This is a genomic window from Accumulibacter sp. (assembly GCF_036625275.1).
Lineage (GTDB): Bacteria > Pseudomonadota > Gammaproteobacteria > Burkholderiales > Rhodocyclaceae > Accumulibacter.
On sequence record NZ_JAZKUD010000002.1, the window covers coordinates 1 to 115343 of the forward strand.

Annotated in this window: 97 protein-coding genes, 4 pseudogenes and 1 riboswitch; of the genes and pseudogenes, 49 read left to right on the forward strand and 52 right to left on the reverse strand. The window is 61.6% G+C overall.

All coding sequences use genetic code 11. The features are described from left to right. The 18 genes and pseudogenes from V5B39_RS01300 to V5B39_RS01385 form a co-directional block, all read left to right on the forward strand. A pseudogene (locus tag V5B39_RS01300) lies at nt 1-320 on the forward strand (hypothetical protein); the annotation flags it as partial. Beyond that, nucleotides 317-1192, forward strand: coding sequence for a hypothetical protein (locus V5B39_RS01305; RefSeq protein ID WP_332340824.1), 876 nt, complete (start codon nt 317-319; stop codon nt 1190-1192). The pseudogene V5B39_RS01300 and the gene V5B39_RS01305, both read left to right, overlap by 4 nt. Before the next feature lie 3 nt (nt 1193-1195). Next, nucleotides 1196-2356, forward strand: coding sequence for a Pvc16 family protein (locus tag V5B39_RS01310; protein WP_332340826.1), 1161 nt, complete (start codon nt 1196-1198; stop codon nt 2354-2356). Beyond that, nucleotides 2353-4488 carry an ATP-binding protein gene (locus V5B39_RS01315; RefSeq protein ID WP_332340828.1) on the forward strand — a complete coding sequence of 712 codons (2136 nt, stop codon included), beginning with the start codon at nt 2353-2355 and terminating at the stop codon, nt 4486-4488. Before V5B39_RS01310 ends, V5B39_RS01315 begins: the two co-directional genes overlap by 4 nt. After that, a complete protein-coding gene (locus V5B39_RS01320) occupies nt 4485-4772 on the forward strand; it encodes a hypothetical protein (protein ID WP_332340830.1) in 288 nt (95 codons plus the stop codon). The genes V5B39_RS01315 and V5B39_RS01320 overlap by 4 nt, the downstream gene beginning before the upstream one ends. Then, on the forward strand, nt 4773-5462 hold the full coding sequence (locus V5B39_RS01325) for a hypothetical protein (protein ID WP_332340831.1): 690 nt from the start codon (nt 4773-4775) through the stop codon (nt 5460-5462). Between the two features lie 9 nt (nt 5463-5471). Further along, on the forward strand, nt 5472-5744 hold the full coding sequence (locus V5B39_RS01330; protein WP_332340832.1) for a LysM domain-containing protein: 273 nt from the start codon (nt 5472-5474) through the stop codon (nt 5742-5744). Nucleotides 5745-5749: 5 nt separating this feature from the next. Continuing rightward, nucleotides 5750-6862, forward strand: coding sequence for a hypothetical protein (locus V5B39_RS01335; RefSeq protein ID WP_332340833.1), 1113 nt, complete (start codon nt 5750-5752; stop codon nt 6860-6862). Further along, entirely contained in the window at nt 6862-7581 is a 720-nt protein-coding gene (locus tag V5B39_RS01340; protein ID WP_332340834.1) for a phage baseplate assembly protein V, read from the forward strand. The genes V5B39_RS01335 and V5B39_RS01340 overlap by 1 nt, the downstream gene beginning before the upstream one ends. 9 nt (nt 7582-7590) lie before the next feature. Then, the gene (locus tag V5B39_RS01345; RefSeq protein ID WP_332340835.1) at nt 7591-7890 is read left to right on the forward strand and encodes a hypothetical protein; all 300 of its coding nucleotides are present in this window, start codon (nt 7591-7593) and stop codon (nt 7888-7890) included. Then, nucleotides 7887-8261 (forward strand): GPW/gp25 family protein, encoded by a 375-nt coding sequence (locus V5B39_RS01350; RefSeq protein ID WP_332340836.1) that lies wholly within the window; start codon nt 7887-7889, stop codon nt 8259-8261. The genes V5B39_RS01345 and V5B39_RS01350 overlap by 4 nt, the downstream gene beginning before the upstream one ends. Beyond that, a complete protein-coding gene (locus V5B39_RS01355) occupies nt 8258-10834 on the forward strand; it encodes a putative baseplate assembly protein (protein ID WP_332340837.1) in 2577 nt (858 codons plus the stop codon). Before V5B39_RS01350 ends, V5B39_RS01355 begins: the two co-directional genes overlap by 4 nt. Beyond that, the gene (locus tag V5B39_RS01360; protein WP_332340838.1) at nt 10831-13668 is read left to right on the forward strand and encodes a hypothetical protein; all 2838 of its coding nucleotides are present in this window, start codon (nt 10831-10833) and stop codon (nt 13666-13668) included. The genes V5B39_RS01355 and V5B39_RS01360 overlap by 4 nt, the downstream gene beginning before the upstream one ends. After that, nucleotides 13665-16025, forward strand: coding sequence for a hypothetical protein (locus tag V5B39_RS01365; protein ID WP_332340840.1), 2361 nt, complete (start codon nt 13665-13667; stop codon nt 16023-16025). The genes V5B39_RS01360 and V5B39_RS01365 overlap by 4 nt, the downstream gene beginning before the upstream one ends. Nucleotides 16026-16037: 12 nt before the next feature. Then, entirely contained in the window at nt 16038-19802 is a 3765-nt protein-coding gene (locus V5B39_RS01370) for a DUF6519 domain-containing protein (protein WP_332340842.1), read from the forward strand. 4 nt (nt 19803-19806) lie between these two features. After that, nucleotides 19807-20517, forward strand: coding sequence for a carboxypeptidase-like regulatory domain-containing protein (locus V5B39_RS01375; RefSeq protein WP_332340844.1), 711 nt, complete (start codon nt 19807-19809; stop codon nt 20515-20517). A 13-nt stretch (nt 20518-20530) separates the two neighbouring features. Beyond that, on the forward strand, nt 20531-21604 hold the full coding sequence (locus tag V5B39_RS01380) for an eCIS core domain-containing protein (RefSeq protein ID WP_332340846.1): 1074 nt from the start codon (nt 20531-20533) through the stop codon (nt 21602-21604). Further along, entirely contained in the window at nt 21601-23514 is a 1914-nt protein-coding gene (locus V5B39_RS01385) for an eCIS core domain-containing protein (protein ID WP_332340848.1), read from the forward strand. Before V5B39_RS01380 ends, V5B39_RS01385 begins: the two co-directional genes overlap by 4 nt. Before the next feature lie 103 nt (nt 23515-23617). Here V5B39_RS01385 and V5B39_RS01390 read toward each other — a convergent pair whose 3' ends face one another. Both V5B39_RS01390 and V5B39_RS01395 read right to left on the reverse strand, forming a co-directional pair. After that, nucleotides 23618-24520 (reverse strand): DUF4399 domain-containing protein, encoded by a 903-nt coding sequence (locus V5B39_RS01390; RefSeq protein WP_332340849.1) that lies wholly within the window; start codon nt 24518-24520, stop codon nt 23618-23620. A gap of 10 nt (nt 24521-24530) precedes the next feature. Then, nucleotides 24531-24695, reverse strand: coding sequence for a hypothetical protein (locus tag V5B39_RS01395; RefSeq protein WP_332340850.1), 165 nt, complete (start codon nt 24693-24695; stop codon nt 24531-24533). Nucleotides 24696-24733: 38 nt separating this feature from the next. Here V5B39_RS01395 and V5B39_RS01400 point away from each other — a divergent pair, with 38 nt between their 5' ends. Continuing rightward, entirely contained in the window at nt 24734-25297 is a 564-nt protein-coding gene (locus tag V5B39_RS01400; protein ID WP_332340851.1) for a plasmid pRiA4b ORF-3 family protein, read from the forward strand. A gap of 44 nt (nt 25298-25341) precedes the next feature. Here V5B39_RS01400 and V5B39_RS01405 read toward each other — a convergent pair. Beyond that, nucleotides 25342-26056, reverse strand: a pseudogene (locus tag V5B39_RS01405) (IS3 family transposase); the annotation flags it as partial. 254 nt (nt 26057-26310) lie between these two features. Between V5B39_RS01405 and V5B39_RS01410 the strand changes: the two are divergent. The 3 genes from V5B39_RS01410 to V5B39_RS01420 are packed head-to-tail and all read left to right on the forward strand — an operon-like array spanning nt 26311 to nt 32165. Then, nucleotides 26311-27612, forward strand: coding sequence for a patatin-like phospholipase family protein (locus V5B39_RS01410; RefSeq protein ID WP_332340852.1), 1302 nt, complete (start codon nt 26311-26313; stop codon nt 27610-27612). Between the two features lie 21 nt (nt 27613-27633). Further along, nucleotides 27634-29196 (forward strand): B12-binding domain-containing radical SAM protein, encoded by a 1563-nt coding sequence (locus tag V5B39_RS01415; protein ID WP_332340854.1) that lies wholly within the window; start codon nt 27634-27636, stop codon nt 29194-29196. A 41-nt stretch (nt 29197-29237) separates the two neighbouring features. Next, nucleotides 29238-32165 (forward strand): putative bifunctional diguanylate cyclase/phosphodiesterase, encoded by a 2928-nt coding sequence (locus tag V5B39_RS01420; RefSeq protein WP_332340856.1) that lies wholly within the window; start codon nt 29238-29240, stop codon nt 32163-32165. A 96-nt stretch (nt 32166-32261) separates the two neighbouring features. Here V5B39_RS01420 and V5B39_RS01425 read toward each other — a convergent pair whose 3' ends face one another. The 9 genes from V5B39_RS01425 to V5B39_RS01465 form a co-directional block, all read right to left on the reverse strand. Then, complete coding sequence (locus V5B39_RS01425; protein WP_332340857.1) at nt 32262-33338, reverse strand: lipocalin-like domain-containing protein; 1077 nt, start codon at nt 33336-33338, stop codon at nt 32262-32264. A 9-nt stretch (nt 33339-33347) separates the two neighbouring features. Continuing rightward, complete coding sequence (locus V5B39_RS01430; RefSeq protein ID WP_332340858.1) at nt 33348-35858, reverse strand: FtsX-like permease family protein; 2511 nt, start codon at nt 35856-35858, stop codon at nt 33348-33350. Then, entirely contained in the window at nt 35855-36517 is a 663-nt protein-coding gene (locus tag V5B39_RS01435; RefSeq protein WP_332340859.1) for an ABC transporter ATP-binding protein, read from the reverse strand. The genes V5B39_RS01430 and V5B39_RS01435 overlap by 4 nt, the downstream gene beginning before the upstream one ends. A gap of 96 nt (nt 36518-36613) precedes the next feature. Next, on the reverse strand, nt 36614-37408 hold the full coding sequence (locus tag V5B39_RS01440) for an HTH domain-containing protein (RefSeq protein ID WP_332340860.1): 795 nt from the start codon (nt 37406-37408) through the stop codon (nt 36614-36616). 22 nt (nt 37409-37430) lie between these two features. Beyond that, nucleotides 37431-38729 carry an HD-GYP domain-containing protein gene (locus tag V5B39_RS01445; RefSeq protein ID WP_332340861.1) on the reverse strand — a complete coding sequence of 433 codons (1299 nt, stop codon included), beginning with the start codon at nt 38727-38729 and terminating at the stop codon, nt 37431-37433. A 155-nt stretch (nt 38730-38884) separates the two neighbouring features. After that, nucleotides 38885-40189, reverse strand: coding sequence for an HD-GYP domain-containing protein (locus tag V5B39_RS01450; protein ID WP_332340863.1), 1305 nt, complete (start codon nt 40187-40189; stop codon nt 38885-38887). A gap of 4 nt (nt 40190-40193) precedes the next feature. Beyond that, complete coding sequence (locus V5B39_RS01455; RefSeq protein WP_332340865.1) at nt 40194-41396, reverse strand: lytic murein transglycosylase; 1203 nt, start codon at nt 41394-41396, stop codon at nt 40194-40196. 8 nt (nt 41397-41404) lie between these two features. Further along, nucleotides 41405-41797, reverse strand: coding sequence for a hypothetical protein (locus V5B39_RS01460; protein WP_332340866.1), 393 nt, complete (start codon nt 41795-41797; stop codon nt 41405-41407). 403 nt (nt 41798-42200) lie between these two features. Continuing rightward, nucleotides 42201-42938 carry an FFLEELY motif protein gene (locus V5B39_RS01465; protein ID WP_332340867.1) on the reverse strand — a complete coding sequence of 246 codons (738 nt, stop codon included), beginning with the start codon at nt 42936-42938 and terminating at the stop codon, nt 42201-42203. Nucleotides 42939-43050: 112 nt separating this feature from the next. Here V5B39_RS01465 and V5B39_RS01470 point away from each other — a divergent pair, with 112 nt between their 5' ends. The 5 genes from V5B39_RS01470 to V5B39_RS01490 are packed head-to-tail and all read left to right on the forward strand — an operon-like array spanning nt 43051 to nt 48239. Continuing rightward, nucleotides 43051-44466, forward strand: a complete 1416-nt coding sequence (locus tag V5B39_RS01470) for a coniferyl aldehyde dehydrogenase (RefSeq protein ID WP_332340868.1) — start codon at nt 43051-43053, stop codon at nt 44464-44466. Further along, nucleotides 44463-44966, forward strand: coding sequence for a hypothetical protein (locus V5B39_RS01475; RefSeq protein ID WP_332340870.1), 504 nt, complete (start codon nt 44463-44465; stop codon nt 44964-44966). The genes V5B39_RS01470 and V5B39_RS01475 overlap by 4 nt, the downstream gene beginning before the upstream one ends. Continuing rightward, the gene (locus tag V5B39_RS01480) at nt 44966-46573 is read left to right on the forward strand and encodes a GMC family oxidoreductase (protein ID WP_332340872.1); all 1608 of its coding nucleotides are present in this window, start codon (nt 44966-44968) and stop codon (nt 46571-46573) included. The genes V5B39_RS01475 and V5B39_RS01480 overlap by 1 nt, the downstream gene beginning before the upstream one ends. A gap of 15 nt (nt 46574-46588) precedes the next feature. Continuing rightward, complete coding sequence (locus V5B39_RS01485; protein ID WP_332340874.1) at nt 46589-47527, forward strand: esterase/lipase family protein; 939 nt, start codon at nt 46589-46591, stop codon at nt 47525-47527. A gap of 7 nt (nt 47528-47534) precedes the next feature. After that, complete coding sequence (locus tag V5B39_RS01490; RefSeq protein WP_332340876.1) at nt 47535-48239, forward strand: hypothetical protein; 705 nt, start codon at nt 47535-47537, stop codon at nt 48237-48239. Between the two features lie 92 nt (nt 48240-48331). Here V5B39_RS01490 and V5B39_RS01495 read toward each other — a convergent pair whose 3' ends face one another. Further along, nucleotides 48332-49279 carry an adenylate/guanylate cyclase domain-containing protein gene (locus tag V5B39_RS01495; RefSeq protein WP_332340878.1) on the reverse strand — a complete coding sequence of 316 codons (948 nt, stop codon included), beginning with the start codon at nt 49277-49279 and terminating at the stop codon, nt 48332-48334. 655 nt (nt 49280-49934) lie between these two features. Here V5B39_RS01495 and V5B39_RS01500 point away from each other — a divergent pair. The 7 genes from V5B39_RS01500 to V5B39_RS01530 all read left to right on the forward strand — a co-directional run bounded on the left by V5B39_RS01500 (nt 49935) and on the right by V5B39_RS01530 (nt 58852). Next, the gene (locus V5B39_RS01500) at nt 49935-53810 is read left to right on the forward strand and encodes a DUF3683 domain-containing protein (RefSeq protein WP_332340879.1); all 3876 of its coding nucleotides are present in this window, start codon (nt 49935-49937) and stop codon (nt 53808-53810) included. A gap of 199 nt (nt 53811-54009) precedes the next feature. After that, entirely contained in the window at nt 54010-54444 is a 435-nt protein-coding gene (locus tag V5B39_RS01505; protein ID WP_332340880.1) for an HIT family protein, read from the forward strand. Between the two features lie 25 nt (nt 54445-54469). After that, nucleotides 54470-56080, forward strand: a complete 1611-nt coding sequence (locus V5B39_RS01510; protein ID WP_332340882.1) for a hypothetical protein — start codon at nt 54470-54472, stop codon at nt 56078-56080. A gap of 99 nt (nt 56081-56179) precedes the next feature. Then, nucleotides 56180-56605 carry a DUF971 domain-containing protein gene (locus tag V5B39_RS01515; RefSeq protein WP_332340884.1) on the forward strand — a complete coding sequence of 142 codons (426 nt, stop codon included), beginning with the start codon at nt 56180-56182 and terminating at the stop codon, nt 56603-56605. A 34-nt stretch (nt 56606-56639) separates the two neighbouring features. Then, complete coding sequence (ubiE, locus tag V5B39_RS01520) at nt 56640-57383, forward strand: bifunctional demethylmenaquinone methyltransferase/2-methoxy-6-polyprenyl-1,4-benzoquinol methylase UbiE (protein WP_332340886.1); 744 nt, start codon at nt 56640-56642, stop codon at nt 57381-57383. A 118-nt stretch (nt 57384-57501) separates the two neighbouring features. Continuing rightward, nucleotides 57502-58272 (forward strand): Tim44 domain-containing protein, encoded by a 771-nt coding sequence (locus V5B39_RS01525; RefSeq protein ID WP_434735638.1) that lies wholly within the window; start codon nt 57502-57504, stop codon nt 58270-58272. Nucleotides 58273-58399: 127 nt separating this feature from the next. Then, a complete protein-coding gene (locus tag V5B39_RS01530; protein ID WP_332340890.1) occupies nt 58400-58852 on the forward strand; it encodes a ubiquinone biosynthesis accessory factor UbiJ in 453 nt (150 codons plus the stop codon). A 104-nt stretch (nt 58853-58956) separates the two neighbouring features. On the opposite strand, the gene V5B39_RS01535 is transcribed toward V5B39_RS01530, so the two are convergent. The 13 genes from V5B39_RS01535 to mnmG form a co-directional block, all read right to left on the reverse strand. Then, a complete protein-coding gene (locus V5B39_RS01535; protein ID WP_332340892.1) occupies nt 58957-59379 on the reverse strand; it encodes a F0F1 ATP synthase subunit epsilon in 423 nt (140 codons plus the stop codon). Nucleotides 59380-59446: 67 nt separating this feature from the next. Then, nucleotides 59447-60847, reverse strand: a complete 1401-nt coding sequence (gene atpD, locus V5B39_RS01540; RefSeq protein ID WP_034921236.1) for a F0F1 ATP synthase subunit beta — start codon at nt 60845-60847, stop codon at nt 59447-59449. Nucleotides 60848-60884: 37 nt separating this feature from the next. After that, a complete protein-coding gene (atpG, locus tag V5B39_RS01545; protein WP_332340896.1) occupies nt 60885-61748 on the reverse strand; it encodes a F0F1 ATP synthase subunit gamma in 864 nt (287 codons plus the stop codon). 18 nt (nt 61749-61766) lie between these two features. Continuing rightward, a complete protein-coding gene (atpA, locus tag V5B39_RS01550; RefSeq protein ID WP_332340898.1) occupies nt 61767-63305 on the reverse strand; it encodes a F0F1 ATP synthase subunit alpha in 1539 nt (512 codons plus the stop codon). Nucleotides 63306-63315: 10 nt separating this feature from the next. Continuing rightward, nucleotides 63316-63852: a F0F1 ATP synthase subunit delta gene (locus tag V5B39_RS01555; protein ID WP_332340900.1), complete on the reverse strand. Its 537-nt coding sequence runs from the start codon at nt 63850-63852 to the stop codon at nt 63316-63318. A 4-nt stretch (nt 63853-63856) separates the two neighbouring features. Further along, the gene (locus tag V5B39_RS01560; protein ID WP_332340902.1) at nt 63857-64327 is read right to left on the reverse strand and encodes a F0F1 ATP synthase subunit B; all 471 of its coding nucleotides are present in this window, start codon (nt 64325-64327) and stop codon (nt 63857-63859) included. Between the two features lie 35 nt (nt 64328-64362). Continuing rightward, nucleotides 64363-64614 (reverse strand): F0F1 ATP synthase subunit C, encoded by a 252-nt coding sequence (gene atpE, locus V5B39_RS01565; protein ID WP_034921580.1) that lies wholly within the window; start codon nt 64612-64614, stop codon nt 64363-64365. Nucleotides 64615-64711: 97 nt separating this feature from the next. Next, nucleotides 64712-65482, reverse strand: coding sequence for a F0F1 ATP synthase subunit A (atpB, locus tag V5B39_RS01570; protein ID WP_332340903.1), 771 nt, complete (start codon nt 65480-65482; stop codon nt 64712-64714). A 17-nt stretch (nt 65483-65499) separates the two neighbouring features. Continuing rightward, the gene (locus tag V5B39_RS01575) at nt 65500-65856 is read right to left on the reverse strand and encodes an ATP synthase subunit I (protein ID WP_171047297.1); all 357 of its coding nucleotides are present in this window, start codon (nt 65854-65856) and stop codon (nt 65500-65502) included. Nucleotides 65857-66001: 145 nt separating this feature from the next. Then, nucleotides 66002-66844: a ParB/RepB/Spo0J family partition protein gene (locus V5B39_RS01580; protein ID WP_332340907.1), complete on the reverse strand. Its 843-nt coding sequence runs from the start codon at nt 66842-66844 to the stop codon at nt 66002-66004. Further along, complete coding sequence (locus V5B39_RS01585) at nt 66841-67653, reverse strand: ParA family protein (protein WP_332340908.1); 813 nt, start codon at nt 67651-67653, stop codon at nt 66841-66843. Before V5B39_RS01585 ends, V5B39_RS01580 begins: the two co-directional genes overlap by 4 nt. Nucleotides 67654-67666: 13 nt before the next feature. Further along, entirely contained in the window at nt 67667-68302 is a 636-nt protein-coding gene (rsmG, locus tag V5B39_RS01590) for a 16S rRNA (guanine(527)-N(7))-methyltransferase RsmG (protein ID WP_332340909.1), read from the reverse strand. Beyond that, a complete protein-coding gene (gene mnmG, locus V5B39_RS01595) occupies nt 68299-70221 on the reverse strand; it encodes a tRNA uridine-5-carboxymethylaminomethyl(34) synthesis enzyme MnmG (protein WP_332340911.1) in 1923 nt (640 codons plus the stop codon). Before mnmG ends, rsmG begins: the two co-directional genes overlap by 4 nt. Nucleotides 70222-70414: 193 nt before the next feature. Here mnmG and ahpC point away from each other — a divergent pair, with 193 nt between their 5' ends. From ahpC to V5B39_RS01610, 3 genes are all read left to right on the forward strand, one after another. Then, nucleotides 70415-70978 (forward strand): alkyl hydroperoxide reductase subunit C, encoded by a 564-nt coding sequence (gene ahpC / locus V5B39_RS01600; RefSeq protein ID WP_332340913.1) that lies wholly within the window; start codon nt 70415-70417, stop codon nt 70976-70978. Nucleotides 70979-71092: 114 nt separating this feature from the next. Next, complete coding sequence (ahpF, locus tag V5B39_RS01605) at nt 71093-72652, forward strand: alkyl hydroperoxide reductase subunit F (protein ID WP_332340915.1); 1560 nt, start codon at nt 71093-71095, stop codon at nt 72650-72652. Between the two features lie 97 nt (nt 72653-72749). Further along, complete coding sequence (locus V5B39_RS01610; RefSeq protein ID WP_332340916.1) at nt 72750-74477, forward strand: response regulator; 1728 nt, start codon at nt 72750-72752, stop codon at nt 74475-74477. On the opposite strand, the gene V5B39_RS01615 is transcribed toward V5B39_RS01610, so the two are convergent. From V5B39_RS01615 to rpmH, 7 genes are all read right to left on the reverse strand, one after another. Continuing rightward, nucleotides 74472-75269: a sulfite exporter TauE/SafE family protein gene (locus V5B39_RS01615; RefSeq protein ID WP_332340917.1), complete on the reverse strand. Its 798-nt coding sequence runs from the start codon at nt 75267-75269 to the stop codon at nt 74472-74474. The two genes, V5B39_RS01610 and V5B39_RS01615, sit on opposite strands and share 6 nt — an antisense overlap. 6 nt (nt 75270-75275) lie before the next feature. After that, nucleotides 75276-76037, reverse strand: coding sequence for a methyltransferase domain-containing protein (locus tag V5B39_RS01620; RefSeq protein WP_332340919.1), 762 nt, complete (start codon nt 76035-76037; stop codon nt 75276-75278). Between the two features lie 237 nt (nt 76038-76274). Continuing rightward, a complete protein-coding gene (gene mnmE, locus V5B39_RS01625) occupies nt 76275-77645 on the reverse strand; it encodes a tRNA uridine-5-carboxymethylaminomethyl(34) synthesis GTPase MnmE (RefSeq protein ID WP_332340921.1) in 1371 nt (456 codons plus the stop codon). Continuing rightward, complete coding sequence (gene yidC, locus V5B39_RS01630) at nt 77611-79293, reverse strand: membrane protein insertase YidC (RefSeq protein ID WP_332340922.1); 1683 nt, start codon at nt 79291-79293, stop codon at nt 77611-77613. The genes mnmE and yidC overlap by 35 nt, the downstream gene beginning before the upstream one ends. A gap of 26 nt (nt 79294-79319) precedes the next feature. Beyond that, a complete protein-coding gene (gene yidD, locus V5B39_RS01635; protein WP_332340924.1) occupies nt 79320-79529 on the reverse strand; it encodes a membrane protein insertion efficiency factor YidD in 210 nt (69 codons plus the stop codon). A 4-nt stretch (nt 79530-79533) separates the two neighbouring features. Further along, a complete protein-coding gene (gene rnpA / locus V5B39_RS01640; RefSeq protein WP_332340926.1) occupies nt 79534-79932 on the reverse strand; it encodes a ribonuclease P protein component in 399 nt (132 codons plus the stop codon). Beyond that, entirely contained in the window at nt 79929-80063 is a 135-nt protein-coding gene (gene rpmH / locus V5B39_RS01645) for a 50S ribosomal protein L34 (RefSeq protein ID WP_081444259.1), read from the reverse strand. The genes rnpA and rpmH overlap by 4 nt, the downstream gene beginning before the upstream one ends. Nucleotides 80064-80372: 309 nt before the next feature. Between rpmH and dnaA the strand changes: the two genes are divergently transcribed. The 3 genes from dnaA (at nt 80373) to gyrB (ending at nt 85633) form a co-directional block, all read left to right on the forward strand. After that, nucleotides 80373-81761 carry a chromosomal replication initiator protein DnaA gene (gene dnaA / locus V5B39_RS01650; RefSeq protein ID WP_332340928.1) on the forward strand — a complete coding sequence of 463 codons (1389 nt, stop codon included), beginning with the start codon at nt 80373-80375 and terminating at the stop codon, nt 81759-81761. Between the two features lie 211 nt (nt 81762-81972). Beyond that, on the forward strand, nt 81973-83103 hold the full coding sequence (gene dnaN / locus V5B39_RS01655) for a DNA polymerase III subunit beta (protein ID WP_332340930.1): 1131 nt from the start codon (nt 81973-81975) through the stop codon (nt 83101-83103). Between the two features lie 61 nt (nt 83104-83164). Then, complete coding sequence (gene gyrB, locus V5B39_RS01660; RefSeq protein WP_332340931.1) at nt 83165-85633, forward strand: DNA topoisomerase (ATP-hydrolyzing) subunit B; 2469 nt, start codon at nt 83165-83167, stop codon at nt 85631-85633. Nucleotides 85634-85682: 49 nt separating this feature from the next. Here gyrB and pyrF read toward each other — a convergent pair whose 3' ends face one another. Beyond that, a complete protein-coding gene (pyrF, locus tag V5B39_RS01665) occupies nt 85683-86495 on the reverse strand; it encodes an orotidine-5'-phosphate decarboxylase (protein ID WP_332340933.1) in 813 nt (270 codons plus the stop codon). A 273-nt stretch (nt 86496-86768) separates the two neighbouring features. On the opposite strand from pyrF, the gene V5B39_RS01670 reads away from it, so the two are divergent. Beyond that, nucleotides 86769-87323 (forward strand): toluene tolerance protein, encoded by a 555-nt coding sequence (locus tag V5B39_RS01670; protein ID WP_434735642.1) that lies wholly within the window; start codon nt 86769-86771, stop codon nt 87321-87323. A 99-nt stretch (nt 87324-87422) separates the two neighbouring features. Here the strand turns inward: V5B39_RS01670 and aroE are convergent, their stop codons facing one another. The 3 genes and pseudogenes from aroE to V5B39_RS01685 all read right to left on the reverse strand — a co-directional run. After that, nucleotides 87423-88247 carry a shikimate dehydrogenase gene (aroE, locus tag V5B39_RS01675; RefSeq protein WP_332340937.1) on the reverse strand — a complete coding sequence of 275 codons (825 nt, stop codon included), beginning with the start codon at nt 88245-88247 and terminating at the stop codon, nt 87423-87425. Nucleotides 88248-88739: 492 nt separating this feature from the next. Beyond that, nucleotides 88740-89916, reverse strand: a pseudogene (locus V5B39_RS01680) (IS256 family transposase); the annotation flags it as partial. A gap of 104 nt (nt 89917-90020) precedes the next feature. Beyond that, nucleotides 90021-90134: pseudogene (locus V5B39_RS01685) on the reverse strand (IS110 family transposase); the annotation flags it as partial. A gap of 164 nt (nt 90135-90298) precedes the next feature. Between V5B39_RS01685 and V5B39_RS01690 the strand changes: the two are divergent. From V5B39_RS01690 to V5B39_RS01700, 3 genes are all read left to right on the forward strand, one after another. Then, complete coding sequence (locus tag V5B39_RS01690; RefSeq protein WP_332340939.1) at nt 90299-90979, forward strand: hypothetical protein; 681 nt, start codon at nt 90299-90301, stop codon at nt 90977-90979. 102 nt (nt 90980-91081) lie between these two features. Beyond that, the gene (locus V5B39_RS01695; RefSeq protein ID WP_332340941.1) at nt 91082-91876 is read left to right on the forward strand and encodes a hypothetical protein; all 795 of its coding nucleotides are present in this window, start codon (nt 91082-91084) and stop codon (nt 91874-91876) included. Continuing rightward, the gene (locus V5B39_RS01700; protein WP_332340943.1) at nt 91858-92475 is read left to right on the forward strand and encodes a hypothetical protein; all 618 of its coding nucleotides are present in this window, start codon (nt 91858-91860) and stop codon (nt 92473-92475) included. Before V5B39_RS01695 ends, V5B39_RS01700 begins: the two co-directional genes overlap by 19 nt. Before the next feature lie 1096 nt (nt 92476-93571). On the opposite strand, the gene V5B39_RS01705 is transcribed toward V5B39_RS01700, so the two are convergent. From V5B39_RS01705 to V5B39_RS01720, 4 genes are all read right to left on the reverse strand, one after another. Further along, nucleotides 93572-93847, reverse strand: coding sequence for an IS110 family transposase (locus tag V5B39_RS01705; protein ID WP_332340946.1), 276 nt, complete (start codon nt 93845-93847; stop codon nt 93572-93574). Nucleotides 93848-94239: 392 nt separating this feature from the next. Further along, complete coding sequence (locus V5B39_RS01710; protein WP_434735643.1) at nt 94240-95265, reverse strand: CapA family protein; 1026 nt, start codon at nt 95263-95265, stop codon at nt 94240-94242. Then, on the reverse strand, nt 95262-95672 hold the full coding sequence (locus tag V5B39_RS01715; RefSeq protein ID WP_332340949.1) for a hypothetical protein: 411 nt from the start codon (nt 95670-95672) through the stop codon (nt 95262-95264). Before V5B39_RS01715 ends, V5B39_RS01710 begins: the two co-directional genes overlap by 4 nt. An 11-nt stretch (nt 95673-95683) precedes the next feature. After that, nucleotides 95684-96481, reverse strand: coding sequence for an alpha/beta hydrolase (locus V5B39_RS01720; RefSeq protein WP_332340951.1), 798 nt, complete (start codon nt 96479-96481; stop codon nt 95684-95686). Nucleotides 96482-96795: 314 nt separating this feature from the next. Here V5B39_RS01720 and V5B39_RS01725 point away from each other — a divergent pair, with 314 nt between their 5' ends. Further along, on the forward strand, nt 96796-98001 hold the full coding sequence (locus V5B39_RS01725) for a Card1-like endonuclease domain-containing protein (RefSeq protein ID WP_434735639.1): 1206 nt from the start codon (nt 96796-96798) through the stop codon (nt 97999-98001). Between the two features lie 48 nt (nt 98002-98049). On the opposite strand, the gene V5B39_RS01730 is transcribed toward V5B39_RS01725, so the two are convergent. The 3 genes from V5B39_RS01730 to ppk2 all read right to left on the reverse strand — a co-directional run bounded on the left by V5B39_RS01730 (nt 98050) and on the right by ppk2 (nt 100803). Next, entirely contained in the window at nt 98050-98853 is an 804-nt protein-coding gene (locus tag V5B39_RS01730; protein ID WP_332340955.1) for an ABC transporter permease, read from the reverse strand. Continuing rightward, nucleotides 98850-99455 carry an ABC transporter ATP-binding protein gene (locus tag V5B39_RS01735; protein ID WP_332340957.1) on the reverse strand — a complete coding sequence of 202 codons (606 nt, stop codon included), beginning with the start codon at nt 99453-99455 and terminating at the stop codon, nt 98850-98852. The genes V5B39_RS01730 and V5B39_RS01735 overlap by 4 nt, the downstream gene beginning before the upstream one ends. An 88-nt stretch (nt 99456-99543) precedes the next feature. Then, a complete protein-coding gene (gene ppk2 / locus V5B39_RS01740) occupies nt 99544-100803 on the reverse strand; it encodes a polyphosphate kinase 2 (protein ID WP_332340958.1) in 1260 nt (419 codons plus the stop codon). A gap of 397 nt (nt 100804-101200) precedes the next feature. On the opposite strand from ppk2, the gene V5B39_RS01745 reads away from it, so the two are divergent. The 3 genes from V5B39_RS01745 to V5B39_RS01755 all read left to right on the forward strand — a co-directional run bounded on the left by V5B39_RS01745 (nt 101201) and on the right by V5B39_RS01755 (nt 106645). After that, on the forward strand, nt 101201-103972 hold the full coding sequence (locus tag V5B39_RS01745; protein WP_332340959.1) for an FAD-binding and (Fe-S)-binding domain-containing protein: 2772 nt from the start codon (nt 101201-101203) through the stop codon (nt 103970-103972). A 597-nt stretch (nt 103973-104569) separates the two neighbouring features. Further along, the gene (locus V5B39_RS01750) at nt 104570-104815 is read left to right on the forward strand and encodes a hypothetical protein (RefSeq protein ID WP_332340960.1); all 246 of its coding nucleotides are present in this window, start codon (nt 104570-104572) and stop codon (nt 104813-104815) included. A gap of 33 nt (nt 104816-104848) precedes the next feature. Next, entirely contained in the window at nt 104849-106645 is a 1797-nt protein-coding gene (locus V5B39_RS01755) for a gamma-glutamyltransferase family protein (protein WP_332340962.1), read from the forward strand. A 117-nt stretch (nt 106646-106762) separates the two neighbouring features. Here the strand turns inward: V5B39_RS01755 and V5B39_RS01760 are convergent, their stop codons facing one another. The 8 genes from V5B39_RS01760 to rapZ all read right to left on the reverse strand — a co-directional run bounded on the left by V5B39_RS01760 (nt 106763) and on the right by rapZ (nt 113494). Beyond that, nucleotides 106763-107647 carry a hypothetical protein gene (locus V5B39_RS01760; protein WP_332340964.1) on the reverse strand — a complete coding sequence of 295 codons (885 nt, stop codon included), beginning with the start codon at nt 107645-107647 and terminating at the stop codon, nt 106763-106765. A gap of 364 nt (nt 107648-108011) precedes the next feature. Further along, nucleotides 108012-108734: a hypothetical protein gene (locus V5B39_RS01765; RefSeq protein WP_332340966.1), complete on the reverse strand. Its 723-nt coding sequence runs from the start codon at nt 108732-108734 to the stop codon at nt 108012-108014. Further along, nucleotides 108734-109285: a hypothetical protein gene (locus V5B39_RS01770; RefSeq protein ID WP_332340967.1), complete on the reverse strand. Its 552-nt coding sequence runs from the start codon at nt 109283-109285 to the stop codon at nt 108734-108736. The genes V5B39_RS01765 and V5B39_RS01770 overlap by 1 nt, the downstream gene beginning before the upstream one ends. After that, nucleotides 109282-109560 carry a DnaJ domain-containing protein gene (locus V5B39_RS01775; RefSeq protein ID WP_332340969.1) on the reverse strand — a complete coding sequence of 93 codons (279 nt, stop codon included), beginning with the start codon at nt 109558-109560 and terminating at the stop codon, nt 109282-109284. The genes V5B39_RS01770 and V5B39_RS01775 overlap by 4 nt, the downstream gene beginning before the upstream one ends. Nucleotides 109561-109747: 187 nt before the next feature. Next, a complete protein-coding gene (gene metF, locus V5B39_RS01780) occupies nt 109748-110602 on the reverse strand; it encodes a methylenetetrahydrofolate reductase [NAD(P)H] (RefSeq protein ID WP_332340970.1) in 855 nt (284 codons plus the stop codon). 13 nt (nt 110603-110615) lie between these two features. Next, the gene (ahcY, locus tag V5B39_RS01785; RefSeq protein ID WP_332340972.1) at nt 110616-112022 is read right to left on the reverse strand and encodes an adenosylhomocysteinase; all 1407 of its coding nucleotides are present in this window, start codon (nt 112020-112022) and stop codon (nt 110616-110618) included. A 106-nt stretch (nt 112023-112128) separates the two neighbouring features. Next, nucleotides 112129-112201, reverse strand: a riboswitch (S-adenosyl-L-homocysteine riboswitch). Nucleotides 112202-112241: 40 nt separating this feature from the next. Next, nucleotides 112242-112616, reverse strand: coding sequence for a NusG domain II-containing protein (locus V5B39_RS01790; protein WP_332340974.1), 375 nt, complete (start codon nt 112614-112616; stop codon nt 112242-112244). Then, entirely contained in the window at nt 112616-113494 is an 879-nt protein-coding gene (rapZ, locus tag V5B39_RS01795) for an RNase adapter RapZ (protein ID WP_332340976.1), read from the reverse strand. Before rapZ ends, V5B39_RS01790 begins: the two co-directional genes overlap by 1 nt. Nucleotides 113495-113970: 476 nt before the next feature. Here rapZ and V5B39_RS01800 point away from each other — a divergent pair, with 476 nt between their 5' ends. After that, nucleotides 113971-115146 (forward strand): M20 aminoacylase family protein, encoded by a 1176-nt coding sequence (locus V5B39_RS01800; protein WP_332340978.1) that lies wholly within the window; start codon nt 113971-113973, stop codon nt 115144-115146. Nucleotides 115147-115343: the final 197 nt, after the last annotated feature.

The following is a 115343-nucleotide window of genomic DNA, read 5'->3' on the forward strand; positions in this document are numbered from 1 at the left end:
TCGCCGGGCAAGCGGTGGGCGCGGATCATCACCTGTCGGCAAGGTGGCTCGCTGCACTCGACGAGGCCTTCGCCGCGCACGACCCGCTCACCGCCCTGCAATTACAGACCCGCTGCCCGGCCTGCGGCCACGACGAGCTGGTCGCCTGCGACCTCGAAGCACGGCTGCTCGATGGCTTCGCGGGTACGCAAGCGAAAATGCTCGAAGAGGTACTGCAACTGGCGTCGGTCTTCCACTGGAGTGAAGCGGAAATTCTCGCGCTGCCGCGCTGGCGTCGCACGCACTACCTGCAGCAAATCGCTGCCCGGGGTTGGGCATGAGCGGCTATTTCGCGAGACTTGCCGCACAGATCGATGCGCGTGCTGGAACCGCTTTGCAGGCGCAGGCGGTCGAACCGCTCGAACAGCAAGTCGAAGTGCCAGCGCCGAACACCGACACGACGGCAGTGCGCGCGGCAATGGCCCCGGCGTCAGCCGTACGCTTTCCATCGGTCGCGCAGGATGCTCGCGGCGTACCTGCTCCGCGCGTGCCGCCACCGGCAACCCTGCCAGCCCGGCAGCGCGCCGAGTCTGCACCGCTCGTGTCCGCACCGATGATGACCGGCACACCGTCTCCCGAGGCTGCGCACTGGCCGACCTCAAGCTTGCGGCACGATGCGCTGGCGGTCGCGCCGGCTAGCGAGACCTTGGCCAGGGAAATTGAGGCACGACTGTCGTCGCCCCCATCGCTCCTTGCCCGGCAGCGTGTCGCGCAGCACCCGTCGGATGGCGCAGCGAACCCGCACCCTCTCCAGGTCGACGCAGCGCCTCCCCTCGATCCCGGATCGATGCCGGCACAACTCGGCGTGCAACTGGCGCCGGGAACACCCTTCGCAGCGACGGAGCCGGCTCGTCGCGCGGCAATGACTCGCAACGAGCCGGCGACGCCGGTCATGCTGCCAAGCACGTCGGTTCAACCGGCGACGCCGGTGTCACGCGTCGATGTCACGCGCCCGGACCCGCGCGCCGCTGCACCGGCCACCATCGACCCCGCTCCCGCTGCGCGCAACGAAATTCGCATCGGCACCATTGCGCTCGAAGTACACCCCGTACGCACCCCTGAAGCGGCGCCTGCAGCGCTGCCGCAGCCGGTGTTCGCAGCCATTCCGGCGCCGCGTTTTTCGTTGCAGCGCCACTACCTGCGCTGGGCCTGAGCCGTGTCGCTCGCCGCCAGCAGCGAGGCCATCGGCGCTGTCAGCGAACTGCTGAAAGTGCAACTCGCTGCCAGGACCGGCATCAACGCGGTGGCCGTGGGCCGACCCGAGGATGCCAGCAAGGCGGCAGTGGTCGGCGGCGGTGGCAGCTTCAACCTCTTCCTCTACCGCATCAGCATCGACACCAACCTGCGCAACCGCCCGCTCGACGCCGGACAGGCGCCACCGGTATGGTTGGTGCTGCACTATCTGTTGACCGCCTTCGACGGTCCCGAAAGCGATTCGATCGTCGCACATCGGCTGCTCGGTCGCGGCCTGCTCGCCCTCAATGCGCTGAGCATCGTGCGGCCCGACGCGAGCAACAGCGCACTCGCCAGCAACCCCGATCCACTGCGCCTGACCTTCGACGAGGCCGATGTGGAACTGCTCTCGCGGATCATGCAGGGCAGTGAAGAGAAATACCGCGTCGCCGCCGCATTCCAGGTGCGCCCGGTGATGCTCGCGTCCACGGCAGAACCACCGGACTATGCGCTGCCGGTCAGGAGCATCGGCAAGCCATTGCCCTCCCCGCAACCGTACGAAGGCGCGAGCGTACTGCCGAGTCTGGGCGCGCGCGTCAGCGCGATCGAACCCGAGCGCTTCAGCGCCGATCAGTCGATCGTGTTGCGCGGCAGCGAACTCGCAGGCTACGACCAGATTCTGGTCGGCGCGTCGACCTATCCGGCGACGAGCACGCTCGATGGTGCGCTCACGACGACCATTCCGCTTGCCGACCCGATCAGCGCCGGCAGTTACCCGGTCTGCGTCGCACGCACCCTGCCCGATGGTCACCAGTTGAGCAGCAACGCGGTGGCCGGCCACCTGCTGCCGCGCGTCACCTCGGTCAACCTCGCCGGGCCGCTGACGCCGGTACTCGGCAAGCTTTCCGGCAGCTTCCTGGTGCACGGCAGCCAGCTCGGTGGCGCCACCGCTGCGAGCTATGCGGCCCTCTATCTGCAGGGCAAGGCGCAGTTGCTGCTCGAGCCGCAACCCGGTGGCACGGCGACGACGCTCACGTTCACGGTAACGGACGCGCAGGCGCTGGCTCCCGATCCGAACTACCGCGTCATCCTGCGCGTCAATGGCGAGCAAGCGCTCGACTCACCGCTGCTGAGCTGGACATGAACGCGCCGCTCGCCTCCGCACCGGTGTTGATGAACCCAGATGTTGCCGTTGCCGACCCGGCCTGTGCGCTGTGGCTGGCACAAGTGACGCTGCGGCTGCGGCGTGAAGTGGCATGGTGCTGGCATCAGCGCGGCGCAGAGGCTGAAGCCCTGCCGGGTGCGCTGCCGCCGGTCGGTGATGCGGTGCAGGACAGTCTCGACCTCGCGCGCTTTCGCGACGAGAAACGCGCATTTTTCGACCGCGACATCGCCGCGCGTTATCTGAGCGAGCGCATCGCCGCGCTTGAACGACCGCGCTTGCGCGCTAGCCGCCACGGTGACTGGACCTGGCTGGCCAGCGAATGCGCGCTGACCGCTGCCGCACAATTCGTGTTGGCCTGCGCGCTGGCCGGGCGTGCCGATGCCTCGATCGGTACCGTCTGCGCGGCGTGCCAGAACGATCTGTTGCGTCCCTGGCCGACGCTGGCGCTGGCGCAGCGGCTGTGGGACGATCCTCTGGCGATCGCTGCCTGCGCCGATGCAAGCCATGCCCTTTTCCGCCACGGCCTCGTGCAGTTGCCGGCCGGACGAGATTCGCTCGACTGGCAGCAGCCGCTGGAGATGCCGGCGCTGGTCGCGCAAGCCTTGCTCGATGGCCAGAGCCTGCCGTCGGGAATGCTTCGCCAAAGCGACATGGCGCCCAGCGAGTTGCCGCAGGAACTGCTGCCACTGCTAGCGCGTCTGCGCTCCGATGCCCCGACGGCGATGCAGATCCTGCCCCTGCAGGCACCACGTGGCACCGACTTTGCTGCCTGGGCGCGGGCGCTCGCGCAGGCGGTCGGGCGCAACCTGATGATCCTGACCGACGACATGACGCCGGATCGGCCGGGCCTTGGTGCGCTTGCCACCGCCTGCTGGATGCAGGGCGCCGACCTGTTGCTGCCCGAGCACTGGCAGGCCTGCTGTAGCGCCGGTGTTGCCGAGCACTGGTTCGCGCCGCTGGCCGCTTTGCCGCTGCGCTGGTATCTGCCGGTAGTCGACGGCGGCATGGCGGTGCGTGGCGTGCCAGCTTCGCTGCTGCTGCCGACCTGCCTGCTGCCACCGCTCGACACCACGGCGCGCGCGCAACGGCTGGCGCGGACGCTGGCCGACGCGCCAGCGGCGATCCGCGCCGCGCTCCCGGAAGCGGCACGGCGATTCCGTCTCGCCGAACGACCGTTGGCTCGGGCCGCGGCGGCGGCGGCGGCATTGGGTGCTGCGGCCGGCGCGCATGAACTGTTCGCCGTCTGCCGGGCCGAGGCACGGCTCGAACTCGACGGGCTCGCCAATCTGGTCAACCCGCGCTTCACCCTCGACGAACTGGTGTTGCCGCCGGCGCAGACCCAACAACTGCGCGAAATCGTTTCGGCGATGGCCGTGCTCGGTCGCGTGCATGACGAGTGGGGCACGGCGCGCGTCTGGAACGACGCCGGCCTGTCGGTGCTGTTCTCAGGACCGCCGGGAACGGGCAAGACGATGGCCGCCGAGGCGCTCGCCAACGCACTTGCGCTACCGATGTACCGGATCGACCTCTCGCAGGTGGTCAACAAGTACATCGGCGAGACCGAGAAGAACCTGCGGCGTATCTTCGACGCCGCCGAGACCAGCGATTGCCTGATGTTCTTCGACGAGGCCGATGCGTTGTTTGGCAAGCGCACCGAGGTCCGTGACGCGCACGACCGCTTCGCCAACATCGAGATCAGCTATCTGCTCGAACGCATGGAGCGCTTCAAGGGCCTGGCGGTGCTCGCCAGCAATCGCCGCAAGGACCTCGACGAAGCATTCACCCGCCGGTTGCGCTACATCGTCGAATTCCCGGTACCCGGCGTCGTCGAACGCGAGCGCTTGTGGCGGCAGGCTTTCCCAGCGCGCGTGGACATCGTCGACATCGATTGCCGTTGGCTCGCGCAGCAGTTCGAACTCGCCGGCGGCCATATCCGTTCAGCCGCCTTCAACGCCTGCCTGCTAGCCGCCGGTCAACGGCCCGAAGGGGCCGCGCAGGTGGGCATGCTGGAGGTGTTGACCGCCGTCAAACGCGAACTCGAAAAGATGAACCGCGTCGCCGGTCGCGAACAGTTCGGTCGCCATGCGGCCCTGCTCGGGAGTCTTGCATGAAGGTCGACATCGAACGCCTGGCAATCACGCTGCAGGGCTTCCCGGCGGGGATCGGCGAGCATTTGCCAGAGCAGCTCGACGGCGCCCTGCAGCGGCGACTGTCCGACCTGAAACCGGGCACGCTGGGCAGCGACATTGCCACGCTGGACCTGGGCGTCATCGATGCGCCGGCGCATGCCGACGCACAGACCCTCTGCGAACTGATCGCCGCCCGCCTGGGCGAGTGGGTGACGCACGCCCACGGTCCTGCCAGCGCGCCGGCAGAAGCCGGGGAGGGCCGCTGAATGGCGCTCTTTCCCTTGCGTGGCGTGCTCGTCGAATATGGCGCGAACATCCTCGGGCCGATTCCGAACATCGTGATTTTCCAGTTCAACCCGGAAAACATGACGCGCACGATCACCATCCCGCCGCCACCGGCAAGCGCATCGGCACGACCACGGGTCGAGACGCACGCCGCAGCGGCGCCGCCTTCGGAGCGCTTCGAGATCAGCGCGCATTTTTCGGCAGCCGACGACCTCGGTGCCGGCGGTGCGGTGTCGGCCATTCCGCGCCTGTTCGGCGTCGGTCCGCAGATCGCGGCGCTGGAGAAGATGGTCTACCCGCAGAGCACGCCCGGTGGTCTGATCGGCGCGGCGATCGACGCGATCGGCGCGGCACTCTCGGGTCCGGGCAGCACACCGCCGACGCAACCGGTGCCCCGTGTACCACTGCCGCGCATCCTGTTCATCTGGGGACCGTCACGGGTGCTGCCGGTGACCATCACCTCGATGTCCATCAGCGAACAGAAATACGACCGGTTGCTCAACCCGGTGCAGGCCGAAGTCAGGATCGGCATGCAGGTTTCCAGCCAGGCGCCGACCGATGATGCGGTCGGCGAGGGCGCCTACAAGTACACGCAAATGATCAAGGACACCCAGGCGACGCTGAATCTCGCCAAGGTGATCGAGTTTGCGGTCGATATCATTCCCTTCTGAGAGGCCGCCATGTTCCTCAAGAACTCGCGCTACCATGGTCTGCCGACAGTGACGGCGAAGGACCGCGCCGGTACCGAGGTCGCGGCCGTCAAGCTGCGGCGCTTGCCGATTCCTGCCGGCGACCCGGTGACGGTGCGCACGCACGACCAGCTCGACACCCTCAGCGAACAGCGCTACACCGACGCGACGCGCTACTGGCACATCGCCGACGCCAACAGCGAACTCGAAGCGGCGTCGCTGCTGCAGCCGACAGGCCGGCCGATCACGATTCCCCGGAGCTGACGACGATGGCCAGGGCCGAATACCGCGTCTACTTCGACAATGTTCCGGCGACCGTGGAGCAATTGGCGGGCATCAGCGAAATCCGCATCGACCAGGGCATCGGCATGGCCGCGGCGGCCGAGCTGGAGCTGCCGATCGCCACCAACGACGCCGGCCTGTGGTCCGGCGTCGAAGACGACTTCGCGCAGCCCTTTGTGCGCGTGCGTATCGAGGTCAAAGTGGCCAGTGACGATTTCGTGCCGCTGATCGACGGTCTGGTGGTCGGCAATCGCTACGAGCTGCAGGCTTCGCCCGACCAGAGCCGGATGACGCTGGTGGTGCACGACGACAGCGTCCAGCTCAACCGCGACGAGAAGGTCGCCCTCTTCGAGGACATGGCGCCGCAGGACATCGTCACCCGCCTGTTCGAGGAAGCCGGTCTGACGGCCGACGTGGACGCGCTGCCCACTGCCGGCGCAGCGCTGCAGCGCGTGGTCGTGCAGCGCGGCACCAGCATGCAGTTGCTGCGCGATCTCGCCAAGCGCTACGGCATGTTCGTCTATGTGCGGCCGGGCGTAGCACCGGGGGCGAGCGTCGGCGCTTTCAAGCGGCCACAGTTCGCGGCCACCGACCTGCCCGAAATCCTGCTGCTCGGCGACCAGCGCAACGTCGCGAGTTTCTCGGCCGAGTTTGACGCGCTGCGACCGCTGCGCGCGCGCGCCGGCAGTGTCGCCCTTGCCGACCGCAGCGTACTGGTCAGCAGTGCCGATGCCTCCGCCGGCACGCCGCTCGGCGACGCCCCGGCGCACGACCTGACGCAGCCGGCACTGACCCTGCTCACCGGCACGCGCGAGGAGCAGGGCGACCTCGACGCCGCTACCGCGGCCACCGTCGATCTCTCGTCGTGGGCCTACGCCGCCAACGGCGAAGTGGACATCGACGACTACGCGGGTGTGCTGCAGCCGTACCGACTGCTGCGCGTACGCGGTGTCGGTGGCTATCTGTCGGGGGACTACCTGATCGGCCAGGTCACGCATGTGCTCACCGACAGCAGCTACCGGCAGCGTTTCGCACTGCACCGTAATGCGCGCTCGGCCGGCAGCACGGGTGGCGGCGGACTCTTCGCGGGAGTGTTCTGATGGAAAACGGAACCCTCGAACGTCTGGTGGTGGAACTCGCAACGCAGTCGCGCACGCGCCACTTCGGCAAGTACCGTGGCCTGGTTGCCGACACCCAGGACCCGGCCGCGATCGGTCGCATCAAGGCGCAGGTTCCCGAGGTGTTCGGCGATTCCGTGCTCACCCCCTGGGCCACCCCCTGCGCACCCTACACCGGTGCCGGGGTCGGCTTGCACAGCATCCCGCCGATCGGCGCCGGCGTGTGGATCGAATTCGAAGCCGGTGACCCGTCGCGACCGATCTGGAGCGGCGGCTGGTGGGGAAGCAGCGACCTCCCGGCCGACCAGAACGGCGCGGCTGCCAAACCGCCGCTGAAAATCCTGCGCAGCGAACAGGGCTTGCTGGTCGCGCTCGACGACGACGCGAAGACACTGACGCTCTCCGACGGCAACGGTCGCAACTTGTTGACGATCCTCGTCAACGACGGGCAGATTCGCGTGCAGGCGACGAGCAAAGTGATCGTCGAAGCGCCGTTGATCGATCTCACCGAAGGCGCAGCACACCCGCTCGCCTTCGGTGATTCGCTGCTGCAGTACCTGAATCAGTTGGTCAGCATCTTCAATACGCATCTGCATGTCGGTGAAACGGTGATCGGCATCCCGGTGACCCCGATCGTTCCTGCCACCCCCTTTCCCCCGGCGACGCCGACGCTGTTGTCGACGCGCGTCACCACTGGCTGAGGAATCCCCATGGCCAACCCACTCAAGGCAGGCCGGATCGACGACTTCGCGTTCAGCCTCGCGGCCTACATCGACCAGGCGATGTACAACGAATGGCAGGCGGTGAAGGGTGAATCCCTGCCCGACAGCGATCAGGGCGCACAGGACCGCAGGATTCTCTTCGCGGCGATCGCCCAGGGTGTGCTGAAGTTTCTCGCCGATCACGGGAACGACCTGATCACCAGCGAAGAAAGCGGCGACGGCGGACTGACCCAGCACCGACACCGCATGGCCTTCACCGTCGACACTTTCCGGACGCCCTTGCCATGAACGGTCGTCATCTCGCTTTTCCCTTTCATGTCGGCACCGACGGGCGTACCGCGACGCCGGCCGGTCTGGCCGAGCATGTTCGCGGCGAGATCATGCAGTTGCTGCTGACCGCGCAGGGCGAACGCCCGTTCCTGCCGAGTTTCGGCGCCGGGCTGCGGCGGCTGGTGTTCCAGCAGAACGACGATGCGACGGCGGCGATCAGCAAGGCGCTGGTGAGCCGGAACCTCTCGCGCTGGCTCGGGCACCGCGTCACTGTCGAAGTGCTCGATGTCAGCGCCGACGACGCCACCCTCAACGTCGACCTGCGCTACCGCGTGCTCGCCAGCGGCGAAGTCCGCCACGTGCGTTTCCAGCGACAGGGGGCGACATGACCCGGCTAAGCAACGAGGAGCGGCTCCTGGACCGCGCGCGCGACCTCGACGGCAAGGGGCTGAATGCCTTCCGGCTTGCCTACGTCACCCTCGACGTAGCGCCAAAGCCGGCTTTCGCCTGGCTCGACGTCGAATTCTGGAATGCCAATGCGCTCGCGCCACTGCCGCCCAGAGAGGCTTTCACGATTCAGGGGGCGACTCGTCAGCGCTCCGGCAACCCGGTACGATCCGTCGCAGTGGTGCAGGTGCTGCCGGGCACCGGCAACACGCTGCGCCTGCAGATCGCTCCGGTCGGCGATTACTCGACTTACCTGTTGTCGACCACCCGCGTTGGTCTGGGCGCCCCGGACAATGCCCTGCCGCTGGCGATGGACCCCTTGCTCAACGCCTTGCCATTCAAGTTTCGCCCCGGCTGTTTCAACCTCAATTGCACACCGTTGGAAAAGGGCAGACCAGCGCCGACAGAGCCCGAAATCGACTACCTCGCGCGCGATTACGATTCCTTCCGGCATGTGCTGATCGCGGCGATGATGCGCCGCGTTCCCGGCTGGTTGCCGAGCAGCGAAGCCGACCTTGACCAGGTGCTGATCGACTTGATCGCCGCTGATGCCGACGAGCAGGCCGACTACCACGACCGCGTCATGAACGAGCGCGCGCTCGCGACGGCACGCAAGCGGGTGTCGCTGGCGCGGCATGCGCGACTCCTGGACTACCACATCCACCAGGGCAATCAGGCCAGCACCTGGCTGGCTCTCGAAGTGGCCGGCCAGGTCGACCTGCCGGCGACGAGCCAGGATGAGTTCGGCGTCTGGAGCGGCCGGGACTGGCAGGACGACGACGCGGTCATTTTCGCGATGGCGCGCGACGGCGGACCATGGCGCCGCCGCTGCTTCGCGCCGCTGAACCGCTTGCGGCTCTATACCTGGGGCAATACGGTGACGGCGCTCGCTGCCGGCAGCACCAACGCCGACCTGACCGCGGCGACATCGCTCACGCAGGCCGACGCCGAAGCGCTGCGCGACTTCTTCCTCGGCACGCATGCAAGCCAGGTGCCGGGTCCCGGCGCCGCCGACGTGAACACCGCGGTCGACCAGTTGTTGATCCAGGAGGCGCTGAACCCCGAGACCGGCACCGCCAACGGCAAACGCATCGCGCAGCGGCAGTTGCTGCAACTGTTGCCCCTGCATGGTCCGATCGCGCGCGCCGAGGCCCTGCAGGACCCGTTCACCGGCGAATGGCTGGTACGCGTGCGCTGGCGTGCCGAAGACGCGCTGCGGCAGAACTTCTGCTTCGTCTGCGACTGCGCGGGCCAGCCGGTCGAGGACGTCAGTCTGTTCCACGCCAACCTGCTGCGCGTGACGCAAGGGCGGCCACGCATCACCACCTTCCGCGCGCCGGGACAGCCGCTTGGTGGTGCCGACGAGCGAAGTTTCGTCGCCAGCGACGCGGTCAGTTACGAGATCGTGCTGCGCCAGGCCGGCAGCGCTTCGCCGCTGCGCGGTGTGCTCTGCCCGCTGCCGGCCTCGCCACTGGCCTATCGCGCCAGTATCCCCGGCGGCGAGACGCCGACGCGAACGACCGCGCAGGTCATGGTGCAGGGTTTTGCCGAGCCGTGGCAGGAACAATCGGACCTGATCGGAAGCCAGGGAGACGACCCGCACTTCATCGTCGAGACCGACGAACTCGGCGGCAGCTCGCTGCGTTTTGGCGATGGCCGCAACGGCGCAGCCCTGCCCATCGGCGCCTGGGTGCAGTGCCGTTATCGCGTCGGGCAAGGCAGTCAGGGCAATCTCGGCGCCGATAGCCTGGTCGGCTTCGTCGACGCCAGCGGCGCCGTGCTGCGCGTGTGGAACCCGTTCGACGTGACCGATGGTCGCGACCCGGAACCCGCCGCCGAGATCGTTCGCCGCGTGCCCGAGGCCTACCGCCAGCACCAGTTGCGTGCCGTCACTCTCGACGACTATGCCAGGCGAGCCGAAGAGCTGCCAGGAGTGGCACACGCCCGCGCCCGCTATGCCTGGACCGGCAGTTGGCGTTGCGTGCAGGTGGCCATCGACCCGGCAGGCAGCATCGTGCTGGCCGAGCCGCTGCGGCGCGCGCTCGCCGATCACCTCGACGCGGTTCGCCTGATCGGCGAGGATCTGGAGGTGCGCGCGGCACGCTACGTGCCCCTGGACATCCGGTTAAGCCTGTGTGCGCAGCCGGCCTACTGGCCCGAGGATCTGCGGGCGGTACTCGAAGAGGAGTTTTCCGATGGCTGGACGCGCGACGGTCGCCACGGCTTTTTCCACCCGGATCGGTGGACCTTCGGGCAGCCGCTGTACGCGAGCCAGTTGATCGGTCGTGCGCTTTCCGTCACCGGCGTCGGCCGCGTCCTGCGCGCCAGCATGCGGCGCTGGAACCCGGGCAGCGGTGGCGGCCTGACCGAGATCGACATCGACCCCTCGGCGCTGCCCGAATCGCGCCTGGAGACGGTTCCCGTCGGGCCGTTCGAGATCATCGTCGTCGCCAACGACCCCGATCACCTGGAAACCGGTCGCATCCGCTTCGAAATCACTGGAGGTCGCCGATGAGCTGTACCCACGATTGCCGCCAGCCGCCTGCTTTCCCGAAGACGATCGACAACCGGCCGGGCCTGAGCACGATCGACTACCGCATCGGCAGCTACGCCGACCTGCGCGAGCACATGCTGTCGCGGCTTGACGAGAGTACGGTGCTCGCCGCGTGGACGCACCGCCTGCCCGACGACCCCGGCATTGCGCTGATCGAGGCCGCCGCCGAGGTCGGCGACATTCTCAGTTTCTACCAGGATCTCTACGCCAACGAGGCCTATCTGCGCAGTGCCAAGTGGCGCGACAGCGTTGCCGAACTGGTGCGCCTGCTGGGCTATCGGCTCGCGCCAGAGATCGCGGGACGCGCGCGTTTTGCGTTCGCGGTGAAGGGTCCGCAGCCCGTGCTGCTGCCGGCTGGGCTGGGCATCCAGGCGCAGCTCGCCGGCGACGACCAGCCATCGGTCTTCGAGACCCGCGTCGAACTGCTCGCGCAGCCGGCGCTGTCGCAGTTCCATCTGTACCGGCCGCGCCAGGTACCCGACATTCGTTACGGCAGCGACACCTTCACGCTGTCGGTCGATGCTGGCGTCGCGGTGCCGCTCAAAGCCGGCGACCGCATCCTGGTTGGCGTCGCCCGTGCTGCTGGCGAGGCGTTCGATCATACGCAGGTGCTGGTCGTAGACAAGACCTGGGAAGCCTTCGGCAAAACCGTCGTACAGATGAAAGGGGGCATCACCAGCCTGAAAAAGCCGCCACGATTCAGATTGCTGACACCACCGCGCCTTGTTTCGGCCACCTTGCCGACTGCGACTTCGCTGTTTGTACCGTCGTTCACGCCAGCGCTGCAGCCGCTGTCGCTCAAGGTCGCGTCGCCATCATCCTTCCTGACGCCCGCTCTCGTTGCTCAGCCGCTGGCACAGTCGCTGCTTGCGGCCGGACTCGGCGTGCCCACCCTCGCGTCGACGCCGCACCTGCGGGCCTGGAAGCTTGCCGGAACACACCGCCACTTCGGGCACAACGCACCCGCCACGCAGGTCGACGTGGACGACCAGGGGCGCGCGACCATCCGCCAGGTGTCGTATGTACGCAAGCTCGCCGCCACCACCGCCGCACCGGCCGTGCCGTCGCTGCAATCGACGCAGATGCCGCTCGACGGCGAGGTCAGCAGCGTCGTTGCCGGCACGCGGCTGCTGATCGAGGCCAACCTCAGCGTCGGCAGCAACACGAGCAGTCGCCGCAAGCGTCTGCTCGAACGTCGCATCGCGCAGATCGATCGGCAGTCGCTGGCGTGGGGACCGCTGAACGGCGCCAGTACGGTGCTGACGCTGGACGAGGATCTGGCGATCAGCGAAAACGGTAGCACGCTCGGCTATGCCGACATCCGCGGCATCAGCTTTCACGAGGTCGTTGGCGAGCCTTTCGAGCTGCGCGCCGACTTCGTGCCAACGGCCGCCAACCGCGGGAAGGAACTGCATTTCTACGGCACGGCCGGCGAAGCCGTCGCATTAGCCAGGCGCAAGCTGCTGTTTTCCGGCCCAGGTCCGACGCTGGTCGCCGCCACCGCCCTCTCCGTCGCCAGCGACGATGGCGACGACGGAGAGCAGCCGGGCTGGCATCGTGTGCAGCTCGACCGCGAATTCGACTACGCGCAGTTCGACCACAGCGCACCGCAGGTGATGGTGTACGGCAACCTGGTCGAGGCGACACAGGGCAAGACCGAGGCGCAGATCACCCTGGGAGACGGCGATGCGCGCGCGGCTTTCCAGACCTTCGCGCTACCCAGGACGCCGCTGACCTATCTGCTCGATACGACGCAGGTGCCGCCACTGCTGCCGCAGTTGCAGGTGTGGGTCGATGGCGTCGCCTGGACGCGTGTAGACAGTTTTTTCGGGCGTACGCCCAGGGGGCACGTCTACGTCGTTCGCGAGGATGCCGACGGCAAGAGCTGGGTGCAGTTCGGTGACGGCAAGAGCGGTGCACGTTTGCGCTCCGGTCGTGGCAACGTGCGGGCGGTCTACCGCATCGGTGCGGGTGCGCACGGGTTGCTGCAGGCCGACGCGAAACCACAGGCCGACAGGAAGGTGGCCGGACTCGAAGCGGCTTTCCTGCTCGAAGCGGTGACCGGAGGTGCCGAACCCGAGGGTGCCGATGGCGCACGCCTGGCTGCACCGGGAACGATGCAGAGTCTGGGCCGTATCGTCAGTCTGGCCGATTACGAAGCCGAAGCGCTGGCCATTCCCGGCGTGCTGAAGGCGCGCGCCGCCTGGACCTCGGTCGACGGTGCTGCTCTGGTTCGCCTCACCCTCCTCACCGCGAGTACTGCGGCCGCCGATGCCACGGCCGCCAGCGACGCGCTGCGTGCGGCGGTGAGCGCACGCGGTGCCGGGCGCTGCCCGTTGCTGGTCGTAGCCGGTACGCGCACGCCGGTGTCGCTGCATCTGGTGGTGGGTTACGACCCGACCCGACGCCCCGAAGAGCTGCGCCTGGCGATCCTCGAAGCCCTGGGCGCAAGTGGCGAAGAGGGCAATGGCGTCGATTCGTCACGCGGTCTTTTCAGTTGGCAGCAGCGGCAATTCGGCGAAGGGGTGCACGGTTCGCAGGTCGTCGCCGCAGTGCAGCAGGTGAGCGGGGTGATCTGGGTTCGGCTCGCTGCGCTGGCCGTCGCCAAGCCACCGCTGGTGCAAGCAAAAGCGAGCCTGCAGTTGAGCGCAGCGCTGTTGCAGCCGCGACTGTCGATCGCCAACGTTCCGGCGACGCAGCGCTCGCTGGCCTGCGCCGGCGACCGGTTGCTGGCACTACAGGCGACGGCGCTGCAGTTGCAGCTGGCCGCCGACGAGCAGGGCGGGTTGCCATGAGCTCGCCACGCCGGCCGCTGTACGAGCGGCTTCCCGAGGTGTATCGCAGCCGCGACAGTGAGCAGACGCCGCCCGGACAACTCGCCGCCTTTCTCGGCGTCATCGAGGACGCCTTCGCAGCGCTGCATGCCCGTACCGACGCGCAGTATCACGATCTCTTCATCGAACACTGCGATGACTGGGTGGTGGCCTACCTCGCCGACCTGCTGGGCACTTCGCGCCTGGCCGGCGACCCCTGGACGCTGCGCACCGATGTCGCGCGCACGGTTTTCCACCGCCGCCGCAAGGGTACGCTCGGCGCCGTCGAGTCTCAGATCTTCGCGCTTTCGGGCTGGGCGGCGCATGCGGTCGAGATGCGCGAGCGCCTGGCGTGGAACCAGCACCTGAACCACCCGCGTCCCGACGCTGGCGGAATGCCGCTGCGGCGTCCCGCCAGCGAGCGCAGCACCGTCGTCCGCGGCGGCACCGCGACGCTGCGCGATCCGGCGCTGCTCTCGCTGACTGGCGGTGCTTTCGATGCGCACGCACGAGTGGTCGACGTCAAGCCGCCGACGCTGGGCCTGTCGGGCTGGAACCTGCCGAATCTGGCGGTGCTGTTATGGCGGCTCGCAGACTTTCAGGTGCCGCTGTCGCGGCCGCTGTTCCGACAGATCGCCGCCATCCCGCCGTCACCCGGCGCCGCTGCACTGGCCGTGCGCTTCGATGTACAGGCACAGGGCGAGCCCTGGCCGCTGTTCAACCGGCATCGCTTCCGTGCCGACGCAGAGCCACCGCGCCTCGGCGGCGAAGACGAAGTGCCGGACCGGATGCCGCCGGCACGGCTCAGCGACGGTACGCCGGCTGGCCGCTCGGCGAGCCATGTCCGCGTGCAGACCTACAGCGACCCGCGTGACACGCATCCCGGCTCCGACCCGGTCGGGCTGGTGCTGCACCTGCCCGCAACGCCCTTCCTCGGGCAGGCCTGGCGAATTCGCGGCGCCAACCTCTGTGCCTGGGAGACCGGCATCGCACCGCCGCTGCGCGACTGGGAAGTAGCGATCGACCCCGAACGTGGCCGGCTGGTGTTCGGCGTGCCGGATGCTGACCCGGCGACGCAGGCCGAGCCTCTGGCAGACGGCCTGCTGGTTTCGGCCAGCTATGCTCAGGCCGGTCCCAGCGGCGCGCACCCCGTGCAGCGTTCTCCCTTGCCGGCCACCTGGCCTGGCGAGCAGAGCTACGAAGTCAGGCGCATCAACTGGTTTGACGATGCCTTCGCGCTACAGCATGCGCTCGACGACCTGCCGAAGCGCTCGCAAGCGCTGCTCATCGAGATCACCGACAGCCAGACGCATGTCCTCGACCTCGGCGCGATCGCCGGCATCGGCAACGACGCCGGTGTTCTGTCGCTGCGCCTCGCGCAATCCCTGTGGATTCGCAGCGCACCCGGTGAACGCCCGGTGGTCCGCCTGCTGCAGCCGCTGCGGGCGCGACCGACGCAGATCGGCGGAGCCGGGGCCGTCAATGCCGAAGTCCTTGAACTGCTGCTCGAAGGCCTGTACCTGACGCGCGCCGCAGCGTTCCCGGCTGGCGATGCGCTGCTGATGCAGGCGGCCCTCGGCCAGTTGCGCATCCTCGGCTGTACACTCGATCCTGGCGGCGGACTGCTGCTCGACGGCAGTGCCAGCGGTACGCGCGCGCCGATACGCGAAACGCTGCGCCTCACTAACGATTATGGTCTCGCCCCTCCCGAAAGCGATGCCTTCGATCAGGTTCCGGCGTTGACCCTGGAACGCAGCATTGCCGGTCCGCTGGCGATCGACAGCGGCTACCTGCTGACGCTGGTCGACAGCATCGTCGATGCCGGCAGTGGCAGCACTGCGACGCTGCCGGCCCTGGCGCTCGGCGCCGCGACCGGCAACCCCGAGCTGGCATGGGGCCCGGACCTGGTAGTGCGCGGCCTCACCGCCTTCGGCCGCGTGCGCGTGCAGACCGCGCGCGGCGAAGGCGGCCTGTTCGTGCACCGCCTCGAGGTGCACGACAACCAGGACAGCCACACCGTCGATGTCAGCGTCGGCCAGCGTGGCAGTTGCCTGAAATTCTGCTGCTTCAGCGGCGACCATGACCGCTTGCCACAGCACTTCGGCTGCGTCTTTGCCAGCGAGGCACGGCTGCGCTTCAGTGCCGAGTTCTTTGGTCGCCCAGGCTATGCGCAGCTACGACTCGACTGCGACCGCCGCATCCGCGAAGACGGCCCGGCCAGCGATGAGATGGGCGCATTCGGGTATCTGCGGAACACGCACAAATGGAAAAACATCGGCATCCGGCTGCAGGAATTCATGCCGGTCGGGGTGCGACCGGTGCTCATTCCGATCACTTAGGGGATCACGATCATGAAGGGCGACTTCTCCTTCCTTGCATTCGATACGGCGCCTCATTACAGCGGCGTACTGCACCAGCAAGGCCGCGTGCTGCTGGACCGCGACTGGAACGAGGCGGCGGCGATCGCCAGCAGGTGGCGCACCATGGCTGCCCGCGATACCTTCGGCGACGGTCTGTTGGCGGTACCGGCGGCGAACCCGGCCGGTTTCAAACTGCAGGCCGCCAGTAGCGATGGCATGCTGGTCAAGGTCGAACTCGCTGCCGGCCGGGCGTGGGCCGATGGTCTTGCGCTGACGCTGGCCGCCCCATCGAGTTTCCTCGCCAGCTATTTCGCGCCGCCTTTCCAGACACCGCAAGCGGCGCCGTCCACGATCGCCGATGGCGTTCGCGACCTGGTCGTTCTCGACGTTTGGGAAGACTCGATCAGCGGTTTCCAGGACCCACTGAACCTGATCGAGCCGGCGCTGGGCGGGCCGGACACGACCGAGCGCACGCAGGCCTTCGTCAAGCTGCAGTTGCTGCGCCTCGGTCCCAACGATGACTGCAGCGCCGCCGCCGACCTTGCCGACGACTTCGCCGCCAAGGGCAAGCTGACGGTCTCGCCGGCGCCGCTGCTGACCATCACCGGCGACTGCCCGATCGCTGCCGGGGGTGGCTATAGCGGCCTCGAACACTCCCTCTACCGCATCGAGATCGCCGACCCGGATGCCCTGGGTCAGGCGCGCTTCAAGTGGTCGGAGTGGAATGGCGGTCTCGTCGGTCGTGGCCTCTACGCGACCGCTGCACCGGGTAGCGGCACGGTCACGATCACCGCCAACGACCAGATGATCAACCATTGCGGGGTCAGCGATTTTCATCTTGAAGCGCTCGTCTTCGACGCCGCCCTGGGCGCCTGGCAGGTCACACTGAGCGCCGACGCCACGCTGGCGCAGGATGGCGTGCTGTCCCTGACCCAGGTGCAGGGCGTCTGGCCGGCGGCAACCCCGGCGAGCGGCTTCTTCCGACTCTGGAACGGCATTGCCCGGATAGCCGATTTTCCGGTCGGCGGCGCCAACCCGGTTGAGTTGAAGGACGGTATTCGGGTCGAGTTCGAGGCGGCGACGGCGAACAACGCTAACTATCAACCCGGCGACTACTGGACCTTCCCGGTACGCGCGTCGGGAGTCGCTTTCGAGCCACCGCTGTGGCCGACCAAGGCGCCGCCGCAGGGCGTGCGGCATCGTCGCGTTGCGCTCGGCATCCTCAACTGGAACGGCCCGCCGCCGCTGAGCATCAGCCATACTGCCGGCGACATCGACGACTGCCGACGCATCTTTCGACCGCTGAGCAACCAGAAAATAGGCTGCACCTTGATCGTCGGTGACGGCCGTAACAGCCACGGCGACTTCGATTCGATCGAAGAAGCGCTGCAGCACCTGCCGGTGAACGGCGGCGAGATCTGCCTGCTACCCGGCCTGCACCAGACCAATGCGCTGATTGCCGGCCGGCGCAACGTCAGGATCAAGGGCTGCGACACCCAGACCAAGGTGATCCCGCGTGAACAGGGCGCAACGCTGCCGATGTTCACGATCCGCGATGCCGAGAATATCCGCCTCGAACACATGGACATGGTGACGCTCGGCGGCATCGCCATCGTCATCGAGGCGAGCCAGGCTGCGGGCAGCGTCGACATCGAGATCGCCCATAACCGCATTCTTGCCTGCAGCAACGCCATCCACGCGCGCCAGGCGAAAGGCGTCAACATCCACCACAACCGCATCCGCATGCTCGACAAGCGCGGCAGCGATGTGGCGATCCATCTCGCCGGCGACGACAGCCGGATCGAGCGCAACGACATCCGCCTGTTGCCGGCGCCGGACATGCCGCCGCTCGACGTGCCGACCGAAAACGATCCGGTCGACCCCACCGACCCCTGTGCCAGACTGGTGATCGTCTATTTCAATCCGCGGCTGTTCGTGCGCTACATTAACCGGGTGTGGGCGATCAAGCTGCCGTCGCTGGTCGTACTGAAGCAGCCGTATCGGGCGCTTGGCGGCATTCGACTCGGCGGCGCTTGCGAGCGTGTGCGCGTACTCGAGAACGTGATCGTCGGCGGCGCCGGCAACGGCGTGACGCTGGGTAGTTCACCGCCAGCATCGCCAGCGGAACCCGAGCACCTGTTCACGCTGCCGCAGGAAGCCGGGGTGACGGTACGCGTCCTCGGTCCCGATGGCAAGCCGCGCGCCGGCGTACAGATCACCTTGACCAACACGGCAACCAATCAGGCGCGCTCGTTCGTCACCGATGCCGACGGCAGCTTTGTTTTCGGCAGCAACCCGGCGATTTTCCGCGTCACCGAGGGCGAGCCCGGTTGGGTGATCGACAAGCTGGATCTGCAGCCGATCCAGAACAATCAGTCCTTCGTGCTGACGATCGTGCTGAAGGCCGACGAGGCGCCGATACCCGAGGACTCCGGTTTCCTCTACGACATCACCATCGAGCGCAACGAAATCGCGGCGATGGGCTTGTCGGGCATCGGTACCGGCGCCGCGTCGGTGCCGGCGGCAGCCTTGCGCGCCAATGCCCTCGCTGCTGCACGCCGGCAGCTCGGCACCCCGGTGGTCGGGCTCGCGATCCGCGCCAACCATATTCGTGGCTGCCTCCTCAATCCCTTCGACAACGCGCTGCGCCTCACCGCAGCGTCGCAGGGGCTGGGCGGCATCTCGCTCGGCCTGTGCGAAGCACTGGCCATCGTCGACAACGACATCGAGTGCAATGGCGTCAGCGGTGCACATCCCGTTTGCGGCATTTTCGTCGCCTACGGCGAGGACGTGGAGATTGCGCACAACCGTCTGGTCGATAATGGACCGCTGACTCCGGACGTGGGCAGCCAGGATCTGATCGCCGGCCGGCGCGGCGGCATCGTCTTGAATCTCGTGGCCAGCTTCAATCGGCTCGACGCACGCGCTCTTGCCCAAGGCGAGACTTTCAACGCACTGCCGGCAGCGCGCATCCACGAGAACCTGGTCGACCAGCCGGTCGGGCTGGCGCTCTACGCGATTGCTTTTGGTCCGCTGCAGTGCACCGACAACACTTTTTCCAGCGAGCTGTCGGGCCTTTCGGTACAGGAACGCCTGGCCGGCACGGTCTTCATCTACGACCTCGGCGGGGTCAACCAGGCGGCGGCAGGGATGCGCCTGCAGCGCGCCAGCACGCTGCAGATGGCCGAAGAAGCGAGGCCGCAGGTCGTTCCCGAAAAGGACGCGGCCGCTCCGGCCAGCGAGAGCGCCGCCATCGATGCACAGGCCGCGGCGCTGCGCGCGGCCGCATTGCACGCCGCCCCCGCGATGCTGCTGCCGCAACGTGCAGCGGCCGTGGAGCAGATCTTCCCGGCAGGCAAGCTGATGTTCAACGACAACCAGTCGCGTACCGGGCAGAGCAATACCAGCGCGAGCTGTCAGATGCTGGCAACGCTCGATGACCTCGCGTACCAGGACAACCAGTCGTTCAGTCTGCGCAGTGGCAATCTGGTCGCCAACGCCCTGCTCTACGGCAACACGCTGCGCGCCACCGGCAACCGCCTCGGCGAGCGCGGCGCCGAGACCCTGCTGTCGCTGCTGTCCCTGGGGGTCCGTCTCAACAATACCAGCTTCAACCAGGGCGATCACTGCATCGTCGCCAACGACATGAACCCGGCGATGGCCGAGGTCAAGGTCGGCAACCAGATCCTCAACCCCGGCAGTCTGTGCGCGAGCCGCAGCATCGTTGCCGCGATCCTCTTCAAACCACACGGGTGACGCCATGGCCCTGATATTGAATACCGGACAGAACAGTTACAAAAGCGACCTCGAAGGCCTCTTCGAGACGCTGCAGGAACAGCGCAGCGAACTGTTGAGTGGGGTCCGCGACGTGCAGCTCGCCGCCCGCCTGCTCGCCGTCGCCGAGGCGCGCCGCCTCAGCGAGGCGAGCGACGACGACCCGCGCGTGACGCGCTACCTGAACAGCAGCGACGCGATCCTGCGCCGTGCCGCTGCACTCGAGCTCGAGACCGAGATCGCCAACATCCGCGTGCCGCCGCTTACCAAGAGCGAGACCCTGCTGCAGGGCCGCATCACCGACGAGTCGGCAAGGGCGACCGCGCATGTGACGGTGACGCTGGTCGACGAGCAGGGCGTTCCGGTCGCGGGCGTATCGCCGGTGGAGACCGACGACTCCGGTTACTACGCATTCATCCTGCAGCCGGCGCAGGTCGATACCATCGGCGCCGGGCGCAGGCTGACCTTGCAGGTCGGCAGCGCCAGCGGCAAACTCGTACCGACCGCGGCGCAAGCGTTCACGCTGGCAAGCGGCGAGGTGAAGGTCAGTGAAACACGCCTGCAGCCGGGCGAACTGGAGAAGCTGCGGCTGCGGCCGCTGTTCAGGAATGAGGTGCACGCTGCCGCAGCGCTCAAAACCCTGGCGACAGCCAGCGCTCCGGCGAATGGCAGCACGGTATCGAAAGAAAAACCCTGAGAAGGTGCCGACCATGAAGAATGCCCAGCATGAAAAAATTGCCGCCAGAACGCCGACGGCGGTGTCGCGATCCCTCTTCAGACCGGCGCTCCGGGCTCCTGCGATTGCCGCTGCAGTGCCGAGGCGCAATGCCTCTGCCTGCACCTGCGGCGGAACCTGCCCGGCGTGTCAGTCCCGCAGCAAGGCATGGCCCATCAGCCAGCCAGGCGATGCCGGCGAGATCGAAGCCGAACGCGTCGCCGAGCGCGTCATCAGAGGGGATTCCGTGACCGCTGCGATCACGCCTGCAGCCGCGCAGACCGGGATTGCCCGGGACACGGCGCAAGCCGGCACAATGTACGCGGGCGGTGATGTGCAGCAGGCGATAGAGGCCAGTCGGAGGAAGGGGCAGAGGCTGGATTCGTCGATCCGGACAGCGATGGGCAGCCGCTTTGGAGAGGACTTCGATCCGGTGCGGGTGCACACGGACGCAACGGCGGCGAGCCTGAGCGAACGGCTGCATGCCAAAGCGTTTGCCATCGGCAATGACCTCTATTTCGGACGGGATCGCTTTCATCCCGAGGCGAAGGAGGGCCAACGCCTGTTGGCGCACGAGTTGGCACATGTGGTGCAGCAGCGCGGTGGCGGTGAATGGCTGCAGCGCGATAGCGAGGACGCGACAGACGACCAGGCCGTTACTGAAGACCTCGGCGAAGGCGAGGATGCCGAGCCGATGGAGGAGCAAGGTGGCGGTTGCCGTGCGGAGTCCAATAGAAGCCTGCTGATCCACAATTTCACCAACCTCGACTTCACCGTGCCGCGAGGCTGCCGTGCCACCGTCACGTTCACCGCGTTGTGGGTGCCGGTGGGTGAATCTGTCGATTGTTGCACCGGCGCGGATACCTACACCGTCACCCGCAATGGCGGTACTCCCCGCAGCCTGCCGGTCGGACCCAACATCTGTGGCGATGATTCCGACAGTCACCCGCCTGGGGTCGGCCGCATCACGACGCCATCAGGACGCCAGTTGTTACACATCCGGGTCGATCGCCACGGATGCGAAGGCATTTCGATGGACCTGAGGGTCAACATCAGGATCCACCGATGAGCGGCATGTTCTCGCGACATGCCGCCGCAGTGCCGCGGCGTGCGCCGGGCAAGTCGCCGGCAGGCGGACTCGACGCGCGCGCGCTGGCGCCGGCAAGCCCGGCGTACGGACAGTGCTCCTGCGATGGGGGCTGCCCGCGCTGTGCGCCTTGGGGGGACCTGACTTCCAACCTGCAGACACGTGGCGGCCGGCGACTGCAGGCCAGAGCGGTCGTCGGTGGGCAGGATTCGCCCAGCGAACATGCCGCCGACCAGGCTGCGGAGCAGGCCCTTGCGTCCGCGCACGCACGGCCCGGCATCCTCCCGGACAGCGGTGCCAGCAACAGCGATGCCGTGGACGTGCCCGACAGTGTCGAGCACGTCCTGGGTCAGAACGGTGAGGCGCTCGATGAGACTGTGCGCCAGGACATGCAGGGCCGGTTTGGGCATGACTTTTCGGCGGTGCGCATTCATCGCGGCGCAAAGTCCGAACGTTCGGCCAGAGACGTCGGGGCACGCGCCTATTCGGTAGGCAGCGACATCGTCTTTGCTGCCGGCGAATACTCACCGGCCAGTGGCGAGGGCCGCCGCCTGCTGGCGCATGAACTGGCGCATGTCGTCCAGCAGGCGAAAAGCGACGGCCTTGCCGGCATCAGGCCCACGCTGCGACGGACACCCGCGGCGCCACAAGCCGGCGGTGACGACGTTCCCTTCGATCGCAGCAAGGTCGACGTCAGCAAGATTCCCGACATCGATGCCTCTCCTCCGGATACCGGTGGTCCACCCGTGATCGCGCAGACCGTGACGGTCACTTTTGCCGATCCCGACATCGTCCGCCTGCAATGGGCGTTCTATGATCCATCCGATGCCGTGCTGCCCGGCGGCTTCGCGACCGCCGAGAAGGACGCCAACGCCACCACCGCACCCTTGCTCATCCAGAACAAGGCGCCGACCGCGTGGACCCCGACTGCGGGGCGCCACCTGGTGCGTTGCATCGGCTACAACAAGGCCGGCGACGCGGTCGCCTACGCGGACCGGACGTTCTACCTGTGGACCACCAAGCCCACCGGCACCCCCCCCGACATTGCCGCACTGAAGGCGGAGAAGACCAGGCTCGAAGCGATCGTCAAGACCGGTTCCGGCAAGTCGTTCGGTGAAGTTGGCGCTGCGACCACGCGGCTCAAGGACGTCACGCACGACCTGGCCATCCTCGAAACGGGTACCGGCACCTATGTGGGCAACCAGTGCCCGGTCGTTCCGGCGGGTGCGACGCCGACCGATTGCACCAACATCGTTCTCGAGGTTCTGTCGGCGACGTTCACGCAGCAAGGGCGCGCCGCCGACTGGGCCAAGGTCAAGAAAAAATACGCCGAGAACACCAAGGCCCGTGGCGGCACCGGGCTATCCGGGCTGGACGTGCAGGCGGCATTACAGTCCGAGGCGGGCTGGAAGGGGGTCTATTGGGCACCCGATCCGGCTTACCAGATTCCCAAAACCGAGCTTGACAAGGCCAACAGCGACGAGGCCAGCTACACCTCGGCGATCGCCAAGAAGAACCAGACCTACTACAAGGACTACGGCAAGGCAGGCTATCCGGGCGTCAGCGTCTCGCAGCGGGTGATCAATTATGCGCCGGAACAGCCGAAGGATCCGACGGCAAAGGCGAGCACCACGACCAAGGACACCACCCAGCTCGACAAGCTGAAGAAGGTTCCGTTCGGCGTGCTCGCCGCGCATGGCGGCGAGCACATGACCATCATCACCTATGGGAAAGTGATCGAGGTCCATTGGAGCAAGGCGGCAACGGACCCGAACCTGATCGAGCAGACCGATCTCGAGAACTGGGCGGTCGGTCCGAAAAGCGGTTATCACTACTATGCGAGCGGGGCCATTGTCGCACCGGCCGGGGATATCGCCGCAGCGTTCGCATGACTGCGATGCCGGGACGGGTTCGCAGAACCTCGTGATCCCGCGGGATCGATGCGTCGAACGACCCGCTCGGACTTGCTTCCGATGGCCGGCAGAACGGCCAGGGTCACTTGCGTGGCAGATGCACCTGCGTGGCCACGGTCAGCGTCAGTTGATTCTTCAACAACACCTGCCCATCGCCAGCCAGGAACGAGACCTCCAGCTCATACTCGCCGGGACTCAAATCGAGGATCGTTTCGGTCTGGCCATCGGTCAGGCGCACGCGCGTCAGCGGTGATCGATTCTTCCGGATATTCAACACGAAATGGCCGGTATCCGGGATCGAGGTTTTTTCCGGCGCTACGCCCAGGCCGATGACACCGAGCTTGATCACAAACGGACTGTCGACGCTCTCGCCATCGCGAATATTCTTGACATACACCAGCTTGCTCTCGCTCGGCGGGGTCGAGACCTGATCCTGATACCATTTCGGGCAGGTTTCGCTGAACCGTTCGGGATCGATCCTGGGCGGGGCGGATTGCGTGCGGTTGGCGATGACGTTGACGGTGATTTTCCGGCTGAAGACATAGTACGGGCGGTGGTCATAATCGGCAAAAAGCAGGCGCAGGGTATGCGGACCGGGAGGCAAATCGAGAAGGGTGGCGGTCTGCCCCTTGCCGAAATGCCGATACTTGTCAGAAAAGGGAATGGGGTCCGTCACTGATGGAGGCAAGGGCGTATCGATCAACAAGTGGTGATGACCGCTTTTTTCCCTTTTGTGGCCAGCAGGGATCACTCCCATGCCGCGGATGCCGAACTCTATCCAGAATGGCGTGCGTACCTGGAATCCGTCGCCAAGATTCGAGAAAGTCACCGGTGTGGACTCGGCAAACAGACTCAGCGAAGTTCGCTCGGCCGTATATTGTAACCAGCAGCGGCGCTCGATCGGATCCTCCGGCAAGGGTTTCGCGATGGCCATGTTGGACAGCATCAGCAGCGCCAGAGCAGGAAAAACCTTGTATGCACGCATCACAGACCTTTCACGGCAAGCCATCCTCGAAGATGGCAAATTCTACTGCATCAGTGATCCCGAGCATCGGCAGACTGGCATCGACGCCGATAAATCTTACGATATCGGATCGATGGTGATACTTTGGGGTCTGCGTTGAGCTTGTTGACGAACTGAAAACCGCCTGCAGCGGCATGCTATAGTCCGTCGAGTGTAATCACTGGAGAATCCCGAATGGCAACGCCGACGAGTTCGCTTGAGAAAATCTATCAGATCAAGGTCACTCTCAAGAACAGCAGGCCGCCAATCTGGCGGCGGCTGCTGGTGCCGTCTTCGATCACCCTGGCGCGATTGCATCGAGTGCTGCAGGCCGCCATGGGCTGGCACAACTGTCACCTGCACCAGTTTGTGGTGGCGGGCAATTGCTACGGGGATCCCGGCCTGGATGCCGACTTCGAAGTGGTCGACGAGCGCAAGGTCCATCTCGACCGCTTGTTGATCAACGTCAGGAATTCGATGGTCTATGAGTATGATTTTGGCGATTGTTGGGAACACAAGATCGACCTCGAAAAAATCCTGCCTGCTGATCCGGCCATGACTCTACCCCAATGCATCAAAGGCGCCCGCGCATGTCCACCGGAAGATGTTGGCGGGGTCTGGGGCTACGCGGGTTTCCTGGCCGCGATGGCCGATCCCGAACACCCGGAACATGAAGACTACAAGGATTGGATCGGCGAGACATTTGATCCGGAGCACTTCGACCTCAATAGGATCAACTCGCGCATCGCTGGCACGTGAGGTTCCCTCGGTTTTTCGTCTGCCAAAGGGTGGGCTTCATGCTATCAGATTTTTCTGATTCTGCTGCCTGATCCGTGTTCCAGAAACTGAACAGGCGACCTGTCACCGAGGGTCGAATGCTGGCGTTTTCGGTTGTAGAACCCCTCGATGTATTCAAAAGGCAGTCGCCTGGATCTCGGCGGGCGGGGCGGGGCGGGGCGAATGCCCTGCCCCCGCTCGTTCTTGACACGGTTGAACCCGCTCTCCGTCGGTGCGTTATCCCCGCCGTTCCCTTTTCAACTCATCGAGCCAGTCATGCCGTACCCCTTGAGTGGGTCCTGAAACGCATGGCGGGCGTACTGACTCCCCCGGTCGGAGTGGTGCATCCGCCCTGGTGCCGGCCGCGTCCTGAACCAGGCCGGGGTCAGCGCATCTGTCACGAGGTCTGTCGTCCTGCGCGGCTTCAGCGACCAGCCCCCCCTCGCGGTTGAACAGATCGCGCACGATGGCCAGGGAGAACCCGCCTTCATCGGTCCACAGGGAGGGGATATCTGACATCCAGACCGGATTGGGCGCCGTCGGCGTAAAGTTTCTGTCCAGTCGGTTCTCCGCCACCGGCAAGCCGTGCCTTGAGTCCGTCGTGACCTGGTCGCGCCGCTGGTGGGGAGCAAGGATGCCGTGGTCGCGCATCCGCCGTTCAACACGCTCCTGGATGGCCGAAAACTCCCTTGTCCGTCACTCGCGCACCCTGCGCGGGCTGCCGTAGGCGCCATGAGCCTTGAGTTTTTTAGGTCACCCTGGGCAGACGAAATTTCGGGGGAAGCTCGATGCCGATCAGAAAGCCACGCCTGCGCGGCCTTCAGACCTGCGAGCAGCGCGTCGAGCATCTCGTGCTTTTGCAGTTTGCGCAGGTTAAAGGCCTTGTCGGCCGCGCCGTAGTCGGGATCTGGTCCACGCACGGCAATCTGTCGGATAATAATAGTTGCTTGATATTGCAACAAAAACGAAGGCCGGTATTTTTGGAGCCCTTGCCGATGGAAGCCAGACCCGGCAGAAAGCCCTTCCGGATATTGTCGCTCGACGGGGGGGGTACCTTTGCATTGATCCAGGCGAAGGTGCTTGATGATCTCTTTCCCGGCGAAAATGGACATCAGGTCCTCAGCCACTTTGACCTGGTGTCGGCCTGCTCGGGTGGGGCAATCGTCGCTGCGGCATTGATCGAGGGCTATTCGCCCCGCGAAATCTTTGACCTGTTCGACAACCCGGTCAACCGCCACGCACTTTTTGGGCGCCTGCCCTGGTACCGGAGTATTTTGCAATTATTGACTGGCGCTTTCTCACCATCGAACCCGGTTGGCCAGCGTTTTTCGACTGATGGCAAACTTCAGTTCCTGCATCGCATACTACCCAGGATGGGCACCCGATCGCTGCAGAACCTGCACGGAATTCTCAACGACAGCCTTGCTCTGCTGCAGGCACAGCGAGGTGAGGGGCGCAGACCGATGTCCTTTCTTTTCGTTACCTACGACTTCGACCGCGATCGGGCCCGCATGATGCGCAGCAACGTTGCCAGCCCGGCAGCCAGTTTCCCGCACCGGCAGCAGCGCGCGACGCTGGCGGAAGCAGCACATGCGTCCAGTACGGCACCCATCAACTGGTTCGACAAGCCGGCGGAATTCGACGGTTGCCGTTTCTGGGACGGCGCCATGACCGGCTACAACAATCCGGTACTGGCAGGCGTCGTCGAAGCCATCGCCCTGGGCGTTCCGCGTCGCAACATCGGCGTGTTGTCGCTGGGCACCAGCACGGTCTTTCTGCCCGAATGCGGAACCAATGGAATCCCGGATACCTTGTGCCGACCGCGCGCCAGAACCGGCTTCCTCCCGGAACTCGTCAAGGTGGGCAAGACCATCATCGCCGATCCTCCGGACGCCCATACCTTCATTGCCCACCTCATGCTCGGCGGTGGCCTGCCGCATGACGTGTCCAGTTGTCCTTACACCGAAACGGCGATTGTGCGCATGAATCCGGTGATTCAGCCGGTGGTCGCGCGCGCGACGGGGCAGTGGAGTGCTCCGGCCGGCTGGAGCGTAGAGGAGTTCCGCCGTATCGCCGAGATGGATATCTCGGCGAGCGCGCAAGACGACGTGGATCTCATCAAGCGGCTATGCGACGGCTGGTTGCTGGATGCCTGGCACAATCAGCCTGTACGGGGTTGCGGTATCTGGACGTCGCCTGCCGCGCAGGCGACGTTGGCGAACACGGATCAGTTGTGCGAAATTGGCCATCGCTGGTATAGCGATGCCAGGGCCGCCTGGATCGCGCTGTCAGCCTGATGTCAGCGCACTGAGTCCGGCATGGCCAAACCGCGAATCCTGATTCTCAACTGCTACTCCGACAATCACCGCCGAGCGCGCGGCAACCCCTGGATCGTCCCGCAGTCGATTGCGCCGGCGGTACTGGCGGGAATGCTGGATCGCGAGCGCGTCGATATCCGGCTCGCCTGTGAGTTCCGCAACGGCCCTTTCGAGGATCTGCGCGCGTTGCAATGGGCAGACCTGCTGGTGCTTACCGGCCTGAACCCGGCGTTCGACCGCATGAAGCAGGTCACAGGACATGCCAGAACGGTCAATCCGGGCATCGTCGTGGCCATGGGTGGTCCGTTGGCGCGCATGCTACCGAATCTCAGCCGCCGTTACTTCGATTACGTCTGTCATGACGATGCCGAGCAGATGGTATCGCTGGTCGATGCCGTCTTCGGCCCGGGGTACGCCGCCGACGTGCCCATGCCACGCCATGACCTGTTGCCGGGGCACCGCATCATCGGCTACGTGGAGTCCTCCCGGAACTGCAATTTCCGCTGCAACTTCTGCGCCATGACGGCCGAAGACCGCCCTTTCATGGCCTACGACCTGGACGATGTCCGCCAGCAGATCGACGCCCTTGGCTACCGGCAATGTGTCATGTTCCTCGACCAAAACTTCTTTGGTGGGCCGCGCTCCTATTTCGTGGCGCGCATGGCGCTGCTCAAGGAGTTGTTCGAGCAAGGGAAATTCGGCGGCTGGGCGGCGCTGGTCACTGCCGACTTCTTCGCCAACGCCGACTACCTCGCGCGAGCACGCGAGTCAGGCTGCATCGGCATTTTCAGTGGTGTCGAATCGTTCAACCGCGTGCAGCTCACCGCTTTCAACAAGAAACAGAATCTGTTGCAACCGCAGGAGGAAATCATCCGGTCGTGTCTCGAGGCCGGTCTGGTCTTCCACTACGGCCTGATTTTCGACCTGGTCGAACAAAGGATCGACGAATTGTTGGCGGAAACCGACTTCATCGTCGCCAATCCGTACATCACCCTGCCAAGCTTCCTCGGTTTTGCCATTCCGCTGCTGGGGACACCGCTGTTCCGCACGCGGCTGCATGACGGTCTGTTGTTGCCAAATCTCAGGCTGCGCGACATGGATGGGCGATCGCTCGTCTGTCACCCCGTCGACCCCATCGACCAGGCCGTGGCCTTTGCTGCCCGCATGGATCAGGGGCTGATGGCGAAACGCCAGTTGGCGATGCATGCCTGGCGTTTTTTCTGCCGTTACCGGACGACACTATCCCGCTGGGGGCTACTGAGCGGCCTGGCCAACACCTGGGCGATGAGCTACCCGCGTTTGGGCAGCAATGGTCGCGACGGCATTCGGCCCGGTCGGCCCGGCTGCCGTAGCTACCTCGGTGGTTCCGAACCGTTGGGGTCGCTGTACCATCCGCGGATCAGGATTCCCGAACGCTATCGCGGGCATTTCGAGCCGCTGTGCGTCACCGGTCCCGACGGTGGACTGCACGACGACCTGCTCGACGACGCCGCCGGCCTGCTCCATCCGAGCGGGGACCGGGCAACGACGATTCGCACTTATAATGGGCTCGCGGTGCCCTGACAAGCGCCGCTTCGTGGCGTCTCGGGAAAAAGAACACGGGGATGGAAAAGAACCATGGGATGGCTCGCTTGACCAGCAAATGGCTCGTTAAATGCCTGATACTCCTGGCAGTGACGGTGCTTGCGCTTTCCTGTGCCTGGCCGGAGACACACATCTTTTCGGCAGAGCTGAAGCCTTTGTGGGATGCCCCGCAAGGTCCCGGTCACTCGGAGGATGCCAGTCGCTGGCTGACCCGGCTCCGCGATACGGTCTCAGAACCGCGCGCCGGGTGTCAGAACGTCTCGCTGCCCGACCTGTCATTGACCAAGCCAGCCCGCGCCTTCCAGATCAGAATCCAGCGCGAGCAATTCCCAGCGGGATCGCCGATCGTCTACCTGCAGGAGCCGATCGCCCAGTTCTTCATTGTTTTCGCCACCGACGTCAATGGTTGTCCCTGGTTTTCCATTTCCGGTCGCGGCTTGCCCTTTGCCAAACGTGACATCGTCAGCCCGTTCCCCTATGCCCGGCTGCCGGCGTTGGCCAGTGATGCGACGATCACGGCGATCGTGCAGGATTACAAGGCCATTCGTCCGTGGATCATGCTCGCCGACGAGACCAGCTTCGTGCGCGACAATGCCGTGTTGTGGGTAACCCTGGGGGTCGCCAGCGGCATTCTGTTGATGATGATCGTCGTCGCCCTCGGTTTCGATGCCTATGCCGGCAGCCGCGTTGCCCTGGCCTACGCCTTCTACTGCGTCGCGCTGCAGGTCTGGCTGGTGCAGAATTTCGGCATCGGCTCAGCGTTTGTGTCGTTCTGGCCAGGCCCCGAATACTTTCCGATCCTGCAGGCGGTCTCGGTAGCCGGCGTGGTGCTCGGGATCGGCTGCGCGGTGCTCGAGTTCCTGAAGCTGCGCGGCCGGGTGCGCGCGGCAATCGGCGGCTTCGTCGTGCTCAGCGCGCTCTGCTTCCTCGGTTCGGCATGGCATGCCGCCGGCTACCGTGCCGGGGGAGCCGTTCTCTCCGTCCTCGCCGTGGCCACCATGGTGCTGCTCGTCAGGGGCGTGGTCGGCGGTGATGCGTCGCTTCGGCTGTTCACGCTTGGGCTCGGCGCGACCATGGTCGGCGGGGGAGTGCAGGCCTTTTCAGTGGTCGGTAGCGGTCTTGAGGTCGGCCGGCTCGCTGCTTTTGCCTTTCCGCTCGGCAGCCTCTGCCAGGCAGCCTTCTGGCTCGCGGCGCTGATCATCCGGCTGCGCGGTGAGCACCAGGAACTGCACGAACTCGAAGGAAAACAGGCCGCGATCATGTGGGCGATGCCGGACCTGATCCTGGTCATCGATCGGCAAGGGATCTGCCTCGACTATAAACAGCCCCACGCCACGCGCTTCTTCGTCACTGGCGAAGAACTGCTCGGCAAGGACGTCTCGGCGGTTCTGCCGAACGAGACGGCGAGCGTTATCCGGCAGGGTATCGAGCAGGCGCTGCAACAGGGCGATCTGCAATCGGTGTTTGTGGACCTGCCGGTGGCGGGCAGCCTGCATCACTACGAGGCGCGTATCGCGCCACACGGACCCGACAAGGTGGTGGTCGTGGTACGCGACATCACGCTCCAGAAGCACAGCGAGGAAAAGATCCGTCGTCTGGCCTACTTCGACACGCTGACCGGCTTGCCAAACCGCCAGAGCTTTCTCGAACGCCTCGACCGCGAATTGCTGCGGGCGCGCCGGACGAACCACCGGCTGGCCTTGCTGTTTCTCGATCTCGACGGCTTCAAGCGCATCAACGATACGCTTGGCCACAGCGCCGGCGATTGCCTGCTGCAGACCATCGCCGACCGTCTGCAGGAAAAACTGCGCGCCGGCGCCTTCATTGCCAGGCCGGCACTGGACGAATCGAGCCTGCACTTCGCGCGCCTCGGCGGCGACGAGTTTACCGTCGTTCTGCCCGACGTCGACACCGTCGAGACGGTCTGCCTGATCGCGCGGCGCATACAGGAACTGCTCGGACGGCCCACCCTGATCGGCGAGCAGGAGATCGCGGTCACCTCGAGTATCGGCATCGCACTCTTCCCCGACGACGGCACGGATGCCGCCACGCTGCTCAAGCACGCGGACACGGCGATGTATTACGCGAAGGAGCAGGGGCGAGACAACTGGCAGTTATACGACCGAACGCTGACCACCCGGACGACGGCACGCCTGACTCTGGAGGGCGATATCCGCAAGGGCCTTGAACGTGGCGAGTTTCGCCTGTTCTACCAGCCGCAGGTTTGCGCCAGCGATGGTACGATCCTCGGTGTCGAGGCGTTGATCCGCTGGCAGCACCCGCAGCGCGGGTTGGTCTCGCCGGCGCGGTTCATCCCGGTTGCCGAGGAAAGTGGCTTGATCGTCCCGGTCGGCGAGTGGGTGCTCACTGCCGCATGCCGCCAGGTACAGCAGTGGCAGCAAAGTGGCGTCCCGGTACCGCGGGTGGCGGTCAACGTCTCGGCGCGCCAGCTTGGCGCAGCGGGTTTCCTCGACACCGTTGCAGCGATCATCGTCGCCACCGGCATCGCCGCCGACCGGATCGAACTCGAGTTGACCGAGAGCATCCTGATGGATCCGGAGGCCAAGCGAATCAAGGGACTGTCGCGTTTGCGCGCGATGGGGGTGCACTTCTCGATCGACGATTTCGGCACCGGCTACTCGTCTCTGTCCTACATCAAGCGCTTCCCGATCGGCACGCTGAAGATCGACCAGAGTTTTGTCCACGGTTTGCCGCAGGACGCCGACGATGCCGGCATCACCACCGCGATCATCTCCATGGCGCGCAGCCTCAATCTGGAAGTCATCGCAGAAGGTGTCGAAACCACAGACCAGCTCGCCTTTCTGCAGCGTGCACAATGCCCAAAGCTGCAAGGCTATCTGTTCAGCTACCCGCTGCCGCCGGATGAGGCGGAAACCATCCTGCGGCGCGGCTGCATCGCCCTGCCGGCCACGGGCGCCGGGGAGTGAGCCGGACCACCCACCACATCAGTGCCGAGGGAACGTGGCAATCCGGGAGCGTCCCGCGAACGTTCGGAAGCCCGCAGGGTTGATCATTCACACCCTTTACACCTGCAATCTGCCGGCATAGCCGGTCATTTCAAGATAGCCGCGACCGCTGAGGCTGCCTTCGACCTTGACCAGGCCCTCCCAATACACTACCGGCGCCGGCCGGCTGGTGGACAGTTCCTGATCGTCGAGCACCGGCAGCGTCCGCAGCGTGTGTTCGCCGCAGCGGATTTCCAGTTGCACCGGATAACTGGCGCCGCTACGCGGCGACGACCAGCGGCGTAGCGGCGTGAAGCGGACGGCGTCCGACCCGAACTGGCGCAGGTGGCCGGCGGCGTCGCGCCAGGTGGCCTGCGCGAAGCGCGTTTGTCCCTGGGCATCGCGCATGCGGAAGGCCATCAGCGCGCCCCCGTCGGCAAGGTTGATTCCCAGCCAGTCCCAGCCGACGGCACCATCACCGAGATAGGCGGTCGACCATTCGTGATCAAACCACGCGCGCCCGCTGACTTCCTGCCGCTGACCGTCCTGCACCAGTTCCCCGGCGACCTGCAACTGTGGCCAGCTCACGTAGTAGCTTGCCGACTCCGGCCCGTGGCCCTTGCGTGAATAACCGTTCTCGCCCTGCAGCAGCAGCGGCTGCGACGGCGTGAGGATCAGGTCGTACGAGAACTGCGGGCTCTGCATCTGCAGCCGGAGCACTTCTCCCGCACTGCGCTGCTGCCGAAACATGCGCCAGGCGCCGATCGAGACATCGCAGTCAAGACTCGAAAAGCTGGCGCCGAGATTGGCACGCGCGGCGCGTTCGGCGTGCCACAGCCGCTCGCCGGGAACGGTCAGTGCGGCATGCGCGAAGAGAATCTGACGCGCGGCCAGCGGCGAGCGCAGTGTTTCGGCACGGCCGGTTCGGCTGCGGAAGAAGGTGAGCTGAAAACCGGTGTCTGGCCTGGGCGAATCCAGCGCGCCGGTCACGTACCACCATTCGGTTCGGAAATCCGGATGCGCGCCGTGGTCACGCGGAAATTCAAGCCGGCGTCCGGGCGTCACCGGCGGATAGGCGACCGGCGTTTCCATTGCCGCGGCGCGCGCCAGCAGCGGCAGCAGCAAGGGGGTGGCCAGAAAGTTGCGGCGACGCATCGGCGGCGCTTACTGGGCGCTGGCCAGGACCTGCGCCACCGGCAGCCGCGTTGCCTGACGCGCGGCAGAGTGGCTGGCAAGCACGGCCGCCGCCAGCGTCGACCCGGCGCCGACCAGCAGGGCCGGCCAGGGAATGTGCAGCGACATCCGCCAGTAAAAGGCCTGCGGGTTGATGACCTGTGTCAGGATGGCTCCGATCGCGATGCCGCAGGCGAGTCCGATCACGAGACCGACGGCGGCGATCAGCGCGCCTTCGAGCATCACCGCGCGGCTCAGCATGCGGCGGCTGAAACCGAGTGCGCCGAGCATGGCCAGTTCGCGGGCGCGCAAGCAGACACTGGCGGCGAGCGTCACCGCCAGCCCGAACAGCCCGATCAGCATCGCCGCGGCTTCGAGCGCATAGGTCACGGCAAAGCTCTTGTCGAAAATCGACAGGCTCAACCGGCGAATCTCGGCCGCGTCGGCCACTTCGAGTCCGTACTGGCCAGGATAGGGCGCGAGCCAGGCTGTGGCAGCGCTTTCCTGGCCGGGCCGCGGCCACAGCGCGAGGTCGGTGGGCTGGAAATCGCCACCGAGTCGCTGGTAATCGTCGCGGCTGATCGCAATCGCGCCGAACTGCCGGGAATAGTCGCGCCAGACGCCGCCGACGAAGACCTCGATGGTGCGTCCGAGCAGCGGCAGGCGCAAGGTCTGGCCGGGCGCGATACGGTAGATCTCGTGCAGCGCTTCGCTGATCCAGACCACGGCGATGTCGCCTGCCGGTGGTGCAAGCACCGGCCCGGTGAATGGCAGGCGCGCTTGCGGATGGCGGCGCTCGATCTCGCGCACCAGTAGCGCGACGTTCGGCCGTTGCGGGTCGATGGTCAGCGAGGCCTGCGCGCTCTGCTCGATACGGGCGAACGGCGCATCGGGCCGGATCAGCGCGGCGAGCAGATCCTGCGGCAAGGGCGTGGACTTGCTGCGCAGATACAGCGGGGCCGGCAAGACCTCGTCAAGCCAGCGGTCCACGGCGACGCGAAAGCTCGATACCATGATCACCATGCTGGCGGTCAGCGCGAAGCTGACGATCAGACCACTCGCCGCCACCTGCGCCATCAGCGGTGCCTGCGCGACATTCTGGATGGCGATCCGTTGCGGCGCCGGCAAACTGCGCCGGGCGAATCCGCCAAACACGTTCTGCGTGAGCAGCGGCGCGCTGGCGATGCCGATCACCAGGACCAGGGAAATGGCCGTATAACCGGCGAGCGGCAGATCGAACAGCGGTGGCAACTGCGTCAGAGCGAGTGCGGCCAGCGCCAGCAATACCGGGAGCAGCCGCCTGACACGCTGCGCATCGTTGGTCGGCGAGCGTTGTGCGAAACCGATCTTCAGCGCCTGCGCCAGCGGCTGCACGCGGTTCAGGTGCGCCGGGTAGAGCGCGCCGGCCAGGCTGGCGGTGCAGCCGAGCGCCAGAAAGATCAAGGCGGGCAGCATGTGCGGAACGATCTGCGGCGCACTGCCTGCGAAATAACCGCCACCGAGGTCGCCACCGAGCAGTTGCGTGAAGGCCAGCGCGAGCGCGTAGCCGAGAGCCAGGCCGAGCAGCGAGCCCGGTACGCCGATCGCGAGCCCTTCGAGCAGGACCTGCAGCAGGCGCATGCGTGGAGAGAGACCGAGCACGCCGAGCAGTGCAAACTGTGTCGAACGCTGCGCGACCGCGGTCAATTGCGTCGCAAAGACCAGGAAGGCACCGGTCAGCAGGGCGACCAGTGCCAGCACGTTGAGGTTGACACGGTAAGCACGCGACAGGTTGGAGACGCGTGCGCTTTCGTCGTCGGGTGCGCGCAGCAGCAGGCCGGCCGGCAGCCGTTCCGCCAGCGCTGCCCGCCAGCTCGCTGGGTCGGTCGCGGGCGCGAGGCGCACGCGGCCCTCGCTGACGGCGTTTGCTGGTCCGAAGTGTTCCTGCACCCAGGCGATGTCGGCGACCAGCAGCAGGTCGTCGGGTCCAGTGCCCGGCAGGTCGCCGGCAATCGTGGTGGCCCAGTACTGATCACCGCGCCGCAGCGTCAGCGCCGCACCGGCCGGCAGCCCGAGCTGGCGGAGCAGCGCCGGTGACACATAGACGCCGCCGTCGAAGAGGTTGCCGGCGACGCGATCGCTCTGGCGTGGCAGCAGCTTTGGCATCACCGCTGCGGCGCTGAACACGTCGAGGCCGATCAGCCGCACCGGCGTGCGCGCCGCTTCAATGCGCACGCGCGTTTCGATCACCGACGCGATGACCAGTACCGCCGGGTCGCCGGCGATGTCGTTGATGGTTTCCAGGGGAACGCTGCCGGCACTGTTGCGGGCAGCCAGCAGCGCATCCGGGTCGCCCTGCACGGTCTGCATGGCGCGTGCAAAATCGGCCAGCGCGGCGTCGTTGATCAGGTGGATCGCGTAGCCGAGCGCGACCCCGAGGGCGATCGCCAGCATCGACAACAGCGTCGCCGCGCGGCGTGTACGAAATTGCGCGCGGATCAGCCACCAGGCCAGAGTGGTCATTGCAGGCCGTCCGGGGTCAGCGTCAGGATGCGGTCGCAGCACTGCGCCAGCGGCTGCGAATGGGTGACGATCAGCGCGCTGGCCTGCTGCTCGCGGACTCTTTCGAGCAACAGCGACAGCACCTCGCCAGCAGTGCGCGGATCGAGGTTGCCGGTCGGCTCGTCGGCCAGGATCAGCACCGGCTGGTGCACCAGCGCGCGCGCAATCGCCACCCGCTGCAGCTCGCCGCCCGACAGCGACGCCGGCCAGCGTTCGCCGAAGCCGGCCAGTCCGACGCGTTCGAGCAGTGCCTGCGTGCGTGACGCGTGTTCGCCAACCGGCACGCCGCAAAGTAGCAACGGCACGCTGATGTTCTGTGCCACAGTCAGCGTCGGCAGCACATGAAACGCCTGGAAGACGAAGCCGATGTGTTGTGCCCGCAGCGCCGCCCGGGCAGTTTCATCGAGCCGGACGATGTCCAGCGCCTGTGGGCCGATGCCAATCGCGCCGCGGTCGGCGCTTTCCAGGCCGGCGATGCAGTTCAGCAGCGTGCTTTTGCCCACGCCCGATTCGCCGACCAGGGCCACGATCTCGCCGGCCGCGATGCGGAAAGCGAGTGCGCTGAAGAGCGGCCGGCCGGCTCCGGGGTGACGCTTGGAGAGACCGCTCACGGTCAGCATGTCCGTGCAAGCACGCGGCTATGATCTATCGTTCAAGCTCAGGGGCGCTGCGAGGCTTTATCGCGCAGCGCCCCTTGCCGCACAGTGTTAAATTTTTCACGCCCCACCGCGCATTTTTTGCTCGATAGAACGAAGAGTATTTTGAATCTCTCGCTCCCTTAGTTCGGGATCAATGTCTTGAATGTATTCGATGGCCGAAAAGTCATCGCCGCGTTTTCTGTTCTGTGGCGGTTCGAGCGCTTCGATAAGCAATGCCTCGAGCGTCGCAACGAGAGCTGCAAGGGACGAATTGAAAGGGGTTTCGCGGAGATTTCCATCTTGCGTTACATCAAGAAGACCAAACCAAGAAAAACGGTTCCATCTGCTACCCAGCCGGTCAACGGTATGTTCGTACAGTCGCTTCCCCAGCGGGCGGTCAATTGTTCGCCCTACGTACACGACCGTGTGATGATCATAGAGAATGTAAATGCCCTTTTGCTTCCCGAAATCTACCGGCTTCGAGAGGGCCTGCTGTTTGCCAAAGATCTTCAGATCATTGCGCCAGACAACAAGATCGCGCTGCCAGTACATGCCAAAAGAGTGAATGATTGAACCGGACGATTCCTCTTCAGATTCCGCAACGGGTTGTGCCTTTTGCTTACTGGTGACCGTTGTCTGGGCAGCCGAGCCACGAAGCGAAAATATCCCCTTGCCAACGCGAATAAACGGCGATTTCTCGCCATCGTGCTTAACCGATGACGAAAGTTGGGCGTTCACTGTCGCTGCCGGCGTTGCTCCATCGGTCGAATAATAGCCACGCGCCAGAATTTGTTCGGAGATTTCGGTGTAGTGCAACGGAGCATCGGCTTCCTTCAGCACCCGCGTGATCGCTTCTTTCCAGGATTTCTCCACAGTGGCCTCCAAAAATCTAACACTATGCCGAACAGGACCAGTCCACCTTGCGATGTGGCAACAGGTAGTTGAGTTCCTCAACGGAGCGATCCTGCAGGCGCAGAGGACGCTCAATGGTCACCACCTCTTGCGTTGCGAGATCGGCGATGATCGCCTGGTGGCGAGGCACCTCGGGCGCATAGATCATCACCTTGGGGGCGAGCGGCTTGCTGACCGGGGCCGAGCCCACGACCGTGCCGATCTGGCCATCGCTGAGCTGTACGATGGAGCCGGGTGGATAGACCCCCATCGCGCGCACGAAAAGTTGCAGCAGGCCGCTATCGAAGCCTTTCTGCTCCCTGGCCCACATCGTCGCCAATGCCTCCGCAGGACCGATCGCCAGACGGGGTTCGATCGGATTGACCAGCTTATCGAAACGGTCGGCAATTCCGACCATCCGCGCCGTCAGGGGAATCGTGTTGCCCTTGAGACGTTCAGGGAAACCACTGCCATCGCAGCGCTCGTGATGATATAGGATGGTCTCCAGCATCGCTTGCGACAGACCACCACTCCGCAAGGCCTCGTCGTAGCCACCGCGGCAGTGGGTCCGGAAGAGTGCCTCCTGGTGGCGGTTGCGCGCGGGGTTATAGAGAATCGACGGACTCATCAGGCGTGCGCCGATGTCGTGGAGCAGCGCGCTGGTGCCGAGTACGCGCAGGGCCTGCTCGGGAAGTTCCGCCTGTTTGCCGAGCAACAGCGAGAGGGTCATCACCGATAGGGCATGCACGGCCTGTCTGTCGTTCCCCCCCTTATCGACCACCAGCACGAACGCGCTGTCCGGGTCGGTCAGCAGCGCGCTGGCCGATTCCCCGCAGATCCGGGTGAGATCCCTCACCGATTGTTGGGGGCTGGTACCGAAATTCCGGATGGCGCTGCTCACCGTTGCGGCGGCCTTGTGATGATGCTTTCCGGCCTTGACCAGCCGCTGCCGGAGTTCCTCCATCATCCGCTCACGTTCGCGCCCGGCGTCCATGCGCGCGGCTTCCAGCGCTGCCATGGCATCCCGTTCTGCCTGGTTCGCATTGTGATCGGCCGGCGCCTCGGCTGCCTGGAGCGGCCGAGGCGGAACCTTGCAGCGCGCCGGGTCGCAGAACAGTTGCGGCAGTTTCATCGCCGCGATCAGGCGCGCCTGCTCTTCATTTTCGATGACGAAGGAACTGAACATGAACTGGTGCTTGACCCACGACACCGGCAGACGGACGTGCACGCCCGGACGCAGTTGTGATGCGTCGATGCGTATCTCGCCCTCCTGCGGGGTCGCTTCGTCCGGGGCTGAAGACAAATCGTGCCCTCCTCTGCAAAATGCCGCCACTCGGGTAGTCACGGCAAGCGCCACTATAGACCAGTTGGACCCGTCTGGCCGGCGATCATCAACGTCAAAATCGCATCAGCGAGCCACGAATCATGACCCCTGGTCATTGCGCGGCGCCTATCGGATCACGGCCGTTGCGCCATGTAGGACCAGTTGATCTTGCGGCGCGGCAGCAGGTAATCGAGTTCCTCGGGCGGGCGCTCCTGCAGGCGCAAGGGGCGGTCGACCTTGAGCTCGTCGTCGCTCGCCAGATCGATGATGATCGACTGGCGACGCGGCACCTCGGGGGCGTAGATCATGACCTTCGGCGAGAGCGGCTTGCCGGCAGGCGCCGAGCCGACGACGGCAGCGATGCGGCCGTCGCTGAGTTGCACGATCGACCCCGGTGGATAGACGCCCATCGCCCGCACGAAGAGTTGCAGCAAGGCCGCATCAAAGGCCTTCTGCTCGCGTGTCCACATCGTCGACAAGGCTTCGGAGGGGGACAGCGCACGCCGCGGGTCGATCGGGCTGACGAGATTGTCGAAGCGGTTGGCAATCGCCACCAGCCGTGCCGACAAGGGGATCGCGTTGCCGCTCAGGCGATCCGGAAAGCCGCTACCGTCGTAACGTTCGTGATGGTGCAGGATGGCTTCGAGCAAGGGCGGCGTCAGGTTGCCGGCACGCATTGCCGCGTCATGGCCGGCACGGCAATGCGACTGATAGATCTGCTCCTCGTACCGGTTTCGCTCGTTGCTGCGCAGAATCGAGGCCTTGATCGCGAGTTTGCCGATGTCGTGCAGCAGGGCGCCGATGCCGAGCGAGTGCAGGGCCTGTTCCGGGATTTGTGCCTGTTTGCCAAGCAGTAGCGCCAGGGTCATGACCGACAGCGAGTGTGCGGCATGGCCGTCATCGTGCGCCTTCTCGGCAATCAGCACGATCGCGCTATCGGGATCGGCAAGCAGCGCCGTGGTGGTGTCCTTGCTGACCCTGGCGACCCGTTCGACCGCCTCGCGGGGATGGGCCAGAAAGCCCTGGATGGCGCCACTGACTTCCCTGGCGGCGCCGAGGTAGTGTTGCTGCGCCTTGTCGAGACGTTCCCTGAGTTCGCTCATGACTTGTGCGCGCGCACGCTTCTCGGCCATGCGCCGCGCCGCCAGTGCGGCCAGGCGCTCTTTCTCGGCGGCCGCCTCGGGATCGCTGCCCGGCGGTTCCTCCTGTCGCAGCAGCGGTGGCACCTTGCAACGCGTCGGGTCGCAGAACAGTTGCGGCAGCTTCATCGCCGCGATCAGCCGTGCCTGTTCTTCATCCGCGATGACGAAGGAGTTGAACATGAACTGGTGCTCGACCCAGGGCACCGGCAAACGGACGTGCACCCCTGGACGCAGTTGCGAGGCATCGATACAGATTTCCCCTTCGTTCGGGGTAACGGCATCCGGAGCGGGTGACATGGCGCTAGCGGCCGGTCGGCACAGCCCGCAGGGCGGCCAGCAGCTTCTGCCCGGGACGGCCGTCGACGGTCAGGCCGAGACGTTTCTGTTCGGTCTGGATCGCCTGCCGCGAGTTGGCGCCGATCATGCCGTCGATTTCGCCGATCGGGTAGCCACGACCGGCGAGCAGCGTTTGCAGCTCACGGCGTTCGCTCCGCGACAGACCGGGGTCATCGGTCGGCCAGGGGGTGACGAAAGCCTTGCCACCCTTGATCCGGTCGGCGAGATGGGCGATCGCCAGGGCATAGCTTTCGGCGGCGTTGTAGCCGTAGATCGCGTCGAAGTTGCGGAATACCAGGAAAGCTGGTCCGCGCGGACCCGCCGGCAGGAGCAGTCCGGCAGCGGCGTCCGAGGGGACGATCGGCTGCCCGTCGGCGCGGCGGATACCGCGCCCGATCCAGGACGACAGCGGCCGCTTGTTGCCACGTCCGGATACGCCGGTGTCGAAACCGGCCGGCAGCACGACCTCGTAACCCCAGGGCTCGCCCTGGCGCCAGCCAGCCTTGTGCAGGAAGTTGGCGGTCGACGCGAGCGCATCGGGAACGCTGTCCATGAGGTCGCGCTTGCCGTCGCCGTCACCATCGACGGCCAGTCGCAGGAAGGTCGATGGCATGAACTGGGTATGGCCAAAAGCACCGGCCCACGACCCGACCAGCCGATCCGGCGCGATGTCGCCGCGGTCGAGGATTTTCAGCGTACTGAAAAACTCGCCCCGGAAATAGGCCTGCCGACGCCCGAAGCAGGCGAGCGTGCCGAGCGAAGTAAGTAGCGGGCGCTTGCCGAGGTTGCGCCCAAAGTTGCTTTCGACGCCCCAGACGGCCATCACCGTATCCCCATCGACCTGATAGCGCTCGGCCGCAGCAGCCAGCGGAGCGGCCCATTTCTCGCGCATGGTCAGCGCATCGGCAACCCGTTCATCGTCGACCAGACCGGCCAGATAATCCCAGATCGGTGTCCGGAACTCGGGTTGGTAGTCGAGGAATTCCAGGACGCTCAGGTCCGGCATCAGGCCGCTGGTCAGGCGATCGAAGGCGGCGGTCGAAACGCCCTTCGCCGGGGACTCGGCGCGCAACGTCGCCAGGCACGTGCCGAAACGTTCGGTGGGTACCTGGGCAGCGGCAGTCGTGCTGAGCAGGGTCAGGGAAAGAGCGAAGCGGATGGGTTGCATGGCGAGGTTCAAGGGTCCACCGTGGGTCTGGGCTGGTGATTGCAGGATGTCGGAAGGTTGGCTGTTGGCCGGTCGCGGGTCGATGATCGCGCCTCGTATTCGGCGTCTTTGATGACTTCGCCATCGATCACGCGTCCGCCCGACGCCGGCTGCGGCTGGCTGGACTGCGTCTGTTCGTGCAGGGGCTCATCGGAATGCCTGCGCAAGTGGCGGGTTCTCCACTTCAGGTAGGCAAAGACCAGCAGTCCCACAGCCAGCAACACGGCCAGTACCAGCAATGAAAACATCAAGGCGACGACCAACAAGAGCGCGCCGGCCGCAATCGTGATCAGTCTGCCAAAGAGGCCTGAACCGGGCACCGCCAGGCGCAGACTGGAAAAGGGTGGTTCGTTGCTGCTCATCGGAGTCCTGGTGATGATGTTCGGTAAGGAAACGCGTTGCCCCCATTGTAACGGGGTGGAGGGTGCTCGGGCCAGACTGCCGGTAGCGCTACGCGACGCCGTGGCAGCCGTTGCGGACCTGGCAAAAGAAACGGCCCGCACAGAGGGGGGCTGGGCGGGCCGGTGGTACCATCGCCGCGGCGCTCCAGGGGGAGGGAGGGGAGGAGGAGGGAGGGCCCCGGCGACAGAACCAATGCTACAGATAAAAACCGAGCAGATCTGTGCAGTATTTATCGTTTTATGTCACAAAGTGTACGGATGTGGTCATGAATCCGGGCGGACATTGAACAGTCATCATCTGGAGCCGGCAAGCACCAGGAACACTCTGGTCTGATTCCCGGCCCTGCACACGCAGGTCAATGATTTATGGCTGGATCGAGAAGGGACTGGCGACGCCAGCAAAGAGCCTGTTCAGTAATTGCTGCTCCTTGTACTCGATCGAATCGAGAAACTCGGTGGCCGAACCCATACTGCGGAAGGCATTGAAGCCGCGTTCGAGAAACGCGTGCAGGTCGCCGAGTCCGGCCAGATGCGCCGGGCCGCGCATTAGCTTGAGCATGCCGTTCAGCAAGGGCTTCCTGGCCAGCCTGTCGAGCGCTTCGCCGGTCTCGCGAATCAGTGCAATCTGGCGCTGGCGCTCCGGCTGACAGCCGACCGCCCGGTAGGCTGCGGCATAGGTGTCTTCGTCGATGTGCTCGATCACTCCTCGCCGACAGAGAACGGCAACCATCGCCGAGTCGAGCAGTTCCGAAATTGCATCGAGTTCGACGGCCAGGGCAACGGTGCGCAGCGCCGAACCTGGCAGCATCTTGATCAGCAGCGGCAGAATCCGCTCGACCTCTTCGTCGCGGCTGCTGAAGTCCTTCGGACCATAGAGGTCGGAAAGAAAGAACTGCGCGGCGTTTCCAAAGCGCGCGCTGGCCAGCAGGTCAGCATGAGTACGGGCCAGTCGCCCGGCCTGCCACTCGCGCAGGCGCAGGCGATCACGCGCCGCGGCAGGCTCGCCGTTGGCTTGCTGGCGCAGGGACTTCGCCGTTTGCAGGTGCTGCCGCAAGGCGGCGGCGCTCTGTTGTTTTTCGATCGAGATCGTCGGATTGTCCATGGCTCCCGATTATGCTCTGTCGGATCAGGTCTGTTTAGAGGGCTTCCCCTAACAGAGCAGCGCCTGTAGCGCTTAGACTGCGATCCGACAGAATCCTGGAAAGGAGCGGCAAATGCCTCATCCCGATACCCTGGCAAGGCGCTTTTCCCGTTTGCAGGCGGCTGCGCGCAGCGATCCGCATCCCGAACGGGCGTTACGCGAGCGTCGCCTGCAGGCGCTCGATCGGCTTCTGCTCGACAATGAGCCGGCGATTGCCGATGCCATCGGTCGCGATTTTGGCCATCGTTCGGCTGCTGAAACACGCCTGCTCGAGCTTTTTCCAAGCCACGCAGCGATCTGCCATGCGCGCCGCCACCTGCGGCGCTGGATGCGGCCACAGACACGTTCGGTTTCGCTGTGGTTTCAGCCTGGCCGGGCGGAGGTGCGTTATCAGCCACTCGGTGCCGTCGGCATCATCGTGCCGTGGAATTACCCGATTTTTCTCGCTGCTGCGCCGCTCACCGCGGCCCTGGCCGCCGGCAACCGGGTTTTGATCAAGATGTCGGAGATCACCCCGGCAACCGCATCGCTGTTTGCCGAACTGGTCGGCCAATATTTTGCCGATGATGAGTTATCCGTAGTCGAAGGTGACGTTCATGTGGCCAGGGAATTCTCGCAACTGCCCTTCGACCATCTGTTGTTCACTGGTTCGACGCCGGTCGGTCGCCAGGTGATGCACGCCGCCGCGGAAAACCTGACGCCGGTGACGCTCGAACTTGGCGGCAAGTCACCGGCAATCATCGGCCCGGTGCTGGCCCCTGCCGACTTTGCGCACGCCGTCGAGCGGATCATGATCGGCAAGTGCCTCAACGCCGGGCAAACCTGTATCGCTCCGGACTATGTGCTGCTGCCGGCCGGACAGGAGCAGGCCTTCATCGAGCAGGCGCGGCGTGTCGTCGCCACCTGCTATCCCGACATCGAGAAGACTGCAGACTATTCGACGATCGTCGATCAACGCCAGTACACGCGCCTGTCGGCTTACCTTGAAGAAGCCAGGATGTCGGGAGCGACGATTGTCGATCTGGCAGCAGATACTGCCGCCGACCCGGTCAGACGCCACCTGCCGCCACTGGCACTGCTCGGAGCCGATGACGGATTGCGCGTGATGCAGGAGGAAATCTTCGGCCCGCTGCTGCCGCTACGGCCCTATCGTGATCTCGACGAAGCGATTGCCTTCGTCAACGGCCGGCCGCGCCCACTGGCGCTGTATTACTTCGACAGCGAACGTCTACAGATCGAACGCATCCTCGATGAAACGGTCTCCGGTGGCGTGACGATCAACGACACCATCCTGCATATTGCGCAGGACGACCTGCCTTTCGGTGGCGTCGGTCCGAGCGGCATGGGTTGCTATCATGGTTTTGCCGGCTTCGAGGCCTTCTCGGTCAGAAAGAGTGTTTTTCGGCAATCACGATGGTCCGGCATCGGCCTGTTCAAACCACCTTACTGCCACTTGTTCGAACGCTTGACGAGGATCCTCCTGCGATGATTCTGTCCCGTCGCCAGTTCATCCAGACCGGTCTTGCCGGCAGTCTCTTGCTCTCGCTCTCCGGTTGGCTGAACGCTGCCGGAGCACGCCGCCTGAGCGTCGCCGAGCGCGAGATGCTCGGCGCGCTGTGCAACGCGATGCTCGAAGGAATGCTGCCAACCGAGCCTGCACAACGTCGCCGGCTGGTGACCCTGACCGTCGATGGCATCGCCGTCGAGATCGCCGGGCTTTCGCTGGCTGCCCAGAAGGAAGTCGGCGAGTTGTTCGGCCTGCTGGTGCTGACACCGGCGCGGCTGATGCTGGCCGGCGTCGGCCAGCCATGGCCTGCGGCCAGCGTCGCCGAGGTCAGCGAATTCCTGCAGTCCTGGCGGGCCAGCCGCCTCAGCCTGTTGCAGACGGCCTATGGGGCGCTGCACGACCTGACCTTCGGAGCCTGGTACGCGCGTCCCGACACCTGGGAGGCCATCGGCTATCCCGGCCCACCAAAGGGGTATTTCTGATGCTCGATCCGATCAAGGCCGGGCTGTCTTCCGGCTGGAAGCACATTGACGCATCGACCCTCGCCAGGGGGCAGACCCTGGAATTCGATGTGGTCATCGTCGGCACTGGCGCGGGCGGCGGTGTTACTGCCGACATCCTCAGCGACGCCGGCCTGCGCGTCGTGCTCGTCGAAGAAGGGCCTCTGCGCTCGTCGAGTGACTTCAAGATGCGCGAGGCCAACGCCTATCCCGATCTGTATCAGGAATCGGCTTCCCGCAAGACGGCCGACAAGGCGATCAACATTCTGCAGGGACGTTGTGTCGGCGGTTCGACGACGGTCAACTGGACCAGCAGCTTCCGCACACCGGCCGAAGTCTTCGAATTCTGGCAACGCCAGTTCGGCTTGCGGCAACTCAGCGCCGAATCGATGAGCTCCTGGTTCGCGGTGATGGAGCACAAGCTGTGGGTGCGCCCCTGGGATACGCCGCCAAACCCGAACAATCAGGTGCTGGTGACCGGCAGCGAGAAGCTTGCGATTCCGGTCGGGGTCATCAAGCGCAATGTCAAGGGTTGCTGGAACCTCGGTTACTGCGGCATGGGTTGCCCGACCAACGCCAAGCAGTCGATGCTGCTGACCACCATCCCGGCAGCGCTCAACCGGGGAGCGACGCTGTACACCCGCCTGCGCGCCGAGCGTCTCCGCTTCGACGGCAACCGGGTCAGCGCCCTCGACTGCATGGCGTTGCAACCCGACGGCATCCATCCGGCCGGCAAACGGGTGCAGTTGCGTGCTCGCCATTTCGTGATTGCCGGTGGCGCCATCGGTAGCCCGGCGCTGTTGCTGCGCAGCGGCGTTCCCGACCCCTACCGATTGCTGGGCAAACGCACTTTCCTGCATCCGGTGGTGATTTCTTCGGCACTGATGCCCGAGCGCATTGACGCCTATGCCGGCGCGCCGCAATCGATCTATTCCGATCACTTCCTGCACCAGACACCGATCGACGGTCCGCTGGGCTTCAAGATCGAAACGCCGCCCTTGCATCCGGTGCTCTTTTCGACGACCCTGCAGGGATTTGGTGAGGCACACGCCAGACTGATGCGCGAATTCACGCAGGCCAACGCGCTGCTGGCGCTGCTGCGCGACGGTTTCCATCCGGAAAGTCGCGGTGGCCAGGTCCGTCTCGGCAGCGATGGCCTGCCGGTGCTCGACTACCCACTCGGCGACGTGATCTGGGAAGCGACGCGTCGAGCCCTGCTGGCGATGGCCGAAATCCAGTTTGCCGCCGGCGCGCGCTGGGTCTTGCCGGCGCACGAAACGACCCCCGGTTATGCCAGCTGGGCTGAAGCCAGGAAAGGGATCAATGAACTGCCGCTCAAACCATTCGTCTGCCGGGTGGTCAGCGCGCATGTGATGGGGGGGTGCGGGATGGCCGACGGGCCGCAGCGTGGAGTCGTCGATCATCGCGGCCGGCATTTTTGGCTGGTTAATCTGTCCGTTCATGATGGTTCGCTCTTTCCAACCAGTCTGGGGGTCAATCCACAGCTCTCGATTTACGGACTGGTGGCGCGTAACGCCAGTCTGCTGGCCGCCGAATTGTCCGGCAGACCCAACCCGGTCATTCCCTGACGGAGATTGACGGTCATGCTCGCACGTGTTCTTCGCCTGGCCCTGCTCATTGAGATGGTGCTTTACATGGCCATCGCCAGCTATGGCTTGGCTGCTTCGCCGTCCGCGGCCGCCGGGCTGGCGCTGGCCGGCGTGCTCTCGCTGCGCGCCGCGTTGATCACGCTCACCTACGGCTATGCCTGGGTCTATCACTCCCCTGCTCCGCGCCTGTCGGTACGCCAGACCGTGCTGATGGTGCTGGGTGAATACACAGCGATGTTGCTCAGTTTCGTCATGATCTTTCCCTTCGAACGCTGGTGGATGGGTACGGATCGTCTGCAGGCCAGTATCGCCAACGCGGCCGGAACTCCTGGCAGGCGCCTGCCGGTGCTGCTGGTCCATGGCTACTTCTGTTCGCGCGCTGCCTGGTGGTGGCTGCGCCGCCGCCTCGAGGCGGCCGGCTGGACGGTGGCGACGATCAGCCTCGAACCGATCCACGGCAGCATCGAGGATTATGTGGCTCCCCTGGCCAGGCGCATCGATGCCGTTCTTGCCGAAACCGGCGCCGAACGTGTGCTGCTCGCCGGCCACAGCATGGGTGGGCTGGTGGCACGGGCCTATCTGCAAGGTTGCGGCCATGCGCGGGTCGCCGGTCTGGTGACTCTCGGAACGCCACACCAGGGCAGTCACCTGGCGCGCATCGGGCCTGGCAGGAATGCCCGTCAGATGCGGCCCGGCAACCCCTGGCTGCAGAATCTTGCCAATCCGGCGGCGGTGCTCGATACTCTCGCCATTTATAGTCCGCACGACAACTTCGTGATGCCGCAGAGCCATTCGCAATTGCCGGGTGCCGCCAACGAACCGATCGACGACCTGGGTCACCTGGCGATGCTCTATTCGCCACGCGTGGCGCAGGCGCTGCTGTCCGCATTCGACCGGATGGACACGCGCAGCAGGCAGGCACCCCGTGTCTGAGCGGGCAATGAAGCGGCTGGCCCAGTTCGCAGCACAGTGCTGCTTGCTGCTGTCCGTGCCGGCAGCGGTGCCGGCACAGGAGGTCTTTGTCACGCGCGGCGCCGGCAGTCCGATGTATTCCGACCAGCCGCAAGCAGGCGCCAAACCGGTACTCCTGCCCGAACTGAACATCAGCAAACCGGTGCCGGTCCCCAAAGTGGCTGCCCCGGCTGCCAGCCGGGTCTCCAGGGAAAGCGACCAGCCCGCGGCAGCGGTGCCTGCCTACCACAGGTTCAGCATCGTTGAGCCTGCCAATGATGGCAGTGTCGCCGCCAACAATGCCTTGTTCGAGGTACGGGTCGCCATGGAACCTACCCTGCAACTGGGCAACGGGCATGCCATCACGGTCAGCATCAACGGTCGTCCCGTCGGCCAGCGCTTCACCACCAATGAATTCATGATTCCCCCCGAGTTCTGGGGAGACACGCTGCCGCCGACCAACCAGCGCTACCAGCTTGACGCCGCGATCGTCGATGGCCACGGCAACGTGCTCAAACAGGCCGTGCCAGTGACCTTTTATCTGCGCCATCTTGCCGTCTGGCATCCGCGACGGCCGCCGCGGCCGATGCCGCTGCCGATGCCCGTGCAGAAGCCGCCGCCAACGTTTGGGAAGTTCGAGCAGCCGGGCAAGCCTCCTTTGAACGTCAAGCCGCCCGTCCGGTCAGAGCCGTAGCCATAGGGTGAAAACCCCCAGGGCGCATTCCGCCCCCTCCCTGCTCCATCCGCACCGGGTTCCCGAATGAGATTGTCGGGCCAGTCCGTGCATCACGGCTGTATGCATTCGTAGCGGATCAGATCAGGGTCATTGGCGGTGACCGCCTTTCCAAGGCAGATGATGCCCCGATCGTGCAGGGTAAACTCCTCGCGCTGCACGAAGAAACGCGAGCCATTGTTCAGCAGGACATAGGTACCGTTGGTGCTGCCATCGACCAGGATGAATTTGCCCTGTCGGAATTCGATGTCGGCATGGGTACGGGAAACCCGGTCCTGATCTACTACCAGATGGTTCCTGTCGCCGCGCCCGATGGTAAAGATGTGGGAGTCGGGCATCACCTCGTACGTCTTGTTGTGGTATTCGAGAATCAGGCGGGCGAACAACAGGCTGCGTACTTCATCCTGTTGTTCGATGCTGACGAGTTGTGTCAGGCTGGAGGGCTCCTGCCAGATCACTTCGACAATCTCCAACTCATCCAGTTTGCCCCGGACACGCGACCAACCGAGACTGCGGGTCATCAGTTCGAGGTTGTCCGGCAACTGGTGAACCACCTCGCGAGTGGTGATGATCTGGTCGGCTTTGGCCAGGGCAACCATACGAGCTGCCACATTGACCGCGTCCCCGAACAGATCGCTGGGCTCGACCAGGACGGACCCGTGTTGCAGGCCAATCCTGACAGCGATGTCGAATTCCAGCAAGTAGGAATCATCCTTGATCGTGGAGTGCATCTCACAGGCAGCCTGCAACGCTCGTGCTGCGTCCGGAAAGCGGCTCATGATCTCGTCGCCGATGGTTTTGACCACTGTTCCGTCGAACTCGGCAGTCTTGGCCTTGAGCAACTCGAGAACCCGGCTCTCGATCTGCCGCGCCTGCAAATTGCCATATTTTTCGAACAAGCGGGTACTGCCGCAGATATCGGCAAACAGCACGGTTGCCGATATCTGTTGGCGTACTGCCGTTCGATCGCCCGCTGCGGACAACTGCTTGGGCACTTTCATGTCGATCTTCCGAGTTCCCATAGGCCAGAGCGTCAGATACCCATTTCCCGAGCTCGTGAATGTTCCATCAACCGCCGCATTTTCGGACGCGCAGCAGCTTCGTCTCCTTGCTGAAAACAGTTCGAGCAGAATCTGCCGGTTTTGCAGTGCGCGCAGAAACCTCGACTCGCACGGATGATACTCCTGATCGGACATTCCGGCGCATTCGGTGCCAATCGGAGGTACGATCGAAAGTAGTGGACGCCTCGGTTGGTGGTAATCCTCTGGATCCCTGAAAGGCCCTATTTGCGTCCCTTCGGCCTGCTGAAAACAGCGGTTTGGCTCCTCTGTCCAACACTTTCGATCGCACCCGCCAATCGGCAGCAGTTCTCATTTTGAAGCAGACCGGCTAAATTGTGCGGTTTGAAGCTTCTGAGGAAGACTCCTCCCGTTCCAGCATAGCGCCGGGCATTCAGCCAAAATGAGAATTGCTGACGAAATTTCGGGGAAACCTCAGTGGGTAAACGGGTAGTTAATGTCGAAGTCGCGTATGCGACTCACGAACCCCCTCCCCCTCGCGGGGGAGGGGGAGAGAGAAACGGTCATGACTTTCATGATCGGGGGTGCCTGGAAAAGTCATGACCGTTAGAATGCACTCTTTGGCGGCAAAGTCCCCATGAACGCACGTCTGCGCGAGATCCCTTACAACTACACTTCATTCTCCGACCGCGAGATCGTCATTCGCCTGCTCGGGCCGGAAAACTGGGCGCTGCTTGACGAATTGCGTGCCGAACGCGTCACCGGCCGCTCGGCGCGGATGCTCTATGAGGTACTCGGCGACATCTGGGTGGTGCAGCGCAACCCTTACCTGGAAGACGACCTGCTCGCCAACCGCGAGCGCTGCAGCGCCTTGGTCGAGGCGCTGCGCCACCGCCTGCGCGAAATCGGCAAACGGCGGCAGGGCAATGCCAAGGTGCTGCAGTTGATTCTCGCGGCCGAGGCAGCGGTCAATCGTTTTGCACAGCATTTCGACGATACCGCCCGACTGCGTACACGGGTCCGGAGGGTGTTGAGCCGGCATACGCGTCGCGACAACATCGCTTTCGATGGTCTGTCCCGCGTCTCGCACGTGACAGACGCGACCGACTGGCGGATCGAGTACCCTTTCGTCGTCCTCTATCCGGACAGCGAGGAGGAGATGGCTCCGCTGGTGCGTGGCTGCATCGAACTCGGGCTGACGATCATTCCGCGCGGCGGCGGCACCGGTTATACCGGCGGCGCCATCCCGTTGACGGCGCGCTCGGCGGTGATCAACACCGAGAAACTGATCGACATCGGCACCGTCGAAGAGCGGCTGCTGGCAGGTTGCGATCGCCCAGTGGCGACCATCCGTACCGGCGCCGGCGTCGTCACGGCTCGCGTTTCGGAGGCCGCAGCAGCGGCCGGGAGCGTCTTTGCCGTTGACCCGACATCGGCGGAAGCGTCGTGCATCGGTGGCAACATCGCGATGAACGCCGGCGGCAAGAAAGCCGTGCTCTGGGGAACTGCCCTCGACAACCTGGCGTGGTGGAAGATGATCGACCCGAGTGGTCACGTACTGGAAGTAACACGCGTACACCACAATTTCGGCAAGATTCACGAACAGGAACTGGCACGCTTCGAGATCAAACGTTTTCGCAAGGACGGCAGAACACTCTACGGAACGCCGGAAATCCTGGAAATCCCGGGCGCCCGTTTTCGCAAGGCCGGCCTCGGCAAGGACGTGACCGACAAGTTCCTGTCCGGTCTGCCGGGCGTCCAGAAGGAAGGGACCGATGGCCTGATTGTCGCTGCCCGCTGGATCCTGCATCGGATGCCAGCACACACGCGCACCGTCTGCCTGGAGTTCTTCGGACAGGTGCGCGAGGCAGTGCCGGCGATTGTCGATATCACCGATTACTTCAAGCCAGGTGGTGCCGGCAGGGTGGCCGGGGTGCTGCTCGCCGGCCTCGAACACCTCGACGAGCGCTATCTGCGGGCCGTCGGCTACGCCACCAAGGCCAAGCGCAAGGCGGAAACCGCAGGCCGGCCGAAAATGGTTCTGATTGGCGATATCGTTGGTGACGACGAGACGGCGGTAATGACGGCCGCGTCGGAAGTGGTACGTCTGTGCAACCTGCGCGGTGCCGAGGGGTTCATCGCCGTCGATGCCGAGACGCGCAAGAAATTCTGGCTCGATCGCTCGCGCACCGCAGCCATTTCACGCCATACCAACGCCTTCAAGTTGAATGAAGACGTGGTGATTCCACTGCCGCGCATGGGCGAGTACTGCGATGGAGTCGAGCGCATCAACATCGAGTTGTCGATCAGGAACAAGCTGTCGCTGTGCGCTGCACTGACGGAATTCCTGCGTGGCGACCTGCCCCTGCATCGTGGCGACGCCGACCTCGACAGGGAGCTGCTGATCGGCGATCGGCGAACCGCAGCGCTGGACGCTGTCACCAGCGTACAGACACGCTGGCAATGGCTGCTCGAAAATCTCGATCTACCCCTGCCACAGGCCGAGACGCAGTTTGCCGATCTGGGCATCCGCGTCGATGCGCTAAAAAACCGCGCTGCCATGCCGACGCTCTTCCATCGCCTGCAGGATTACTCGCTGCGCGTCTCGTGGAAGAAAGAACTCCAGCCGCAGCTCGAAGCGATTTTCGATGGCCTGGTCTATCGACCCGTACGCGAACGCATCGTCGCCATCCATCAGGAGGTTCTGCGCAGCCGCCTGTTCGTCGCGTTGCACATGCACGCCGGTGACGGCAATGTGCATACCAACATCCCGGTCAACTCGGACCATTACGACATGCTGCAGGCGGCTTATGCAGTGGTCGCGCGCATCATGGCGCTGGCACGGGCGCTCGACGGCGTCGTCTCGGGCGAGCATGGCATCGGCATCACCAAACTCGAGTTCCTGAGCGAGGACGAGATTCGGCCGTTCCGCGCTTACAAGGCGAGGATCGATCCGGACGGCCGTTTCAACCAGGGCAAGTTACTCCCCGGCGCCGATCTGGCGAAGGCCTACACGCCCTCGTTCTCGCTGCTCGGCACCGAGTCGCTGATCATGGAGCAATCGGAGATCGGTAACATCTCGACGATGATCAAGGACTGCCTGCGCTGTGGCAAGTGCAAGCCGGTCTGTTCCACGCATGTGCCGCGCGCCAACCTGCTCTATTCGCCACGCAACAAGATCCTGGCTACTTCCCTGCTGATCGAGGCCTTTCTCTACGAGGAACAGACTCGCCGCGGCGTCTCGCTCAGACATTTTGACGAGTTCAATGACGTCGCCGATCACTGCACGATCTGCCACAAGTGCCTCACCCCCTGCCCGGTCGACATCGATTTCGGCAATGTTTCGATCAGGATGCGCAATCTGCTGCGTGAACAGGGCAAGAAGAGGTTCGTTCCGGCGAAAGCCGCGGCGATGGCTTTCCTGACGATCAAGGACCCGGCGACGATCAAGCTGGTCCGCAAGCTGATGATCGACTGGGGCTACCGAGCGCAGCGCCTGGCCTACCGACTGGCGAGGTCCTGGCACCTGCTCCAGAGCCAGACCCGGCAACCGCCAGCGACGCTGGGTTCGCCCACGCTCAGAGCACAGGTCATCCATTTCATCAATAAACCGATGCCGGGCGGACTGCCCAAACGGACTGCCCGCGCCCTGCTCGATATCGAAGACGACAAGGTCGTGCCGATCATTCGCGACCCCCTCAAGATCAGCGCACCGGATTACGATGGTGACGCGGTATTCTACTTTCCGGGTTGCGGCTCCGAGCGTCTGTTCTCGCAGGTCGCCCTGGCCACCCAGGCGATCCTCTACGAGATCGGCGCACAAACGGTTCTGCCGCCGGGCTACCTGTGCTGCGGCTATCCCCAGACGGCCGCTGGCGAGGCCGATCAGGGGCAGCGGATCACCACCGACAACCGGGTGCTTTTCCACCGTGTCGCCAACACACTCAACTATCTCGACATCCGGACGGTCATCGTCTCCTGTGGCACCTGCATGGACCAGCTCGAAAAATACCACTTCGAGCAGATCTTTCCTGGCTGCCGCCTGCTGGACATCCACGAATATTTGCTGGAGAAGGGAGTCCGGGTTGATGGGGTCAGCGGTACCCGCTATATGTATCACGACCCCTGCCACGCACCGATGAGGACGATACCGGGCATCAAGGTGGTCAACAGTCTGATGGGACAGCCAGTCGATCTCTCCGAACGCTGCTGCGGCGAATCCGGAACGCTGGCGGTTACGCGCCCCGACGTGTCCACGCAGGTGCGCTTCCGCAAGCAGGAGGAGATCGAAAAAGGCACCAGCCGACTGCGCTCCGATGGTTTCACTGGCGACATCAAGGTGCTCACCTCCTGCCCATCGTGCCTGCAGGGCCTGTCCCGCTACCACAATGACACCGGCACACAGGCGGACTACATCGTTGTCGAGATGGTCAAGCGGCTGCTCGGTGAGGACTGGATGGCGCAATACGTCCACAAGGCCAACAACGGCGGTATCGAGCGCGTTCTTCTGTAGCTCCAAGACTCAAAGGGGAAGGAATGGAGCGACAGGCCAGTCACACGATTCCCCTTTCACCCGCGCCGAACTGGACATCCCTGTCCCTTCATCACATCTCCCCTTCCGTGACCTAGTTCCTCTCGCTGACTGCCCTGGTGGCTTATTGTGGAATCCTGGATGGCGCATCGGCGCCCTGAAATCTGCAAGGAGTCAGCAAGTGTTCGAATACGATTTTGAGGATTGCGAACTATGCGAATTGCCGGAAGGCGAAGTGGTATGGGAAAGCGACCTGTGTCGCGTCGTCATGGTTGGTGACCCGGATTACCCCGGCTTCTGCCGCATCATTCTGCACCGGCCTATGCGCGAGATGACCGACCTGCCTCAGAAGGAAAGGATGCAGTTCATGAGCGTGCTATTTGCCGTGGAGAGCGCGGTCCGAACCTTGTACCAACCGGACAAGATCAATCTCGCGAGCCTGGGCAATATGATGACGCCGCACGTTCATTGGCACCTGATCCCTCGCTGGCGAGACGACAGGCATTTCCCCAATGCTGTCAGGACGAAACCGCCACGGCAGAATAGCCCACGTCGCCCCCTCGTTGACAGGCAGCAACTGGGTGACCAGATCATCGCCGCCATGCGTACCAGATAGCCTGATAGAACCAGCAGTGAAAACCATGAATGCAGTCCTCCCCAATATCCCGGCAACCATGAAGATTCCCGATCTGCATACCGGTTTCCAGCTTCTCTCTCGGCTTCCCCTGGCCAATTCACGGCAGGCTGCGCTCGACATCAACCTTTTTCTCGATAGTCTGTTGAGGACGCCACCGGAAGGCGAAGTCTATCTGCAGCTGCTCGAACAGACGCGGATTTCACTCTGTTTCATCGAGGAAGAGCTTGCCCGCAGCTACATCAACAAGGCGTTACCGCTAGGAGAGGTCGAAGCAAGTGCCTTCTGCCAGGTCATTGCCACCTGGCAGAAGGCAGCTCGCGCCTATGCGCATTGTGCACAGCTTCTGGACAGCGACGACAACAGCAACGTCCATGCCGAACGATTGGCCCTGATCCTGCACCGCTGCATTTACTACACGGGAATGGTGATCATCGAGCACCATCGCGCCCGCCAAGCTCTACCGGCAGGAGTGTGGCTAAACCTGCATGGATATTACGCCAGTGCCGAAGAATGGGGGATTGCAAATCTTCCCGTGCCGGATTCGCTCGATCCCCTTGGACGCAGCAGCCACTGTACTGCCGCTTTCGTCGGCCTCCTCCTCGCTGAATTGGCGAGTCCCTACAGTCTGTCTGTCGGTGACATCAGCCTGGTACTTCGCTGGGCAAGCAATTGGTCTCCTCTGGTAGCAATGCACCCGGTCGTAGAGAATGAGCCCTTACCTCCGTTCGTCGTCGACCTGATGCAGGATTGCGGTCTGCGGGCATCGAATGAGTGCCGGCATCGCGAACATCTGCGTCGACTCGACACCACTCGCCTGGTGAGCCAGCTCAATCAATTGAAAAGGCAGTTGCAACAACGAATCTCGCCCGCACAGCTCGGCCTCGGTGAAGATTGTACTGCTGCACAGTGTTATCGACTGGTCAATCGTCTCTACAAACCATGGAGCATATTGCGTGCCGCACGCAAGTTTCGCCGACACAATGCGTCGGGAATTTCCAAAGTATCCACGGGGTTTTCGGCAATGCACTACCACATCTCCGGAAAGGAGTTCCAGCAGCCGGAGATTGCCAACATCTATTCGCGCCAGGAATTCGAAAGCATGTTTGCCTTCCGCCACATGCTTGACCCGACGCAGATGCTGGAAGTCCGCCAGGTACAGCTCGGCTTTGACTTCGACACCTGGGAAGTGCTTGACCAATGTGCGAATGGTTTTCGCCTGCTGCGCTCGCTTGTCGGCAAGAAAGTCGCACCGGGGCAACTGCTGTCGATCTGCCCGCATGACGGCAACTCGCATCTTCTGGCACAGGTGGCGTGGTTGATGCAGGAAGAAGGCGGCAATCTGGTCGCAGGGATCGCTGCACTGCCCGGTAAACCTCAAGCGGTTGCTGCTCGCCCGCTGGCACTCGAACCGGGGCACCAGGTTCCCTATCAACGGGCGTTCTTGCTGCCGGCAGTCCCGGCCATCGGCGCCGAACAAACCCTGATCCTCCCGCCGGGGTGGTTTCGAACCGACCGCCAGCTCGAAGTCTACACGGAATACCCAATGCAGGTCAGGTTACAACGCCTGCTGGCCGATGGCGCGGACTTTGAGCGGGTAACTTTTAGCGTGGTTTGAGGGTGACCATCACCGAATGCTGCCTGCCATGGCAGGCGGCCACGGTGATAGAGGTGATTTTGCGTTATGATGTGTCGTCACGATTACGCAGAGACCCCCATGGCTGGCTTGGACGAAACCACGAAGATCCCGACCGAGATCAAGCTGCATCAGAAATCCCGCATTATCGAATTGAGCTTCGAGGGCGATGAGCGTTTCGAGCTGAGCTACGAATTCCTGCGCGTGTTCACGCCATCTGCTGAAGCTCGTGGTCATGGACCAGGCCAGGAGGTTCTGCAAGTCGGCAAGCGGGACGTCGATATCGAACGGGTTGAGGCGGTCGGCAACTACGCCATCAGACCGGTATTCTCGGATGGTCACGACAGCGGGCTGTATTCCTGGGATTTGCTCTACCATCTGGGCGTCAATCGCGACCAGCTCTGGCAAGCGTATCTGAAACGCCTGCAGCAGGAGAATGGCAGCCGTGACCCCTCCGAGACCCCGGCAGTCGCTACCAAAGCATCCCACACTTGCGGCAAGCACTGATCCGTCCCGATTGATCCTCAGTCAGGTCATGAGCATGAGCAACCAGCAAAGCACGACCCACTTTGGCTATCAGGAAGTTGCCGAGGAGGAGAAAGCCAGACACGTCGCCGAAGTTTTCGATTCCGTTGCACAGCGTTACGACCTGATGAATGACCTGATGTCGGGTGGTCTACACCGGCTCTGGAAAGCGTTCACCCTTGCCAAGAGTGGCGTTCGCGAGAGCTGGCGGGTGCTCGACGTGGCGGGTGGAACCGGCGACCTGGCACTGGCTTTCGCCAGAAAACTCGGCAGCCGAGGACAAGTCTGGCTCACGGATATCAACCACGCCATGCTGGTCCGTGGTCGTGATCGACTCTGCAATCAGGGTTTCATCGTCCCTGTCGCACAGTGTGACGCCGAAAAGCTACCGTTTCCCGATGATTATTTTGATTGTGTGACGGTTGCCTTTGGCCTGCGCAACATGACACACAAAGATCTGGCGCTGGCCGAAATGCGACGCGTCCTCAGGCCCGGAGGACGCCTGCTGGTGCTCGAGTTTTCTCAGGTATGGAAACCTCTGGCAGCCGCTTACGATTTCTATTCGTTCCAGGTCATCCCACGTCTTGGACAGATGATTACCCACGACGAGGCGAGCTACCGGTATCTTGCCGAATCGATTCGCATGCATCCGGATCAGGAAGCGCTCAAGTCATTGATGGAACAAGCCGGACTCGAGCAGGTCGAATACTACAATCTGGCGCTGGGCGTTGTCGCCCTGCACCGTGCTTTCAAGTTTTAGGAGGAGCGATGCACTGATGAAAAAGATCCTGATGACTCTCGGTATCTGTGTATTCAGTCTTGGCCTGGCGGTTGGAGAGGCCGACGCGAAGCGACTGGGCGGCGGCAGTTCGTCCGGCATGCAGCGCGACTCGGTAACGCAGCGGCAAGCAACACCACCTCAGAATGCAGTGCCCCCTGCACCTGCCGCCGCGACGGCACCGGCAGCAGCAACCAAACGTAACTGGATGGGTCCTTTGGCAGGTCTGGCCGCCGGCCTTGGAATCGCCGCACTGTTATCCCACTTCGGCCTGGGTGAAGGCATGGCCAATTTTCTGATGATCGCGTTACTGTTGATGTGCGCCGTGGTCGTCTTCAAATTGCTGTTTCGCCGCAGAGGTTCACCGGTGCCAGATGCTCAAGCCCTCCAGTACGCCGGGGCAGGCGCTCCGGGAATGGCACCGACGCCGCAAGCCTTCAATCCTGCACCGGCGGGGGGTCTGCCGGTCAGCCCTGCCGCGCCACTATCGGCCAACATACCGGCAGGCTTTGACGTGGATGGTTTCCTGCGGGTTGCCAAACTGAATTTCATTCGACTGCAGGCGGCCAACGATGCTGGCAATCTCGACGATATCCGCGAGTTTGTGACTCCCGAGATGTTTGCAGAAATCAGACTGCAGTTCGATGAGAGAGGGAAGACAACACAGCAAACTGATGTTGTGACGCTGAACGCGGCGTTGCTCGAAGTCGTCACCGAGGCCGACCGGCACATCGCCAGCGTTCGCTTCAACGGGATGATCCGAGAAGAAGCCGGCGCGGTGGCCGTGCCTTTCGACGAAATCTGGAACCTTACCAAAGCCGTGGACGGTTCTCGCGGCTGGGTAGTCGCCGGAATCCAGCAACTTTCCTGAACGAGCGATGCTGGCCTGGCCCACGCTCGTACTGCTGAATCACCTGTTACAGGGAGAGTCCTGGGCGCGTGATCGACTGCTTCCTTTTGCCGGCAAGACAGCGCTCCTGCAATTTGGTAGCACGGCCTTGCTGCTCAGGATCAGCGACGGGGGCCTGTTTGAAACCACAGCAACGGGTACTCCTGCGACGGTCAGCATCACCCTTCCTGGTGACGCACCCGCGCTTGCGTTGACCGGCCAAGCCTCCCTGCTCACTTCGGCGACCATTGTAGGCTCTGTCGACCTGGCAGAGACCTTGGGCTTCGTGCTTCGCAACTTGCGCTGGGACATCGAGCATGACTTGTCGAAAGTCCTTGGCGATGTGGTGGCTCACCGTAGCCTCCAGCTTGCCAAGCAACTGGGACAATGGCAACTGGTGGGCTTGAGAAAGTTGGCGATCGGTGTGGCCGAATATCTGACTGAAGAGGATGCAGCAATTGCTCACCGCGGTGATATCGAGCGGTTTTGTCTAGAGGTGGACGCCTTGCGTGACGATTTTGCGCGCATGGAAAGAAGGCTGGCTCGGCTGGAACTGGGTTAACACTCGGCTGGGTGGTGTACGTGGTACGCTCCAGTATGTGGGAAAAAAGAAAGGCAGCTCTCAGGCTGCCTTTCTTTTTTTACGACTGACAAAGTCTCAGTCACTTAGTGACGCTGGCGTAGCCGCTTGATTGCCTGCAACTGGGCAACCGCTTGCGCCAGTTCCGCCTCGGCAGTAGCGAGACCAACGTCGGAAGTCCGGTCCTTGAGCGCTTCCTCTGCACGACGCTTGGCTTCTATCGCCTTGGCTTCATCAAGGTCGTGCGCACGAATCGCCGTGTCGGCCAGGACCGTAATCAGCGCAGGCTGCACCTCCAACATTCCGCCGGAAACGTAAACCATTTCGTACTCATCGCTATCCGGCACTTTCAGACGAATCGTTCCGGGCCTGATACGGGTCAATAGCGGTGTGTGCCGCGGATAGATACCAAGTTCGCCAGCCTCACCCGGAAAGACCGCGAAGTCGGTTTGGCCGGAAAAGATCAATTCTTCGGCACTGACGACGTCAACATGTACTCTGATTGCCATGGTTATTCCCTTTGCTCGGCCGTATCCCTGGCACAGTGCAAGGGATACGACGTTTGTGCTGCCCGCTTTAGAGTGTCTTGGCTTTTTCGAACACTTCCTCGATGCCGCCAACCATGTAGAACGCCTGCTCGGGAATGTTGTCGCATTCGCCTTCGACGATCATTTTGAAGCCCTTGATCGTGTCCTTGAGTGGAACATACTTGCCAGGAGACCCGGTAAAGACTTCAGCCACGCTGAAGGGTTGTGAAAGGAAACGTTGAATCTTGCGAGCACGATAAACCGCCAACTTGTCTTCCGGCGACAGCTCGTCCATTCCGAGAATCGCGATGATGTCGCGCAACTCCTTGTATTTCTGGAGCGTCATCTGGACGGCACGGGCAACGTTATAATGCTCCTCGCCAACGACCTGGGGATCGAGCTGCCGTGAAGTCGAATCGAGCGGGTCGACAGCCGGGTAGATGCCGAGTGAGGCGATATCGCGCGACAACACCACGGTCGAGTCCAGATGCAGGAAGGTTGTCGCCGGCGACGGATCGGTCAGGTCATCGGCAGGCACATAGACCGCCTGAATCGAAGTGATCGATCCGACCTTGGTCGAGGTGATACGCTCCTGCAGACGGCCCATTTCTTCGGCCAGCGTCGGCTGATATCCGACGGCAGACGGCATCCGGCCAAGCAGCGCCGAAACCTCGGTACCGGCCAGCGTGTAACGATAGATGTTGTCAACGAAAAAGAGGATGTCACGGCCATCATCACGGAATCGCTCGGCCATGGTCAGGCCAGTCAATGCGACGCGCAGACGGTTGCCTGGAGGCTCGTTCATTTGACCAAAGACCATCGCCACTTTGTCGAGGACATTGGACTCCTTCATTTCATGATAGAAGTCATTGCCCTCGCGGGTACGCTCACCGACACCGGCAAACACCGAAAGACCCGAGTGCTGTTTGGCGATGTTGTTGATCAACTCCATCATGTTCACCGTCTTGCCCACGCCAGCGCCACCGAACAGTCCCACCTTTCCGCCCTTGGCGAAAGGACAAACCAAGTCAATCACCTTGATCCCGGTTTCCAGTAGATCGACCGACGGCGACAGCTCGTCGAACTTCGGTGCCATCTGGTGAATTTCACGTCGCTCTTCGGTGGCAATGGGCCCGGCTTCATCAATCGGCCGACCGAGAACGTTCATGATGCGGCCAATCGTCGCATTGCCGACCGGCACCGAAATGCCGGCGCCAGTGTTGTTGACTTTCATGCCACGCCGCAGTCCGTCGGATGACCCCATGGCGATGGTGCGCACAATGCCATCCCCCAACTGCTGCTGAACCTCGAACATCAGGTCGGATTCGCACATATCCGATTCTTCTGCCTTGTCGAGCTGGAGTGCGTTGTAAATGTGGGGCATGGCGTCACGTGGGAACTGGATGTCCACCACGGCGCCGATACACTGAACAATGTTTCCTTGACTCATCGTCGTATCCCTAATCAATAAATCAACTATCGCGTGGTCAGACAGCCGCTGCGCCGCCGACGATTTCCGAAAGCTCTTTGGTGATCGCTGCCTGGCGAGCCTTGTTGTAAACCAGCTTGAGTTCGCCGATCACGTTCTTCGCGTTATCCGAAGCCGACTTCATGGCGACCATGCGCGCGCTCTGCTCGGAAGCCATGTTCTCGGCTACCGACTGATAGATCATCGCCTCCACATAACGCAACAGCAAGTCATCGATGACCGTCTTGGCGTCAGGCTCGTAGAGATAGTCCCAGCGATTGCCCTCACCCCCGACGAGATCCCCCGAGAGCGGAAGTAACTGGTAGAGCGTCGGCTCCTGCTTCATTGTATTGATGAAGCGGGTAAAGGCGATGTAGAGAAGGTCGATTTCGCCCTTCATGTAGGCGTCCAGTTGCACCTTGACCGGACCGATCAGCTTCTCGAGGTGCGGCGTATCCCCCAATCCGGTGAGCTGCGAGACGATGTTCGCACCCGCGCGCTGCATGAAGCCCAAGCCCTTGTTGCCAATCGCAGTCACCCGAAGCTTCTTGCCTTCAGCGTCCCACTCCTTCATCTTCGCTAGGGCAAGCCGCAGCACGTTGGTATTGAGGCCACCGCAGAGTCCCTTGTCGGAGGTGACCGTGATCAATCCGACCGCTTTCACGGGCTCGCGTACGGTCAGAAAAGGATGGCGATAATCCGTCAAGGCATGCGAAAGGTTACCGGCCACCCGGCGAATCTTCTCGCCGTAGGGGCGGGCAGCCCGCATCCTGTCCTGCGCCTTGCGCATCTTCGATGCGGCCACCATTTCCATGGCCTTGGTGATCTTGCGCGTACTCTCTACGCTCTTGATCTTGTTCCGGATTTCCTTGCCGCTAGGCATGGCAATCTCCTTGATCGATCAGGCCAGTGTGGCCTTGAATTCCTCAATCGCCTTGGTGAGCTTCTGCTCAGTGTCAGCGTCAAGATCCTTGGTAGTTTCGATCCTGGTCACGAGGTCGGCGTATTTTTGCTTGACGAAGCTGTGCATTTGCTTCTCGGTGGCAAGCGCCTTCTTCACTTCAACATCGTCGAAAAGGCCCTTGTTAACCGCGTGCAGGGTGATCGCCATCTCGGAAATCGGCAATGGCGAATACTGCGGCTGCTTCATCAGTTCGGTGACCAAACGGCCACGATCAAGCTGTTTGCGGGTCGCCTCGTCGAGATCCGATGCGAACTGCGCAAAGGCGGCCAGTTCACGGTACTGGGCGAGCGCCAGACGGACCCCCCCGCCCAGCTTCTTGATGACTTTGGTCTGGGCAGCACCGCCGACCCGGGAAACCGAGATACCGGCATCAATCGCTGGACGCACACCCGCATTGAACAGGTCGGTGTCCAGGAAGATCTGACCATCGGTAATCGAGATGACGTTGGTCGGAACGAAGGCAGACACGTCGCCTGCCTGCGTCTCAATGACCGGCAGGGCCGTCAGCGAGCCTGTCTTGCCCTTGACCTCGCCATTGGTAAACTTCTCGACCCATTCTGCGGAAACGCGTGCTGCGCGTTCAAGCAGGCGCGAGTGCAGATAGAACACGTCGCCAGGGTAGGCTTCACGTCCTGGCGGGCGGCGCAAAAGCAGCGAAACCTGGCGGTAAGCCCACGCCTGCTTGGTCAGATCGTCGTAGATGATCAGTGCATCCTGACCACGGTCACGGAAATACTCGCCCATGGTGCAACCCGAGTAGGGCGCGATGTACTGCAGAGCGGCGGATTCGGAAGCGGTCGCAGCCACGATGATGGTATATTCCATCGCGCCGTTCTCTTCGAGCTTGCGTACCACGTTGGCGACGGTTGAGGCCTTTTGACCGACCGCAACATAGATGCAGATCAGGTTCTGGCCTTTCTGGTTGATGATCGTATCCACGGCCACTGCGGTCTTGCCGGTCTGCCGGTCACCAATGATCAATTCACGCTGGCCGCGACCGATCGGCACCATGGCGTCGATCGATTTCAGCCCGGTCTGTACCGGTTGCGAAACCGATTTGCGCCAGATGACACCGGGTGCGACCTTTTCGATCTTGTCGGTCAACTTGTTGTTGACCGGACCTTTACCGTCGATCGGCTGCCCGAGCGAGTTCACCACGCGACCGAGCAACTCCGGACCCACCGGAACCTCGAGAATGCGGCCGGTGGTCTTGACGGTGTCGCCTTCGCTGATTTGCTCGTATTCACCGAGAACCACCGCGCCAACCGAGTCGCGGTCGAGGTTCAAGGCCATGCCGAAAGTATTGCCTGGAAACTCGAGCATCTCTCCCTGCATGACATCGGTCAGGCCGTAGATACGGCAGATACCATCGGTCACCGAAACGATGGTGCCCTGGGTGCGCAGATCGGCGCTGATCGCAAGATTCTCGATCTTGCTCTTGATCAGTTCGCTGATTTCGGAAGGATTCAACTGCATGGAAATTCTCCTAGTTCTTGAGCGCCAACCGCAGGCTCTCCAATTTTCCACGTACGGAGGTATCGAGAACCTGGTCGCCAACCACAATCTTGACGCCGCCGATCAGCGATTGATCGACGACCACTTCGGCAGTCAGCCGGGTTTTGAAGCGCGCTTCCAGATCCTCGATCAGCGCCTTGAGCTGCGCATCGTCAACGGGAAAGGCACTGTAGATCGTGGCTTCCTTGACGCCCTCCTGCGCAGCCCTCAGTTCCTCGAAGAGACCCGCGATTTCCGGCAAGGCGGAAAGCCGCTCGTTGTTGGCAAGAACGTCGATCAGACTGGCTTCGCCACCATCCTGCGCCTTGCCGATCAGCGACTTGAAGAGCGCACTCTTCTGCGTGGCGGACAACTCGGGATTGCCGATGCAGGAACGCATCTGTGCATCCGTGGCAATGGCAGAAAGCAGCGACAACCGCTCGGACCAGGCCGTCAGCGCCTTGTTTTCCAGCGCGATGCGGAAAACCGCTTCAGCGTAGGGGCGCGCGATGGTAACGAGTTCGGCCATGGTCTTAGAGTTCCTGCTTGAGCGCGATCAGCATTTCGGCATGTGCCCTGGCATCGACTTCGCGCTTCAGGATGCGCTCGGCACCCGCCACGGCCAGATCGGCGACACGGCCACGCAGTTCCGCTCTTGCCTGCTCGACCTGTTGCGCAATCTCGGCCTTTGCCGATGCGACCACCTTGTCGGCTTCAATTTTCGCCGTCACTTTCGCCTCTTCAACCATCTGAGCGCCGCGCTTCTCGGCGGCAGCAATGATTTCGGCAGCCTTTGCCTTGGCGTCGCGCAGGGCATCTGCAGAACGTTTGCCCGCCAGCTCCAGCTCGTGCTTCCCACGTTCGCCGGCAGCAAGCCCCTCAGCGATCAGTTTTTGGCGATCGGCCATGGCCTTGGCTAACGGAGGCCAGACGTATTTCATGGTGATCCAGATGAACACGCCAAACCAGATCGCTTCGCCAATCAACGTTGCGTTGATGTTCACGCTAACCTCCTGTTAAGAGTTAGTCCGAAAAGCGATCAGCCCTTGACGACAGCAATGAAGGGATTTGCAAAAAGCATGAACAGCGCGATACCGACACCGATCATGGTGACCGCGTCGAGAAGACCCGCAACAATGAACATCTTTACCTGGAGAGTCGGAATCATTTCCGGTTGGCGAGCGGCGCCCTCAAGGAACCGGCCACCGAGCAGACCAAAACCGATGGCGGTACCGAGAGCACCCGCACCGATCAGGATGGCGACGGCGATGGCGGTGTTACCAAGCAACATAGACAGAGCGGCTTCCATTACTTTCTCCTAGTAAAACATGCTAAATGGGTTAAACGAAGACAACGTGAATCAAACTCGCAACCGGGCAGTCGGCCAGTTAACCGTGGGACTCGCTGGCCATCGACATGTACACGATGGTGAGCATCATGAACACGAAGGCCTGCAAGGTGATGATCAGGATATGGAACAGGGCCCAGGGCAGAGCCAGTGGCAACTGCCACAGACCCAGCAGGGCAATCAGGATGAACACCATCTCGCCGGCGTACATGTTGCCGAACAGACGCAGCGCCAGCGAAATCGGCTTGGCGACATCCTCAATGACCCGGAAGAGAAGATTGAGTGGCGCCAGCTTGGCACCAAACGGCACGGTCAACACCTCATGCAGGAAGCCCCCGACACCCTTCACCTTGACGCCCATGATCAACATGATCGCGAACACCGTCAGGGACATGCCGAAAGTCAGGTTCGGGTCGGTGGTCGGTACCACCTTGAAATAATGGACGCCAGCAAAGCCGAGGACGAAAGGAATAAAATCGACCGGAATCAGATCCATCGCATTCATCAGAAAAACCCAGACGAAGATGGTGACCGCCATCGGCGTAATCAGCGCGCTCTTGCCATGGTAGGTATCCTTGACCTGCTGATCGATAAAGGACACCAGCATTTCGACGAAGGTTTGCAGCTTGCCCGGCTGGACGACGGCCGCCTTGCTGGCAAGTTTGGCCATACCGATGAAGGCGAACAGGCCGAGAAGACCGGATACGATCAGGGAGTCCAGGTGAAAAGTCCAGAAACCGTGACCGACGGTCAGGTTGGTCAGGTGGTGGACAATGTATCCACTCGTCGTCAATGCCTCGCCCGAAGCCATATATTCCCCCTGTTCGACTATTGCTGCCTGAGCAGCGCCATCCAATAAACCACAACTGTTGCCACATAGGCCAGGAAGAGCGGCAAGGCTGCGAGTTGTGCGTAGCTCTTGAAGACCACGGTAAACAACAAAAGGGTTACGGCAAACTTGTAACCCTCACCTGCCACCTGATCCCGAAATACTCTTCTTGCATCCGCCTGCTTCGATAACCGCAAGGCCCGCCATGCATAAGCAGAAGCACTGGCCATGGCAATCCCGCCACCGAGTACCGCAGAAACCGCCGCATCAAATCCCAGAGCAACCCCCGCGACCAACCCCACTGCCAGGGTGACCACCAACTGGCAGACCAGGACCCAGCGGACCTGCGGATGCACGGCTAGTCCCTCCAAAACACCAGCAGGATACCAGACTCACCGTAAGGAATCAAACCGCAACTGCAAAAAAGTTTGGATTCCTTGATAGAATCTGCCCTGCAGCCAGGATCGGGGGGCCCGGGAAGGGCTCCCATGATGCGGCGCATCAATGGCGCAGGCGCTGCAAAATTCCTTCAAGTTGATCAAGGTCGCCGAACTCGATCAGCACCTTGCCCGCCCCGCGTTTATTGGCTCGTATCGCTACCTGGGCGCCGAGCAGATCGGCCAGTTCGTCCTGCAGTCGCAGCACATCGCGATCCGGCCTGCTTGGCGTGGTGACTTCTTTCGGTGGGTTGAGGGCACACTGGACCAGTCGCTCGGTTTCGCGCACCGACAAGCCTTTCTGCGCCACTCGTTGCGCCAACTGGACCTGCAGCGCACCCGCCAGCGGGAGGAGCGCGCGCGCATGCCCCATGTCGATTTCCCCGCGCATCAGGAGCTCCTGCGCCGGTGCAGCCAACTGCAGCAGACGCAGCAAATTCGACGCTGCCGGTCGTGATCGTCCGACGGCATCGGCTGCCTGCTGGTGGGTCATCGAGAACTCATCAATCAATCGTTGCAAACCCAGCGCTTCCTCAATCGGGTTGAGATCCTCGCGCTGGATGTTCTCGATCAGTGCCATGGCCAGCGCGGCTTCATCCGGAATGATCCGGATCAAAGTAGAGACCTCGGTCAAACCAGCCATCTGCGCCGCTCGCCAGCGCCTTTCGCCGGCAATGATCTCGTAACGGTCGTCGCTGACCGGCCGTACGAGAATTGGCTGCATCAACCCCTGCACCCTGATCGAGGCGGCCAGTTCTTCGAGGGAAGCGCTGTCCATGCGCGTACGTGGCTGATACTTGCCCGGCTGGAGCCGACCGACCGGCAGCGTTCTTTGCTGTTCCCGGCTCTGAGCATCATTATCCGCCAGCAGAGCATCAAGGCCACGCCCCAGTCCTTTCAGCTTCATGGCTCCACTCCAGCCCCGGCAAGCGCCGCGGTCACCCTGCCGGCGCTGCCGGCGTGCCGATCAAGAATCTCCTGCGCCAACAAGAGATACGCTTGTGCGCCCTTCGAGCCGCGGTCGAATGCAATCACCGGCTTGCCATAGGACGGAGCCTCGGCCAGGCGGACATTGCGCGGAACGATCGTCCGATAAACCTTCGAACCGAAATGCCGTTCAAGTTCGCGGGAAACCTGTTGGGTCAGCGTCGAACGCGGGTCGTACATGGTCCGCAGCAGACCTTCGATCTCGAGCACCGGATTCAATTTGGTCCGCACCTTCTTCAGTGTCGCCACCAAGTCAGTCAGGCCTTCCAGCGCGTAGTACTCACATTGCATCGGGATCATCACGGTATCGGCAGCAACCAGCCCGTTGACGGTCAGCAGGTTCAGTGCGGGCGGGCAATCCATCACGATGAAATCATAATCACCACGGATGTCGGCAAGCGCGTCGCGCAGTCGATACTCGCGCTTTCCGAGGTTGATCAGATCGATCTCGGCACCCGCAAGTTCGCGGTTCGCAGGCATCAGGTCGAAGCCGAATTCAGTGCGCAGGCTGGTGCCACGCATCGTCGAACGACCGATCAGAATCTGGTAAACCGTCGACAGCGCCTCGCTCTTGACGACACCGCAACCGGTTGTGGCATTGGCCTGGGGATCCAGATCGATCAGCAACACGCGCTGGCCGATTTCGGCAAGACAAGCCGTGAGGTTGACAGCCGTCGTCGTCTTGCCGACGCCGCCCTTTTGGTTGGTTACCGCGAGTATTCTTGCCAAATCGACTCCCTCCTCAATGCCGCGCCTGGCTGCTGCTCATGACTACCAGATGCCGCTCACCGGTGATGCCCGGCACGTTCAAGCGATGCACCGCATCGACGACCACATCAACCGACAGATTTGCCATTTCGTCCTGTGGCCAAAGACCTTTCATGGCCAGCCAATGACCCTCCGTTTGCAACAGGTGACGCGACAATTTCACGAGCTCGGCAAGATCGGAAAAAGCGCGTGCGCTGATCGTCGGGAACCTGGCCACGGGCCTGTACGCTTCAACACGGCCGCAGTGTACGGCAATATTCGCCAACCCAAGCTCAATCGCCACCTGTTGCAGGAAGGCCGTCTTCTTCGCATTGCTGTCCAGCAGAACCACCCGCAGTTCCGGGCGGGCGATGGCCAGCGGGATACCGGGCATGCCGCCACCGCTGCCCACGTCGAGCAGTGCCGTCCCTTCGACAAAGGGCAGGATCGCCAGCGAATCGAGCAAGTGATGACTGACCGCCAGCGACGGATCTTTCAGGCCGGTCAGACGATAGGTCCTGTTCCACTTATCGAGCAGGGCCGCATAGGCGAGCAGCTTGTTCTGTGCGGTGCGCGAAAGATCGATCTCCAGGACATACAGTCCTTGCGCGAGCTGCATGGCTGGCGTCATGACCCCAGACCGGCGATTCGCTGGCGCTGCGCATTCAGTTGTGCGCGTTTCAAATGCACCAGCAGGATCGAGATGGCTGCCGGGGTCACGCCCTGAATGCGGGAAGCCTGCCCCAGGGTCTGAGGACGATGCAGAACGAGCTTCTGCTGAACTTCCCTGGATAGACCCGTGATGCTGCAAAAGTCGAAATCGTCGGGAAAGCACGTTTCCTCGTTGGCCAGATTCTTGCCCACCTCATCCCGTTGACGTTCGATGTAACCCTGATACTTGGCCTGGTTCTCGACCTGTTCGATGACCTGTGGATCGCGCAGACCCGCGTCCACCGAAAGATCGCCCAAGCGCAGCGTCATCAACGCAGAGTAACTCACGTCCGGGCGGCGCAGCAGTTCATGCAGGTTGTATTCGTGCTCCAGAGGCTTGCCGAAGATCCTGGTCGCGTCCTCCTCCGTAAGCTTTGCCGGCTGTACCCAGGTCAACTTCAGTCGCTCCTGCTCGCGTACGATCGCTTCCCTCTTCTCGCAAAAAGCTGCCCAACGCTGCTCGCCCACCAACCCCAAACGGTGGCCTTGCTCGGTCAGACGCAGGTCGGCATTGTCCTCGCGCAGTGACAGGCGATACTCGGCGCGGCTGGTAAACATCCGGTAAGGCTCCGAGACGCCACGGGTGATCAGATCATCGGCGAGAACGCCCAGGTAGGCCTCGTCCCGACGCGGCGTCCAGGGTTCCTTTTCCTGCACCTGCAGGGCGGCGTTGATGCCGGCCAGCAGGCCCTGCGCCGCAGCTTCCTCGTAACCGGTGGTACCGTTGATCTGACCGGCGAAGAAAAGACCACGCAAAGCCTTCGTTTCCAGTGAGCTGCGCAGGCCGCGCGGATCAAAGTAATCGTATTCGATGGCGTAGCCGGGGCGCAGGATGTGGCAGCTCCCGAGGCCGCGCATCGAGCGGACGATGGCCAACTGGACATCAAACGGCAGGCTGGTCGAAATCCCATTCGGGTAAATCTCGTGGGTTGTCAGGCCTTCCGGCTCAAGAAAGACGGGATGGCTTTCCTTGGCCGCAAAACGATGAATCTTGTCTTCAATCGACGGGCAATAGCGCGGCCCGACGCCTTCGATCACCCCGGTGTACATCGGCGACCGATCAAGGTTGGTCCGGATGATCGCGTGTGTCCGAGCGTTGGTGCTGGTCACCCAGCACGGTAACTGTCGCGGGTGTTGGGCAGCGTCACCAAGAAACGAGAACACCGGCAAGGGATCGTCTGAATATTGCTCGGTCAAGGTCGAAAAATCGATGGTCTTGCCATCCAGCCGTGGCGGTGTGCCGGTCTTGAGCCGGCCGACCGGCAACTGTAATTCGCGCAGGCGGGCGGCCAGCGAAACCGACGGGGGATCACCCATACGGCCACCGCTATGATGGGACAAACCCACGTGAATCCGGCCGTTCAGGAAGGTGCCCGCGGTGAGGACCACGGTTCGCGCGGCAAAGCGCACGCCCAACTGGGTCACGACACCGGCGACATGGTCGCCTTCGAGCATCAGGTCATCACATGCCTGCGCGAAGATCACCAGATTTGGCTGGTTTTCGAGGCGACAGCGGATTGCCTGCCGGTACAGCACGCGATCTGCCTGCGCGCGCGTCGCGCGCACCGCCGGACCCTTGCTCGCATTGAGAATCCGGAACTGGATGCCGGACACATCGGTGGCCTCGGCCATCGCTCCGCCCAGAGCATCAATCTCCTTGACCAGATGCCCCTTGCCGATGCCACCGATCGACGGGTTGCAGCTCATCGCGCCGAGTGTCTCCAGGTTGTGCGTCAGCAGCAAGGTCCTGACACCCATCCGCGCTGCAGCGAGCGCCGCTTCAGTGCCGGCATGGCCTCCCCCGACAACAATGACCTCGAAACGTTCAGGAAATAACATGGACGGTCGCCATTTGCAGCATGCGGAAGACTCTGGAAAAGACCGGCATTCTACGGCAATTTGTTGAAAGACCAGCCAAATAGCCTTGGACTATGGCTTGAATTATCAGAACTAATTGGAACAAATCTGGCGGCTCCACTATGATCCCGCTCGTCGCTTGTTTTCATTCACCGAACTCGAAGGAGAGCTCAAGATGTCACTGATCAACACCGAAATCAAACCGTTCAAAACCACTGCTTTTCACAACGGCAAGTTTGGTCCTGTATCCGACGCCGACCTGAAGGGCAAATGGTCTGTTGTTGTCTTCTACCCGGCTGACTTCACCTTCGTCTGCCCAACCGAACTGGGTGATCTGGCTGACGAGTACGAGTCGTTCAAGAAGATCGGCGTCGAAGTATACGCGGTATCCACCGACACGCATTTTACACACAAGGCCTGGCACGACGCTTCCGAGACCATCAAGAAGATCCGGTATCCGATGCTCGGCGACCCAACCGGTACCATCACCCGCAATTTCGACGTGATGATCGAAGAAGAAGGCCTGGCGCTGCGCGGCACCTTCGTGATCAATCCCGAAGGCATCATCAAGGTCTGTGAGATCCACGACCTCGGCATTGGTCGTGACGCCAAGGAACTGTTGCGCAAGGTTCAGGCCGCCCAGTACGTCGCCAGCCACCCAGGTGAAGTCTGCCCGGCCAAGTGGACGCCGGGTGACGCAACGCTGGCCCCGTCGCTGGACTTGGTCGGCAAGATTTAAGAACCGTGAGAGACGCGCGGCAGACTGCTTGTTCTGCCGCGTGATCCGGGGCCTCATTGCAAAGGGGCCGCCCTGGCGGCCCCTTTGCAATGCCACTCACCGGGGACAAGACGCATGTTAGACGCAAACATCCAGGCTCAGCTGCGGGCCTACCTTGAAAAAATCCAGCATCCGGTCGAACTGGTCGGTACGTTCGATGGCAGCAACCAGGCACAAGAGATGCTGGCCCTGCTGCAGGACATCGCTTCCCTTTCGGACAAGGTCAGCGTCCAGAAAAATGGCCATTCAGTGCGCAGGCCCTCCTTCTCGGTCGGTCGGCCCGGCGAACCCGCGCGGATCAGCTTTGCCGGCATCCCGATGGGACACGAATTCACCTCGTTGATTCTGGCCCTGCTGCACACCGGTGGCCACCCGCCCAAAATCGAGGCCAGCGTAATCGAGGAGATCCGCTCCATTCCTGGGCAGTTCCATTTTGAAACCTTCATTTCGCTGTCGTGCCACAATTGTCCGGATGTCGTGCAGGCGCTCAACCTGATGGCGGTGCAGAACCCAGGCATCAGTCACCAGATGATCGACGGAGCGCTGTTTCAGGGTGAAGTGACCGAACGCCAGATCATGGGCGTGCCAACGATCCTCCTGAACGGTGAACCCTTCGGGCAGGGTCGCATGACGCTCGAGGAAATCATCGGCAAGATCGATACCGGCGCCCTGCAGCGCGAGGCGGAAAAGGTCTCGGCGCGCGCACCCTTCGACGTGCTGATCGTCGGCGGGGGCCCGGCAGGCGCCGCTGCAGCGATCTACGCAGCCCGTAAGGGTATTCGTACCGGCGTGGTCAGCGAGCGTTTCGGTGGGCAGGTGCTCGATACCCTGGCGATCGAGAACTTCATCTCGGTAAAGGAGACTGATGGTCCACGACTCGCCGCCGGACTCGAGGAACACGTCAAGGAATACGATGTGGACATCATCAATCTGCAGCGCGCCGAAGCGCTGCTGCCGAACCGTGAAGAGGGACTGACCGAAGTCCGTCTGGCCAGCGGCGCCAGGCTCAGGAGCAAGACGGTGATCATCGCCACCGGGGCACGTTGGCGCGAGATGAATGTTCCCGGCGAGAAGCGGTATCGCGGCCATGGCGTCGCCTACTGCCCGCACTGCGACGGGCCTTTGTTCAAGGGCAAGCGGGTGGCCGTGATCGGGGGCGGGAACTCCGGCGTTGAAGCGGCGATCGACCTCGCCGGCGTCGTCGGCCAAGTCACCCTCCTTGAATTCGAAGCCATTTTGCGTGCCGACGCCATTTTGCAGAAAAAGCTCTTCAGTCTGTCCAACGTGCAGGTGATCACCCAGGCCTTGAGCACCGAAGTCACCGGCGATGGCCAGAAAGTCAACGGCCTCTTGTACACCGATCGTGCCAGTGGTGAGTCGCGGCGCATCGATCTCGAAGGGGTGTTTGTGCAAATCGGCCTGCTCCCCAACAGCGAGTGGCTCAGGGGCACCATCACCCTCTCTCGGCACGGCGAGATCGAGATCGATGCGCGCTGCGAAACCTCGCTGCCGGGCGTCTTCGCCGCTGGTGACGTCACCACGGTTCCTTACAAGCAGATCGTCATCGCCATGGGCGAAGGCTCGAAAGCCGCGCTCAGCGCCTTCGACCACCTGATTCGTCGCTCGCTTTCCTGAAGGAAGGTTCTGCCGTCAGCACCCGCAGGGGCTGACGGCCAGAAGGGACCCCTCTGACGGCTTGATCACCAGACCACGCTCAGGTAAGGTTCAAGCCATGAAGATCCCCGAGACGACTGCGGACCTGCAGCAAACCCTCGGCAAGGAAATGTCGAGCAAGCGGGCACTGCTGATTGATCGCTATCCGAACGCCCGCACTTCGCTGCGCATGACGCTTTCGGCGATGGGGGTTGGCCTCATCGACAATGCCGGCACCTCGGCCGACGTCTTCCGGCAACTCAGGGCGCACCGTTTCGACATCATCCTCTCCGACTACCTGCTCGAGGACGAGCGTGACAGCCAGCAACTCCTCGAAGAGTTGCGCGCGCAACAACTCCTGCCACGGTCTACCGTATTCATCGTGATCACCAGTGAACGCGCCTATCACAACGTTGCCTCGGTGGCCGAACTGGCGCCGGATGACTACCTGATCAAGCCCTTTACCGCCCACGAACTGAACGTACGCCTGGCGCGCGCGCTCCACAAGAAGCGCTTCTTCGCGCCACTCTACGAACACCTCGACAACGGTGCTTACATTGAAGCGCTGGCGACCTGTGAACGTCTGATCAGACAGGACAGCGGCTTTCGTTTTGACGCCCTGCGCTTCAAGGGAGAAATACTCAATACGCTGGGCAGCCATGCTGAAGCGCAGCGCGTCTACCAGCAGGTTCTGGCACAGCGGGCTGTTCCCTGGGCCCGCATGGGCCTGGCGATGGCACTGCGAGGACAACAACAAATGTCCGAGGCTGAAGCATTCGGACAATCACTCATCGACGACTTCCCGGAATTTATTGCGGCCTACGACTTTCTCGCCGAAGTGCAGGAAGAGGTGGGCAAGCTTCCGGAAGCCCAGGAAGTGTTGCAGCGCGCGGCGATGATCTCGCCCAACAATTCGACACGACAACGCATGGTTGGCGACGTGGCGGCACGTAACCAGGATCTCCAGGTCGCCGAAAAAGCCTACGGCAAGGTGCTCCAGCGTCGCCGCAACTCGTCACTGAGAGACATTGACGACTACACCAATCTTTCACGGGTGATGCTCGACCGTGGTCATACCACGGCTGCCCGCTTGGTCACCGAAGAACTCCGGCGTGACTGGCGGGGCAACCAGCAAGGCGAATTTGCTGCGCTGGTCATGGAAAGCCTGTGTGCAAACAAGGAGGGCGAACCTGCCAAGGCCAAGCGGGCAGTGGAGAAGGCGCTCCTCCTGCATGAAACCTTGAAAGACGAAGGCCGTGCTGCGGCGGTTTCGGAAAAACTGGCGCTCGATCTGGCACATGCCTGTCTGGTCACTGGCGACGAAGAAAACGCGCGCGAGATCGTCCGCAGGATCGCCGCCGAAAACCATGAAAACCGCATCATGATCGCCCAAGTCCAGAGCATCTACGCCAAAACCGGCAAGGCCGCAGACGGTCAGGCGCTGCTCGCGCAGGTCGGTCGGGAAATCGTAGAACTCAATAACCGCGGCGTTCTGGCCGCCCGCCGCGGCGATGTCGAAGGCTCGGTGAAGTTGTTGATGGAGGCCGCGGAACGGGTACCCAATCTGCAATTTCTGGTTAATGCCACGAAGGCGATTTTCACTCTGCTGGAACGCAAGGGCTGGGATCCTGTGCTGGCCAGACGGGGTATTCGTTTCCTGCAACTGGCACAGGCCAGGGAGATGCGCAACCCCAAGGTCGTTTCGGCGCGCGAGCTATACCAGCGCGTCGCACGCAAATACGGCGTCGCGACGGTTCCGTTCAGCGCTTCGGGAACGCTGCGCAGCAAGGGCAGCAGCTTCCTATAGCCATTTGAATGGCAATTTGAATGGAATAGTGTCGATCGCAAATTTGATAATCAGGACACTCACCACGCACAAGAACCCCTTCCTGATGAAACCGCTGCCATGACGTATCGCGAGATGAGTGCCGAGGAGCGAGCCGAGAACGTTGCAGCCGGCCATCACCAACGCCAGCCACGGTAAAAAGTGGCCGTGCGGAATGAAAAAGCCCAGTGCGGCGATGTTGGTGGCGACATTGACCACTTTCGACGCTGCCGAGGCATGCAGGAAATCAAATCCGAAAAGGCGGACAAACAGAAAGATCAGGAAACTGCCGGTCCCAGGCCCAAAAAAACCATCGTAGAAGCCGATCGCGCCGCCCAGAATCAAGGCATAGGCAAACTCCTGTCCGCCTTTGTGCCGGGGCTGGTGAACCACCCCAAAATCGCGCCGAACGAAAGTGTAAGCTGCCGCTCCGACGAGCAATACCAGAATCAGCGGACGCAACATCGCCGGCGGCAGCCAGGTGACGGCCATCGCGCCGGCATAGGAGCAGGCAAACGCCGCCAGAGCGGCCGGCAATGTCGTTCGCCAAGGCATTTCGACACGGCGTGCGTAGCGCCAGGCCGCATTGCTGGTGCCGAATACGCTCGAAAACTTATTGGTCCCGAAGAGAGTCGCCGGCATTTCCTGCGGCAGTGCGTTGAACAACGCCGGGATCTGGATCAGCCCACCGCCACCAACCACTGCATCGATCAAACCAGCAAACAGCGCGGCCACGGCCAAGCCGGCCAGCAGCGAGTAATCAGAGACCGCCATCGCGGCTCAGCTCTGCGCAACGAAGAAGAAACGCTTGAACGGGAACAGCGTGTGTCCATCAGGCCGCTGCAGATAGGCGGTGCGCAGCCGCTCTCGATAAATAGCCAGAAAGCGCTCGGCTGCCGCTGGGTCGAGGCATGCCAGATAAGGCACCAGCGTGCTACCTTTCATCCATTCGAAGACGGCATCGTCGCCGCTGAGCAACTGCCAATAGGTGGTTTCCCAGAGTTCCAGGTGGCGACAATGCGGTGTCAATAGCTGTTGGTATTCGGCAGCCGACAAGACGCGACCCATGTGGACGCCGCCAAGCACCTCGCGCCAATCCGCCTCGGCAGCCAGTTCGCGTAGAATTCGATGGGAGGGAGCATTGAAGTTGGCCGGCATCTGCACCGCCAGCACGCCGCCACCAACGAGCTGGCCGAGCAACTGCGGCAGCAGATGCAGGTGATCGTCTAGCCAGTGCAGTGCTGCGTTCGAGAAGATCAGGTCGGGCGGGACCTCTGCCTGCCAGTGGGCGATTTCCGCCAACTGCCAGTCGATCGTCGGCGCCCTGGCAGCGGCTTTGGCAAGCATCGCCGAATCGCTGTCGACGCCAGTGATTTGCGCATCTGGCCAGCGTTCGGCCAAGATCTGTGTGATGTTGCCGGCCCCACAGCCGAGATCGACGATGCGGTTTGCCGACCTGCAATCAAGTCTGGCCAGGAGATCCAGCGCGGGTCTTTGCCTGGCGACAGCGAATTTCAGGTATTGCTCAGGGTTCCAATTCATCTTGAGCGCATTCTAACACTACGCTGAAGATACCCTCCACCGCGTCATACCGGCGCGGCACACCGGAAGTATGAACATATGAAATTCCCCTGCAGGATGGGTCTCCATTGCGACCATGGAAACAAATATGAGCACAATTTATGCGGAACATGCAAGCCCACAGCAGACCAAAAAGCCCGCTTTTACACGGGCTTTCAAGTGGTTAGCGGTATTCTGCGGAACATCTTGGAAGGCTCGCTACTTTCCAATACAGAATCGCCCAAATATCTCCCCAAGCAGATCATCGGTACTGAACTCGCCGGTAATCGTGCTCAGCGTCAACTGCGCCAGCCTGAGTTCTTCGGCGAAAAGTTCCAGTCGTGGCAATTGCTCGTATGCCTTTTGAATATGATGGCGAGTTTTGGTAAGCGCATGCAGATGACGTTCGCGGGCGATGAAGACATCTTCAGCAGGATGCCAGCCGACGATGCGCAACAATTCCTGACGTAACAGCTCGACACCCTCGCCGGTTTTGGCACACAGTGCAATCGCCACGGCATCGGCTTCTTGATGACGTGCAGCCGCGCGTGACGCCAGATCGATCTTGTTGTACACGGTCAGCCGGGCAAGGTGGGTGGGGAGTTGCGCGACAATCGCTCGTTCGGCTTCGCCGACCCCGGTACGGGCGTCAACGAGCAAGACGACGACATCGGCGCGCTCGATCTCGCGCCAGCTGCGTTCAATACCGATCTTCTCGATCTGGTCTTCGGTTTCCCGCAGGCCTGCTGTGTCGATCACGTGCAACGGAATGCCTTCAACCTGCAGCGTGCTGCGGACCAGATCACGGGTGGTTCCGGGAAGTGGGGTGACGATTGCCAGCTCGTCGCCGGCGAGGCAATTGAGAAGGCTGGACTTGCCGACATTTGGCTGGCCAGCAAGCACGACATGCAATCCTCCCTGCAACAGGCGACCCTGTTGTGCACGGTCGAAGACTTTGGTCAGATGCTGCTGCAAGCGCTCAAGGCGCCCAAAGGCATCGGCTGCTTCGAGAAAGTCGATCTCCTCGTCAGGGAAATCAAGGGTGGCCTCGACCAGCGTACGCAGTTCGATCAACTGCCCCAGGAGGTGATTGACTTCCTTCGAGAACTCTCCCTGCAAGGAACGTACGGCGCTGCGAGCAGCGGTACTTGTCGCAGCGTCGATCAGGTCGATGACCGCCTCGGCCTGTGCCAGATCGAGTTTCCCGTTAAGGTAGGCAAGGCGGGTGAACTCGCCTGGTTCCGCCAGGTGTGCGCCAAGTTCCAGGCAGCGCATAAGCAACATCTGCATGACCACCAGGCCCCCATGAGCGTGCACTTCAAGGATGTCCTCGCCGGTAAACGAATGCGGCGCAGGGAAATATAGAAGCAGCCCGCTGTCGATGATACTGCCATCATCAGCCTTGAAGTCGCTACGAGTGGCACACCGAGCGGCTGGTCGTTTGCCACTCAATGCCTCGGCGAAATTGATCAGGCTTGCGCCCGAAACGCGGATGATGCCGATGCCACCGCGACCGGCAGCAGTCGCGATGGCGGCTATCGGGGCCTTGCCCGACTCAGATCTTGCTGTCGTTGGCGGCTTTTCCGCCACTTTCGATCATCCTCGTGATCTGCCATTGCTGAGCAATCGACAGGAGGTTATTGACCACCCAATAGAGCACCAGACCTGCCGGGAAGAAAAAGAACATCGCCCCAAAGATGAACGGCATCATCATCATCACTTTGGCCTGAATAGGATCGGGTGGAGTGGGATTGAGCTTGGTCTGGACCAGCATCGTGATTACCATGATCACAGGCAGTACATAATAAGGGTCGGCTGCCGACAGATCACTGATCCACAGGATCCAGGGCGCATCACGAATTTCGACGGCACCAAGCAAGGCCCAATACAGCGCGATGAACACGGGAATCTGCACCGCGATCGGCAGGCATCCTCCCAGCGGGTTGATTTTTTCACGCTTGTAGAGTGCCATCATCTCCTGATTGAGCTTCTGTCGATCGTCTCCATAACGCTCCTTGAGGGCAACCAGGCGCGGCGTGACGGTTCGCATCTTGGCCATTGACTTGTAACTGGCTGCCGAGAGCGGAAAAAACAGCAGCTTGATGGCAATCGTGAGCAGAACAATCGACCAGCCCCAATTGCCAACCATCTTGTTGAGGGCTTCCAGACACCAGAAGATCGGTGCGGCAATGACCGTCAACCAACCGTAGTCGACCACCAGCGGCAAACCCTGCGCACCAATGCCGCCTTCGGCCTTGGGTTTGGCCAGTTGCTCGAGAATGAGCTGAATCTGGGGACCGGCATAGATCGGCACCGAGATCGCCACCTTAGAACCCGGCGCGGCGATGGGTGCCGGTACGATGACACCGGCCGATACTACCGGAGAGGTGCTGCTTTCGAGTTTGCGCATGTAGAACTCGCGCGGCAGCCCTGCTTCAGGAATCCAGGCAGCGACAAAATAGTGCTGAACCATCGCAATCCAGCCATTGTCGGCCTTACTGGCGAACCTGGCCTTGCCTTTTTCAATGTCGGCAAAATCGACCTTCTGGAATTTTTCCTGGTCCGTATAGACCGCCGGACCGGTGAAAGTAGACACCATCGAACTCTCGCCTTCGGGAGCATGAATGTCACGCTGCAACTGGTAATACACGTGCGCAGCGACTTCCTTCTCGCCACCATTTTCAATCTCATGGGTAACGTCGATCAGATAACTGCCACGTGTGAAAGTGTAGATTTTTGTCACCTTGATGCCATTGCTGACCGGTGCCTCGAGGCGCAGTTCAACGGTCCTTGCATCACCAGCCAATTCCCGGTTTCCGGAAGTGGCCGAGAAGAGTGTTTTGTGGTTTGGCAGACTCTCGCCGATCAGACCACTCTGGGCAAGATACTGGTGCTTGGCCTCGAAGAGGGCAAAGTCCTTGGCTTTGTTCTTGCTGTCCTTGTAGGCGTTGAATTCAAGGCGAACAAGATCACCGCCTTGCTTGGCGATCTCGGCGACAAACAGATCGGTTCTGACCGTGACTGTCTCGGATTTATCAGCGCTTGCCACTGCGGTGGTTGCAGGTGCTGCGGGCAGCGGTGCGTGCAGGTTTACAGAAGGCTTCGGCGCGGGTGCCTCGGCCAAACCACTGGTGGCGGGAGACGCTGCCTTGGGCTGGCTGTACTTCTGCCAAGCATCCCAGAGCATGACCAGAGAAAACGAGAAGACAATGAGCAGCAGCAGGCGGCGGTTATCCATGAAAGCCTATACGATTCGATTTTTATTCAGGGTACAGGGTCAAAACCACCCGGATTCCATGGATGGCAACGGAATAGTCGGTGCAGGGCAAGGCGCGCGCCCTTGATGGCGCCATATTTTTCCACAGCTTCGGTTGCGTACTCGGAGCAACTCGGGAAAAAACGGCAACGGCGGCCCAGCATTGGGCTGACCGCGTATCGGTAGAAGCCTATCAGCGTAAGCAGCATGTGTTTCATCGGATCATTGTCGAGATGAAGTGGCTCTGCTCAACAAGCCCCGGATTTCCTGCGCCATGGCTTGCCGGTCGAGTATCAAAGGCCTGACCGCCAAGCGAAGTACGAAATCGCTTGAGCGAAGCCGGGAACGCATCAGGCGAAACTGCTCTCTGGCCAACCGTCGAACAAGGTTTCGATCAACCGAGCGTCGCAGGAAGCGCTTGGCGACGACCAGGCCAAGTCGCGCTCCGGGCACTTCTTCGATGCTACGCGGGCGGTAATGTAGCAGGAAATGCCGGCTCTTCAGCGCCCTTCTGAAACCAAAAACGGATGAATACTCATCCGTTCTGATCAAGCGATATTGCTTCGGAAAAGCGGTAGCAGATACTGCAGGAGTACCGGCGGTAGATGGCCTGCCGCTCAAACTGCCAGACGATGGCGACCTTTGGCGCGACGAGCCCTGATGACGGCACGACCACCACGGGTAGACATTCGAACGAGAAAGCCGTGTGTACGCTTGCGGCGAACGACCGACGGTTGATAGGTACGTTTCATGGTTAAACCTTTGAAGTCAAAGCAAGAAAAACGTGTGATTAGACAGCTTCCGATAGAGTCTTGTCAAGGCCATATTTTTTCTTGAGCTGTGGATAACTTCGGTCTAACCGGTTAGAATTTAGCCTTCAGCGAGTGGGACAAGGTCTTCGATGGTCGGGCTGAGCCGCCGCCGGTCCCATTGGCCAGACGAACCATGGCTGCATCCTGCCGGCAGGGAATACAGCCATCTTATTGATTCCAAAAAGACGCCTATCATCGAGAGCGGTCGTTGCTGCCGCACTACTACAGGATTACGCTTCATGAGCCTCAATGAGTAGTTTCTGGTCTTCCTGTCTGAGCCAGTTCGAACAGGAACTTCCTTCCCAGCAGTTCAATACCTGGATCCGCCCCCTTCGTCTTGAAGGTGATGATGCACGTGGCCTGCGCCTACTGGCGCCGAACGGTTTCATTCTGAAGTGGGTCAAGGAGCGTTATCTGGCGCGCATCGAAGCCCTGGCCAGTGAATACTTTGCCGCGCCTGTGAACATCACCCTGAGCCTGGGAGAACGTACAGCAGCAAACTCCAATGACGGTGCAATGCCAGCAGGCAAGGCCACGCCGACCGGGGCAACAGCGGTAGTTACCACAACAGCGAAAAAGACCTCGCCGGTCGACAAGGACAGATCAGGCTACGAAAAGACCCGCTTGATCGCTACCTTTACCTTTGGCAACCTGGTCGTTGGCAAGGCCAACGACCTCGCACGGGCAGCGGCCCAGCAAGTTGCCATCAGCCCGGGAGAAGCCACTTATAACCCATTGTTCATCTATGGCGGAGCAGGTCTGGGCAAGACACACCTCATCCATGCGATCGGCAACCGAATCGTTGAACTTGATCCGGAAAAGGTAGTGCGTTATGTCCATGCCGAAGACTACTATTCAGACGTTGTCCGCGCCTATCAGCAAAAGTCTTTCGACGTCTTCAAACGCTACTATCGTTCATTGGACGTTCTCCTCCTCGACGATGTGCATTTCTTCAATGGCAAGAACCGGACACAGGAAGAGTTCTTTTATGTTTTCAATGCATTGAGTGAAGCCAAGAAGCAGATTGTGATCAGTTCGGATACCTATCCGAAGAATATATCGGGACTTGAGGATCGTCTGATTACCCGCTTTGACTGGGGATTAACGGTCCAGATAGAGCCCCCGGAAACGGAAATGCGGGTAGCAATTCTGAAGAAGAAGGCGGAAGTCGAGGGCGTGGAGCTGGACGATGAGGTGGCTTTCTATGTCGCCAAACACTTGCGCTCCAATGTTCGGGAACTTGAAGGGGCCCTCAAGAAGGTGCTCGCCTACTCTGCGTTTCACGGGCAGGGGATCACTCTGGATCTGGCCAAGGAGGCGCTAAAGGATGTGATCGGTTCGGTCAATCGACAGATCACCGTCGAGAGCATCCAGAAGACCGTAGCAGAGTATTTCAAGATGAAAGTGGCCGACCTGTTCTCGAAGAAGAGGACGCGGGTAATTGTTCGACCACGTCAGATTGCCATGTGGCTGGCCAAGAACCTGACGTCGCAGAGCTATCCGTCAATCGGTGATGCTTTCGGTGGCCGTGATCACACGACCGTTCTGCATGCCGTACGTACCATCGACGAGCTGCGCACCAAGGACAACGAGCTCAACCATGATGTGCACGTTCTCCTGCAGGTACTGAAGGGCTGATGGACTGGCAGGAAAAGTCCGTGGGCAAGTGACTGACAACTGGTGGACAAAGTGCCCAGCATGGGCTTGTGGATAAGTTGTCCGTTTACATCCACAAGCTCATACCGTCTTTCTACAGCCGTTAATTAGTAGCTAATATATTGAATTACATACAAAATAAGAATGCTTCAACAGACTTGTCCGGACTTTAGTCTTTATAGGATCTATATATATGCTCTTTACTAAAACACGGCGCGACATCCTGCTGGGACCCCTGCAGGCAGTCTCAGGAATTGTCGAAAGGCGTCACACACTGCCGATTCTTTCGAACGTACTGCTTGAAAAAAAGGGAGAGGTACTGACACTTCTGGCGACGGACATCGAGATCCAGATCACCACGTTTACTTCCGATCCCAGTGGGGATGGCGATGGCGCAGTCACTGTTGCTGCGAGAAAGCTGCAGGAGATTCTGCGATCCTTGCCGGAAAGCGCGGAGGTCAGCCTCATTCTCGAGGACCGGCGAATGCAGGTCAGGGCGGGCAAGAGCCGCTTCAATCTGCAGACGCTGCCTGCGGAAGACTTTCCCTGCATGGCGCTTGCAGAAGGGGAAGTCAAGAAAATTACCGTGAGTCAGAAGCAGTTCCGTCACTTGCTGTCGAAGACCCAGTATTCGATGGCTACCCAGGACGTGCGTTATTATCTGAACGGACTCCTGTTACTCGTTGAAACCAGTGAGTTGCGGGCGGTGGCGACCGATGGTCATCGACTTGCCTATGCGAGCATGCCTCTCGAAAACACGGTGGACGTTCCCGCCGATAAGAGGGATTCGCGGCAGGAACTGATCCTCCCGCGCAAGACAGTGATTGAACTCAATCGTCTGCTGGCAGACTCCGATGAGCCCATCTCGATTGAAATCCTGTCGAATCAGGTACGTTTCCAGTTCGGCCCGGTCAATCTGATCTCCAAGCTGATCGATGGCAAATTCCCGGATTATCAGCGGGTCATCCCGTCGACCCTGCGCAACGTGGTGGCGGTGAACCGCACGACGCTGTTGCAGTCGATGATCAGGGCAGCCATTCTGACCAACGAAAAATTTCGTGGTGTTCGGCTCATCCTGTCGGAAGGCGGTTTGAAGATCATGGCCGCCAATGCCGAGCAGGAAGAAGCGCAGGAAGAAATCGAGGTCGATTACAACGGTGAGCCGCTTGATGTCGGTTTCAACGTTTCCTACCTTCTCGATGTGTTAAACAACACCTCTGACGAAACCATCGAATGGGGATTCAACGACGCCAATTCAAGTGCCTTGCTGACCATCCCCGGCAACGAGCACTTCAAGTACGTTGTGATGCCAATGCGAATCTGAGCGCACTCGCAGCCACTGCAGCTAGCAGCGAAGTTAACAGGAAATGGATACTGGATTCAGCATGATTCAAGAGAATGAGCAGTTTGCCTACGACGAATCGAGCATTCAACAACTCGAAGGCCTGGAGGCAGTTCGCAAGCGTCCCGGGATGTATATCGGTGATACTTCCGACGGGACCGGTTTGCACCACATGGTGTTTGAAGTCGTCGATAACGCCATCGACGAAGCACTGGCAGGTCATTGTGACGATATCGTGATTACCATTCACGCCGATAACTCGATATCGGTTAGTGACAATGGCCGCGGTATTCCAACCGGCATCAAGTTCGATGACAGGCATGAGCCAAAACGGTCTGCAGCCGAAATCGTGATGTGCGTGCTGCACGCTGGCGGCAAGTTCAACCAGAATTCGTACAAGGTGTCCGGCGGTTTGCATGGGGTGGGCGTTTCCTGTGTCAATGCGCTTTCGCGATGGCTCCGTCTGACCATCTGGCGTGATTACAGGAAGCACTTCGTGGAGTTCAACCGAGGGACAGTCGTCGATCGTTTGATCGAAATCCAGAAGGGGGTCGAGGTATCGCCACTCAAAGTGCTCGGAAATACCGAGAAACGCGGTACTGAACTGCACTTCATGGCTGATGAAGAGATTTTTGGCCAGGTCGAGTTTCATTACGAAATCATTGCCAAACGCTTGCGCGAACTTTCATTTCTGAATAATGGCGTGAAGATTCGCTTGCACGACCAGCGTACCGGCAAGGAAGAGAATTTTGCATTTCTGGGCGGAGTCAAGGGTTTCGTAGAATACATCAATCGAACCAAATCGGTCCTGCATCCGAACATTTTTCATGCCAGCGGCGATTCAATCAGCATCAATGGCCTGATCAGTGTCGAAGTCGCGATGCAGTGGAACGACAGCTACGCAGAGCAGGTCCTTTGCTTTACCAACAATATTCCACAGGCCGATGGTGGCGCCCATTTGACCGGTCTGCGCGCTGCCATGACGCGGGTCATCAACCGTTACATTGAAGAGCATGAGATCGCCAAGAAGGCGAAGGTTGACATCAGTGGTGACGACATGCGTGAAGGGCTGGCCTGCGTTCTGTCGGTGAAAATGCCCGACCCGAAGTTTGCTTCGCAGACGAAAATGAAGCTTGTTTCCTCGGAAGCGCGTCCGGCAGTTGAAGAAGTCGTCACCGCGAGACTTGCCGAGTTTCTGCAGGAGAGGCCGGTCGATGCCAAAGTCATCACTGGCAAGATTGTGGAAGCGGCACGCGCCCGTGACGCTGCGCGCAGGGCCAGGGAAATGACACGTCGCAAGGGTTTGCTCGATGGCGTCGGTTTGCCGGGCAAGCTCGCCGATTGCCAGGAAAAAGACCCGGCGCTTTGCGAGCTTTACCTGGTCGAGGGCGATTCCGCCGGAGGCTCCGCAAAACAGGGCCGGGATCGAAAGTTCCAGGCGATTCTCCCGCTCAAGGGAAAAATCCTGAATGTCGAAAAGGCGCGTTTCGACAAACTGATTTCCTCGCAGGAAATTGTGACCCTGATTACAGCCCTTGGAACGGGTATCGGCAAGGATGAATACAAACCCGAGAAGTTGCGTTACCACCGGCTGATTATCATGACCGATGCCGATGTGGACGGTGCGCACATTCGTACGCTGTTGCTGACGTTCTTTTACCGGCAGATGCGTGAACTGGTTGAGGGCGGTCACGTTTATATCGCGCAGCCGCCGCTATACAAGATCAAGCACGGCAAGACCGAGCGTTACATCAAGGACGATCAGGCCCTGAAACAGTTTCTTCTGACCCTGGCCCTCGAAGGTTCGGTATTGACGCCGCAGGCAGGTGCTCCGGAAATTTCCGGAGCGGCGCTGGAAATCCTGGCGAGAGAATATCTGCTGGCCGAAGCCGTCATCAACCGCCTTTCGCACCTGATCAACCCGGAAGTGCTGCATGCGCTGATCGACAGCAATCTCAAGATCGAACTGGCGGATGAGCGATCTGCCACCGCCAGTGCCAAGGCCCTGATGGAAGCGGTCGACAACAGGTTGGGGATCAACATCGTGGCGCGTTACGATACGGCTCGCGAACGTTGGCAGTTACGTATCGAGAAAATCCTGCATGGCAATCTCAAGCTCGGCGTGATTGACGAAGATTTACTGGTCAGTGGTGACTATGCGCAACTTCGTAAAACCGCCGAGATACTCGCCGGCCTTTTTGCTACCGGTGGTTTTGTAGCTCGCGGCGAAAAGAAGAAAATGGTCAGCAGTTTTGCTGAAACGATGCAGTGGTTGCTCAGTGAGGTCGAGCGTAGTGTGACCAAGCAGCGTTACAAGGGGCTTGGTGAGATGAATCCTGCGCAGCTCTGGGAAACGACCATGGATCCGAAAGTACGCCGTCTACTCAAGGTCCAGATCGAGGATGCGATCGGCGCCGATGAGATCTTCAGTACGCTGATGGGCGAACTGGTGGAGCCGCGCCGCAGCTTCATTGAAACGAACGCGTTGGCCGCACGTAACATCGACGTTTGAATTCATGGTGCATCATGGTCGGCGAGCCTGGAATTTTTATGGCTGTTAGTCAGCGGTGGCGATTGATGGCGTTACGGGTCGCCTCGGCGGCGCTACGGGCGATATTGGCGTAGTCTTCGCCCTTTCCGGCGTAGAGGATGGCACGCGAGGAATTGATGATCAGTCCGACGCCGCTGGCAGTGCAGCCGGCGCGTACCGTGGCTTCGATATCGCCACCTTGTGCGCCGATGCCAGGAACGAGCAACGGCATGTCTCCGATCAGCGTTCGCACCCGAGCGATTTCGCTGGGAAAGGTCGCGCCGACCACGAGCGCGCATTGGCCATTGACGTCCCATTCCTTGCTGACCAGGCGGGCCACCCTTTCATAGAGTTTTTCACCGCCGACATCGAGGAACTGGAGATCACTCCCGCCAGGATTCGACGTGCGACACAGCAGAATGATTCCCTTGTCGCGATACGCCAGGTAGGGTTCGATCGAATCCCGCCCCATGTATGGATTGAGGGTGACGGCATCGGCCCGGAAGCGCTCGAAAGCTTCGATGGCATATTGTTCGGCGGTGCTGCCGATGTCACCCCGTTTGGCATCGAGGATCACGGGCGTTGCCGGATGTCGGAGATGAATGTGTTCGATCAGTGCTTCGAGTTGATCTTCGGCGCGGCGAGCGGCGAAGTAAGCGATCTGCGGTTTGAAGCAGCAGACCAAGTCGGCAGTAGCGTCGACGATGGCGCGACAAAACTCGAAAATGGCGTCCGGTCTGTATTGCAAATGGGCGGGGAATCTTGCCGGATCGGGATCGAGACCGACGCACAGCAGGGTATTGTTTTCGCGCCATACCGAGTTGAGTGCTTTGATAAAGTTCATGGGCTGATTACCTGTTGCAAAGGCCTCATTCTAACGGTCATGACTTTTCCAGGCACCCCCGATCATGAAAGTCATGACCGTTTCCTCCAGACTCTCTCCTGCTTGCAGGTGTGGGGAGATTCGTGAGTCGCTGACGCGACTTCCACATTGAAAGGTTCTTCGCCTGGGCAGGCGAAGACAGGATGAGCCGCGACGCGCACGGCATTGCTGGCCAGGCAGATTTTGAGTGAGGACAGGGCCTTGAAAACGATCGAGCAGTACGACTATCTTGCAATGCGTGCCGGGGCATTGGTCATTGAAGCAGATGGATTTGGCGAAAAGGTTCTGCGACTGGCCGACGGTACGATGCTCAAGCTCTTTCGGCGAAAGCGCTGGTTGTCCTCTGCAGCCTGGTATCCCTATGCCCAGCGTTTCGCTGACAACGCGGTCGCGCTGCGTAAACGTGACGTACCAGTGCCGGAGATCATCGATGTCTTGCGAATCCCTTCGATTGCGCGCGACGCCGTACACTACCATCCACTGCCCGGGAAGACGTTGCGCGAGATGCGCTACGAAGGCCTGGATCCGGATACCGAACAAGAGCTGAAGAGCGCATTCACCCGTTTCGTGATTCGCTTACATGAGAGTGGAGTGTATTTTCGTTCGCTGCACCTGGGGAACGTAGTTTGCCTGCCCGATCGACGCCTGGGCCTGATCGACATTGCGGATGCGCGGATCGGCGGCAGTCGCCTGGGGAGGCACAAGCGCGCGCGCAATCTTCGATGCCTGCAGCGCATTCCTGGCGAAAGCGAGTGGGTGGATTTCTACAGGGTGCTCAATGCCCGATGATGCCTTGGGAAATTCCAGTCAATGCAGGTTGTGCGCATGCGCCTGACCCTGTGCGATGAAACATGCGCCAGTGAAACTGTCCAGGAGAAATTTTGCCGCTCATCGCTGCTGTGCGGCGATGAGCATTTCGATCACGGGCAGTACATCCGGTCGGACGCCACGCCACAGAAAAAACGATTCGGCGGCCTGTGCAACCAGCATGCCCAGGCCATCGGTGACGAATCCGGCGCCGCTGGCCAGCGCCTGCGTCATGAAGGGGGTATTTCCCCGACCGTACGCCATGTCATAAGCCAGAGAATCCGGTGCAAAACAATCGGCGGGTAGTGGCAAGCACTCGCCACCGAAACTTGCCGAGGTGGCGTTGATGAGCACGTCGAACTGCTGATCGGCAATGTCCGCAAAGCCGCCAGCGGCAAGATGACCACGATCGGCAAACCTGGTGATCAGCGCTTCCGCCTTGCCAGGCGTGCGGTTGACCACCAGCAGTTGGGCAGGACCTTCTTCGAGCAGGGGGAGCAAGACGCCGCGCGCAACCCCGCCGGCACCTATCAGGAGAATCCGTTTGTGACGTAGCGAAATTCCCAGGCGGACCTGAATGTCGTGTACCAGGCCGATGCCATCGGTGTTATCACCAAGCACAGCGTTTTCGTCAAACTTGAGCGTATTGACGGCCTGCGCCAACTGTGCCCGCTCGGTCAGGTGATCGGCGATCATCACCGCGTCGACCTTGAAGGGAATGGTGACGTTCAACCCTTTGCCGCCCTCCCTGCAGAATTCGGCCACGGCTTCGGAAAAACCACCGATGGGTGCAGAAATGGCCGCGTAGCTCATGTCCTGGCCGCATTGTCGAGCAAAGGCAGCATGTATCAAGGGTGACTTGGTTTGGCTGATCGGGTTTCCGATCACTGCATAGCGGTCAGTCATGTATTTTCCTTGGCATCGACAACAACCATCCAAAGCCACTCAACGAGCATGAATTCTGGTAGTCAGTCAATTTCAATCATACCGACACGGTCGATCGTTGGTGTCATGGGATGAGCCATGCCGCTCACAATTGCAGATCGAAGAATCCAGTGCATTGACTTGCAGGGCTCGAATGATGAGCTTTCGAAAGCAGCATCATGGCACATCAATCAACTGGTCGCCATCGGCAGCCTGCACGCGGGTGCAATCGGAAGTGCAACTGACGCCGGGCGAGGTGGTTGGCGGTGGCACTCGGCACTAGCAGCCTGTCGGACTTGGAGTAGTGAAAACCGCCAAATTTCACGATGCGGAATGAGCAGGCCGGATTTCGTTGTTTTTCCGGCTTTTTGTACGGTTTTCCCGTCGTTTTTCCCTACTACAAGGGCTTCCCTGTAAGGCCAACAGTAGGTTTTCATCGTCGCCTTTCTTGAATCGCGCAGCGATTCTAAATGCGGCTCGGGCGGTGGCCCACGCCGCGAATTCGTCCCTGTCGAGAGACTTCCTGTCCTGCCAAACCGCGTGGTACTCGGCGAGCAAGGCGCCAATCAGGCGCAGTGCAGAGGCGTCGTTTGGAAAGCTACGGATGACGCGCTCACGGCGGCGGATCTCCTCGTTGAGCCGTTCCGGCAGGTTCGTGGGGCGTAGCCGGCGCCGGTCTTTTCCCGGCAGCGCCATGACGGTCATGGCCTCGTCGAACCCCGCCTCCAGACAGGCCACCGCCTTGGGCGCGCTCCTGGCAAAGCGTTCGGCGAACTCGCCCCTCTGGCGTTTCGCTTCACTCACCTCCGAGGCCTGGAAAATCCGCTTGGCGGCGGCCGCCACATCGGCACGAACCGTGACCAGCGCGTGACAGAGCCGATGGCGTATCAGATGAACCGGGCAACGCGGCCAACTCGCCCCCTGAAAATGCCTGGCAATGGCCTGTGTCAGGCCTCCATGCTCGTCGGAGACGACGACGGCAACGCCGGTCAGCCCTCGCCCCTTGAGCCAGCGAAACGTCTCCTCCCAGGGGCCGAAGCTCTCCGTATCGCCGATCCTGACCTCCAGGAGTTCCCGGTTGCCACCGGCACCCACCCCCGAAACGATGAGGGCCGCTCGCGGGACGATCCGCTCGTCCTCCCGGCTCTTCAGACACCGGGCATCGACCAGAATGAGCGAGGACTCGCCCTCCCGCCGCCGTTCGTTGAAGGCCCGGACGCGCGCGTCCAGACCCGCGCACAGCGCGCTCACCGTCGATTTCGAGAAACTCGCGCCGCACAACTCCTCCGTGATCACCGCCACCTTCCGTGTCGAGCCCCCCTGCACAACCCTTTTCCATCAGTGCCAGCACGAAAGCCTGCCCACTCCTCTGGGAGCGCTTGAAGCGCTCGGGCGAGAAGATACCCTCCCGTATTTTCGGCACCATCGATCTCACTGGTTCCCCCCGCGGGTAGAGCGTACGCGCACGGCTGCCATTTCGATCACCGGCTCGCGCTTCCGTCCGCTCGTGTCGCTCCGCTCCCAAAGCTTCACTCCCCTGCGCCTCCAGTATCGGGTTCAGCACCGTCTCCACCCGCTTTGCCAGTCCGTTCTGCCCGCTCAGCAGCCCTGGCAACAACTCCTCATCTACCCTAACCTCATAACCCGCCATCGCTGCTCTCCTTCGGTTGAGCAACTCTTTGACAAAGTCCTTTTATCGAACTGAAGCGGTGGCTGACCAGCCACCCAATTTACAGCAGTTTACGGACTTGATCCGAGTTTGTCGCGGCGCACTGCAGGGCGTTGCAGTTCCACTTTGCCATCGGCATTGACGCCGTGCAGCGCAAATATGTTCTTGGCAAGATCGATATCGCGCGTTACGATGGTCATGATTTCTCCCCTTGGGTCGGTTGATGAGTTCGCAAACCCCATCTTGGCACTTCGTTGCCGCTTCGCGTCAGGCCTTGGCCTCACGCTCCGTCCGGGACGGGGAAGTCCCTTTCATTCGTTAGGGCGCATAGTCCAATATGACTGACGGTCACGCGCACGGGACGATGAACGTCACGATTACCACGATGACAAAGACGACCGCGATGGCAAAGACGAGAATGAACCTCGCCTTGCATCACCTCTTTGCCGCATGTCGATTCGCTGCGCGCATTCGTGGAGTCGAGCGAGACCATACTGGCCAACCTTTTGGCGCCTTTTGGGGCGAGATCCTCCACCATGCGCTTGGAGTAGCGACTCTGACCGCAGCGTCACTTGAGAGCTACGCGAACGAGATGTACTTTGAGGGCTCGATCCTCGCGGAGGCGTTGCCACTCCCAGCAGCCGCAGAGATTGCTGATCTTGTCGACCGGGAACCTGTACTTCGGAAGTACGCGGTGGCTCTTGCAGTTCGGGCAGGGAAGCGCCTGGACTTCGGCGCAGGCCCGGTACAGAACGCGGACGCCCTGATCAAGCTGAGGAATGCAGTTGTTCACTTTCGACCAGAGTGGTTCGGAGAGCAACAGGCCCATGACAAGCTTTCGAGACTCCTACAACACAGGTTCCAGGCTTCGATTTTCTTGCCAAATGAGGCCCTCTTTCCGCGAAGCTGGGCGTCAGCTAGCTTCGCGCTGTGGGCGGTGCAATCGTGCATGACGTTCATGCAGCACTTCTACGCGCAAGTTGGCCTACCTTGTCCGATAGACCAGTTCGAAGATCAGATCTCAAAGCTCCTGAATGCGCCCTAACATGTCGCTGCAGCCGACCCGCTAGGCGTGGCGGTTGAACTATTGAGTTGGGCAACACATGAGGTCGTGATTCGGGTAAATTTCCAGTAACCACGATAGTCCATGGACACTCGAATACTTAACAGCCTGCCTGCACACCTGCCGCCTTCATTGGCTGCGCTTACAGCCCCCTGTTACCTTCACAAAGCCAGTCGAATTGCTGTGGGCGCATTACTCGCGTGCGCATTGGCGCTGGTACTTGCCGGCCTCTTTTTCATCGCATCACGCTGGCTTGCAGGAAAAAGTGACTTCAGTGAGATCGCCTTTGCCTTGTTCTTTCTGTTTTTCTTGATCATGCTGCTACGCCCGAGCGTATGGTCCGACCTGATTACTTTGGCGGCTGACAGCCGCGGTTTGTATTTCGTCGGCGGCACAAACAGTCATTTTGTTCCTTGGCAGGACACCGGCCCGATGTGGTTGGAAACCGCCTACACGGGTGACCACCCGGAGATGAGCGTGGTGCTCACCATCCGGACTCATTCGACTTTCTGGGATGCCGCAAAGCAGTCGAATTTCATGCGGCACTCCATGCCTTCCGAAAAGCCGCCGGGCTATCTGCCTGTGCCGCTGGGTACGCAAGGTATCGATCCTCAAGTTACAAGGAAATGTCTTGAGGCACTGCGTGCGTTGTCGGGTACCAGCAACACCTACCCACAATACGATCCCGGCCCCGACCAGCGAAGGTGGGAGTTGGTTGCGGCGGGATCTTTGCTTCTTGCTGTCTCGATCTACTTCATCTGCACAATGCTGCAATCGTACTTTCAGGGCTACGGCATCGGCGTGGGGTTTGTCATCCCGGTAGCCATGGCATTAGCCGCGTTGTGGATTGTTCGCTACGGATGGAAACGAAGGTGTTAAGCAGAAATCCACCATCGCCACTCAAGCCGGATGAGGGACCGAACTTCACGACCCACCGGCTTGTCCGTAAAGGTTCAGTATGGATCTTTCAACCCACGGGGTTTGTCAAGATATTCCCCAGTGTCTTTACGATGTTCGGCTACGTCTTCATTGCCGCTTCCGTCCTGACGGTGTGGCAAAGCCTCTTCAATAGCCTGGCGGCATTGTGTGGTGGCGCACTGGCCATCGGCGTCGGACGTTTAATTGCTAGGTTCTTGGGGAATACCCCGCGTTTTGACACTATGCGTCGTCTAGTGGAAGTACCGGAGCAGCCAGCGTTGAGTCTACGTTTGGATGCGTCATCTGGGACGACGTCACTCGACTTTACGGAGGTAAGCGAACTTGAGATCGTCCACAAGCGGGTGACAGACACCGAGATCGACGACTACGACAACTACGAACTCAATCTGGTAACGCAGGACGGCCGGCGATTGAACCTGGTATCTCACCCCAACAGCGTACAGATTGCCCGCGAGGCACAGCAACTCGCGACCGTACTCGGCAAGCCGGTGGCCGACTGGCGCGCAAGCACCACTGCCCGGAATGGTAAATTGAACTAATAGTCGGCGCGGGCAAGATAGCGGCTACGTGTCGAAACGCGGTGTGCAACTTTTCAAGGCCGTTTGGGAGTACTTCCGTCGGCATTGGGCCGCAGGGTTCCCGAATCTGGGTGACCGTTCGACTTTCGTTCGGCAACTGGCCAACCTGGGCCACGTCAAAGCCCTTCTGCATCGGCACTGGGCGGTGGCACTGGGGGCCTTCGAGACCAAAGTGCATCTCGTAGACGGATTCCCGGTGCCCGTCTGCCATTCCTGTCAGCACCGGATGTAAATTGACCCAAGTCACCGATTGAAAATTGATACACCGGGTTGAGAGAATCGGCGACTTTTTGGGTTGCCGGTGATGACAAACGAGGGGTATGTGGAAATCGAGGTTTTGAGGAGACACGGGTTCAGTTTGCGGCGGTTTGCGGCGGAGATACTCTGTTGAAAGTCAACTTTTTAGGCGGTTTGAGGGTTGGCTGGACGGGTATGACATAGAAGCGTTCGCTGTCGAAAGGCTTGTTGGTCGTGAGTATACCGTGGATGGCGACGAGAAGTTTGCGCATGACGGCGCAGACGACTTACATGGGGGGTTTGCCGCGAGCCGCGAGGTGTTCGGCGTAGGCCTTGACGTGGGGATCGTGGGCCTTTTGGCGCTGAGGGTGGGCATGTAGAGGACGGCACACAGATGTCCGTTGCCGGCCTTGGAGATGCCCGTTTTTTGTCGACGCGGGTCCCGGAGCGGAAATGCTTGGGGTCCAGGCCGGCAAACTTGATTCACTGCGGCGCTCGCAGTCCCTGGGGCAGTAGGCTGATCTCGCCGAGGATCGACGGCCTTGGTGTCGGCAATGCCCTTGACCGAGATGAGCAAGGTGTAAGCATTGGCCCACTCCTTATGGATCTTGATGAAAGCCACCGCCTCGCGGATCAGGAGGGCGATGCGCTTGTCCAGTTGGGCGAGGCCTTGATTGAGATCCTTCAGGACGGCCTTGGGCGCGTGCTGGTTGAAGTCCGTGGCATGAAGCTGGTTCTTGGCGGCAGCTCGGTCGTTGGTGAGGGCGCGGATGCGGCGGGCCAAGGCCCGCAGCGTCAGTTGTGCATCAGAAGGGCGCTGCTACCGTGTGAAAGGCATGTGTTCGGCGTACCCGGCAAGTGTTTCGGCATCGACCTTGTCGGTTTTGCTGTGCTTGCCCAAGACCTTGGCAAAATTGTGGGACGCCTGGGGATTGACGACCATGACGCGCAGACCGGTATCAAACCGGGCGATGGAGAGTTCCAGGGAATAGGTGCCGGTGGCTTCCAGACAGAGGGTCAGAACCCATTCCTCCGCGCCCACATCAATCCCTGCGTACAGGTTTGCCATTGCTTGTGCCAATGTCGGGCTGCTCATGATGTTTCTCCTGGTCGAGTTGGATGACTAGGGTCACCGGTTCCCTGACCCTGCGTAAGCGCCTTCCTTGCAGACGCAGGCTCGAAGCCTCGGATACTCTCCACGGAATAGGCGAATAGGGTGGGGAGCCAATCTTGCCTGCAGACGCTCCAGAAACGCTCGGCAGGCGTGGATTCGGTGTCCCTGCTCCCACGCCTTGCTGCTACTGGATTGCAGATATCATGCTCGTCGCTGCTCTGCTTGCCGGTGGGGTGTTGACCGGTGCGAATGCTGTCCTCTACGCGAAAGGGACGAATCGGGTCGGTTGTGCCGATCCGAATGGCGCGCTCGTTGTCCGCAAGCCAGAGCCTGCCGCAGTGGTTATGGTTCCCAAATCGCACAATGCAGAGGCGTCAAGGTCTGCCGCTGAGTGGGCACGCGACTGAAGGCATACAGAGCTGGACGCATTCCCTGACCAGACGATCCCCGGCGCGGCCGCAGGGAGTGGGAATCCCGGCCTGCGGGTGCGGAGTGCCGTCTTCGTCGATCTGCGCGGCTACGGTATCCCAACTGACCAGGCCATCCCTGTCGAGAGACAGGCGCAGCAGCCAGCCGGTTCGGGCGGCGGGGAGGTCAAAACCGTCAAAGACGAAGTTGCCCAGACTATAGACGATCAGCCTGCCCTGGTAATACTCGATGTCCTGCGTCACATGCGGATGCCCGCCGATCACCAGGCTGGCACCGGCGTCGATCATCAAACGGGCCAGTTGTCGCTGTCGTTCACTCGCTTGCCGCTCGCGTTCCCAGCCCCAGTGCATGAAAGGGATCACCAGGTCGGCGCCGGCCGCGCGCGCAGCACGGATGTCGGCAACGACCTGGCTATCCTCGCTCCAGGCGATTCCCGGCCATTCGGCACCGGCTTCGAAGGCACGCGGCTTGAATTCGTTGTAGGCCAGCACGGCGATGCGCAGGCCGCGCCGTTCGATCCACAGCGGACGGTGCGCCTCGGTCAGATGGCGACCGCCACCGAAGGCGGCGATATCGTGGCCGGCGAGATGAGCGAGGGTTTCGAGAAAAGCCGCCTGACCGTAATCGCCGGAATGATTGTTGGCCACACCGAGCGCATCGAATCGCCCACGCAGAACGGGCAGCACGCGCGGGTCGGCGCGGAAGCTGAAAATCTTGTTGTCCAGCGGTTCCCCGGTCGTGGCAATCGGGCATTCGAGGTTGCCGATGCGGTAGTCGGCGTCCTTCAGCAGCGCCGCGAAGGGTGCCAGCGGGTCCCCGCCGCGGCGGATCAGGCGGCCCGGACCCTCATCAAGCATGATGTCGCCGACGAAAATCAGACGGACGGGTTCGGCGCGCACACTCCCGGCGAGCAAGGCCCCCAGTGCGCCGAGCAAAGCGACCAGCAAACGCAGCCTGCCCTGCCCACTCATCGTGCCGGCCCGCTGGTGGGAGACCACTCGCACCAGTATTGCAGCTCGCCATCGCGAATCGGCTCATAGACCTGGTTGAGGCCAGTAAAGCCGTAGCCGGCACCTCTGCCTGCGTGCGGCGGGTAAGGGTGTGTTGCCTGCTGGATCGGCACTGGCCCGCTGTTCCGATCGGCAAAGACATAGAGCTTGATCGCCGCCAGATCGGCGGGTTCCTTCTGAAAAACGATGCGGAAGAGGAAGTATGAGCCGATCGGTTGCACCGGAACGGTATAAGGCGAATTGACCGGCCGCGCTTCCAGATCACGTGTTTCCCCACCGTACGTAACGTGACAGAACAGCTTCTCGGCATGCACGGGCATGGCAAGCAGCAGGGAGACGACGAGGAGGCGTTGGCAGTGCTTGGGCATCCTGTGCCAGCCTATGACTGCCGCTCGATCCAGGCAGCGATTCGCTCGGCCGCCGCTTCCCAGTGGGCGTCGAGCATCAGCGTATGTCCGGCACGCGGAACCACCGCCACCTCGGCCTGCCAGCGCACGGCGGTGAAGCCCAGCCCGGCCGGCGGGAACACCGCGTCCGCTTCGCCGCCGATGACCAGTACCGGCAATGCCTGCCGGCGCCAGCCGAAATGCATTGCCAACAGCGTCAGATCAAGGATGGCACGCCGTGATTCGGACTGGAAAAATGGCGCAAAGCGGATCAGATTCTCGTTGGTCGTCTCCGGCGAATAGTAGACATCACGCATCATCTGCAGCGTCTCCGGCGAATACTTGCCGCGGATGGCGCGCGCTTGCTGGTCGAAGAATGTGGGCTCGGACAAGGCCATCTTCATCGTCGCGCCGAGAATGCCGGTCGGTGGCACCGGAGCCATCAGGACTGCGGCCTGCGCCTGCTGACGTTCAAGAAAGCGTTCGACGACCACGGTGCCCATCGAGTGCCCGATCAGGATCGCCGGTACGTCAAATTTCCGGGTCACCTGGGCGAGGTCTTCGGCATAATCGTCGATACCGAAAGTATGCAGATGCTCGCGGCCCTCGCTGGCGCCGTGGCCGGAGAGGTCGAGCGCGTGGCAATCGAAGCCGCGGCTGCTGAACCAGGGTAGAAAGTACGCGTCCCAGCAATTAGCGGTGGCATAACCGCCATGAACGAAAATGAGGGGAGAAGAATGCCTGGCGCCGACCGCCGGCCGGTGCAGGGTATGGATGCGGCGAGTTTTCATGGGCGGGTGGAAAGTGGCGGTGAGACCTGCGGGTTGACGCTGTTTGGAAGCGGCTTGAAGGTTGACTGTCGGGCCAGGGCTGCGTGTGCTGGCGAGAGATTCGCCAAGTATCGCAGGGTCGTGCCAGTGCAGGCAATCTCCCCTTTTTCAACGGACTCTCGCCGCTGGTCGGGCATCCTGATCGACACTGGCTTGGCTGCGCTCCTGCACCCTCTGCGGCAAACTGGCGCACAATGGCGCCTGCTGACCGTCTTTGGAACTCTCGCATGCAATTCCAGCCGCGCATTCTCGTCTGTTTGGCCTCAGAGGAAATCATGCAGAACACTCTGCCCGCCCTGCGCCTGCGGCCGGCGCAGGTGATCATTGCGGCCAGCGACTCGGAATTGGCGCGCCAGGGTGCGCTGCAGTTCAGCCGTGTCCTGCACGATGCCGGCTGGCCGGCCAATGCAGTACGCATCACCGAGCATACGCCCGACCATGATCTCGGAAACATCAGTCGCTACGCTCGGGAACTCGCTGCCGAGCTGCAAAACCAGCATCCCGGCCTGCCGATCGACCTCAACGCCAGTGGCGGGACCAAGGTAATGTCCTTCGGTTTTGTCGGCGCGCTTGCCGGCCTCGGCGATGCCTGGTATTGCGATACCCGCCACGGTCTGCTCGAGCACCTGGGCGGTGGTGCGCCGCTGCTGCTGCCGGCCGACCTGCTCAAGCTCAACGAGGTCCTGCAGGTACAGGGTTATCGCGTGGTAGCCGATCCGACCTGGAACCCGACCTTCGTGTGCGCCGCCGCCGCGCGCGCCGACCTGACCGAGCACCTGGTCCGTGAAGCACCACGGCTCAACGGCTTTTTCGGCTACGTCAACCGGCTGACGCGCGAAGCCTTGCCCCAGACGCGTACGGACGGCAGCATCGTGCGTACTTTCCGTGCCGAAATCCTCGCCCAGCGCCCGCTGTTCACGAATAATCACGAACTGGCGCGCGCCTTTGAACAGGCGGGCATCTGGGAATGGGACGGCGATTGCCGCTTCGTTTTTGCCGGTGAGGCCAGCGCCAGGTACGCCGGTGGTGGCTGGCTTGAGGAATGGGCCTGGCTGACGCTGGCCGGGCTGCAGGCCGATGGCCTGATTCCCGACGGTCATTGGGGCACCAATCTGCGCGTCGACGCCGGCCACGGCCTGCAGGAGGCGGCCAGCAACGAGCTCGATGCAGCGCTGGTGTGGCGCAACCAGTTGCTGGTTCTCGAGTGCAAGACCGGCGTGCAGATCAGCACCGAAGGCGGCAGCCAGTCGATCCTCAACCGCCTGGACAGCCTGCGTCGCCATGTCGGGGGTGCGATGGGCGAAACCTGGCTGCTCACCGCGCGGCGCCTGCAGCAGGGCAACGGCGCGGCGGCGCGCGAACGCGCGCGTGCCTACCGCATCCGTCTGATCGAGCCTGAACATCTCGTCGATCTGCGGGCGAAAATCTGCGCCTGGATGGACATCACGACCGCCGCATCAGAAGCCACGGAATCCCCTTGATTACGGAGTCGCATCCGCCCGGCGGGCGACGACCAGTCAGGCCGCGGATCAATTCGCGGGCAGGTGCAAGCGGTCGAGTCGCAGGCGCTGGCGTTCATCGAAGAGACGTCGGGCGCCCAGACTCACCGCCACCATGGTGCCGAAACCGGTGCCGCCGGCGATCAGGAACATCACCAGAATCTGGTATTTGACCGCTTCCACCGGCGGTGTACCGGCCAGGATCTGGCCGGTCATCATCCCCGGCAGGCTGACGATACCGGCAGCGGACATGGCGTTGATGATCGGGATCATGCCGACCCGCATCGCTTCGCGGCGGCTGTCGGAAATTGCCCGCCGCCAGTCCTGGCCGAGCGCCAGCCTGGCTTCGATGATCGTCCGTCCTTGCGCGGCATCCTGGGTCAGGCGATCGAGTCCCAGCGAGATGCCGTTCATGGTGTTGCCGAGCACCATGCCAAGCAGCGGTATCGCGTATTGCGGCGCATACCAGGGGTCGGTGCCAATAACCAGGAGCAACGCCAGCAGGGTCACCGTGAATGACGAGACGAACATCGACAGGGTGCCAACACCGAAACCCCAGCCGCCGACAAAGCGGCGCTTTTGCCTGACCATCACCTCGCGCCCGGCGACCGCCAGCATCACCGCTGCCAGCAAGGCTACCCAGAGTGGCTGCGCACTCTCGAACAGCACCTTGAGCACCAGGCCAATCAGAAACAACTGCACTGTGCTGCGCACAGCCGAAACCAGCAGCGGGCGTTCGACGCCAATCAGCAGACGCCGCGACAGCCCGGCGAGGGCCAGGATCAGGAGCGCAGCGATTGCGAGGTCGGACGGTGAAAGCGCCAGCACGTTCATCGCTGCCCGATCTCCTGCAGCCTGCCGTTGTCGAGAAGATAGCGGCGCTGCGCGACGCGCCCGATCTGGCCGGCATCGTGGCTGACCCAGAGCAGCGCCGCCTGCCGCTGCTGGCGATAGTCGTCGAGCAAGGACTCGACGCGACGGGTACTGTCCCAGTCGAGGTTGCCGGTCGGTTCGTCGAGCAACAGGACAGCCGGGGCCTGCATCAGCGTTCGCAACAAGGCGAACCGCTGCCTTTCGCCGGTCGAACAGCGGGCAACTTGCCAATCCATTGCGGCCGCGGGCAGGCCGAGCCCTTCGATCCACGCCGCATCGACCCCGTACTCGAAGTGGTCGCCGATCCGTTCCGACCACCACTGGCTCTCGGCGACCAGCAAGGCCACCGCGCGCCGCCACGCGGGCGCCGGCAGGCTCGTGCAACGGGTGTCATCGAGCCGCACCTCGCCGCGATGCGGGTCGAGGTCGGCGATGGCGCGCAACAACAGCGTCTTGCCGCTGCCCGAGGCCCCCTCGATGCAGACACACTCGCCAGCACCGATCGAGAGGTCGACCGGACCGACATGGCGAGTCACGAGCTGTTGAATGCGCAGGCGGGGCATTGATGATCCGGAGTCTGAACCCCTGCGACCAGCGCAGCGACTTGGTCGCAGGGGCGTCTGCGGCGCCCCTTGCACAAGTCGCTGCAGACTACAGGATCGGCGTGTGTGCGGCGGCAGTCGGCAGTGCCGAGCCACTCGGTTCGTACACCACATGCGGACGACCGACGAGCAGGGGATCGATCGGGCCGATGGCTTCGATGTCCTTGCCGGTGTAATTCAGCTTGTGGAGGACGTAACGCATGGCGTTCAGGCGCGCACGCTTTTTGCAGTCGGACTTGATCACCGTCCACGGCGTTTCCGCCGTGTCGGTATGGAAGAACATCGCCTCCTTGGCCTTGGTGTAGTCATCCCACTTGTTGAGCGAGGCCAGGTCGATCGGCGACAGCTTCCACTGTTTGAGTGGGTGCACCTCGCGCTCCTTGAAGCGGCGACGCTGTTCCTTGCGGCTGACCGAGAACCAGAACTTGACCAGGTGAATGCCGCTGCGCACCAACGTACGTTCGACCTCCGGCGTCTGACGCATGAATTCCTGGTATTCCTCTTCGCTGCAGAAGCCCATGACGCGCTCGACACCGGCGCGGTTGTACCACGAACGATCACAGAAGACGATCTCGCCGGCAGTCGGCAGGTGGCGAACATAACGCTGGAAGTACCATTGACCTCGTTCCTGTTCACTCGGTTTCTCGAGCGCGACCACGCGCCCGCCCCGCGGATTGAGGTGCTCGGTAAAGCGCTTGATGGCACCGCCCTTGCCTGCCGCATCGCGCCCCTCGAAAATGATCACGACGCGCTGCCCGGTTTCCTTGACCCAGTTCTGCAGCTTGAGCAGTTCAACCTGCAAACGGTACTTCTGCTTCTCGTAGGCCTTGCGCGACATCAGGTTACGATAGGGATACGAATTGGTGTCGCGCCAACTGGTCGCCAGTTCGTCGTCGGGACTGGTTGCGGGCTTGGCCGCCGGCTCTTCCTCCTTGCCGAGCAGCGCCTTGCGCAGGGCCTGCGCATCATCCGGCGACGATCCGGTCATGATCGCTTCCAGCGTCTTGGCCAGCGAAGCCGTATCGCCGACGTTCGCGGAAGAGATGATGTCACGCAGGGCGACTTTCTTCTGTTCGATCGCCGAACTGGCAGCTTCGGCTACGTCATAGGCTTCCATGCCGCCTGGGGTGCGCGCCGGCGCAACGTCACCGGCCGAGGCCTTGCGCGGTGGTGCCGAACGCGTGGTCGTGGCAGGCGCACGGGTCCTGGGGGCCCGTCCTGCCGGTTTGGCAGCGGGAACCGCCGGTTTGTCGGTGGTGCCGGCCTTATCTTCAGCGCCTGCTGCGGGCGGCGGAGTTATCTTGTCCATCTCTCTCTCCAATGGGGGGTCTGTTGCGAAAAGTTGACGCCGGATCGTGGCCTGGCGGTGTCCGTGATGATACCGCCGAGATGTCATACACTTCAATCGCTTGAATGCCCTTGAGCAAATCTTTTCCAGGTTTTTCTGCGTTTGCCGTGTGCACCCGGAAAAAGTTCGGCCCGGCACTGGCCGGGCACACCACGGACGGCAAATAGCGCGTTCGGAAACCGGACTTCGATGAGTGGCTTTGGCCATTTCCAGACGATTCCGTCTCCGATCATTCTCATTCTTCTTCGTGCAAGCGCTTTCTCAGTGTGCAATTTGTTAGCATAGGTCGAATGCGCCGAGGAAATCCGCATGCAAACGAACGTCACCATCGGTCGCGTCACTAGAGGAGAACACTGGAATGGATTCGCTAATTTCTGCCCTGCACACGCATTTTCCCGCTGATCGTGTCATTGCCGATGAACTGCGCCGACTGGCCTGGGGCACCGATGCCAGTTTTTACCGGCTGGTACCGCGCGTCGTGGTGGTCGTTGAAAACGAAGCCGACCTGCTGCACGTGCTGGCAGTCACCCGGCAGCACCGCATCCACCTGACTTTCCGCGCTGCCGGTACCAGCCTCTCCGGGCAGGCCATGACGGACGGTGTTCTGGTCCTCATCGGAGAAGGCTTTGCCAGTTTCGAGTTGGCTGCCGATGCACTGAGCGTTCGCCTGGGACCGGGAATCGTGGGCAGCGAAGTGAATCGTCGACTCGCCCATCTGGGGCGCAAGATCGGCCCCGACCCGGCGTCGATCGCCACCTGCAAGATCGGCGGCATCGCCGCCAACAACGCCTCCGGGATGTGCTGCGGCACCGCCCAGAACAGTTACCGGACTCTCGCCGGCATGCGCGTCATCCTGGCCGATGGCAGTGTGCTGGATACCGAAGAAGCAGCCAGTGTTGCCGCTTTCCGCCAGAGCCACGCCGGACTTCTCGACGAACTCGAACGCCTCGGACAGCAGACCCGTGCCGACATCGCCCTGGCCAACCGTATCCGGCACAAGTTCAAGATCAAGAACACCACCGGTTACAGCCTCAACGCACTGGTCGATTACAGCGATCCGCTCGAAATCCTGACGCATCTGATGATTGGCTCGGAAGGCACGCTGGGCTTCATCTCCCGGATCACCTATCACACGGTGACGGAAGATCCGTTCAAGGCCAGCGCGCTGATCTTCTTCCCGGACATCGAGACCGCCTGCCAGGCCGTGATTCGCCTCAAGCCGCAGCCGGTTGCGGCGGTGGAACTGCTCGACCGCGCCGCCCTGCGTTCGGTGGAAAACAAGCCTGGACTGCCGCCGATCATCCGCTCACTCGGTGATTCCGTCGCCGCCCTGCTGGTCGAGGTTCGCTCGCACCATGCTCCCGGTCTGCAAGCGCACATCGATACCACCCTCGCGGCGATGACCGGCATTGCGACCGTTGAAACGCCGTACTTTTCGACTGACCCGGAAACCTGCGAGATGTACTGGAAAGTACGCAAGGGCACTTTCCCCTCGGTCGGCGCGATGCGTCGCGCCGGCACGACAGTGATCATCGAGGATGTGGCTTTCCCGATCGCCTCCCTGGCCGCGGCCACCCTCGACCTGCAAGCCCTGCTCAAGCAGCACGGTTACCACGAGGCGATCATCTTCGGGCACGCGCTGGAGGGCAATCTGCACTTCGTGTTCACCCAGGACTTCGGCGATCCGGCTGAAGTGCAGCGCTACGCCGGCTTTATGGACGAGGTCTGCAAGCTGGTGGTCAACAAGTATGACGGCTCGCTGAAGGCCGAACACGGCACCGGGCGCAACATGGCGCCTTTTGTCGAAATGGAATGGGGCCAGCAGGCCACCGACCTGATGCGCCGCATCAAGGCGCTGTTCGACCCGGAGAACCGCCTCAATCCCGGAGTCATTCTGAATGACGATCCGGCCGCGCACCTGCAACACCTCAAGCCCATGCCACCCGCCGAGGATATCGTCGATCGCTGCATCGAATGCGGCTTTTGTGAGCCCCTGTGCCCCTCGCACCAACTGACCCTGTCGCCGCGCCAGCGCATCGTCAGCTGGCGCGAACTGTCGCGGCGCGGCGCTGCCGGCGAGCCTGCCGGCGCACTTGGCAAGGATTATCCCTACTTCGGGCTCGATACCTGCGCGGGTTGCGGATTATGTTCCACCGCCTGCCCGGTGGCGATCAATACCGGCGACCTGACCCGTCGCCTGCGCGGCCGTGCCCAAAGTGATTTCGCGCGCAGCGTCGGCCGCTGGACTGGCGAGCACTTCGGAGCCGTCGCTGCGACTGCCCGCCTGGGATTGCAGCTCGGCCACCTGGCCAGTGCGGTCGTTGGCGACAAAGCACTTGGCATCCTCTCCAGGGGCGCCTGGAAGACGACCATGCCACGCGCCGGCAGGTCAGTCGGGGCGCATCGGGGTAACGGCGATCCGGTGGTCTACTTTCCGGCCTGCGGCGGACGGATTTTCGGGCCGAACGCCGCTGGCGAAGCCCAACTCGGCGAGGTGATCCAGCAAGTGCTGGTCCGCGCCGGTTATGCACCCCGCCTGCCACAGGAATTTGACCACCTCTGTTGTGGCCAGATGCTGGCCAGCAAAGGCCTGGCCGAAGAAGCCAACGCCAGCGCTGCGCGCCTCGAGGCGGCACTCGACGCTGCCAGCGAGCATGGCCGCTACCCGATCATCATGGATGCCAGTACCTGTAGCGTGCGCATGCAGGAGTATCTGGCTGGTCGCCTGCCACTCCTCGACTTCCACGAATTCGCCCACGACGCGCTCCTGCCCAGGCTCAGGCTGGTCAGGCAAGCCGGCCCGATTGCCCTGCACATCAACTGCAGCGTACGCAAGAGCGGTTCGGACGCCAAGCTGCAGAAGGTTGTCAGTGCCTGTGTCGAACGGGTGATTGCGCCGGCAGGGGTGTCTTGCTGTGGCTTCTCGGGCGATCGCGGTTTCGTGGTGCCGGAGTTGAACCAGCATGCCCTGCGCAAGATTCACGACGAACTGCCAGCGAGCTGCATGAGCGGCGTCTCCAGCAATCGGACCTGCGAAATTGGTCTGACGGCGGAAAGCGGGCGGACCTATCGTTCTGTGGCTTACCTGCTGGAGGAGTGCAGTCGAACACAAACCATGGAAGCGTGCTAACGGTCATGACTTTTTCAGGCACCCTTGATCATGAAAGTCATGCCCGTTTCTCTCTCCCACGGTTCGTGCAGTATCGCGGGCCGGCTGCGGCGGCGCGGAGCAGCACTCCGCCAAACCCCGCTTTGGCCTCGCGAGAGGAGAAGAGGAGCGATGCTGCGCTGACCGATGTCGACCATTTTTACAGTCGTCTGCTTAATTAGCGCAACCGGAATCTCAAAATTCCCTCACGTAGAAAAGAATCCATGAATTTCTTCGGGTTATCGCGGGGAGTTGATTCCCGGCCTGTTTCTTGCTTCGATGACCTTGTCGATGTAGATGGTTGCCAAGGTTGAAAAGTGTATCAATTTTGCATCGATCAATCCGGGAAAACGCCGTCAGTTCTCATCGAAGTTGACAACGCCCCCCAGAAGTGGAAAACAATAAAGTGACTGGGCATCGTGTTAGATCACAGAGTTAAAGTTGTTTATGATGTTGTTGTCGGTATGGGATTCTTGCAGGCTAGTGCAAGAATCGCTTCACAAACCAGGCCAGGTCGGTGGCATTGCCAATCAAGCGAGCATCCGCGGCCTGAGACACTATCCTCAAGGAGTGAAGAACATGGATATCCCGGAGGATCCCCCGCCCCGCTTCCTTCCCGGTCTTGGAGGAGGTCCCTTCTCGGAAGCCGAATTCCTTCACCAGCAAGTTGCCGAGATCGAAGCGTATGTGGAGCGCTTTCCATCGGCCGAGAGGGATCTTCGTGCTCTGGCATGGATTGAGGCCAATGCCAGTCAATATCGGCAACAGTGGCAAATACGGATGGTCACGAGCGGACGCCATCGGCAATCCATGCACGGGGGCTGACAACAAGAGTTCGACGAATCTTGGAGTATAGCCATGCACCTCGTAGCCATGCACCTCATTTTACTCGTCCTGTCGATGCTGGTCGTGGGCTGCAGTCATTCCCCATCATTGACTGCGACCGCAACTGCCGAAAGCCATCAACCGGAAGGCGCCGCCGGCCTCAGTACACAGCCCGGATGGCACGGCCAGAAGTTTGCCATTGCCACAGCCAATCCACTGGCCAGCGCTGCCGGACTCGCCATGCTCAAAGACGGCGGTGCGGCGATCGACGCGGCAGTTGCTGCGCAGATGGTGCTGACCCTCGTTGAACCACAATCCAGCGGTATCGGCGGTGGCGCTTTTCTGCTCCACCACGATGGTCGCCAGACGGTTGCCTTCGACGGTCGCGAGACAGCACCGGCAACAGCCAGTGCAAGCCTGTTCGTCAAGGCCGACGGCAAGGCGATGACTTTTCAGGAAGCCATCGTCGGTGGCCGCGCAGTCGGCGTGCCAGGTGCCCTGCGGATGCTCGAAATGGCACACGCCGAATATGGCCGGCTGCCCTGGTCGACCCTTTTCGAACCGGCGATCCGACTCGCCGAGAACGGATTTCCGGTCAGCCAGCGCCTGCACACACTGCTCAAGGCTGACCCCTACCTCAGGAAGGATCCGCAGGCCGCTGCCTATTTTTACGATCCTGACGGTCAACCCGTTACCGTCGGCAGCCGTTTGCGCAATCCCGAATTGGCTGGCGTCCTGCGCAGGATCGCCAGTGAAGGGTCACGAGCACTGCACGAGGGTGAGATCGCGCAGGCGATCGTCGACAAGGTGCAGCAATATCCGGCAAACCCCGGCCAGCTTAGCCTGGCTGATCTGGCTGGATACCAGCCGCAGCGCCGCAAGCCGCTGTGCAGCAGCTATGCGCCAAAACGGGTTGAGCCACCGCGAACTTACCTGATCTGCGGTTTTCCGCCTCCAGGTTCGGGAGCGATCGCCATCGCCCAGATTCTCGGCATCCTCAATCACACCGAGGCTGCATTCCTGCCGTTTTCCACCCCACTCTGGATGCACTATTACAGCGAAGCAGCACGCCTGGCTTTTGCCGATCGTGCCCAGTATGTCGCCGATCCCGATTTCGTCGCCGCACCGGCGGGCAACTGGTACGCGCTGATCCAACCGGCATACCTGGCTGAAAGGGCGCGGCTGATCGGCCCACACAGCATGCAGGTGGCCAGACCGGGCTCGCCATCGCCGGAACCAATGACTCAGGCAGCGATGCCCGAACAACCTGAATACGGGACCTCCCACCTCAGCGTCGTCGACCAGCACGGCAACGGGTTGGCGATGACCACCACCATCGAAGATGCCTTCGGAGCACGCCAGATGGTGCGGGGGTTTCTCCTCAACAACCAGCTCAGCGATTTCGCCTTTATTCCGACTGACAGCAGTGGTTTGCCCATCGCCAATCGCGTCGAACCAGGCAAGCGCCCGCGCTCGTCGATGAGTCCAACGCTGGTCTTTGACCAGGACAGCGGCGAGCTGGTGATCAGCGGCGGCTCACCGGGCGGAGCGTTGATCATTCACTACACGGCCAAGCTGCTTTACGCGATGCTGAACTGGGGACTGGAACCTCAGCAGGCCATCGACCTGCCCAACTTTGGCTCACTGAACGGGCCGACGCTGCTTGAGGAAAAGCGTTTTTCCTGGTCCTTTGTCGAAGCGCTCAGGGCCCGCAGCCACGTGGTGAACGAAGTCGTCATGAACAGCGGTTTGCAGGCCCTCGAAAAGACTTCGGGTGGATTCGCCGGCGGCGCCGATCCACGCCGTGAGGGCCTGGTGCTGGGCGAGTGATGATCCCCGCCTCCATGCCCTCGCTGATGCGGGCAGCACTACGACAGCCCCCGAATCGGCATGTTGGCCTGTCACGCAGCGCCACCGGCAAGCTTTCTCCCGGTGCTACCCCCCCCACTACACCACATAACAGTGTTCTTTAAGGAAAGCCACAGCCTCGCCAAGGGTTATATCCGAGCTATCGAGCAGATAGGTCTGAGCCTCCGGAAAAAATTCATTCCATAGTTTTTCCAGGCCTTCCTGCATCTCATGGGGCGCGCACTGCCGAATGAAGCCGAGCACCAGTTCTGGCTTGAAACCATCCGCTCGAACCTTGCGGATCAAGGCTCTCGCTGCGGCTCGCGTCAGAGCAGGTTTGGGCAGCGTCTCGGCTGCGATGCAGACAAAAATCGTCAGCAGCGAGTCATCGTCAGTCTTGCCTGCAGTTATCTTGTGCCATTCCTTCGAAACTGCGGCATCGAATAGACTGGCATCTTCGAGATCGACATCCCGCAAAAAATACCCTTTCTGAACGGTTTCTTCGAACAGCTTGTCGATCGCCAGCGAGGGATCGAGAATTCGCGGCAGATCCTCGGTTTCGACCTCCTGGAGGTGGCGTCTGGCAATCTCCTGGTACGATTCAGGGAGAATCTTGAATATCTCCTTGATTCGCTTTCTGCCTTTCGGCGCTACCCCCTTCTTCCTGATTGCCCTCAGAATACTGACGAAGCCGGCAGCATTGGGGATTGCCGGTGGGGTGTCTCCGCCAAGATAGACGAGCATGGTCGTACGCAGGAACGATCCAACGGGCACCATCGAAAGGGTGGAGGGGGCTACTCCAAGGTTTTCGGCAAACCAGAGTGCCGCTCCAATCGCCAAGTGATACGCCTTCCTTTGTTCGAGGGCGATTCGATATTCGGCTGGCTCCCTGAGCGACCATTCAGCCAGGAATTCCCTTTGTGACTTCGCGCTCATACCGCCAATGATGTCACAATCGGGCAAGGCCCAGAGCGCCTTGATCATTTCGGAACCGCCACGCGAATGTGACAGAAAGGTGTGGTCCCGCAGCGATCGAGCTGCTTTGTCGAGGTCACCTCCACTGCGATCGGCAAGAAAAAGACTGACCAGATTGACGATCCGCGTACGCGCCTCCTCGATATTCGGCCGCAAATACTGCGTCCCGAAATACTCGGCAATCTGCAGCATTCCCTTCGGGGCGTCGTTCAGGATACTGGCAACCCTATGCTGATCGATGATCCCATGGTGCACCCCGTACGTGAGCGCCTTTTCGAAAAAAGGCCGCGCATCGAATACTGCGATCTGCTGGTAGCTAGGCGGCATGGACGATCATTCTTCTGTGGGTAGCCGGTCATTCAAAAGCCTGCGACTATAGTGCCGACTCTTCCTCCGGCCCGGCACGCAAGCTGTCCGCGGAATCTGGCCTTACCAGGTCGGACGACATGAGTTCTTCGGCCCTGACCCGCGCGCGCAGGATTAGCAGGACCTCCCGAAAGATCTCCGGGTATTGGTAACGAAGTGTCCAGGCCAGTTCCATCCAGTCATGATCATTAACTTCACTGTGCGCCAGGAAAGGACGATTGACACCGGGATCGGCGAGCGCGTCCAGACGTTCCTCGTCGGTCATGTCGTCGGCAGATTCTTCTGCGTCGGCAAAGAAATCAAAGGTCGCCGTCTTGAAAAAATGCTCGATGTTTTCGACACGCTCGCAGAAATAATCGGCCAGGGCATCGCAGCCACCTTCGAGTTCCCCGATCGCCTCGAGGAACTCGCCGGGATCGCTGCCAGCCCGGAAAAGCACCGAATTGATCATGCCGTGCAATCGCTCGTGACTTTGGTCGCCATAACGCCGTTCGAGGACGATTGCCCGTGCGAATTGCTCTGGGGAGACCAATAGGTTCACCACCGATTCACGGGACGAATCGAAGTCGCGCAGAACGGCCAGCAAGTCTTTGGCTGGAAAGTCGTCGAGCGCCACCACCAAGGCATCGTCACCATCGCTTTCCGCCAGCGAAGCCAGGGCTGCTTCGGCACCGACGATATCGCCAAGGTGGATCAGTCTCCCTGCTCTCACCAGTACCGGATGGCTCATCAGTGCTCCCCCGAAAATTGATCTTTCCGATCAAACCCCTGTTCGGCGAGCCAGTCGGCACCGGACTCTCCGAGGTCGATGCCATCATCGAAATCCTGCTCGTTCTGGTCGCCGTCGACACGCTGGTCTGTAAGCCGTCCATGCGCTGGTTCTGAGGGCGCTGCAAAGCGCCCTTGCAGATATTCCAGGCAGGCGGTCACCACCATGAACCGGTCGCCGTTCGGGTCCTTGAGGGCGACCTCGGCGAGGGCCTCGGCCCAGGGTTCCAGCTCCACCGCCGCCAGCAGCGTTGACCAGCTGGGCAAGTCTTCGGGCTCCCGTGCGGAAAGATCCCGCATCACTTCCGGACTGGCAAAACGCATGCCGCCGTGGAAGGCAACGGCAACCATTTCCGGATTGCACTCGATCATTGGCAGGAGTTGTGCAAGCTGCCCGCGCTTTGCCTTGAGCCGCTTGGCCAAGACATCGTGCCCGGCCGAATCGGTCATCAAGTCGTCCAGCTCGGCGTCATAAGCAGACTTCAGATCTTCAAAGAATAGCGACAGCCTCACGACAGTACTCCTTCAAGATAATTTTTCCAGATTTCCCGCGCAGTTTCCAAAGGCTTATCGAGAAGATTACGACGTCGATTCTCATCATAGACCTGTCGACGAGCGGTATCAGAAAGCGTTTCATAGGCTTCCTGAACGTCGCGAAAGAGGTCGGTCGCCTCCGGAGCCTTGTTGCGGTCTGGGTGGAGCAGCAAAGCCTTTCTGCGGTAGGCAGTCTTGAGCACATCGTTTGAGGCATCACTGGCGATCCCGAGTATGGCGTAATAGTCTTTCATGCGTTCTCACCGAGACGGTTGCTCCGGACACTTCAGGCAACGACCATGACTTCGACTTTCCCATCTCATCCCCGACCCCTCCCACGGCCCGCGTTTCATCGCCGGCTGGTGGCGCACAGCAGCGCTCCACCAGCCGGCCTTCGCCTCCACAAGTGAGGAGGCGAGATTCGTGAGTCGCGACGCGATTTCACTTCAACATCGCTTGGGAAAGGCCGAGACGATGCCACAGGGTCGTGGTCAGCTCCACCTGGTTGAGCGTATAGAAATGCAGGCCGGGAGCACCACTGGCCAGCAGTTTTGCGCAAAGCGCGCTGACCACATCAAGACCGAAAGCGCGGATCGACAAGGTATCGTCACCGTAGCTTTCAAGTTTTTTTCTGACCCAGCGCGGTATCTCCGCGCCACAGTTATCCGAGAAGCGGGCAAGACTGCTGTAACTGGAGATCGGCATGATGCCGGGGACGATCGGGACATCGATTCCGACCGCCTGGCACTCGTCGATGAAGTATGCGTAGGCGTCGAAGTTGTAGAAGTACTGCGTGATCGCTGAATCGGCACCGGCGTCGAGCTTGCGTTTGAAAGCCAGGAGATCGTCCATCGGGCTTTTTGCCTGTGGATGATATTCCGGATAGGCTGCAACTTCGATATGGAACCAGTCGCCCGTTTCGGCACGAATGAACTCGACGAGTTCATTGGCATAGCGAAAGGTGCCCGGTCTGGCCATACCCGACGGCAGGTCGCCGCGCAGCGCAACCAGATGACGAATACCCTGTGCCTGATACTGTTCGAGAATGCTGCGAATGCTGTCCTGGGTTGATCCGATGCAAGACAGGTGCGGTGCTGCCTGGTGACCTTCACGCTGGATTTCAAGTACGGTCTGCAGAGTGCGGTCACGCGTCGAACCGCCGGCACCAAAAGTGACCGAGAAAAACCGGGGTTTCAGGAGCGCCATGCGAGCACGCGCGGCCCTCAACTTTTCCGCACCCTCCGGAGTTTGCGGCGGAAAAAGCTCGAGGCTGAAAACGGGAGGCTGCGGTGTCATGAGTCGGTAAATGTCAGTAGCGATATTGCTCGGACTTGTAAGGACCTTCCTTCGCCACCCCAATGTAGGCGGCCTGCTGATCGGTCAGCTCGGAAAGCTCGGCATTGAGCTTCTTGAGCTGCAGGCGGGCCACTTTCTCGTCGAGGTGCTTGGGCAGGGTATACACCCCGACCGGATAGTCGGCATTGCGTGTAAACAGTTCAATCTGGGCGATCGTCTGGTTGGCGAACGAGGAGCTCATCACGTACGATGGATGGCCGGTACCGCAACCGAGGTTGACCAGACGACCTTTGGCCAGGAGGATGATGCGCTTGCCATCGGGGAAGACGACATGATCGACCTGCGGCTTGATCTCTTCCCAGACATAAGCTTCGATCGAGGCAACGTCGATTTCGTTGTCGAAGTGGCCGATGTTGCAGACGATCGCCTGATCCTTCATCCGGGCCATGTGCGCATGGGTGATCACATGGTAGTTGCCGGTGCAGGTGACGAAGATATCGGCCTTGTCAGCCGCGTAATCCATGGTGACCACGCGGTAGCCTTCCATGGCTGCCTGCAAGGCACAGATCGGGTCAATTTCGGTGACCCACACCTGTGCGGACAAGGCGCGCATGGCTTGTGCCGAGCCTTTGCCGACGTCGCCGTAACCGGCGATCAGGGCAATCTTGCCGGCGATCATCACGTCGGTGGCACGTTTGATGCCATCGACCAATGATTCGCGGCATCCGTAGAGGTTGTCAAACTTGGATTTGGTGACCGAATCGTTGACATTGATTGCCGGAAACTTGAGCTCGCCCCTGGCGTGCATCTGGTACAAGCGATGCACGCCGGTCGTGGTTTCCTCGGTCACACCCTTGACTGCTGCCAGACGACGCGAGTACCAAGTCGGATCGCTGGCCAGTTTGGCCTTGATCGCGGCAAAGAGGATCGCCTCTTCCCCGGAAGTCGGGCTGGCAAGGACCGAAGCGTCGTTCTCGGCTCGGGCACCAAGGTGCAGGAGCAACGTCGCGTCGCCGCCATCGTCGAGGATCATGTTGCTGTAACCCGCATCCGGCCATTCAAAGACGCGGTGGGTGTAGTCCCAATAATCTTCCAGCGACTCGCCCTTGACAGCAAAAACCGACACTCCGGAAGCTGCGACAGCCGCAGCAGCGTGATCCTGGGTCGAAAAGATGTTGCATGAAGCCCACCGTACTTCAGCACCGAGGGTAACCAGGGTCTCGATCAGTACGGCGGTCTGAATCGTCATGTGCAGCGAACCGGTAATGCGTGCGCCCTGGAGAGGCCTGGTGGCCGCGAATTCTTCACGAATCGCCATCAATCCCGGCATCTCGGTTTCGGCAATACGAATTTCCTTGCGGCCCCATTCGGCGAGGCCAAGGTCAGCAATCACATAGTTTTGAGTAGCAGCATCCGACACGGTAAGGCTCCTTGAGAACGGTGACCAGGGGACGGAAGCTGTCGGGCATCTCTGCTGAAGGACTTCAGCCTGCGCCCATCCCTCTCCTCGCGCCCGGCACGGGTTGGTTGGATGAGCGCCGTTTGAATAATCCGAGCCTGAAACTGTCGGACGACAGCCCTGCAGCGCTCCTCGGATCGAGTCTGGATTATAAATCGGCTTGGCAAGTACTGACCAGTGTTAGTACGCGAGCGAATCGTAGGTCCGTCGCCTGCCCTGGATTTCGATACTGACCTGATTGGGTGCACAGATCGCGATCTCGCCGGGGCGAGTCAGCCAACCCTGACGCACGCAGTATTGCCGGGGACCTGGATCTGCGGCAACGCGCACCCGACGCTGGTCGACGACAACCGTTGTCATGCCCAATGGCCCAGGGACTTCAATGCGGCGATTGCGCGCCAGCTCAAGTTCTGAGAACACCTCACCACCACGCTTGACGATGACTTTTTCAGCGACGCCGGTCTGCCATGCCCAAGGAAATGACGCTGCGCAAACACACAAACCCAAAATGACCAGCAGCCAGTCGCCGGACCTGAACAGCCCGACCCAGAGCATCACGGATTCTCGCCAATCACCATTGGAAAACGCAACTCGCGGTGACGGACCAATACACGCGCACACCCCCGAAACTCGCGCCCCAACCATTCGGCAAAGTAGACCGAGCGATGCTGGCCACCCGTGCAACCGATGCCTACAGTCAGATAATTTCGGCTGTCCCGAACATATGACGGCAACCATGTGCGAATGAAGCCAGCAATGTCGCCACGCATACGCAGCACTTCGGGCTCGGCTTCGAGGAAATCAATGACGGGTGCGTCACGGCCGGTCAGCAGACGCAGGATGGGATCGTAGTGCGGATTGGGCAAGCAACGAACATCGAAAACGAGGTCGGCGTCGAGCGGCATCCCATGCTTGAACCCAAACGATTCGAAAAGTAATGTCAGTCCCTGACAGGAATCTGAAGGAAGATCTCTGGCCACGAACTGGCGAACCCACTCGCGAAGTGCGCTGGCTTTGACGCCGCTGGTATCGATATGATGACCGAGGGCCGTCAACTCGGCAAGACGAACCCGTTCTTCGGTAATGGCCTCTGTCAACGTCAGCTTGTCACTGGCCAGGGGATGTCGGCGTCGGGTTTCAGAGTAGCGCTTGATCAAGGTTGCATCCTGCGCATCGAGAAACAGGAATTGCAGGTCAAGATCGTTGGCGCGCAGGGCATCAAGCTGCAAGGGAAGCATGGCCACGCTATCGCCACCGCGAATGTCGATCACGACTCCCACCTGGTCGTAGCCCTGTTGCTCAAGTTGTCCGACGAGCGGCTGCAATAACTGTGATGGCAGGTTGTCCACGCAGAAATAGTTGGCGTCCTCAAGCACTTTGAGGGCGATCGATTTACCCGAACCGGACAGGCCACTGATGAGAACGAGATGCATGCTTCGGAGCATAACGGATGCCCGGCGTGATGAGCAAGCCATTCGCCGCGAGGTTTTTGTATCTTATTGAATTTCAATAGGTTATTCTTCTATTGGAAGCTTCTACGGCGACTCATGATGGAATCCCTTCCGTGAGAGTCGCAGTGCGACCCTCCCCTCTCCCTGCCAGATACCTGTCCTTGTATCAAGAAGATCCATATATAAATCTTACTATAAGTATAGTGATAACAAACTTGTTGATATGTTTTTTTATCCAAAAAAATCAAAATCTTATGTCAGATTTTCGGGTTGCGAAAAGACGGTATGGGGATGTGGACAGAATCTGAAAACTTATCCACAAGCCCGTTTTGCCAGGCTTATTCACTGCTTTTCAGAGGTTTTTCCCTGACTTTTCCCATGGCTGGGTGGCTTTTCGGTACTGCCATGAGACCTAGATCTGCAATAAACTCTTCTTTCCAGGCAATTGGTTCGAACTCATGACAACTCTGAATATCCCTTTCCTTGCCGACCTTGTGGCAATTCGGCGCGATATCCATGCTCACCCGGAACTTGCCTTCGATGAACGGCGAACAGCCGAATTAGTGGCTCGCGAATTGACCAGCTATGGACTGGAAATTGATTGTGGCCTGGCACGTACTGGCGTTGTTGGCACCCTGTGCAAGGGCAGCAGTCCTCGTGCGATCGGACTCAGGGCTGACATGGACGCACTTCCTTTGTGTGAGAAGAACGACTTTCCACACCGTTCCAGAAACGATGGACGCATGCATGCCTGCGGTCACGACGGACATACGGCAATTTTGCTGGGTGCCGCGCGCTATATGGCCGAGCATCGGAATGATCTTGATTTCAACGGCACCGTTTACTTCATTTTCCAGCCTGCCGAAGAGTCTGAGGGAGGCGCCGAGGTGATGATTGCCGAAGGGCTGTTCGAGAGATTTCCGATGGACGCGGTCTTTGGTCTGCACAACTGGCCAGGTATTCCTGTCGGCGAGATGGCCGTGATGCCGGGGCCCGTGATGGCTGGCACCTGCACTTTTGAAATCTGGGTACGGGGGCAGGGTTGCCATGCCGCGATGCCACATCAGGGGGTCGACACGCTGGTCGTCAGTAGTCATCTGCTGCTCGCGTTGCAGACTGTCGTTGCCCGCAACCTGCATCCCTGCGAGTCGGCGGTGGTGAGTGTCACTCAGATGCATGCCGGTGAAGCCTGGAATGTGATCCCCGATGATGCTGTTCTGCGCGGTACGATCCGCAGTTTCAACATTGAAACCCAGAATCTTGTCGAAGGCGCAATCGAGCGGTTGTGCAACGGCATTGCCCACACATTTGGAGCGCAGATTGCGGTGTGTTTCGACCATCGCTATCCTCCGACGGTCAACAGTGTTTCGGAAACGGAAGTCTGTCGGCGTGTGGCGAGCGACCTGCTTGGCGCTGATCAAGTGCATGCGCACGAACTTCCCTCGATGGGTGCCGAGGATTTCGCTTATATGCTTCGCGAAAAGCCAGGTTGCTACGTCTGGCTGGGCAATGGCCCGGGTTCCGGGGGTTGCACCCTGCACAATCCACATTATGATTTCAACGACGAGATCCTGGCGCTGGGAGTAAGTTACTGGGTCAAGTTGGTTGAAGCGGTGCTGGGGCGTCAGTCCTGACTGAAGCAGCCCGGCTCCCTCCTCCGAGCCAAGGCAGGTGGCGTCTCGCTGACCATGGAAACCATGGGTAGATCGGCGCGTACCGTTGGCCAACGAAACCGCCGTCTTTTTTGTTACACTCGCCAGCTGAACCCATGGGCAGCGTACCCGAGGATCGGCAAAACGCGCCGATCCCCCTGTTTCAAAAAGATGGTGGG

Excerpts from the sequence above, each read along its gene's own strand:
- V5B39_RS01430 (WP_332340858.1), bottom strand. The coding sequence starts at position 35,858 with ATGACCACTCTGGCCTGGTGGCTGATCCGCGCGCAATTTCGTACACGC.
- dnaN (WP_332340930.1), top strand. The coding sequence starts at position 81,973 with ATGCTCTTTACTAAAACACGGCGCGACATCCTGCTGGGACCCCTGCAG.
- V5B39_RS01730 (WP_332340955.1), bottom strand. The coding sequence starts at position 98,853 with ATGAACGTGCTGGCGCTTTCACCGTCCGACCTCGCAATCGCTGCGCTC.
- V5B39_RS01720 (WP_332340951.1), bottom strand. The coding sequence starts at position 96,481 with ATGAAAACTCGCCGCATCCATACCCTGCACCGGCCGGCGGTCGGCGCC.
- V5B39_RS01735 (WP_332340957.1), bottom strand. The coding sequence starts at position 99,455 with ATGCCCCGCCTGCGCATTCAACAGCTCGTGACTCGCCATGTCGGTCCG.
- V5B39_RS01615 (WP_332340917.1), bottom strand. The coding sequence starts at position 75,269 with ATGGCGGTCTCTGATTACTCGCTGCTGGCCGGCTTGGCCGTGGCCGCG.
- atpD (WP_034921236.1), bottom strand. The coding sequence starts at position 60,847 with ATGAGTCAAGGAAACATTGTTCAGTGTATCGGCGCCGTGGTGGACATC.
- atpE (WP_034921580.1), bottom strand. The coding sequence starts at position 64,614 with ATGTTGCTTGGTAACACCGCCATCGCCGTCGCCATCCTGATCGGTGCG.
- V5B39_RS01415 (WP_332340854.1), top strand. The coding sequence starts at position 27,634 with ATGGCCAAACCGCGAATCCTGATTCTCAACTGCTACTCCGACAATCAC.
- V5B39_RS01765 (WP_332340966.1), bottom strand. The coding sequence starts at position 108,734 with ATGAGCCATCCGGTACTGGTGAGAGCAGGGAGACTGATCCACCTTGGC.
- V5B39_RS01790 (WP_332340974.1), bottom strand. The coding sequence starts at position 112,616 with ATGCTCTGGGTCGGGCTGTTCAGGTCCGGCGACTGGCTGCTGGTCATT.
- V5B39_RS01395 (WP_332340850.1), bottom strand. The coding sequence starts at position 24,695 with ATGCCGCTGCAGGCGGTTTTCAGTTCGTCAACAAGCTCAACGCAGACC.
- ppk2 (WP_332340958.1), bottom strand. The coding sequence starts at position 100,803 with ATGGACAAGATAACTCCGCCGCCCGCAGCAGGCGCTGAAGATAAGGCC.
- V5B39_RS01375 (WP_332340844.1), top strand. The coding sequence starts at position 19,807 with ATGGCCCTGATATTGAATACCGGACAGAACAGTTACAAAAGCGACCTC.
- V5B39_RS01350 (WP_332340836.1), top strand. The coding sequence starts at position 7,887 with ATGAACGGTCGTCATCTCGCTTTTCCCTTTCATGTCGGCACCGACGGG.
- ubiE (WP_332340886.1), top strand. The coding sequence starts at position 56,640 with ATGAGCAACCAGCAAAGCACGACCCACTTTGGCTATCAGGAAGTTGCC.
- V5B39_RS01725 (WP_434735639.1), top strand. The coding sequence starts at position 96,796 with ATGCAGAACACTCTGCCCGCCCTGCGCCTGCGGCCGGCGCAGGTGATC.
- V5B39_RS01620 (WP_332340919.1), bottom strand. The coding sequence starts at position 76,037 with ATGAATTGGAACCCTGAGCAATACCTGAAATTCGCTGTCGCCAGGCAA.
- V5B39_RS01695 (WP_332340941.1), top strand. The coding sequence starts at position 91,082 with ATGGACACTCGAATACTTAACAGCCTGCCTGCACACCTGCCGCCTTCA.
- V5B39_RS01385 (WP_332340848.1), top strand. The coding sequence starts at position 21,601 with ATGAGCGGCATGTTCTCGCGACATGCCGCCGCAGTGCCGCGGCGTGCG.
- V5B39_RS01750 (WP_332340960.1), top strand. The coding sequence starts at position 104,570 with ATGGATATCCCGGAGGATCCCCCGCCCCGCTTCCTTCCCGGTCTTGGA.
- pyrF (WP_332340933.1), bottom strand. The coding sequence starts at position 86,495 with ATGAACTTTATCAAAGCACTCAACTCGGTATGGCGCGAAAACAATACC.
- V5B39_RS01670 (WP_434735642.1), top strand. The coding sequence starts at position 86,769 with ATGCGTGCCGGGGCATTGGTCATTGAAGCAGATGGATTTGGCGAAAAG.
- V5B39_RS01755 (WP_332340962.1), top strand. The coding sequence starts at position 104,849 with ATGCACCTCGTAGCCATGCACCTCATTTTACTCGTCCTGTCGATGCTG.
- V5B39_RS01710 (WP_434735643.1), bottom strand. The coding sequence starts at position 95,265 with ATGAGTGGGCAGGGCAGGCTGCGTTTGCTGGTCGCTTTGCTCGGCGCA.
- ahpF (WP_332340915.1), top strand. The coding sequence starts at position 71,093 with ATGTTAGACGCAAACATCCAGGCTCAGCTGCGGGCCTACCTTGAAAAA.
- V5B39_RS01555 (WP_332340900.1), bottom strand. The coding sequence starts at position 63,852 with ATGGCCGAACTCGTTACCATCGCGCGCCCCTACGCTGAAGCGGTTTTC.
- V5B39_RS01325 (WP_332340831.1), top strand. The coding sequence starts at position 4,773 with ATGGCGCTCTTTCCCTTGCGTGGCGTGCTCGTCGAATATGGCGCGAAC.
- V5B39_RS01425 (WP_332340857.1), bottom strand. The coding sequence starts at position 33,338 with ATGCGTCGCCGCAACTTTCTGGCCACCCCCTTGCTGCTGCCGCTGCTG.
- V5B39_RS01365 (WP_332340840.1), top strand. The coding sequence starts at position 13,665 with ATGAGCTCGCCACGCCGGCCGCTGTACGAGCGGCTTCCCGAGGTGTAT.
- V5B39_RS01525 (WP_434735638.1), top strand. The coding sequence starts at position 57,502 with ATGCAGCGCGACTCGGTAACGCAGCGGCAAGCAACACCACCTCAGAAT.
- V5B39_RS01455 (WP_332340865.1), bottom strand. The coding sequence starts at position 41,396 with ATGCAACCCATCCGCTTCGCTCTTTCCCTGACCCTGCTCAGCACGACT.
- V5B39_RS01510 (WP_332340882.1), top strand. The coding sequence starts at position 54,470 with ATGAATGCAGTCCTCCCCAATATCCCGGCAACCATGAAGATTCCCGAT.
- V5B39_RS01420 (WP_332340856.1), top strand. The coding sequence starts at position 29,238 with ATGGAAAAGAACCATGGGATGGCTCGCTTGACCAGCAAATGGCTCGTT.
- V5B39_RS01330 (WP_332340832.1), top strand. The coding sequence starts at position 5,472 with ATGTTCCTCAAGAACTCGCGCTACCATGGTCTGCCGACAGTGACGGCG.
- V5B39_RS01390 (WP_332340849.1), bottom strand. The coding sequence starts at position 24,520 with ATGCGTGCATACAAGGTTTTTCCTGCTCTGGCGCTGCTGATGCTGTCC.
- V5B39_RS01485 (WP_332340874.1), top strand. The coding sequence starts at position 46,589 with ATGCTCGCACGTGTTCTTCGCCTGGCCCTGCTCATTGAGATGGTGCTT.
- yidD (WP_332340924.1), bottom strand. The coding sequence starts at position 79,529 with ATGAAACACATGCTGCTTACGCTGATAGGCTTCTACCGATACGCGGTC.
- V5B39_RS01475 (WP_332340870.1), top strand. The coding sequence starts at position 44,463 with ATGATTCTGTCCCGTCGCCAGTTCATCCAGACCGGTCTTGCCGGCAGT.
- V5B39_RS01490 (WP_332340876.1), top strand. The coding sequence starts at position 47,535 with ATGAAGCGGCTGGCCCAGTTCGCAGCACAGTGCTGCTTGCTGCTGTCC.
- V5B39_RS01315 (WP_332340828.1), top strand. The coding sequence starts at position 2,353 with ATGAACGCGCCGCTCGCCTCCGCACCGGTGTTGATGAACCCAGATGTT.
- V5B39_RS01745 (WP_332340959.1), top strand. The coding sequence starts at position 101,201 with ATGGATTCGCTAATTTCTGCCCTGCACACGCATTTTCCCGCTGATCGT.
- V5B39_RS01305 (WP_332340824.1), top strand. The coding sequence starts at position 317 with ATGAGCGGCTATTTCGCGAGACTTGCCGCACAGATCGATGCGCGTGCT.
- V5B39_RS01355 (WP_332340837.1), top strand. The coding sequence starts at position 8,258 with ATGACCCGGCTAAGCAACGAGGAGCGGCTCCTGGACCGCGCGCGCGAC.
- V5B39_RS01320 (WP_332340830.1), top strand. The coding sequence starts at position 4,485 with ATGAAGGTCGACATCGAACGCCTGGCAATCACGCTGCAGGGCTTCCCG.
- V5B39_RS01800 (WP_332340978.1), top strand. The coding sequence starts at position 113,971 with ATGACAACTCTGAATATCCCTTTCCTTGCCGACCTTGTGGCAATTCGG.
- V5B39_RS01715 (WP_332340949.1), bottom strand. The coding sequence starts at position 95,672 with ATGCCCAAGCACTGCCAACGCCTCCTCGTCGTCTCCCTGCTGCTTGCC.
- V5B39_RS01450 (WP_332340863.1), bottom strand. The coding sequence starts at position 40,189 with ATGTCACCCGCTCCGGATGCCGTTACCCCGAACGAAGGGGAAATCTGT.
- mnmG (WP_332340911.1), bottom strand. The coding sequence starts at position 70,221 with ATGTTATTTCCTGAACGTTTCGAGGTCATTGTTGTCGGGGGAGGCCAT.
- metF (WP_332340970.1), bottom strand. The coding sequence starts at position 110,602 with ATGACACCGCAGCCTCCCGTTTTCAGCCTCGAGCTTTTTCCGCCGCAA.
- V5B39_RS01460 (WP_332340866.1), bottom strand. The coding sequence starts at position 41,797 with ATGAGCAGCAACGAACCACCCTTTTCCAGTCTGCGCCTGGCGGTGCCC.
- dnaA (WP_332340928.1), top strand. The coding sequence starts at position 80,373 with ATGAGTAGTTTCTGGTCTTCCTGTCTGAGCCAGTTCGAACAGGAACTT.
- ahpC (WP_332340913.1), top strand. The coding sequence starts at position 70,415 with ATGTCACTGATCAACACCGAAATCAAACCGTTCAAAACCACTGCTTTT.
- aroE (WP_332340937.1), bottom strand. The coding sequence starts at position 88,247 with ATGACTGACCGCTATGCAGTGATCGGAAACCCGATCAGCCAAACCAAG.
- V5B39_RS01535 (WP_332340892.1), bottom strand. The coding sequence starts at position 59,379 with ATGGCAATCAGAGTACATGTTGACGTCGTCAGTGCCGAAGAATTGATC.
- V5B39_RS01760 (WP_332340964.1), bottom strand. The coding sequence starts at position 107,647 with ATGATCAAGGCGCTCTGGGCCTTGCCCGATTGTGACATCATTGGCGGT.
- V5B39_RS01580 (WP_332340907.1), bottom strand. The coding sequence starts at position 66,844 with ATGAAGCTGAAAGGACTGGGGCGTGGCCTTGATGCTCTGCTGGCGGAT.
- atpB (WP_332340903.1), bottom strand. The coding sequence starts at position 65,482 with ATGGCTTCGGGCGAGGCATTGACGACGAGTGGATACATTGTCCACCAC.
- V5B39_RS01775 (WP_332340969.1), bottom strand. The coding sequence starts at position 109,560 with ATGAAAGACTATTACGCCATACTCGGGATCGCCAGTGATGCCTCAAAC.
- V5B39_RS01700 (WP_332340943.1), top strand. The coding sequence starts at position 91,858 with ATGGAAACGAAGGTGTTAAGCAGAAATCCACCATCGCCACTCAAGCCG.
- V5B39_RS01360 (WP_332340838.1), top strand. The coding sequence starts at position 10,831 with ATGAGCTGTACCCACGATTGCCGCCAGCCGCCTGCTTTCCCGAAGACG.
- V5B39_RS01470 (WP_332340868.1), top strand. The coding sequence starts at position 43,051 with ATGCCTCATCCCGATACCCTGGCAAGGCGCTTTTCCCGTTTGCAGGCG.
- yidC (WP_332340922.1), bottom strand. The coding sequence starts at position 79,293 with ATGGATAACCGCCGCCTGCTGCTGCTCATTGTCTTCTCGTTTTCTCTG.
- gyrB (WP_332340931.1), top strand. The coding sequence starts at position 83,165 with ATGATTCAAGAGAATGAGCAGTTTGCCTACGACGAATCGAGCATTCAA.
- V5B39_RS01610 (WP_332340916.1), top strand. The coding sequence starts at position 72,750 with ATGAAGATCCCCGAGACGACTGCGGACCTGCAGCAAACCCTCGGCAAG.
- V5B39_RS01495 (WP_332340878.1), bottom strand. The coding sequence starts at position 49,279 with ATGAAAGTGCCCAAGCAGTTGTCCGCAGCGGGCGATCGAACGGCAGTA.
- rapZ (WP_332340976.1), bottom strand. The coding sequence starts at position 113,494 with ATGCATCTCGTTCTCATCAGTGGCCTGTCCGGTTCGGGTAAATCGATC.
- atpA (WP_332340898.1), bottom strand. The coding sequence starts at position 63,305 with ATGCAGTTGAATCCTTCCGAAATCAGCGAACTGATCAAGAGCAAGATC.
- V5B39_RS01380 (WP_332340846.1), top strand. The coding sequence starts at position 20,531 with ATGAAGAATGCCCAGCATGAAAAAATTGCCGCCAGAACGCCGACGGCG.
- V5B39_RS01690 (WP_332340939.1), top strand. The coding sequence starts at position 90,299 with ATGAACGTCACGATTACCACGATGACAAAGACGACCGCGATGGCAAAG.
- V5B39_RS01400 (WP_332340851.1), top strand. The coding sequence starts at position 24,734 with ATGGCAACGCCGACGAGTTCGCTTGAGAAAATCTATCAGATCAAGGTC.
- V5B39_RS01345 (WP_332340835.1), top strand. The coding sequence starts at position 7,591 with ATGGCCAACCCACTCAAGGCAGGCCGGATCGACGACTTCGCGTTCAGC.
- V5B39_RS01515 (WP_332340884.1), top strand. The coding sequence starts at position 56,180 with ATGGCTGGCTTGGACGAAACCACGAAGATCCCGACCGAGATCAAGCTG.
- V5B39_RS01705 (WP_332340946.1), bottom strand. The coding sequence starts at position 93,847 with ATGAGCAGCCCGACATTGGCACAAGCAATGGCAAACCTGTACGCAGGG.
- V5B39_RS01500 (WP_332340879.1), top strand. The coding sequence starts at position 49,935 with ATGAACGCACGTCTGCGCGAGATCCCTTACAACTACACTTCATTCTCC.
- V5B39_RS01435 (WP_332340859.1), bottom strand. The coding sequence starts at position 36,517 with ATGCTGACCGTGAGCGGTCTCTCCAAGCGTCACCCCGGAGCCGGCCGG.
- V5B39_RS01465 (WP_332340867.1), bottom strand. The coding sequence starts at position 42,938 with ATGGACAATCCGACGATCTCGATCGAAAAACAACAGAGCGCCGCCGCC.
- atpG (WP_332340896.1), bottom strand. The coding sequence starts at position 61,748 with ATGCCTAGCGGCAAGGAAATCCGGAACAAGATCAAGAGCGTAGAGAGT.
- V5B39_RS01335 (WP_332340833.1), top strand. The coding sequence starts at position 5,750 with ATGGCCAGGGCCGAATACCGCGTCTACTTCGACAATGTTCCGGCGACC.
- V5B39_RS01370 (WP_332340842.1), top strand. The coding sequence starts at position 16,038 with ATGAAGGGCGACTTCTCCTTCCTTGCATTCGATACGGCGCCTCATTAC.
- V5B39_RS01480 (WP_332340872.1), top strand. The coding sequence starts at position 44,966 with ATGCTCGATCCGATCAAGGCCGGGCTGTCTTCCGGCTGGAAGCACATT.
- rpmH (WP_081444259.1), bottom strand. The coding sequence starts at position 80,063 with ATGAAACGTACCTATCAACCGTCGGTCGTTCGCCGCAAGCGTACACAC.
- V5B39_RS01340 (WP_332340834.1), top strand. The coding sequence starts at position 6,862 with ATGGAAAACGGAACCCTCGAACGTCTGGTGGTGGAACTCGCAACGCAG.
- rsmG (WP_332340909.1), bottom strand. The coding sequence starts at position 68,302 with ATGACGCCAGCCATGCAGCTCGCGCAAGGACTGTATGTCCTGGAGATC.
- V5B39_RS01410 (WP_332340852.1), top strand. The coding sequence starts at position 26,311 with ATGGAAGCCAGACCCGGCAGAAAGCCCTTCCGGATATTGTCGCTCGAC.